General features: G+C 61.0%; 82 protein-coding genes and 2 pseudogenes (1 of these 84 only partly in view). 46 read left to right on the plus strand and 38 right to left on the minus strand.

What is annotated here, in order from left to right; all coding sequences use genetic code 11:
• From Q1B40_RS21695 to Q1B40_RS21705, 3 genes are all read right to left on the minus strand, one after another.
• Positions 1-1,651, minus strand: the 5' portion of a protein-coding gene (locus Q1B40_RS21695) for a transglycosylase domain-containing protein (protein ID WP_299819482.1). The gene continues 617 nt to the left of window position 1, outside the view; only the first 1,651 of its 2,268 coding nucleotides appear in the window; its start codon is at positions 1,649-1,651; its stop codon lies off the left edge, out of view.
• Between the two features lie 168 nt (positions 1,652-1,819).
• Positions 1,820-2,758, minus strand: a complete 939-nt coding sequence (locus Q1B40_RS21700; protein ID WP_299819748.1) for a GNAT family N-acetyltransferase — start codon at positions 2,756-2,758, stop codon at positions 1,820-1,822.
• Between the two features lie 400 nt (positions 2,759-3,158).
• Positions 3,159-5,537 carry a PAS domain-containing hybrid sensor histidine kinase/response regulator gene (locus tag Q1B40_RS21705; RefSeq protein ID WP_299819485.1) on the minus strand — a complete coding sequence of 793 codons (2,379 nt, stop codon included), beginning with the start codon at positions 5,535-5,537 and terminating at the stop codon, positions 3,159-3,161.
• Positions 5,538-5,851: 314 nt separating this feature from the next.
• On the opposite strand from Q1B40_RS21705, the gene Q1B40_RS21710 reads away from it, so the two are divergent.
• Positions 5,852-6,856, plus strand: coding sequence for a cupin-like domain-containing protein (locus Q1B40_RS21710; RefSeq protein WP_299819488.1), 1,005 nt, complete (start codon positions 5,852-5,854; stop codon positions 6,854-6,856).
• Between the two features lie 153 nt (positions 6,857-7,009).
• Here Q1B40_RS21710 and trpS read toward each other — a convergent pair whose 3' ends face one another.
• The 7 genes from trpS to Q1B40_RS21745 form a co-directional block, all read right to left on the minus strand.
• On the minus strand, positions 7,010-8,089 hold the full coding sequence (trpS, locus tag Q1B40_RS21715) for a tryptophan--tRNA ligase (protein WP_299819491.1): 1,080 nt from the start codon (positions 8,087-8,089) through the stop codon (positions 7,010-7,012).
• Between the two features lie 120 nt (positions 8,090-8,209).
• The gene (murJ, locus tag Q1B40_RS21720; RefSeq protein WP_299819494.1) at positions 8,210-9,772 is read right to left on the minus strand and encodes a murein biosynthesis integral membrane protein MurJ; all 1,563 of its coding nucleotides are present in this window, start codon (positions 9,770-9,772) and stop codon (positions 8,210-8,212) included.
• Positions 9,773-9,805: 33 nt separating this feature from the next.
• A complete protein-coding gene (locus Q1B40_RS21725) occupies positions 9,806-12,640 on the minus strand; it encodes a [protein-PII] uridylyltransferase (protein ID WP_299819497.1) in 2,835 nt (944 codons plus the stop codon).
• Between the two features lie 206 nt (positions 12,641-12,846).
• Positions 12,847-13,218 carry a helix-turn-helix transcriptional regulator gene (locus Q1B40_RS21730; RefSeq protein ID WP_299819500.1) on the minus strand — a complete coding sequence of 124 codons (372 nt, stop codon included), beginning with the start codon at positions 13,216-13,218 and terminating at the stop codon, positions 12,847-12,849.
• 4 nt (positions 13,219-13,222) lie between these two features.
• Entirely contained in the window at positions 13,223-13,795 is a 573-nt protein-coding gene (locus Q1B40_RS21735) for a Smr/MutS family protein (protein ID WP_299819503.1), read from the minus strand.
• A 3-nt stretch (positions 13,796-13,798) separates the two neighbouring features.
• Entirely contained in the window at positions 13,799-15,040 is a 1,242-nt protein-coding gene (locus Q1B40_RS21740; protein ID WP_299819506.1) for an MltA domain-containing protein, read from the minus strand.
• A 2-nt stretch (positions 15,041-15,042) separates the two neighbouring features.
• Positions 15,043-15,765: a Tim44/TimA family putative adaptor protein gene (locus Q1B40_RS21745; protein ID WP_299819508.1), complete on the minus strand. Its 723-nt coding sequence runs from the start codon at positions 15,763-15,765 to the stop codon at positions 15,043-15,045.
• Between the two features lie 235 nt (positions 15,766-16,000).
• On the opposite strand from Q1B40_RS21745, the gene Q1B40_RS21750 reads away from it, so the two are divergent.
• From Q1B40_RS21750 to polA, 3 genes are all read left to right on the plus strand, one after another.
• Entirely contained in the window at positions 16,001-16,525 is a 525-nt protein-coding gene (locus tag Q1B40_RS21750) for an FxsA family protein (protein ID WP_299819511.1), read from the plus strand.
• 140 nt (positions 16,526-16,665) lie between these two features.
• The gene (locus Q1B40_RS21755) at positions 16,666-17,697 is read left to right on the plus strand and encodes an acyltransferase family protein (RefSeq protein WP_299819514.1); all 1,032 of its coding nucleotides are present in this window, start codon (positions 16,666-16,668) and stop codon (positions 17,695-17,697) included.
• Positions 17,698-17,753: 56 nt separating this feature from the next.
• Entirely contained in the window at positions 17,754-20,750 is a 2,997-nt protein-coding gene (gene polA / locus Q1B40_RS21760; protein ID WP_299819517.1) for a DNA polymerase I, read from the plus strand.
• An 18-nt stretch (positions 20,751-20,768) separates the two neighbouring features.
• Here the strand turns inward: polA and Q1B40_RS21765 are convergent, their stop codons facing one another.
• The 3 genes from Q1B40_RS21765 to Q1B40_RS21775 all read right to left on the minus strand — a co-directional run bounded on the left by Q1B40_RS21765 (position 20,769) and on the right by Q1B40_RS21775 (position 25,368).
• Positions 20,769-21,908, minus strand: a complete 1,140-nt coding sequence (locus Q1B40_RS21765; RefSeq protein ID WP_299819520.1) for a PepSY domain-containing protein — start codon at positions 21,906-21,908, stop codon at positions 20,769-20,771.
• A 339-nt stretch (positions 21,909-22,247) separates the two neighbouring features.
• Positions 22,248-24,185, minus strand: coding sequence for a methyl-accepting chemotaxis protein (locus Q1B40_RS21770; RefSeq protein ID WP_299819524.1), 1,938 nt, complete (start codon positions 24,183-24,185; stop codon positions 22,248-22,250).
• Positions 24,186-24,459: 274 nt separating this feature from the next.
• Entirely contained in the window at positions 24,460-25,368 is a 909-nt protein-coding gene (locus tag Q1B40_RS21775; protein ID WP_299819527.1) for a LysR family transcriptional regulator, read from the minus strand.
• Positions 25,369-25,533: 165 nt separating this feature from the next.
• Here Q1B40_RS21775 and Q1B40_RS21780 point away from each other — a divergent pair, with 165 nt between their 5' ends.
• The 3 genes from Q1B40_RS21780 to Q1B40_RS21790 all read left to right on the plus strand — a co-directional run bounded on the left by Q1B40_RS21780 (position 25,534) and on the right by Q1B40_RS21790 (position 28,058).
• Positions 25,534-26,568 (plus strand): hypothetical protein, encoded by a 1,035-nt coding sequence (locus Q1B40_RS21780; RefSeq protein ID WP_299819530.1) that lies wholly within the window; start codon positions 25,534-25,536, stop codon positions 26,566-26,568.
• Between the two features lie 13 nt (positions 26,569-26,581).
• Entirely contained in the window at positions 26,582-27,703 is a 1,122-nt protein-coding gene (locus Q1B40_RS21785; protein WP_299819533.1) for an MFS transporter, read from the plus strand.
• A 130-nt stretch (positions 27,704-27,833) separates the two neighbouring features.
• Complete coding sequence (locus Q1B40_RS21790) at positions 27,834-28,058, plus strand: hypothetical protein (protein ID WP_299819536.1); 225 nt, start codon at positions 27,834-27,836, stop codon at positions 28,056-28,058.
• 43 nt (positions 28,059-28,101) lie between these two features.
• Here Q1B40_RS21790 and Q1B40_RS21795 read toward each other — a convergent pair whose 3' ends face one another.
• Positions 28,102-28,587 carry a DUF305 domain-containing protein gene (locus Q1B40_RS21795; RefSeq protein WP_299819537.1) on the minus strand — a complete coding sequence of 162 codons (486 nt, stop codon included), beginning with the start codon at positions 28,585-28,587 and terminating at the stop codon, positions 28,102-28,104.
• Between the two features lie 254 nt (positions 28,588-28,841).
• On the opposite strand from Q1B40_RS21795, the gene Q1B40_RS21800 reads away from it, so the two are divergent.
• From Q1B40_RS21800 to Q1B40_RS21830, 7 genes and pseudogenes are all read left to right on the plus strand, one after another.
• Complete coding sequence (locus Q1B40_RS21800) at positions 28,842-30,368, plus strand: YifB family Mg chelatase-like AAA ATPase (protein ID WP_299819538.1); 1,527 nt, start codon at positions 28,842-28,844, stop codon at positions 30,366-30,368.
• Between the two features lie 34 nt (positions 30,369-30,402).
• Positions 30,403-30,654, plus strand: a pseudogene (locus Q1B40_RS21805) (ATP-binding protein); the annotation flags it as partial.
• A 199-nt stretch (positions 30,655-30,853) separates the two neighbouring features.
• Positions 30,854-31,015, plus strand: a complete 162-nt coding sequence (locus tag Q1B40_RS21810) for a hypothetical protein (RefSeq protein ID WP_299819539.1) — start codon at positions 30,854-30,856, stop codon at positions 31,013-31,015.
• Between the two features lie 7 nt (positions 31,016-31,022).
• Positions 31,023-33,944, plus strand: coding sequence for a winged helix-turn-helix domain-containing protein (locus Q1B40_RS21815; protein WP_299819540.1), 2,922 nt, complete (start codon positions 31,023-31,025; stop codon positions 33,942-33,944).
• A gap of 109 nt (positions 33,945-34,053) precedes the next feature.
• Positions 34,054-34,950, plus strand: a pseudogene (locus Q1B40_RS21820) (YifB family Mg chelatase-like AAA ATPase); the annotation flags it as partial.
• A 115-nt stretch (positions 34,951-35,065) separates the two neighbouring features.
• Entirely contained in the window at positions 35,066-35,305 is a 240-nt protein-coding gene (locus Q1B40_RS21825; protein ID WP_299819541.1) for a BrnA antitoxin family protein, read from the plus strand.
• Between the two features lie 176 nt (positions 35,306-35,481).
• Entirely contained in the window at positions 35,482-36,447 is a 966-nt protein-coding gene (locus Q1B40_RS21830) for an agmatinase (protein ID WP_299819542.1), read from the plus strand.
• Between the two features lie 89 nt (positions 36,448-36,536).
• Here the strand turns inward: Q1B40_RS21830 and Q1B40_RS21835 are convergent, their stop codons facing one another.
• Positions 36,537-37,151, minus strand: coding sequence for a TetR/AcrR family transcriptional regulator (locus Q1B40_RS21835; RefSeq protein ID WP_299819543.1), 615 nt, complete (start codon positions 37,149-37,151; stop codon positions 36,537-36,539).
• A 519-nt stretch (positions 37,152-37,670) separates the two neighbouring features.
• On the opposite strand from Q1B40_RS21835, the gene Q1B40_RS21840 reads away from it, so the two are divergent.
• Positions 37,671-38,618, plus strand: coding sequence for a homocysteine S-methyltransferase family protein (locus Q1B40_RS21840; RefSeq protein WP_299819544.1), 948 nt, complete (start codon positions 37,671-37,673; stop codon positions 38,616-38,618).
• Between the two features lie 75 nt (positions 38,619-38,693).
• Here the strand turns inward: Q1B40_RS21840 and cysK are convergent, their stop codons facing one another.
• From cysK to dut, 3 genes are all read right to left on the minus strand, one after another.
• Complete coding sequence (gene cysK / locus Q1B40_RS21845; RefSeq protein ID WP_299819545.1) at positions 38,694-39,653, minus strand: cysteine synthase A; 960 nt, start codon at positions 39,651-39,653, stop codon at positions 38,694-38,696.
• 157 nt (positions 39,654-39,810) lie between these two features.
• On the minus strand, positions 39,811-40,470 hold the full coding sequence (locus tag Q1B40_RS21850; protein WP_299819546.1) for an HAD family phosphatase: 660 nt from the start codon (positions 40,468-40,470) through the stop codon (positions 39,811-39,813).
• A 17-nt stretch (positions 40,471-40,487) separates the two neighbouring features.
• Positions 40,488-40,937 carry a dUTP diphosphatase gene (dut, locus tag Q1B40_RS21855; protein ID WP_299819547.1) on the minus strand — a complete coding sequence of 150 codons (450 nt, stop codon included), beginning with the start codon at positions 40,935-40,937 and terminating at the stop codon, positions 40,488-40,490.
• Between the two features lie 193 nt (positions 40,938-41,130).
• Between dut and Q1B40_RS21860 the strand changes: the two genes are divergently transcribed.
• The 3 genes from Q1B40_RS21860 to Q1B40_RS21870 all read left to right on the plus strand — a co-directional run bounded on the left by Q1B40_RS21860 (position 41,131) and on the right by Q1B40_RS21870 (position 43,113).
• Complete coding sequence (locus Q1B40_RS21860; protein ID WP_299819549.1) at positions 41,131-41,547, plus strand: hypothetical protein; 417 nt, start codon at positions 41,131-41,133, stop codon at positions 41,545-41,547.
• Positions 41,548-41,569: 22 nt separating this feature from the next.
• Positions 41,570-42,151, plus strand: a complete 582-nt coding sequence (locus Q1B40_RS21865) for an OmpA family protein (protein WP_103221954.1) — start codon at positions 41,570-41,572, stop codon at positions 42,149-42,151.
• A 167-nt stretch (positions 42,152-42,318) separates the two neighbouring features.
• A complete protein-coding gene (locus Q1B40_RS21870) occupies positions 42,319-43,113 on the plus strand; it encodes a class III extradiol ring-cleavage dioxygenase (protein ID WP_299819553.1) in 795 nt (264 codons plus the stop codon).
• A 51-nt stretch (positions 43,114-43,164) separates the two neighbouring features.
• On the opposite strand, the gene coaBC is transcribed toward Q1B40_RS21870, so the two are convergent.
• A complete protein-coding gene (gene coaBC / locus Q1B40_RS21875) occupies positions 43,165-44,394 on the minus strand; it encodes a bifunctional phosphopantothenoylcysteine decarboxylase/phosphopantothenate--cysteine ligase CoaBC (RefSeq protein WP_299819555.1) in 1,230 nt (409 codons plus the stop codon).
• A 34-nt stretch (positions 44,395-44,428) separates the two neighbouring features.
• Positions 44,429-45,640, minus strand: coding sequence for a penicillin-binding protein activator (locus tag Q1B40_RS21880; RefSeq protein WP_299819557.1), 1,212 nt, complete (start codon positions 45,638-45,640; stop codon positions 44,429-44,431).
• A 269-nt stretch (positions 45,641-45,909) separates the two neighbouring features.
• On the opposite strand from Q1B40_RS21880, the gene rsmI reads away from it, so the two are divergent.
• From rsmI to gshB, 3 genes are all read left to right on the plus strand, one after another.
• Positions 45,910-46,824 carry a 16S rRNA (cytidine(1402)-2'-O)-methyltransferase gene (rsmI, locus tag Q1B40_RS21885; protein WP_299819751.1) on the plus strand — a complete coding sequence of 305 codons (915 nt, stop codon included), beginning with the start codon at positions 45,910-45,912 and terminating at the stop codon, positions 46,822-46,824.
• Positions 46,825-47,214: a YraN family protein gene (locus Q1B40_RS21890; RefSeq protein WP_299819559.1), complete on the plus strand. Its 390-nt coding sequence runs from the start codon at positions 46,825-46,827 to the stop codon at positions 47,212-47,214. It abuts the gene before it with no gap.
• Positions 47,215-47,322: 108 nt separating this feature from the next.
• The gene (gene gshB / locus Q1B40_RS21895) at positions 47,323-48,267 is read left to right on the plus strand and encodes a glutathione synthase (RefSeq protein ID WP_299819561.1); all 945 of its coding nucleotides are present in this window, start codon (positions 47,323-47,325) and stop codon (positions 48,265-48,267) included.
• A gap of 409 nt (positions 48,268-48,676) precedes the next feature.
• Here gshB and hppD read toward each other — a convergent pair whose 3' ends face one another.
• The gene (gene hppD / locus Q1B40_RS21900) at positions 48,677-49,789 is read right to left on the minus strand and encodes a 4-hydroxyphenylpyruvate dioxygenase (protein ID WP_299819563.1); all 1,113 of its coding nucleotides are present in this window, start codon (positions 49,787-49,789) and stop codon (positions 48,677-48,679) included.
• 128 nt (positions 49,790-49,917) lie between these two features.
• On the opposite strand from hppD, the gene Q1B40_RS21905 reads away from it, so the two are divergent.
• The gene (locus Q1B40_RS21905) at positions 49,918-50,391 is read left to right on the plus strand and encodes an Lrp/AsnC family transcriptional regulator (protein ID WP_068408625.1); all 474 of its coding nucleotides are present in this window, start codon (positions 49,918-49,920) and stop codon (positions 50,389-50,391) included.
• A 115-nt stretch (positions 50,392-50,506) separates the two neighbouring features.
• On the plus strand, positions 50,507-51,250 hold the full coding sequence (locus Q1B40_RS21910; RefSeq protein WP_299819566.1) for a tellurite resistance TerB family protein: 744 nt from the start codon (positions 50,507-50,509) through the stop codon (positions 51,248-51,250).
• A 118-nt stretch (positions 51,251-51,368) separates the two neighbouring features.
• Here Q1B40_RS21910 and Q1B40_RS21915 read toward each other — a convergent pair whose 3' ends face one another.
• Positions 51,369-52,421, minus strand: a complete 1,053-nt coding sequence (locus Q1B40_RS21915; protein ID WP_299819569.1) for a TRAP transporter substrate-binding protein — start codon at positions 52,419-52,421, stop codon at positions 51,369-51,371.
• A 68-nt stretch (positions 52,422-52,489) separates the two neighbouring features.
• The gene (locus Q1B40_RS21920; protein WP_299819571.1) at positions 52,490-53,665 is read right to left on the minus strand and encodes a cytochrome P450; all 1,176 of its coding nucleotides are present in this window, start codon (positions 53,663-53,665) and stop codon (positions 52,490-52,492) included.
• A 144-nt stretch (positions 53,666-53,809) separates the two neighbouring features.
• Here Q1B40_RS21920 and Q1B40_RS21925 point away from each other — a divergent pair, with 144 nt between their 5' ends.
• Positions 53,810-54,724: a LysR family transcriptional regulator gene (locus tag Q1B40_RS21925; RefSeq protein ID WP_299819574.1), complete on the plus strand. Its 915-nt coding sequence runs from the start codon at positions 53,810-53,812 to the stop codon at positions 54,722-54,724.
• Positions 54,725-54,743: 19 nt separating this feature from the next.
• Here Q1B40_RS21925 and Q1B40_RS21930 read toward each other — a convergent pair whose 3' ends face one another.
• Positions 54,744-55,847: a citrate synthase/methylcitrate synthase gene (locus Q1B40_RS21930; RefSeq protein WP_299819577.1), complete on the minus strand. Its 1,104-nt coding sequence runs from the start codon at positions 55,845-55,847 to the stop codon at positions 54,744-54,746.
• Positions 55,848-55,923: 76 nt separating this feature from the next.
• Between Q1B40_RS21930 and Q1B40_RS21935 the strand changes: the two genes are divergently transcribed.
• Both Q1B40_RS21935 and Q1B40_RS21940 read left to right on the plus strand, forming a co-directional pair.
• Positions 55,924-57,084, plus strand: coding sequence for a citrate/2-methylcitrate synthase (locus tag Q1B40_RS21935; protein ID WP_299819580.1), 1,161 nt, complete (start codon positions 55,924-55,926; stop codon positions 57,082-57,084).
• Between the two features lie 96 nt (positions 57,085-57,180).
• Positions 57,181-58,074: an AEC family transporter gene (locus Q1B40_RS21940; RefSeq protein WP_299819583.1), complete on the plus strand. Its 894-nt coding sequence runs from the start codon at positions 57,181-57,183 to the stop codon at positions 58,072-58,074.
• A 5-nt stretch (positions 58,075-58,079) separates the two neighbouring features.
• On the opposite strand, the gene Q1B40_RS21945 is transcribed toward Q1B40_RS21940, so the two are convergent.
• The 3 genes from Q1B40_RS21945 to Q1B40_RS21955 form a co-directional block, all read right to left on the minus strand.
• Positions 58,080-58,913 carry an oxaloacetate decarboxylase gene (locus tag Q1B40_RS21945; RefSeq protein WP_299819586.1) on the minus strand — a complete coding sequence of 278 codons (834 nt, stop codon included), beginning with the start codon at positions 58,911-58,913 and terminating at the stop codon, positions 58,080-58,082.
• Between the two features lie 231 nt (positions 58,914-59,144).
• Positions 59,145-59,609, minus strand: a complete 465-nt coding sequence (locus Q1B40_RS21950) for a DUF1203 domain-containing protein (RefSeq protein WP_299819589.1) — start codon at positions 59,607-59,609, stop codon at positions 59,145-59,147.
• A gap of 100 nt (positions 59,610-59,709) precedes the next feature.
• A complete protein-coding gene (locus Q1B40_RS21955) occupies positions 59,710-60,876 on the minus strand; it encodes a hypothetical protein (protein WP_299819592.1) in 1,167 nt (388 codons plus the stop codon).
• Positions 60,877-61,037: 161 nt separating this feature from the next.
• On the opposite strand from Q1B40_RS21955, the gene modA reads away from it, so the two are divergent.
• The 10 genes from modA to Q1B40_RS22005 all read left to right on the plus strand — a co-directional run bounded on the left by modA (position 61,038) and on the right by Q1B40_RS22005 (position 71,742).
• Entirely contained in the window at positions 61,038-61,814 is a 777-nt protein-coding gene (gene modA / locus Q1B40_RS21960) for a molybdate ABC transporter substrate-binding protein (RefSeq protein WP_299819595.1), read from the plus strand.
• A gap of 91 nt (positions 61,815-61,905) precedes the next feature.
• Positions 61,906-62,613: a molybdate ABC transporter permease subunit gene (gene modB / locus Q1B40_RS21965; protein ID WP_299819598.1), complete on the plus strand. Its 708-nt coding sequence runs from the start codon at positions 61,906-61,908 to the stop codon at positions 62,611-62,613.
• Positions 62,606-63,712 carry a molybdenum ABC transporter ATP-binding protein gene (gene modC / locus Q1B40_RS21970; protein ID WP_299819601.1) on the plus strand — a complete coding sequence of 369 codons (1,107 nt, stop codon included), beginning with the start codon at positions 62,606-62,608 and terminating at the stop codon, positions 63,710-63,712. Before modB ends, modC begins: the two co-directional genes overlap by 8 nt.
• Positions 63,713-63,749: 37 nt before the next feature.
• On the plus strand, positions 63,750-65,534 hold the full coding sequence (locus Q1B40_RS21975) for an ATP-binding protein (protein WP_299819604.1): 1,785 nt from the start codon (positions 63,750-63,752) through the stop codon (positions 65,532-65,534).
• Between the two features lie 11 nt (positions 65,535-65,545).
• On the plus strand, positions 65,546-66,880 hold the full coding sequence (locus tag Q1B40_RS21980) for a sigma-54 dependent transcriptional regulator (protein ID WP_299819607.1): 1,335 nt from the start codon (positions 65,546-65,548) through the stop codon (positions 66,878-66,880).
• A gap of 92 nt (positions 66,881-66,972) precedes the next feature.
• Positions 66,973-67,404, plus strand: a complete 432-nt coding sequence (locus tag Q1B40_RS21985; RefSeq protein ID WP_299819610.1) for a carboxymuconolactone decarboxylase family protein — start codon at positions 66,973-66,975, stop codon at positions 67,402-67,404.
• Position 67,405: 1 nt separating this feature from the next.
• Complete coding sequence (sigJ, locus tag Q1B40_RS21990; RefSeq protein WP_299819613.1) at positions 67,406-68,320, plus strand: RNA polymerase sigma factor SigJ; 915 nt, start codon at positions 67,406-67,408, stop codon at positions 68,318-68,320.
• 248 nt (positions 68,321-68,568) lie between these two features.
• Positions 68,569-69,576 (plus strand): DctP family TRAP transporter solute-binding subunit, encoded by a 1,008-nt coding sequence (locus Q1B40_RS21995; RefSeq protein ID WP_299819616.1) that lies wholly within the window; start codon positions 68,569-68,571, stop codon positions 69,574-69,576.
• 131 nt (positions 69,577-69,707) lie between these two features.
• Entirely contained in the window at positions 69,708-70,328 is a 621-nt protein-coding gene (locus Q1B40_RS22000; protein ID WP_299819619.1) for a TRAP transporter small permease, read from the plus strand.
• Positions 70,329-70,338: 10 nt separating this feature from the next.
• A complete protein-coding gene (locus Q1B40_RS22005) occupies positions 70,339-71,742 on the plus strand; it encodes a TRAP transporter large permease (protein WP_299819622.1) in 1,404 nt (467 codons plus the stop codon).
• 310 nt (positions 71,743-72,052) lie between these two features.
• Here Q1B40_RS22005 and Q1B40_RS22010 read toward each other — a convergent pair whose 3' ends face one another.
• The 3 genes from Q1B40_RS22010 to Q1B40_RS22020 all read right to left on the minus strand — a co-directional run bounded on the left by Q1B40_RS22010 (position 72,053) and on the right by Q1B40_RS22020 (position 75,970).
• Positions 72,053-72,334: an SCP2 sterol-binding domain-containing protein gene (locus Q1B40_RS22010; protein ID WP_068408656.1), complete on the minus strand. Its 282-nt coding sequence runs from the start codon at positions 72,332-72,334 to the stop codon at positions 72,053-72,055.
• A gap of 183 nt (positions 72,335-72,517) precedes the next feature.
• Positions 72,518-74,317 carry an IlvD/Edd family dehydratase gene (locus Q1B40_RS22015; RefSeq protein WP_299819628.1) on the minus strand — a complete coding sequence of 600 codons (1,800 nt, stop codon included), beginning with the start codon at positions 74,315-74,317 and terminating at the stop codon, positions 72,518-72,520.
• Between the two features lie 294 nt (positions 74,318-74,611).
• Positions 74,612-75,970: an HAD family hydrolase gene (locus Q1B40_RS22020; RefSeq protein WP_299819631.1), complete on the minus strand. Its 1,359-nt coding sequence runs from the start codon at positions 75,968-75,970 to the stop codon at positions 74,612-74,614.
• Here Q1B40_RS22020 and Q1B40_RS22025 point away from each other — a divergent pair.
• Positions 75,957-76,328, plus strand: a complete 372-nt coding sequence (locus tag Q1B40_RS22025; protein ID WP_299819634.1) for a hypothetical protein — start codon at positions 75,957-75,959, stop codon at positions 76,326-76,328. The genes Q1B40_RS22020 and Q1B40_RS22025 overlap by 14 nt on opposite strands.
• Positions 76,329-76,851: 523 nt before the next feature.
• Here the strand turns inward: Q1B40_RS22025 and Q1B40_RS22030 are convergent.
• The 6 genes from Q1B40_RS22030 to Q1B40_RS22055 form a co-directional block, all read right to left on the minus strand.
• A complete protein-coding gene (locus Q1B40_RS22030; RefSeq protein WP_299819637.1) occupies positions 76,852-78,573 on the minus strand; it encodes an ABC transporter ATP-binding protein in 1,722 nt (573 codons plus the stop codon).
• Positions 78,574-78,580: 7 nt separating this feature from the next.
• Complete coding sequence (locus tag Q1B40_RS22035) at positions 78,581-79,558, minus strand: ABC transporter permease (RefSeq protein WP_299819640.1); 978 nt, start codon at positions 79,556-79,558, stop codon at positions 78,581-78,583.
• A gap of 15 nt (positions 79,559-79,573) precedes the next feature.
• Positions 79,574-80,548, minus strand: a complete 975-nt coding sequence (locus Q1B40_RS22040; RefSeq protein ID WP_299819643.1) for an ABC transporter permease — start codon at positions 80,546-80,548, stop codon at positions 79,574-79,576.
• Positions 80,549-80,624: 76 nt separating this feature from the next.
• Positions 80,625-82,208 carry an ABC transporter substrate-binding protein gene (locus tag Q1B40_RS22045; protein ID WP_299819646.1) on the minus strand — a complete coding sequence of 528 codons (1,584 nt, stop codon included), beginning with the start codon at positions 82,206-82,208 and terminating at the stop codon, positions 80,625-80,627.
• A gap of 117 nt (positions 82,209-82,325) precedes the next feature.
• Complete coding sequence (gene argE, locus Q1B40_RS22050) at positions 82,326-83,495, minus strand: acetylornithine deacetylase (RefSeq protein WP_299819649.1); 1,170 nt, start codon at positions 83,493-83,495, stop codon at positions 82,326-82,328.
• 16 nt (positions 83,496-83,511) lie between these two features.
• Positions 83,512-85,269 (minus strand): adenylate/guanylate cyclase domain-containing protein, encoded by a 1,758-nt coding sequence (locus Q1B40_RS22055; protein ID WP_299819652.1) that lies wholly within the window; start codon positions 85,267-85,269, stop codon positions 83,512-83,514.
• Between the two features lie 251 nt (positions 85,270-85,520).
• Between Q1B40_RS22055 and Q1B40_RS22060 the strand changes: the two genes are divergently transcribed.
• Complete coding sequence (locus Q1B40_RS22060) at positions 85,521-85,880, plus strand: ArsC family reductase (RefSeq protein WP_299819655.1); 360 nt, start codon at positions 85,521-85,523, stop codon at positions 85,878-85,880.
• Between the two features lie 37 nt (positions 85,881-85,917).
• Here Q1B40_RS22060 and Q1B40_RS22065 read toward each other — a convergent pair whose 3' ends face one another.
• Entirely contained in the window at positions 85,918-86,334 is a 417-nt protein-coding gene (locus Q1B40_RS22065) for a D-Ala-D-Ala carboxypeptidase family metallohydrolase (protein WP_299819658.1), read from the minus strand.
• Positions 86,335-86,714: 380 nt separating this feature from the next.
• Here Q1B40_RS22065 and purU point away from each other — a divergent pair, with 380 nt between their 5' ends.
• On the plus strand, positions 86,715-87,572 hold the full coding sequence (gene purU / locus Q1B40_RS22070) for a formyltetrahydrofolate deformylase (protein ID WP_299819754.1): 858 nt from the start codon (positions 86,715-86,717) through the stop codon (positions 87,570-87,572).
• A 67-nt stretch (positions 87,573-87,639) separates the two neighbouring features.
• On the opposite strand, the gene Q1B40_RS22075 is transcribed toward purU, so the two are convergent.
• Positions 87,640-88,236 carry a LysE family translocator gene (locus Q1B40_RS22075; protein WP_299819661.1) on the minus strand — a complete coding sequence of 199 codons (597 nt, stop codon included), beginning with the start codon at positions 88,234-88,236 and terminating at the stop codon, positions 87,640-87,642.
• A gap of 98 nt (positions 88,237-88,334) precedes the next feature.
• Between Q1B40_RS22075 and Q1B40_RS22080 the strand changes: the two genes are divergently transcribed.
• From Q1B40_RS22080 to Q1B40_RS22110, 7 genes are all read left to right on the plus strand, one after another.
• Complete coding sequence (locus tag Q1B40_RS22080) at positions 88,335-89,744, plus strand: PLP-dependent aminotransferase family protein (RefSeq protein WP_299819664.1); 1,410 nt, start codon at positions 88,335-88,337, stop codon at positions 89,742-89,744.
• A gap of 129 nt (positions 89,745-89,873) precedes the next feature.
• Positions 89,874-90,650, plus strand: a complete 777-nt coding sequence (locus tag Q1B40_RS22085) for an energy-coupling factor ABC transporter ATP-binding protein (protein ID WP_299819668.1) — start codon at positions 89,874-89,876, stop codon at positions 90,648-90,650.
• Positions 90,647-91,255: an energy-coupling factor transporter transmembrane protein EcfT gene (locus Q1B40_RS22090; RefSeq protein ID WP_299819671.1), complete on the plus strand. Its 609-nt coding sequence runs from the start codon at positions 90,647-90,649 to the stop codon at positions 91,253-91,255. The genes Q1B40_RS22085 and Q1B40_RS22090 overlap by 4 nt, the downstream gene beginning before the upstream one ends.
• 153 nt (positions 91,256-91,408) lie before the next feature.
• A complete protein-coding gene (locus Q1B40_RS22095) occupies positions 91,409-91,963 on the plus strand; it encodes a biotin transporter BioY (RefSeq protein ID WP_299819674.1) in 555 nt (184 codons plus the stop codon).
• A gap of 27 nt (positions 91,964-91,990) precedes the next feature.
• Positions 91,991-93,433 (plus strand): class I adenylate-forming enzyme family protein, encoded by a 1,443-nt coding sequence (locus Q1B40_RS22100; protein WP_299819677.1) that lies wholly within the window; start codon positions 91,991-91,993, stop codon positions 93,431-93,433.
• Positions 93,433-94,605 (plus strand): thiolase family protein, encoded by a 1,173-nt coding sequence (locus Q1B40_RS22105; protein ID WP_299819680.1) that lies wholly within the window; start codon positions 93,433-93,435, stop codon positions 94,603-94,605. The genes Q1B40_RS22100 and Q1B40_RS22105 overlap by 1 nt, the downstream gene beginning before the upstream one ends.
• A gap of 310 nt (positions 94,606-94,915) precedes the next feature.
• A complete protein-coding gene (locus Q1B40_RS22110) occupies positions 94,916-95,119 on the plus strand; it encodes a hypothetical protein (protein WP_299819725.1) in 204 nt (67 codons plus the stop codon).
• Positions 95,120-95,166 lie beyond the last annotated feature (47 nt).

Here is a 95,166-nt window from a genome sequence, read left to right on the forward strand (position 1 = left end):
CAAGCGCCAGGGACAGGTTCCTGTTCATGTCCGACTCGATACCGAGCCGCCGGGCGGTTTTCGCAACGGTCCCCGCCCCAACTTCGTGGGCAAGCTGCACCGCGACCGTGTTCAGCGAGAGGCTTAGCGCTCGGGTAAGCGTCACCGGGCCGTAGTGTTCCTTGGTGTAGTTCTTCGGCGACCAGCCGCCGATGGTGATCGGCTGGTCCTGGCGGACAGTCTGCGGGGCCATGCCGTTCTCCAGCGCTGACAGATAGACGAACGGCTTGAAGGCCGAGCCGGGCTGGCGCTTGGCATAGACGGCGCGGTTGAACTGGCTCTTGGAATAGTCGCCGCCGCCCACCAGCGCCTTGACGGCCCCTGCCGTGTCCAGCGTGACCACCGCACCCTGGGTGACGGCGTAGGCTTCCCTGTTTTCCTTGAGCGCGGCGCGCAGCGCCTTCTCCGCGGCCTGTTGCATGACCGGGTCGATGGTGGTGTCGACGACGATGTCGGTTTCTATCGAGCCGATGAAATGCGGCAGGACGTCCATGACCCAGTCGGCGGCATAATTCTCGCTGGCGGTTGTGTAGCGGCGCACCACCTTGGCGGGCGCCGCGATAGCGTTCTTCGCTTCGTCAGAGTTGATGTAGCCTTCCTCGTGCATCGCCGCCAGGACGAGCTGGGCGCGGTCTTCGGCGAGATCCGGATTGCGTGCCGGAGAATAGCGGGACGGGGCCTTCAGCAGGCCGGCGATGGTGGCCGCTTCCGCGATTGTCAGCAACCGCGCCGATTTTCCGAAATAGCGCCGGGCCGCCGCGTCAACACCATAGGCGCCAGACCCGAGATAGACCCGGTTCAGATACATTTCCAGGATTTCGTCCTTGGAATATTCCGCTTCCAGCCAGAAGGCGAGCACCAGTTCCTGGATTTTCCGCCTGATGGTGCGATTCGGTTCAAGGAACAGGTTCTTCGCCAGCTGCTGGGTGAGCGTCGATCCGCCCTGTGACAGCCGCCTTGCCGTCAGGTTGGTGTAAACCGCGCGCATCAACCCGATCGGATCGACACCGAAATGCGACCGGAACCGCCGGTCCTCGATCGAGATGACGGCATTCGGCAGGTAAGGCGGCAACTGTTCCAGACGGACCGCTTCACCGCCCGTGTCGCCCCGGTTTGCAATGAGCTGGCCGTTGGCCGCGACGATTTTCACATTCGGTGGGCGGGCGGGCACCTGCCATTCGGACGTCGGCGGAAGATAGGCTGCGTAATAGCCGACGATGCAGACGACGACGACGACGCCCCAGATGCCCAGAACCGCGCTCCAGTAGAGGCTGCGTTTGAAAAATCGGCCAAGCGCGGCCGGGACGAAAACGCGGCTTTTCCGTTTCTGGCTGCGCCGTTTTGCGCCGGAGCGGCTTCCCTGACGGGCGCGCGGCGCGTTTTTCGCCTTCGCGGACTTCGCCTTGGCCGGTCTTTTGGCGGTCGGTTTCTTGGTAGCGGGTTTCTTCGCACCGCCGGATGCTGCGGCTTTGCGGGGTTTCTTCTTGGACGGTGCCTTTGCTGCGGGCGCAGCCGGTCTGTCCTGCGGGCTGAGGCGCAGGTCAAGCAGGCTACTGCCAGAGTCTCCGAATGTCGGCTCAATCCGCGCCTGGCGTTTCGCCCGTTGCGCCATAGATCATCCGTCCCGTACTTTTCCGGCAAATTGCCGAGTTCCCGGGAACGATCCTAGAATAGACCACTTTAAGGGGGTGTTAAGGCTAATGCGCTTTGGCGCCCCCGCTGTGCCATTTTGAAAATTTCCTGCAGCCAGGGATCTTTTTGCTCCATTAAGCGGGGACCGCTAGCTGGAATAGCGGCCTGCATCCGCGCCGTAATAGTTGACATAGCGCGTATTGAGTTCGGAGACGGGCATGATGATGAGCACATCGGTCGTACCGAACTGGTGGTCCACCACCGCGCCATCGCCGATAAAGGCACCGAGGCGCAGGTAACCCTTCACCAGCGGCGGCAGGGCGCGGAGCGCTTCCTTTGCGTTGATGGCATCCGCAGGCAGGCGGTTCATCTCCACATACCTGTCTCCCACGGCACGCACGCGCCATTCTTCCGGAGCGCGGGCATTATGGTGCAGGAAGGAGAGCTGGCCGGCAACCGCGTCCGGATTGGTGCCCTCGATGGAAGCGCAGCCGAGCATTACATCGATCTTGTGGCGCAGCACATAGGCCCAGATACCGTGCCACAGAAGCTCGACGGTTTTCTTGTTGCGGTAGGGCTTTAGGACGCACGAACGCCCCAGCTCCATGAAGCGCTTGCCGGGATTGGCGTCGATCAGGGCCTGAATATTGTATTCGCCGGCGGTATAAAACCCGCCATGCCGGTCCGCGATCTCCTGACGCAGGATCCGGTAGGTGCCGACGATTGCCGGTTGGAGCCGGCCGAGCTTGTTGCGCTTCATCGAGGCATGGTCGAGGACAAGAAGATGATCGCAATAGGCATCGAAGGGATCGGCGTCCCTGCGTGTCGCCAGGGTATGCGCGTCCGCGATGGCTGACATTTCCTCGTAGAAAACATCGTAGCGGAGGCGCTGGGCCTTTTTGACTTCCTTGAAGTTGCGCGCCATGCGGACTTCCAGGCTGCCGATTCGGCCAAGGGTTTCACCGGTCTTGACCGGTGTGCGGATGGGATGAACCGGACGCGCCACGTTCGCCATGGCCGCACCGGACCTCATGACCGGCGTGAACCTGCGGACCAGGTTCCTTGGAGAAAACAGCCCTTGCCGCATAATGGACATTCCACCCTCTTGATTCTGTCGGGCACACTTTCAGATCCCGCAGACGAGCGCCTGATCGACCTGACGTATTGCCTCCTCCGGAATACTTGTCCCGATTCCGCTAAGTGTACGTCGATTCCGCCGTAGAACACAGTAATCCGACAACTGGATGACAATCGTCGCGATAGTCCGGAACTCTCCACCGGCGGAACGGCGGGAGCTTAGCTTAGTCTTCTGTGTTTGTGAAACGTGTCATCGGGATTTATGCCGCCACATCACCGGATCGGGCGACCCGGTTCTGCCGGTCGCGGACAAGATGGAACAAGGCGGACAGGCGGCAAGCCGACGCGAAACGCACCGTCACGGCCCATTCGCCCATTTGCCTTGGTACGCCTTGAGCGCACCTCATCATTCACCTTGTGGCGGTGGAGGCCTGGCTCCGGCCGATCTCCGCAAGCGCGTCCGAGATCGCTTCAACGGAAAGCGGCTTGGTCAGATAGCCGGCCGCGCCAACTTCGGCGGCCTCGTCGCGGGCGTCTTTCATGACATCCGCAGTGACGATAACGATCGGGACGGGTGCTCGCCCGCAGGCCTGTTCCTCGTCACGGATCTTCCGGATCGCCTGGAAGCCGTCCAGACCCGGCATGTGAAGATCCATCAGGACCGCGTCGAAGGCACCACTCATGGCTTCTTCCACGGCCTTTTCTCCATCGGCAACCATGACCGGGACATGACCGAGCTTGCGCAGCATGGCTTCGCTCAGAAGCCGGTTGATATCGTTGTCCTCGGCGACGAGGAGCCGCAAGGGGCGGGTGGACGCTCGGTTGCGGCTCGCAAGGAAGCCGTTGGCGACCGGTTCCGCGCTGACATCCCAGGCATGGTCGACGCCATCGCCGCTCAGAAGTCCGGAAAAGATCTGGATGAGGGTTTCGATCCTGACGGGCCGGATGAGATAGGCCGCATAGCCGGCCTGGCGCAGGTTATCCAGCCGTTCGCGCTCCGGCGGCGAGATCATGATGACCGCCGGCGCTCTGCATCCCGTCAGGCGGGCGGTGGCAAGCCAGCCTCCGCTGTCGGAAAGGGCGGCATTGTCGACCACCAGCAGATCGGCGGCGGTCAGGGTTTCATCGAGGTCGGCCTTGCCCGGCGTCAGTATGCTGACATCGGCCGCATGGCGTTCCAGCCGCATTGCCAACAGCGGGCATTCGATCCGGCTGTTGGTCACGAAAACGATCCGGCCGCCTTCAAGCCCGGCAAGTCGCGGGTCCGTGCTGGCGGCGAGGGTTTCGGGAATTGGAAGCGAGACGCGGAACAGGGCGCCGCCCGTCTCTGCCGGTTCGGCGGAGATTGCCCCGCCCATCAGTCCCGCCAGACGCTGGGCGATGGCAAGTCCGAGGCCTGTCCCGCCGAATTTCCTTGCCGGTCCATGATCGACCTGCTCGAATTCCCGGAACAGGCGTTCCGCCTCGCCCTTGTCGAAGCCGATGCCGGTGTCGCGCACGGCGATATCCAGGAAACTGCCGCCTTCCGGATTGGACCGCCCGGTCAACTCCACGGCCACACCGCCCTCGTCGGTGAACTTCACGCCGTTGCCGATCAGGTTGAACAGGATCTGTCGCACCCTTGTGGCATCCAGCGTCACCTCTTCCGGCAGATCGGGATCGATCATGGCGCCGATTTCAAGGTTCTTGGCATGCGCCCTGGGCGCCAGCAGCTCGACGACGTTTTCCGCAAGCGCACCGACACGGACGGGCACGGCCTGGATATCCAGCTTGCCGGCTTCGACCTTGGAGAAATCCAGAACCTCGTCGATCAGCAGGAGCAGTGTCTCGCCCGAGGTTTCCAGAGCTTCGATATAGGCGCTCTGCTCCTTGGTGAGGCGTGTGTCGCGCAGCAGCGCCGCCATTCCCAGGACGCCGTTGAGCGGCGTGCGGATTTCATGACTGACCGTCGCCAGGAAGCGCGATTTCGCTTCGTTGGAACTCTCCGCCGAATGACGGGCGGCGAGCAGCTCCTCCTCGATAAGACGGCGCTCGGTGACATCCCTGAGGACCGTCTGCACGAGCTGCCGGTCGCTCGCCGGATCGCGCACGGGAATATCGATGCGCGAGAACCAGCGCCGTCCCTGCGCCGTTGCCATGAGAAGGTCCCTGAAGCCCATGCCTTCAGTTTCGTTGTCGGACAAACCGTCCCGGGAACCGCCCTGACCGTTGCGCGTGATCAGCGGCAGGGTCATCGGGCTGCCCGGTACCAGGGGATGGTCCGGACCGAACACGTCTTCAGCCGCCGAGTTCACGTAGGTAATGATGCTGTCCTGGTCGCGCCGGACGACGACGTCGCCGAGTGTCGCCAGGATGCTGGCATGGCGTTCGTCGGATTCGCCGAGTTCCCAGGCGCGGTCTTCCAGCTCCTCGCATCGGGCCATCAGGCGCCGGATCTTGTCGTCCTTGATCTGGAGACCGGCGACGGAGCGGTGCATGTCATCCGCAAAAAGCCGCCATACGGCCAGTCCGCCCGCGAAAAAGGCAAGCCCCACACCCAGAAAGCGATTGACGCCACCGGTGCTCACCAGAAGCAACGCTGCCCCAAGCCCAAGGACAAGCCCGGCGACGGCGAGATGCTGAAGCGTTCTGGCAGGAGCGGAAACCGGAGTGTCGGTAGCACGCCGTCCCGGCTTGCCGTGTCCGGAAGCAGCCTCCTGGCCGGCTTCACCGGACTCAGCGCTTCCGGCGGCTTCGAAAGAGGAAGACGAGCGGCCGTCCGGCCCTGACCGGGCTGAGTGCGCGGACACGCGTTTGCGCCGAATTTCTTCGGCTTCCGGCGCGCTGTCTCCAGCACTTTCACGGTTCTGACTGACCAAGATCACTACTCTCTACAAAGATCCAGTTGGAGAGAGTGTGCCGCTTAAACTTTTAGAAACCGTTTCCTTTGCCTGGCTGCTGAAGGTATGCGGCCGGTGCGATCAAGGGGTTCGATACGTTCGGAAAGTGCTTTAGACGCTGATCTCGTCTGCACTCTACCGCTGATTGCTCTTCCAACACCGGTATGACATGAATCGGTGCTTGGCTATTTCAAGCAGTTTAACGCTTCAAGGGGTGGGTCGACATGAAAGTGACGGGTGGTCTGGAACGTCTGAATTGTCCGAGTAGAGAAGAGTTCGACGCAAATTTCGCCAATCTGGACAAGCCGGTGATTCTCACAGGCCTTACTGAAGCGTGGCCAGCGACGCACCAGTGGGACCTGGGCTATCTTGATCGGCGGGTAGGCCATGTGGATGTGAGCTACAAGATCTCGCCGACAGGTTCACACCCACCGCTTGACGAGACCGGCGTGCTGGGCGCTCCGCGGGAAAGCGCCACCTTGAGCGAATATCTGGATCGCGTCTGGAGCCTGACGGCCGAGGACGACCGATGCACCTTCTGCCTCTCAGGTGACGACGTTTTCATACTTGATAACTGGGACCGCTATCATCCGGAGCTGAAGGTTCTGCTGGAAGATTTCGAGATGCCGCCGTATTTCGATCCCGAGCGCCTGGAGACGATTGGTTTCTGGGTGAGCCCGCAGGGTGTTCGCTCCCACTTGCACTATGACTCCAACGGGCAGCACAACCTCAATGCTCAAGTCAGCGGAGAGAAACAGGTCTGGCTTTTCTCGCCGGATCAGCTGGCCAGGCTGTATCCTTATCTGGCCACAGAGCTCCAGCCGTTCAATTTCAGCAAGATTGACATTGATTCCCCGGATACCGGACGGTTTCCGGATTTCGCTGATGCGGCTTGCTATTTTGACACGCTGCGGACAGGAGAGGTTCTCTTCATACCTGCCTACTGGTTCCATAGCTTCAAGCATGTCGGCGCGTTCAACAGCAACATAAACTTCTGGTGGAAGCCTGACCGCGTTCCCTTGTCACCGACATCGGTTCGCAGTGTGTTTGCCTATGAACTGCTGGAACTACTCGTCGCCAGCGACGTCGAAAAGCTCCCCCAGGCAATAGCCGGGCTATCGCCCGAAGTTCTCAAGAGCTGGCAGGATATCGAACGGCAGATCATTGTCGGCAAGGGTGTTCGAAACCCCGCGGACAGGGATCGTGAGGAGCCGGCTGCGGTCGCATGAAACGGGCTGCATCATCGGAATAAGCGGAATGGGTGTCGCCCTCCGCCAGCTTCCCGACCGGCTACTTCGGATGGCCGTGATGTCCCGTTCGGGATAAAGGCCCGGGTCCGATCCGATGCGTTCTTGTTGCGCCGGACCGGACCCTGTCCGATATCAGCGGACGTCGAGGAAACCGATGATCTTGCGGACGTCTTTCAGGACGGGAGCGGCGATGGCGGAGGCCTTTTCCGCGCCCTCTTTCAGGACGGCATCGATCTGTGTCCTGTCGTCCATAAGCCGGCGCATTTCGTCGGTCATCGGTGACAGTTTGGCGACCGCCAGGTCGGACAGCGCCGGTTTGAAGGCGGAGAACTGCTGGCCGCCGAATTCCTGCAGGACGTCTTCCTTGGTGGTTCCGCTCAGGGCGGCATAGATCCCGACCAGGTTATCCGCTTCGGGCCGGCCTTCCAGGCCGTCCGTTTCGCTCGGCAGCGCGTCCGGGTCGGTCTTGGCCTTCTTCACCTTCCTGGCGATCGTGTCCGCGTCGTCCGTCAGGTTGATGCGTGACAGGTCCGACGGATCGGACTTCGACATCTTCTTGGTGCCGTCGCGCAGCGACATGATCCGCGTCGCCGGTCCGGCGATCATCGGTTCGGTCATCGGAAAATAGAGTTCTTCCGGCAGTTCCGGCGACGGATTGGGGTTCGGCACGCCGATCCCCAGGTCCTTGATCCGGTCCCCGAAGTCATTGTTGAATTTCGCGGCGATGTCGCGGGTCAGTTCCAGATGCTGTTTCTGGTCGTCGCCAACCGGCACATGGGTCGCCCGGTAGGCCAGAATGTCGGCCGCCATCAGGTTCGGATAGGCGAACAGGCCGACGGAGGCGTTTTCCCTGTTCTTGCCGGCCTTTTCCTTGAACTGGGTCATGCGGCTGAGCCAGCCCATCCGCGCCACGCAGTTGAAGATCCAGGCCAGTTCCGTGTGCTCGCGCACCTGTGACTGGTTGAAGATGATGGACTTCTTCGGGTCGATGCCGGCGGCCATATAGGCGGCGGTCACTTCGCGCGTCGCGTTGGTCAGTTCGGCCGGATCCGGAAAGCCGGCGGTAATGGCATGGGAGTCGACGACACAGAAGATGGTCGGCATCTGGTCCTGCAGCGGCACCCAGCGCGAGACGGCGCCGAGGTAATTTCCGAGATGCAGGTTGCCTGTCGGCTGGACGCCGGAAAAGACACGGGGCTGGAACTCCGTCATCACTAATCCCTTTATTGGTGCGGCCGGTTGGAAGGGCGCTGTGAACATTTGGGCGCGCCGGGTGTAAGCTGCACACGGTCGCTATGCAAGCGGCAATGGGCGCTGCCGGGCGTTTCGCTGTCAGGTGTTGCGCCGTGTCAACGCTTTCAGCATTCCGGCAAGGTCCGCGCCGCCGCTGAGCTGGGTGAAGAGCGCGAAGGTGACCATGCCGAGAAGGATCAGCAAGGCAAGGCTCGCCGCCCGGATGATCAACCAGCTGTCGGTGAGGTAAGGCGCAAGATAAAGCGCTGCAAAGTGCAGGATCGCGCCCATGAACAGGCTCGCCAGCAGGACCAGGACAAGCCTGCGGAGCAGTTTGAAGTCCGGTGCGAAATGGCCGCGCCGGGCCAGAACATAGATCAGCAGTCCCGTGTTCACCCATCCGGCCACGGACGTCGCAAGGGCAATGCCGACATGTTGCAGGAACGGAAACAATGCGATGGACAGTCCGACATTCACCACCATGCCTATGGCGGCGAAGATCATCGGGGTCTTGGTGTCCTCGCGGGAGAAATAGCCGGGCGAGAACACCTTGTTGAGCACGAAGGCCGGCAGTCCGAAGGAAAAGGCGGTGAGCGCGGCGGCGGTTCCCTCGACGGCGGCTGCATCGAACCGCACCCGCTGAAACAGCACTGCGACGATCTCCTGGGGAAGCACGGCAAGCGCTACAGCGGCAGGCAGGGTCAGGACGAGGGAAAATTCCAGCGCCCGGTTGAGGCTGTGCTGATAGGCGACCATGTGGCCGGAGCGCAACTGCCTGGTCAGGCTCGGCAGAAGCACCACGCCGATGGCGATGCCGATCACGCCCAGCGGCAGTTGGTACAGGCGGTCGGCGTAGTAGAGCAGGGCATTCGCGCCCTCCTGCAGTGAGGCGATGATCTGTCCGACGGCGATGTTGATCTGCGTGACGCCGCCCGCAACAACTCCCGGAATGCCGAGTGTCAGCAGGCGTTTCGCCGATTTGGTGTAGCGGGGGCGAAAGACCGGAATGCGGAAGCCGAGCCGTTTGAGGTCGGCGATTACCACGACAAGCTGCACGATGCCGCCCACCGTCACGCCGACCGCTAGGATGATGCCGAGTGTCATGCTGTCCTCGATCCCGGTCATCAGAACCGTTCCGAGCACGGCGCTCATCACCACGTTGAGCATGACCGGCGCGAAGGCAGCCGCCGCGAAGCGTTGATAGGTGTTCAGGATGCCGCCGATAAAGGCCAGCAGGGAGATGAAGATCAGATAGGGAAACGCGATCCGTGACATCAGCACGGTCAGATCGAATTTCTCCGGGTCTCCGGCAAATCCCGGCGCCAGGGCCCAGACCACGAATGGCATGAAGATCTGCGCGAGCGCGGTCAGGGCCAACAGGCAGAAGAGCAGCGCCGCGCCGATTTCGCCGGCAAACCTCCTGGCGCTTTCATCGCCTTCTTCCTCCACCGTCCTTCCGAAAAGCGGTATGAAGGCCGAGTTGAATGCCCCTTCGGCCAGCAGGCGGCGGAACAGGTTCGGCAGACGGAACGCCACCACAAAGGCATCGGCCACCGGCCCGGCGCCCACGGCGGCCGCCAGCAGCACATCACGCACGAACCCGAGCAGGCGGCTCAGAAGCGTTGCGCCACCCACCGTTGCGAAGTTGCGGACAAGGCTCATGCCAGTAGGGCTCCGGTTGGAGGTTGGATCGGTTCAGGAAGCCTGGCGCTGACCCTTGCGGGCGACCGGCGCGGCCGGATCCAGTTCCACCTGGCCTTCGACCGCGTTGGCCAGGCGTTCACGGATGATTTCCTGACGGCCGATATTGGCGATCTTTTGTCCGGTGAGGTCGGTGACGTAAATAACGTCGACGACTTTCTCGCCGAATGTCGAGATATGAGCGGAGCCGATGTTGAGGTTGAGCGTGGCAATGCACCGGGTCAGGTCGTAAAGCAGGCCGGGCCGGTCCAGGCCGGTAATTTCCAGAACGGTATAGCCGTCGGAAAGAGAATTGTTGATCAGCACTTCCGAGGCGACCTTGAAGGCCTTCATCCGCCCCTTGACGGTGCCTTTTTTGGTGACCGGTTCAGGCAGGCGTTCTTCGCCGCGCAAGGCGGTCTCGATGAGCCGGGTGATCCGCTCACCGCGCCGGTGCTCGTCTTCGTCGTCGGGAAGCTCCCGCCCGATGAAGACCGTGTCGAGCGCGAAGCCGTCGGTGGTCGTGTCGATCTGCGCATCGACGATGTTGGCGCCGGTGGAATAGCATGAGCCCGCGATGATGGAGAGCAGGCGAGGGTGGTCCGGCGCGACGATCGTCAGCTCGGTAACGCCTTCGAACGCGCGCGGGGTGACCTGAAAGGCCAGGTGTCGATTTTCCAGGTCCGCCTTGTGGAACAGTTCGGCGTGCGCCGCGAGGCGGTCGGCTTCCGTCCTCAGCCAATAGGCCGGGTAATGACGATTGAGATAGGCCTTTCTCTCCTTGTCCTTCCAGTGGTCGATCTTGCCGGAAAGCTCTTCCTTGGCGTCGCGGATCGTCTGGCTGTGGGACAATTTCGTGTGGCCGCCGGACAGATGCGGTTCGGTGGCGTAGTAGAGCGTTCTCAGCAGCTGACCTTTCCAGCCGTTGAAGACCCCCGGCCCGACGGCGCGAATGTCAGCGACGGTCAGGATCAGGAGCAGTTTCAGCCGCTCCAGGGATTGGACGGTATGCGCGAAATCGGTGATCGTCTTGCGGTCCGAGAGATCGCGCGACTGGGCGATCATGCTCATGTCCAGATGATGTTCGATAAGCCAGGCAACGGTTCCCGTCTCAGCTTCGTTCAGCCCGAAGCGGGGACAGAGTTTGCGGGCGACCCTGGCGCCGGCGATGGAATGGTCTTCCGGACGGCCCTTGGCGATATCGTGCAGGAACATGGCCACATACAGCAGCTTGCGGTTCTGCAGCGTGCGGATCAGGTCCGTTGCCAGCGGGTGATCGTCACCGGAGTTGCCCCGTTCGATGTCCGCGAGAACGCCTATCGACCGGATCAGATGCTCATCGACCGTATAGTGGTGATACATGCTGAACTGCATCATCGCGACGACCTTGCCGAATTCCGGCACGAAACGGCCGAGAACACCGGTTTCGTTCATCTTCCGGATGGTTCTTTCCGGATAGTTGCGCGATGTCAGCACCGACAGGAAGAGGCGGTTGGCTTCCGGATCGTTCCTGAGTTTGGAATCCACGAGTTTCAGGGACTGCTGTATCAGCCGGGTCAGCCGCGGATGCATGTTGTAGTTATGCTTGTCCGAGATCTGGAACACCCGCAGGAGATTGGTCGGGTCGGTTTCGAAAACCGATTTGCTGGTGGCATTGAGACGGTTGTGTTCAACCACGAAACCTGGAGCGCCCTCCACAGGCTTGGAGGCTTGCGATCCCCGGCCACCGCGCAGCCGCCGCATCATGCCGGAAATGCCCTTGCCCTCCGGCTCCTTGACATGCTCTTCCTCGAGCGCGGCGCAGATGATGCGGGTCAGGTCGCCCACTTCCTTGGCCACCAGGAAGTAGTGCTTCATGAAGCGTTCCACATCCTTCATGCCGGGATGCTGGGTGTAGCCGAGGCGGATCGCGATTTCACGCTGGACGTCGAAGGACAGACGTTCCTCCGGCCGCCCGGCGAGAAAATGAAGGTGGCAGCGCACGGCCCAGAGGAAATCTTCGGTCTTCTTGAAGCGCAGATATTCGGAGCGGGTCAGGACGCCCTTCTTGACGAGTTCCGACTGCCTGTTGACCCGGTAATGATACTTGGCGATCCAGAACAGCGTGTTGAGGTCGCGCAATCCACCCTTGCCCTCCTTGATGTTCGGTTCGACAAGGTAACGGGACATGCCCTGGCGCTTGTGGCGTTCGTCCCTCTCCTCAAGTTTCGCGGCGATGAATTCCGAGCTCGTGCCTTCCACCACTTCGGCGTCGAAACGTTTCACCAGCTCTTCGTAAAGCGGTTCGTCGCCCCAGATATAGCGGGCTTCCAGAACGGCGGTCCGGATGGTCATGTCGGAGCGCGCCAGCCGGATGCATTCGTCGATATTGCGTGTGGCGTGTCCCACCTTGAAGCCGAGATCCCAGAGCATGTAGAGGATGTATTCCACCACCTGCTCGCCCCAGGGCGTCTGTTTGTACGGCAGGATGAACAGAAGATCGATGTCCGATCCCGGCGCCAGCGTCCCGCGCCCGTAACCGCCGACTGCCGCAACCGCCATGCGCTCGGCGGCAGACGGGTTCTTGACGCGGTAGACATGGTGAAGGGCGAAATCGTAGATCACACGGATCAGCTCGTCCTGAAGAAACGAAAGCCGCCGTGCGCAGGACAATCCGCCGCCGTCCTCGTTCAACAGGGCTTCGATCCTGTCACGTCCGGTCTTCACGGCTGTCTTCAGTTCGGCCAGAACCGCCGCCCGGACCTTGCTGTCCGAACCGTCCCCGTCGCTGTCCGACGTCAGTGCCGTCAGCCGGGCCCGCAGGGCCGCCGAGTCGAAATTTCCGGCGATTTCTTCCTGGGAAAGTGTCATGCTGATCAAGAATTCCATACCATAGACGCAAGTCAGTTGCCGTTTATATAGATGCGGCAGGATAAGGACACGTAAATCTGTTTCAGGTGGTACGGTCCCCTGCGCCATCGGTCCGTATGTGGATACGCCGGGCACGCGGTGCAGGGTCAAGCCCCGCAATGACCGGGAAAAAAAGGTGCAGGCGCAGAAACTGCGGGCTGATACTGTCAGATATCGTCTTTCGCCGCCGCGACCCGCAGCTGATGCAGGAGCGCCGCGAGCGAGTCATCCGACAGTCCGCCGATTTTCTGCGCAAGCTGGTTGGCCAGCTCGGTGGCTCTGGGGTTCATTCCCGCCGTGTCGATGGTGACGCGAGGGTCGGACAATTCGGCAAGCCGCTGAATTTCTTCCGCCTCGTCCCAGATGACGTTGAAATAGGTGATGATCCGCTGCACCAGGAACCAGGTGGGCTTGCCGCGCTTGCCGTGTTCGAGCGCGGACAGATAGGCGCTGGAGACGGAGAGCGCCGCGGCCATTTCCTTCAGCGAAACCCCTCGTTTCGTCCTGAGTTCCCGGATTTTCGCGCCAAGCGGTGTCACGGCCCTACCTTTTTCTTCGAACGCGGACGTAAAGTGCGCCGGCTCCGCCATGGCTGGCATGCGCTTCCTCGTATCCGATTACGACGGAACGCAGGTCCGGCAAGGAAAGCCACTGCGGGACCATTCTGCGCAAAATTCCCCGTTCGTCCATATAGGCACGGTCCGGACCTCCCCCTTTTCCGGTGATCACCAGAACAACCTTATGCTGGCGGGCCTGGGCCTGGTACAAAAATCCGCGCAGCCGCTCATGAGCCTGGTGCTGGGTGAGACCGTGCAGGTCGATCCGGGAATCGATGGCCTGAACGCCCCGGACGATTTTCCTGCGGAAGCGATGTTCCAGCTGGTGCAGCGGCTGCGGAGGCGCCGGTTGCTTTTCCGCAGGCGGCGGCTTGATCGCGGTGGCGGTTTTCGAGGCCTTGCGGCTTCCGGTAGGTGCCGCCTCCTCCAGGGATTTTGCCAGTTCTTTTTCAAGTTCGGAGGCGCGCTCGGGGTGCATCGGTGTCAATGTGCGGGTTACCTTGCCCCACAGGTCCCGGTCCTCCGGTGAAAGCGTTCCCCTTTTCCCGCGCTTCGACATCCTTCAGTCCGTCGCCGCCGTGCTGCCGGTCAATCTTGAAGTCAGTCTTGAATTGGGCACCAGCAACGTGAATTTCGCCTTGTGACGGATGGCACCGGCACTTTGTCCCGCGGTATCGCCCGAACCGGTAAAGATGTCGCCGCGCGCCCTTCCCCTGATCGCTGAGCCTGTGTCGTCGGCCACCAGGAGACGCGCGAATTCCTTGTCTGTCTCGTCCGGATCTTCAAACCCTGAAGCAACGAACACCAGTGCGCCGTAGGGAAAGTGTTCGGGATCGATCGCCAGGCTGCGACCGGCCACCAGCGGCAGACCTGCGGCGCCGACCGGTCCTTGATCCGGCCCGGTTTCCGTCACCTCCCGGAAGAAGATGTAGGAGCGGTTTTCCCGCAACAGGTCATCGCGCCGGTCCGGATGTTTCGCCAGCCAGCCGCGCAAACCGGCCATGGTGAAATCTTCCGGCGTACCTTCGCCGCGCGTCACCAGCAGGCGTCCGATGCCGGTATAGGGATGACCGGTCTTTCCGGCGTAGCCGACGCGCATCACCGAACCGTCAGTCATGCGCAGGCGGGCGGATCCCTGCACGTGAATGAAATACGCATCGACCGGATCCGCCAGCCAGACAAGCTCCAGCCTCTCGTCATCGAGCGCCCCGTCCATGATCGCCCCCCGGTCCGGCAGCTCGCTCACTGTTTTTCCCCTGCGGCGGCCGTGGCTCAGATGCGCCGGCCAGTTTTCCGGCCGGATTTCTTCGGTGACCGGCTCTAGCCCGGCGGGTTTCTTGTGCAGCGGAACGGAAAACGTTTCGGTCCTGTGACGGGATGCGGCGACTTCCGGCTCGTAATATCCGGTAACGAAGCCTTGCTCGGCATTACGGAACGGGGTGAAACGGCTTTCGAAAAACTGCCGCGCCGCAGCGTCGGACCCGTCGTTGGCGGTCCGTGCGTCCGAACACAGCCGGGTCAGTTCGTCCGGCTGCAGCCGAAGGAAGTGCGGACCTTCAGGGAGGGTGACGGACGGATCGCAGAACCGCAGGAAGCTGGCCAGGGCCGCCGAATGATCGTCCTGTTGCCAACCGGGGAGGCGGGCGAAGGAGGTTTCCTGGAAGTGTTCCGGCAACTGCGGGCCTGGCTGCATGGCTGTGGCCGCTCCTGAAAACGAAAGCGGCGCGGTCAGGACCGCGCCAGTCAAAAAAACGGCGAGCAGGGGAGCCAGCGGTGGCCGCATGGTCCGTCCCCTGCGCGTCATGTTTACTCTGCGGATTCGGTCGCGACGAGTTTCCAGTTCGGATCGCGGGTCGCTGTGTCCCGCGCGAATGTCCAGATATCGACCACTTCGGTCACCTTGGAAGGATCGCCGTCCACCACTTCGCCCGCCTTGTCGCGTGTCGCGGAGATCAGCTGGCTGTGAATTTTCACGGTGACCTGGGCCGTCGAGCCCTTCAGGGCCGCTTCGACGATTTCGGCCTTGTCGATACCGACAAAGGTGGATTCGATGGTTTCACCGCGTTTCTCGCGGTCGTCTATCGCGGACACGAAGCCTTCGTAGACATCTCGCGAGAGCAGGTTCTTGAGGGCTTTCTTGTCGCCATCGGCAAAGGCCATGACGATCATTTCATACGCGGCGCGCGCACCCTGAAGAAACGGTTCGGGTTCGAAACTGCGGTCGACAGAAAGAATCTGCTTCAGCGCGCTGTTGAGCGCCGTTCCGGCGGGGGCCATCTTGTCGATGACCACGTCTCCGCCCGGGCCCTCCGCTTCCAGAGCTTCCGACTGCTCGGATGTCTGGTTCGGCAGCGGGATCACGTTATCCTGGCCGTTCGGCTTGCCTTTGGGCTGTTCCGGCTTCGAATAGGGATCGAAGGGCGGGCGTTCATTGCCCGTACGCTTGCCCAGGACCGAGCGCAGTTTGAACAGAATGAAAACCGCTAGTCCCATGAGGAGGAGCGTTACTGGGTCAAAAATCTCATTCATTTTTTGTTCCGGCTACCCTTCTAAGGCCTAGAAGCCGCCCCTTGTTTGGTCAGGTGAGCGCCGCCCAACGCTCAATGTCTACTGTGTTCATAATTTAGGGGCCGTTGAACCAGCATCCAGACCCAAGAGCAAGACTGAATCTTGTAAAGACCGTCTTTCCTGGAACGCCTGCTCGCATTTTTGTGACCGAATGTCTACCTTAAGGACTAACAGACTATCAGACGATGGAGGTCCCGTGGGACTTTATATCATTGCCGGCATACTTCTTCTGCCGTTGATCGAAATTGCAGTCTTCATCTGGGTGGGCGGCATGATCGGCGTTTTCCCGACAATCCTGCTGACGGTAATCACCGCTCTGGCCGGCACGCTCATGCTGCGCCAGCAGGGCCTGTCTCTGCTCATGCGCATGCAGAAGGAGCTCGACGCCGGTCGCGCGCCCGGAAGCGAGGTGATGCAGGGTGCAATGATCGTCGTGGCGAGCATATTGCTGCTGATCCCGGGCTTCGTAACCGATGCCATCGGCCTTCTGCTGTTCATCCCGCCGGTTCGAGAGGCCCTTGTCCGCTTCATTCTTTCGCGGTCCAACGTCGTCATTGTCCAGGGCGGAACGGCGGCGCGCAGGCCCGGCGACGGTGTCGTCGACCTGGACGCGGAGGACTGGTCGGAAAAGAACGGCGGCGGGTCCGGAGGCGCCGCAGGAACCGGCCAGCCGAGAATCAGCCCGTGGAACAACGACGACCCCGGCAAGCCCGGAGCCTGAAGATTCCGGCCCTTGCGGTCACCAAATCGTGACCGGCCCTGTATGCGTAATTTTAACCGGTGCGGTTTAAATCCTGCGCAAGCGGCATGCATCCGACCTGAATTGCAAGGCATGCCCGGGCTGAAACAGGGCAGCGGAAGATGGGCACAAGTCGCGTTGACTGGGTCGATACGGCCAAGGGCATCTGCATCATCTTCGTCGTGATGATGCATTCGGTGCTCGGCGTGGAGGCAGCCGCCGGCAAGACCGGCTGGATGCACGCAGTCGTCGCCTTCGCCGCTCCGTTCCGCATGCCGGATTTCTTCCTGATTTCGGGCCTCTTTCTCGCCAATGTCATCACGAGAGACTGGAAGCTCTATCTCGATCGCAAGGTCGTTCATTTCGCTTACTTTTACGTGCTCTGGATGACCATCCAGTTCGCGGTCAAGGCGCCGGTCTTTGTCGGCGACATGGGCGTCGCCGGCACTCTGGAATTCTATCTCACCAGTTTCATCCAGCCTTTCGGCACCTTGTGGTTCATCTACATGCTGCCGGTCTTCTTCGTCGTCTCGAAACTTGCCCATGACTGGCGCGTGCCCTGGCAGGTGATGCTCGCCGCGGGCGCGCTGCTGCAGATGGCTCCCATTCACACCGACTGGCTTCTCATCGACGAATTCGCCTCGCGTTTTGTCTTCTTCTACGCCGGGTATATCTTCGCTCCGCAGATCTTCGCTCTTGCCGCCTGGGCGCGCGAGCGAATCGGGATCAGCCTTGGCTATCTGCTGATCTGGGGCATCGTGAACGGCGGTCTGGTTGCTCTGGGCTGGTCGGCCAAGCCCGGCGTTGCGCTGGCCCTCGGCGCGGCAGGGGCCGGTGCCATCATCCTTACCAGCGCACTGCTGGTGAAGGCGGCCAGGCTCGATATCCTGCGCCATTGCGGCGAAAATTCCATCGTCATCTATCTGGCGTTCTTCTTCCCGATGGGGGTCACCAGGGTGATTCTCCTCAAACTCGGCCTTCTGGATATCGGCACCGTCTCACTGATCGTCACGGCGGTTGCCACCGTCAGCCCGATGGTTCTCTTCTGGCTGATCCGCCGGACGAACAAGGGCTGGTTCCTGTTCCGGCGGCCCCAATGGGCCTATCTGAACGGGACTTTCGGCAGGAAAGCCCAAGCCCAGGCGGCGGAGTGAAGGAGCCGGTGCGGAAATTTTCTCTTTAGGACTTTTCTCATGCCCCGGGTGCGGGCATGATCCGCGCCATGTCGAGCCAAGATTCCTCCCCCGCCCTCACCGCTGACGACCATCTCATTCTGGTCGACGGTTCCACCTTCATTTTCCGCGCCTACCACGCGCTGCCGCCGCTGACCCGCAAGCCGGACGGCCTGCCGGTCGGTGCCGTCTCCGGTTTCTGCAACATGCTGTGGAAGCTGCTGCAGGAGGGGCCTTCACCGGAAAAGGGCGACGAGCCGACGCATTTCGCGGTGATATTCGATCACTCGGCAAAAACCTTCCGCAATGAAATCTACCCGGAATACAAGGCGCACCGTCCGGACCCGCCGGAGGATCTGGTGCCGCAATTCGGGCTGATCCGAGAGGCGACGCGGGCCTTTTCCGTGCATTGCGTCGAGCAGGAGGGCTTCGAGGCCGACGACCTGATTGCGACCTACGCCCGCCAGGCTGCCGAAATGGGTGCGCGCGTGACCATCGTTTCCGGCGACAAGGACCTGATGCAGCTCATCGGCCCGCATGTCGGCATGATCGACACGATGAAGAACAAGACCTTCGGCGAGGCGGAGGTTTTCGAAAAATTCGGTGTCGGTCCGGACAAAGTGGTCGAGGTCCAGTCCCTGGCCGGCGACAGCGTCGACAACGTTCCCGGCGTTCCTGGCATCGGTCTCAAGACTGCGGCGCTGTTGATCAACGAGTTCGGCGATCTGGAAACCCTTCTGGCGGAAGCGGGAACCATCAAGCAGAACAAGCGCCGGGAAAACCTCATCGAATTCGCCGACCAGGCCCGCGTCTCGCGGCAGCTCGTCACGCTGAAGCAGGACGTGCCGGTGGAAGTGCCGGTGACCGATCTTTCCGTGACCGCGCTGGATGGACCGAAGGCCGTCGGATTTCTGAAAGCAATGGGCTTCACCACGCTCACAAGGCGTGTCGCGGAGACCGCCGGAGCGGAGGCGGAGACCGTTGAAGCGGCGGAATTCGAGGTGCCCGGCTGGGATGTTCCGGACCACAAGGGCCGCATTCTGGAGCGCAGCGCCTCAAGTGCTGCCACATCGGCGGAAGGCCCCGGCGGAACCGGTGCGGACAAGGCCGGAGCCGGACCCGACGGCATGATGGTGCCGCAGACACTCGTTGAAGCCCGCGCCCATGGCATCAGGGCGATCCCGGTCGACTCCGGCACCTATGAGACTGTCACCAGTCTCGACCGGCTGAGGGAATGGTGCGCGGCTGCCTATGAGAAGGGTTATGTGGCCTTCGACACGGAAACCACATCCCTCGACGCCATGCAGGCGGAGCTCGTCGGCCTGTCGCTGGCGACCGAACCGGGCAAGGCCTGTTACGTGCCGCTCGCTCATGTGGACGGCGAGGGCGATCTTCTCGGCGGCGGCGGCCTGCTTCCCGGTCAGATCCCGTTGAAAGAAGCGCTGGAGGTTCTCAAGCCGATGCTGGAGGACCGCGCGGTTCTCAAGATCGCACAGAACCTGAAATACGACTGGCTGGTGATGACACGCTACGGCATCGACATCGCCCCTTACGACGACACGATGCTGTTGTCCTATACGGTCGATGCGGGCAAGGGCGGCAACGGCATGGACGAGCTGTCCGAGCGGTGGCTCGGCCACAAGCCGATCCCCTTCAAGGAGGTCTGCGGCTCCGGCAAGTCGATGATCACCTTCGACAAGGTTCCCATCGACAAGGCCTCCGCCTATGCGGCGGAAGACGCCGACGTGACCCTGCGCCTGTGGCTGATTCTCAAGCCGCGTCTTGCCGCCGATCACATGGCAACCGTTTATGAAACGCTTGAACGGCCCATGGTGCCGGTGCTGGCGCGCATGGAAAAGCGCGGCATTTCCGTCGACCGTCAGATGCTGTCACGGCTTTCCGGCAATTTTGCGCAAGGGATGGCGGCGCTGGAGGCCGAGATCCATGAGCTTGCCGGCCAGAGCTTCAATATCGGTTCGCCCAAGCAGCTCGGCGATATTCTTTTCGGCAAGATGAACCTGCCGGGTGGCAAGAAGACCAAGACAGGCGCCTGGTCGACATCCGTTCAGGTGCTGGACGATCTGGCCGCCGAAGGTCACGAGCTGCCGTCGAAGATCGTCGCTTGGCGCCAGCTCTCCAAGCTGAAATCAACCTATTCGGACGCCCTGCCTGGTTATATCAACCCGGAATCGAGCCGGGTGCACACGTCCTACGCGCTGGCCGCGACCACGACAGGCCGCCTGTCGTCCTCCGAGCCGAACCTGCAGAACATTCCCGTCAGGACGGAAGAGGGCCGCAAGATCCGCAAGGCGTTCATCGCCGAAAAGGGTCACAAGCTGGTTTCGGCCGATTACAGCCAGATCGAGCTCAGGGTGCTGGCGCATATGGCCGACATCCCGCAGCTGAAGAAGGCGTTCGACGACGGCCTCGACATTCACGCCATGACGGCCAGCGAAATGTTCGGCACGCCGATCGAGGGCATGGACCCGATGGTCCGCCGCCGGGCCAAGGCTATCAATTTCGGCATCATCTACGGCATTTCCGCCTTCGGCCTTGCGAACCAGCTCGGCATCAGCCGCGGCGAGGCAGGCGACTACATCAAGACCTATTTCGAACGCTTCCCGGGCATCAAGGAATACATGGAGACGATCAAGAAACAGGTTCATGCGGACGGTTTCGTCACCACGATCTTCGGCCGCAAAGCCCATTACCCGGAGGTCAACACCAACAACCCCAATCATCGCGCCTTTTACGAGCGCGCCGCCATCAACGCGCCGATCCAGGGCTCTGCCGCCGACATCCTCCGCCGCGCCATGGTGCGCATGGAAGAGAGGCTGGACGGCTCGAAGCTGGACGCGCAGATGCTGCTGCAGGTGCATGACGAACTGATCTTCGAAGTGCCCGACGATCAGGTGGATGCCGCCATCCCGGTGATCCGGGAGGTCATGGAAAACGCCTGCGAACCGGTGCTCAAACTCTCCATCCCGCTTCAGGTCGACGCCCGCGCCGCCCACAACTGGGACGAGGCGCATTAGGCCTCTGGAGGGCCTGGATCAGGTGTTCAGGGAACGCCGCCGGAAAATCGGCTGGATCAGACGGCGGTAAGCCAGCGCGAATCCCGTGTAGAACAGGAAGACGGAGGCCAGCGAAGCCAGACCCGCGAGGGTCTGGCCGAGAAGTCCGTAAACCTCGCCCGTGTGCAGAAAGCGCAGAAACACCCGGGCGCGCAGTCCGGGTGACTGGTCGTCCACACCGCTGACCCCAAGCACGTCGCCTGTCACGCGGGAGACCGTATAGGTCTTCTGGCGCGACAATTGTGCGCCATTGCCCGTATCGACCGTGACGACGACACGCGCCGCCTGGTCCTGGGGAAGCTTGAGGGAAACGGTTCGCCAGGCGGGTTCAGCCTGTTTGAGCGTTTCCACGATGTCCTGAAAACTCACCGGATCGCCGTCAGCCCGTTGTTGGCCCTGAGGACTGTCCTGGGCACTCCGGCCTGCTTCGAGAGGCGTTACGGGCCCGAACGCGGCGGCCACCAGACCGCTTGCCCAGGGATAGGAAATCACAACGCCGGAAACCACGATTGCGAACAGCGGCACAAGGGACCAGATCCCGAACACGTGGTGCCAGTTGTAATCGCGGGCCTTGGCGGTCGGCAGGTTGCCACGAAAAAGCAAGTTGAGCCTGACCACTCTCCAGGTCCATTTCTTCGGCCACCACAGATAAAGCCCCGAGATCAGGATGAAGAGAAAGCCGAGATTGGCGGCGCCGGTGATGGCCCGGCCGGTTTGCCGGCTTTCGCCGGAGAGAGCCAGCCACCGGTGCAGGTCGGTGACCGTGCCGAAAAAGGCATTTGTCGTCTCCGCCGCATCTTCCATGCGGACCCCGGAATACGGATCGAGCAGGCTGGTCTCCCGCCGGCTGATGGAGAGTTCGACCGGTGCGCCGGCGGAATTCGAAAAGACCAGTGAATTGCCGGGTTGCCCGCCGTTTTCGAGAACCACCCGTGCCATCTCGTCCACGGTGAGCGGCTGGACGCCTGACGCCTGTTCCACCGCGCGCTGTTCCATATGGGCGATGATCTGCCGTTCGTAGGTCAAGAGTACGCCGGTTGCCGACATCAACAGGATCACGAGGCCGAAAGTGATCCCGACGACGAGATGCGCCCAGAAAACAATGCGTTTGAATGACATGGCGGTACGGTTGTCCTGTTCCGAATGAAGGCGAGAGGGCCGATTTTCGCTCTAGCTTCAGCCATTCCCGCTGTCAAAGCCTTGAGGCCGCATTGCCGGTGTGAATTTGTAACCGACTGTCGCAGGTCGCGAAGACCGGAAATGCCCGATAGCGCCGAAGTGTCTGATTGCAGGCATAATCTTGTTGTTGGCCGTCAGGTTTGCAGGCGGCTGTATCGGGCCGAATACATTTTCCAGGCCCCGGCCGCCTCGAACAGGCGCGCGCGGTTCTGAAAGAAGACGGCCCCGACTTCACGCTGGAGGCCGGGGCCGGATGTGTCGTTCCGCTCACATTGAGCGCTAGGCTGCTGCGACCGCGGCCAGGAAGCGTTCGATTTCGGTCCGCATTTCCTCGGTGATGTGAACGGCTTCGCCGGTCTTTGCCTTAACGGTTCCCGAAGAGGAGCTCGTTTCGGAGACCGCGTGGTCCAGCTCGCTGATATTGCCGACCATGGTCTTGGTCTGCTGTGCGGCGCCTTGGATGTTACGGCTGATTTCGGACGTTACGGCCGTCTGTTCCGTCACCGCGCTGGCGATTGCAGAGGTGTATTCGTTGACCTCGTTCATCGTTTCCGAAATCCCCTTCATCGCACCGACGGCAGCTTCCGTCGAAGCCTGGATACCGCCGATCTGGCTTGAGATCTCTTCGGTCGCCTGTGAGGTCTGCGTCGCCAGTTCCTTGACCTCGGCGGCAACAACCGCGAAGCCCTTGCCGGCTTCACCGGCACGGGCCGCTTCGATGGTCGCGTTGAGCGCCAGAAGATTGGTCTGTTCGGCAATCGCCTGAATGAGGGTGACCACTTCACCGATCTTGGCCGCAGCGGTCGCCAGGCCGGAAATCGTGTCGTTGGTCTCCTGGACACCGGTGGTTGCCTGATCGATGACACCCGTGGTGCGCTCGACCTGCTGTGCGATTTCCTTGGTGGACGATTCGAGTTCCTCGGTGGCAGCGGCGACCGATTCCACGTTGGAGGCCGCTTCTTCCGACGCGTGCGTGGCGCCTTCCGCCTGGCTCGCACTTGAGGTCGCGGCGCTTTCCAGAAGCGCGGCGGTGTCCTGCAGCTCGCCGTTTACCTGGGTGACGGCCGCCAGCATTTCCGCCGATTTGGTACGGAAACCGGCAATGAGGGTGTCGACCGTGTTCTGGCGCTGTTTCTGGTTTTCGTCCTCGCGGGATTTCGTGCTTTCGAGCTCCACCTGCGACCGCCGGTTGGCGCAGCACACGTCCACGGCCCGGGCGATATTGCCGACTTCATCGGTCCGCTCCATGCCCTGGATGTCCTGGTTGGCATTGCCGTCCGCCAGCTCCGAAATCTGGTTGGTGACCACCTGCAGCGGGGCAAACACATTGCGGTTTGCATAAAAGATGCCGGCTGCCGCGATGGCCAGCAGGGCAATTGCCGCGCCGGCGCCGAGGATCCGTCCGAAGTTGCGGATGGCCGTGTAGGGGGTCTGGTCGATGGCGAGAATACCGGATGCGGCGTCCTGGCCGGAGAAATCCGCGAGGGTAATGGCGTCGAGATGATAGCGGCCACTGGCATCCGTCGTTGAACCTGCAGCAATATCCGCCAGGGCGGTTTCCGGGTCCAGTCCGTCGGGGAGCTGCGACCCGATGACCTTTGCGCCATCGGGAGTGTCGATCACGACAGCCAGCGGCACGCCGGTTTCCGCCGAGAATTGTTCAACGAATTTCTCATGGAAACTCAGGCCGAATTCCACCGAACCGACATGAGAGCCGTCGTGAACGATCGGAGCGATCCCTCGGTTTCCAAGTCCCGCGACCCCTTTTTCCAGTCCGAATATGGGCGCGCCCTTGGTGTTGGTCGCTACAACCGTGTGCCGGAAACCGGAAAGATCGTCGCCGAATTTTTCAGGCTTGTGAACCCGCAGAAAGCTTTCCGCCGGTGGCAGGTGAAACTGGAACTGGCGAATGTCGTAGGTTTTTTTCAGGGCGCCAAAGGCCGGGACGAATTCGGCGGCGAGACCATCCCGGTCCCCGGCGGCGAGTTTTTCCTGGACACCCTTCTGACCCGCGACAACCGCTGCCATCAGCAGGGCCTGCCTGCTGTCCGCCTGGATGCGCGATTGGAGAGCCCGTTCGGCAGAGGTCACTTCACGGGCCAGCGCCATGTCGGTGAGCTTGGCCGTCAGAAATTCGCTGAGTGAAAATGCCGACCCGGCGCCAAGCAGGGCCAGAACAACAAACAGCACCGTTAATTTTGCCCTGATGGTCTTCATGATCTCTCCAATCTTTTGTTGTGAAGATGGAAAGAGGAATTGAATGAATCCTTAATAATACTGATGCTTGTGCGAGCAATGCCAGCAACTGCATGTTTTTTTGAGGGAATTTAATTCAAACATACGAATGAATAGATGTGTGTCAGGCGAACGAGGGGGAGCCGGCGCTCTGCATGCCTGTTTTGACTTCGCGTAATTCAGTCGGTGATTCGCGTTTCAACGCATCCGTGGGCCGGATGGACAGTGCTGCCGATGATCGGCCGCCGCGAGCAGATTACACCACCCGCAGGTCCGGTTGCATTTTGCCGGCGAGTGCCGAGCGGGGGGCAATCGCGTTTTCCAGCAGGTCGTTGAGATGAATCTCGAGATAATCGACGATGGGCGATTGTGTTTTCGACTGGGTATAGATCGCCAGTTCCGTCGACGGCAGGCTCGGGAAGCCGTTGTGCTCCTTGAGGATCTTGAACCCGTCGAGAACGGCACCCGAAGGCAGGCAGCTGACGCCGGCTCCCGACAGCACGGCCACCTGGGCCGCAGCGACGCTTGTCGTCGTGATGCGCTCGTACCATTGCTTGCCGGCCCGGGCGAGGGCGGTGAACACCAGCTCCCGGAACGGGCAGGGCTCGGGGAACAGGATCAGCGGCAGCGGGTCTGTCAGCGAGCAGGATTCGCCCACCACCCAGTGCAGGGGCTCCTCGACCACGCCACCGGGCTTGGCCCTGGAGGGCGAGACCAGCGCGATTGCCAGATTTATCTCGTTGTTGGACAGCATTTCGTGCAGTGTCGCGCTGTCGGCCACCGTCATTTCCAGCTTCACGTTCGGATGGATCTTCACGAAATTGCAGAATATCGATTGCAGCTGACCGGTCGCGTACCACTCCGGCAGTCCGACATGAACGGTTCCTGTCAGTTCGGGCGCCGACAGGCGCAGACGCGCCTCGTCGTGGGATTTGAGAATGTCGGTTGCGTGCTGATAGAGTATCCGTCCGGCCGCCGTCAGGTTCATGGTACGCGCGTTGCGTTCGATCAGCGGTTTGCCGACCCGTTCCTCCAGACGCCTGAGCTGGGTGCTGACACAGGGTTGCGTCCGGTTCAGCTTCGAGCCGGCATGCGTAACGTTGCCGGCTTCGGCGACAGCGACAAAAGCTTCCAGCAACTCGATGTTAAATCGGCCGATCGTCATGGTTCAGTGTCTCCGTTTCAACGAAAAACCGCGGTTTGGCTGAACTCTGCAACCCGAGTAGGCTCAAGCATAACGTTCTATTATGGGGCGCTGCAATTATAAATTTATATCTCGAAAAAAAATCCCGTAATCCGGGAGTCTCTTTCGTCAAAGTGGGTATTCGATATGACTCTAGCGCTTTCAGCCGGCCAAACGGACTATCGGGAAGCAACCGAACCCCTCCTGTCGCTGCAGCAAAGAGTGCATCGGACGATTGCCTGTCACACGGAGTTCAGTCTCGATCGCATCGTCACGCAGGACAACAGGGTGAAATACACCAACGCGGGCCGGCGGGAGAACGCCACCGATCATCTTGACGAAGTTTTCAGGCTCATGCGGGAGCTGAACCTGACCGGCGTCGGCTCCCCGTCGCTGGGCCGGCTGAGCGATGAGGGCACGTCCTTCCGCGAGGCTCTTCAGCAGATCTGCGCGCGCATCGCCGGGATGGTCGGCTCGGGACCGCTGGTCTATGTCGAACTCGGACCGGAGCCGATCAAGACCGGGTTCATTCTCAGGACACTCATGGAACTGGGTGTCGTCATAGACCGCTACATCGCGGTCGATATCAACCCGATGTCGGTGTCGCATATGCGGCCGGCCCTGCAGGAAATTCTGCCTGAAACGCCTCTGGAATTCATCACGACAAGTTTTGACGCCTTCCGGCTGAGCGACGCCGTTGAGGCCGGCGGCCCGGCCGCGCTCGTCACCATGCTGGGCTTCCAGGAAGGCAACGACGATCCCTATACGGTGAACGGCTGGCTGCGCGACATCGTGCGTCCGGGGGATTTTCTGCTGTCGGAAAGCCAGCTTTATGCTGGCCCGCAGATCGAGAAGATACCGGAATTTTACGCCCACCCGGCCATGCAGCGCTTCTCGCGCATCGCCTTTGAACAGGCGGTCGATGCCGCATCGCCGACATTGAACAGGTTCTTTCTGTTGCCGGTTGCCTTTCAGGACGGCCGGACGGCGAAGGTCGCCATTCTCGGAGAGGAATTTTCCAGTACAATCAATGGAAGAAACTTGCACGTTTCCAACTTCTGCCTGAAACTCACGCTCGAGCAGTATCGCTATTACAGGCGGCACGGCGGATATTTCGAGATTGCCGGCGAGACCCTGACCGATGACGAAACACTTCATTTCCAGCTCTCGCGCCGGAAATAACGGGGACGCCGCAATGACCCGCAGTGTGACCGCCGCGGGTCTCGCGATGGTGGCCGTGACCTACGGCCTGGCGCGCTATTGCTTCGGGCTGTTCCTGCCGGAAATTCGACTGGAATTCGGCCTGTCTCCGGAGATGATCGGGCTGATCGCTGGCGCGTCCTATATGGGATACCTGGCCGCGACCTTTGCCGGATCCTGGCTGTCCACTGCTGTCGGACCCCGTTTACCCATCCTTCTGGGCGGCTTTGCCGCGGCTTCGGGCATGGCGATCATCGGCGCGGCTCCGGACCCGTGGATCCTCGCGCTCGGTGTTTTCATCGCCGGAACCAGTCCGGGTCTTTCCTACCCGCCCTTCTCCGATGTCATAGTCCGCTACACCGAGCAGCGCCGGCAGAACTCCGTCTATGCCTGGATCAATTCAGGCACCGGCTTCGGTGTGGCCTTTGCCGGGCCGCTGGCCCTCTATGCAGGCGAAGACTGGCGCCTGGCCTGGCTGGTTTTCGCCGCCGTTGCGCTGGTGGTCACCTTCTGGAACATGGCCACGCTGCCCAGGCGCACCGTCGTGCCGGGCAAGACGGCAATGAAGGTTTCGCTCGGTTTCCTGTTTCACCGGGCCGCCCGGCCGCTGTTTGTCGCCGCGCTTCTGTTCGGGGTGATCACGGCGGTTTTCTGGACCTATGCCGTCGAATTGTTATGGACGCTTACGGGCAATCCCCGCGACGCGGTCCTGTTCTGGATCGTGCTCGGTATTGCCGGTGTGACCGGCTGTTTTGCCGGTGGGTTCGTCAACAGATGGGGGCTGCGCCGCACCTTTCTGGTGCTGGCGCTGGCGGTCGGGGCGGCAATCGGAGCCTTGCCGCTGCTGATCGGCACCAGGCTCGGCATCTATCTGTCGGCGGCCAGCTTCGGCACCGGCTTCATCGTGATGACCGCCCTGTTCGGCATGTGGAGCATGCGGATTTTCCGGGAAACACCGTCCATCGGCTTCGGATTTACCTTCTTCCTGCTTTCTCTCGGCCAGGGCGTCGGTCCGGTCGTCGGCGGGTTCATGATCCCGGTCATCGGCCACTCGGCACTGTTCGTCGCCGCCGGCGCGCTGTGTTGCGGACTGACATTGTTCAAAGTACCGGAATAAGCAGAAAGTAGGGCATAACACCGCATTATGGTGGCGACCATCCGTATAACCGCTATTTGCTGGCATTCTCAATGATTGTAGGGTTCATTCAAGCACGTAATGATTGATAAGAAAGTCACGGCTAGAACCCATGATCGTATGCTCTGAGAGAAAAAAAGACGTTCAACTCGACGTGGCGCTTTGCCGCGCGATGTTCGAAAAGGATCCAGACAGGATGATCGAGCTGGTTTCCGAGTGGCTGGAAGTCAACAGGCTCGCCACAAGTGACAGGTTCCGCGTTCCCCCGTATCTGGAAGACATGCTTGCCCGCGCCAACGGTTACACCGGAACCTGGCGCCGCAACCTCGCGTCTTGAACACAACTTGGATATTTGCGTATTTCTGTCTTTCCAGGCCCGGTCACGGGTTCGCGCTCAGGGCACTGACCCTGGTTGAATCGTTTTCCAGATCTTCTATCAACTGTTTCATTTCCGCGATCTCCCGGACCTGGGCCTCAATGATGCCGTCGGCAAGGTCACGTACCCGGGGGTCGGTTATCTCTGCACGCCGACTGGTCAGGATGGCGATGGAGTGATGCGGGATCATCGCTTTCATCCAGGCAACATCGCCGATCGTTTCCTGACTGCGCACCAGATAGAGCGAACCTGAAAAGAGGATCGCCGCGGCGGCCAGGATCGCGATATTCGCAAAGCGGTTGCGGTACATGTTCAACATGAAGGCAAGCATGACGACCGCCATGGCCGCACCCATGTAGAGCGCCATGAAAAGTCGCGTTTCGCTGAAATAGATGTGATCGGCCGCGTAGGTATTCAGATACATCAGCCCGAACATGACCGCTGTCGAAGCGGCGATCATCGCCAGGAAACGCAGATAGGAAGTGTGCATGGGACCTTTCCTCAAGTGATGAGCATATGAGAGCTATCGGGACCGACGGGCAATCCTGACGGCAGCAGGACCTTCCGGTCCCCAGGTTCTGGCAACTCAACGGTCAGGAGGCCGGTCAGGTTCCCGTCGGCGTTAATTTCGGCATCGAATGGTGGCACCGGTCTTTCATTCGTTCCACATTTGTTCTTGCACGTTTTATTCTTGTGTGCTTGTTTTGGATACACTTTCAGGTAGAGCGTGTTGAAGAACCCACCATGGTCAGCAAGGTAACAACGGTCGCGTTTCAGGGAATTGAGGCAGTGCCTGTGGATGTGCAGGTGCATGTCGGGCCGGGCATGGTGGCCTTCACCATTGTCGGTCTGCCGGACAAGGCGGTGGCCGAAAGCCGTGAACGTGTCCGCGCCGCCCTGTCAGCATCGGGCCTGGCGCTGCCTGCCAAACGGGTGACCGTCAATCTGGCCCCCGCCGACCTGCCCAAGGAAGGCTCGCACTACGACCTGCCGATCGCGCTGGGCGTGATGGCGGCCATCGGCGCGATCCCGGCGGAGTTCCTGGCAGGCTTTGTGGTGCTGGGAGAACTGGGCCTCGACGGCACGCTGGCGCCCGTCGCCGGGGTTCTGCCCGCAGCCATGGGCGCCAACGGGCTCGGCAAGGGCCTGATCTGTCCCGAGGCGAGCGGTGGTGAGGCCGCCTGGGCCGATCCCGACATGGATATTCTGGCGCCCCGTTCCCTCATTCAGCTCGCCAATCATTTCAAGGGTACGCAGGTCCTCTCCCGCCCCGCGGCAAAACTTCAGGGACGCGCGGGCGACATGCCGGATCTCGCCGAGGTCAGGGGACAGGAAAGCGCCCGCCGCGCTTTGGAAATCGCCGCTTCCGGCGGCCACAATCTTCTGATGACCGGCCCTCCGGGCTCCGGAAAATCGATGCTCGCCAGCCGGTTGCCGTCGATCCTGCCGCCGCTGACCCCGCGCGAACTTCTGGAAGTCTCGATGATCGCCTCGCTGGCCGGGGAACTGGCCGAAGGCAAGCTGACCGACCGCAGGCCGTTTCGCGCGCCGCATCATTCCGCCTCCATGGCGGCCCTTGTCGGCGGCGGCCTGAAGGCCCGGCCGGGGGAAGTCTCGCTTGCCCATAACGGGGTGCTGTTTCTGGACGAATTGCCGGAGTTCAATCCGCAGGTGCTCGACAGCCTGCGCCAGCCACTGGAATCCGGCGAGGCGGTGATCGTCCGCGCCAATCACCGGGTCACCTACCCGGCGCGCATCCAGCTGATCGCTGCCATGAACCCCTGCCGCTGCGGCCATGCCGGCGAACCCGGCCACCAGTGCCGCCGGGGCGAGCGTTGCGTCACCGACTATCAGGCCCGCGTGTCGGGTCCGTTCCTCGACAGGATCGACCTGAGGATCGAAGTGCCCGCCGTCACCGCGGCCGACCTGATCGGTCCGGCGGAGGCCGAACCCTCCGCAACGGTGGCGGAGCGCGTCGCCGAGGCCCGCAGAATACAGGGACAGCGTTTTCTGGAGTTCGGCGTTTCCTGCCGGACCAATGCCCAGGCACCGGCCGCCATCGTCGAGACCATGGCCAGGACCGACGACCAGGGCGTCGCCTTTCTGCGTCAGGCCGCCGAAACACTTCAGCTCAGCGCCCGTGGCTACCACCGCGTCCTGAAACTCGCCCGCACCCTGGCCGATCTCGACGGCCAGGACAGCGTCAGCCGCATCCATCTGGCCGAGGCAATGAGTTACCGCGGCCAGGACATGTCGCGCCGGGCGGCATAGCGGGTCCAGCCCGCCCGGCCATGGGTGCCAATGGCTTGGCAAGGGATTGATCTGTCCGGAGGCAAGCGGCAGCGAGGCCGCTTGGGCCGATCCCGACATGGATATTCTGGCGCCCCGCTCTCTCATTCAGCTCGCCAACCATTTCAAGGGCACGCAGGTCCTCTCCCGCCCCGCGGCGAAACTTCAGGGGCGTGCGGGCGACATGCCGGATCTCGCCGAGGTCAGGGGACAGGAAAGTGCGAGACGCGCCTTGGAAATCGCCGCTTCCGGTGGCCACAATCTTTTGACGTTGTGACACATTAATTTCCGCGAATCCGTCGCTACCGTCGAGTACAACTTGGCTTGGGTCGATGCTGTAGATTAACGCGCCATTCCGGAATTCCGTTTTCTTTCCGTTTTTTGTCCGAAATGTTTCCGTCCTCATACCGGGATTCAAACGAGAATATTTGATGTCCTCGCATCCTCGGAACGATGAGGAGACTGAAATGTTTAAGTTGCTACAGATACTGAAGGCAATCGCACACGGCGCAATTTCCGCTATCACGTTGCATTTCCTCGCATTCCTTGCTCTCATTACGGTTGAATTTGCCGCGCACCAGATCGGTCATTTGATCGGTATCGTGCTCTACCAAATGGCCATGCATTGAGGGGAAGATGTCGCGGGAGCTTTATGAAATTCAAGCCGGTGGCATCAGCTACCGGCTTGACGTCGCGGCGCGACGAGTAACCGGACCTGGAGACGCGATAATTCCGGTTGGCGGTATCCATTGGGACTTGCTCTGCTACCTTATAAGAAGTCCTGGCGATGTGATCAAAAATGATGATCTCCATAGGCAGGTTTGGGTTGGCAAAACGGTCAATGAAGAAACTGTCGAGAAAACCATTCGGAATTTAAGGAGATTACTTGGGGACAAGAAACCTTGGAGAATCATCGAGACAGTTCGCGGCGTGGGATTCCGATTGAATGCCGCAGTTCTGCAAATCACAGAGAATTTGTCCAACGAAGTTGACAGAAACGAAGCATCCGTAAGCTTGGTACCCGTGCAGTTGGCGATTGGTGAGGCTACTCAGCCAAAACCCATTAAGGTCCAGATGAAACTGGAACCAATGGCCTTTCGATTGGCTCACGAAATTTTTCAAGAACAGCCAAGGCCTTTGCGCCAATTCGAACTGTTTTGCCAAAATAACCTTGGCTACTTCTCGCGTTCATTATTTGCAAAAGCGCGAAATTTAGATCCGAATCTCTTTCCAGATGAAGAAAAAATTGTTCAAGATTTCTTACAAGATAACAAGAAGCATCTTGTTATATACGGAAGCGGCGGCTCCGGGAAAACAACACTGCTGAGACGCATCGCAGAGGGCTTTGAAAACATTGAGGGTCTGCAAACTTTTTATTGTATCGATCCAACTGGCCTAGAGCCAGCGGACCTTCGCTCCTTGACGATACAGAACAAAGCTTTGATCGTTATCGACTACTTTGAAAAGTGCCCCAACTTTGTAGAAGTGAGCAGGGCGTTAAACAAAATGCAGCATGTCAAAACGTTACTGGCCTGCCGACAGTCCGCCATAGAGAACATTATCGACGCAGTTGGCGAACAAAATTGCCACGAAATAGCATTGTCATCTTCCAACGATAGTGAGATGTATCTTCGATGGGTGACTGAAAATATTGTAAAGGTGGGTGTAAAAGGAAAACTTGGATACGAAGTAAAAAAGCACTATAGCACTAATCCGTTGATGGCTTCATTTATTGCTTACCAAATTTTTCTAAACAGAATAGACAAGAACGCGATATCAATCGTTAGAAGTTCCGGAGATTTTCACGAGTGGGTGACGTCAAGTATTTCCTCTCTTGCTAATACGAATTTATATGCATCTGAGGCCTTAAATATAAAAGACGTCCGAAGTGCTTCTTTCGAAATATTTGCAAATATTTACCTAAGTAAAATTAGTAGCAAAGCGGAAAAAATTGCGTCTATTTTGTTAGATGATGGTTTTTTAGTTATTGATCGAATAACCGCCACCTATAGTTCGGCCCACGATGTGATTGCTGATGCTGCGATCGTTGTTTGGCTTAAAAGTTTCAGGACACCAACTTCATCCTTTCAGCTATTGGCGGACATTCAGAAATTAGTATCAAAGTACGATACAGAACGTGAATGGTTAAATTTGATTGGCGTGTTTGATCGGATTAGTGTTGATAAAATTGTCCGCGCCGACGTTTCGATCCAAATTTCTGAAATTATTGCACGAGAAGTTTTGAACCAGAACCAAATCGGTCTACAAACGATCTTGGCAGTTATTACATCTTCATTCCTTCCAAATAATATTAAAATGATGACAGTTCGCGACATGCTTGAGCGAGGCGAAGATCAATACGCAATATTTAAATACATCGCCGCACCTTTCTTAGATATGCTTGCTGAGGCTGCGGACGGCAATGTTCGAACTCTTCTACTCAAACGTTTTGATGAAGCACTTCTTGCCGAGGCTGATCAGATCATTGCGCCTAGAGATTATTATTCGTCTAACCGCCTCTTGGTTGAAGCGTATCGGAAGTTTAGCGAGCGTTATGAGCCTGCCGTCCTTGCATTCTACAACCATCAAATTAAGCGCGAGAATTGGAAGGTAATTTTTTTGGTCATCGCTCTTCTTCGAGAATCTAGCTCGAGCGAAGGGCTGGACCTCGATGCCATGACGGAAACTTGTCTAAACAAGTTTGGTGGCTTGAAGGATGCCCGATTCCTCATCGAACACTATCTCCAAACAAAAAGAGATCCAGTAAGAATGCTCAAGTTCGCGAGAGTTTGGCTTCAGTCTGGGAATCACGCAGACGGTGAGTTTATTGCCACAGAAGGGGTGTATTTCCTAATTTGTGAATGGGTTGAGGCAGGGGGCGAGCTTGACGCACTCCGAATAGAATTTGATCATTGGGCACAACTCAAATTAAATGGCCCTAAATTTGGCGTCTCGCAATTTCTATTTCGCTACTTCAGATACCCCAATCTCTACGAGAATTTGAGTTCCGCGAACCAAGAAATATTGACCGATTTGGCTGAAGAGTTTCTTCAAAAAGCCGATGACAAAAAGTTCTTAGGAAAGAAATTCTTTATCCTAAAAACTCTCTTCCAGAAAGGGTTACTTAAAAATTCGATTGCTGGCAAAGTTATATTGAACACGCCCTATGAAAAGAGTCTGAAGTATTTCGAAAAGCCGGGAGATTTGATTAACGCTGACGTCGCGCTCAATTTAGCTAATGCACTTATGCATGATACTATTAATAGTCCCACAGATCGACGGAAGACCGCTAGGAATTTGGCGGCGCTTGATGATCTGATGCAGTCCTTAGGGGTTTCATCTCAATACAGGGCAGCATTATCTACTTGGTTAAAAGCGGACGACAGTGGACGCAAAAGCTTTTTCAGTAGATGGTACAGATTATATGGCACTTTCACTCCGTTTGAGAAAGAAGCCGTAGATTGCTGGAGATTCCCTGGAAATAAAGAAGAGCTTCTTTCATATCAGGAATCTGACGAGTGGATTCAGGCTGTACGAGACATTGATGCATTATACTAGGGATCCGTCATCTTTATACCAACTGCCCAGAAGAGCGCGTCCAGGACTGAGTAACATGACAAGGTAGGTATTCGCATGGTTCTGCCATTCTGGTTAGAGCATCGGCGACTACAACTAGCTGATGACAGGCCCTCCGGGCTCCGGAAAATCGATGCTCGCCAGCCGATTGCCGTCGATCTTGCCGCCGCTGACCCCGCGCGAACTTCTGGAAGTCTCGATGATCGCCTCGCTGGCCGGGGAACTGGCCGAAGGCAAGCTGACCGACCGCAGGCCGTTTCGCGCACCGCATCATTCGGCCTCCATGGCGGCCCTAGTCGGCGGCGGTCTGAAGGCCCGGCCGGGGGAAGTTTCGCTGGCCCATAACGGAGTTTTATTCCTGGACGAATTGCCGGAATTCAATCCGCAGGTGCTCGACAGCTTGCGCCAGCCGCTGGAATCCGGCGAGGCGGTGATCGCCCGCGCCAATCACCGGGTCACCTATCCGGCGCGCATCCAGTTGATCGCTGCCATGAACCCTTGCCGTTGCGGCCATGCCGGCGAACCCGGCCATCAGTGCCGCCGGGGCGAGCGTTGCGTGACCGACTATCAGACCCGCGTATCCGGACCGTTCCTCGACCGGATAGACCTGAGGATAGACGTTCCCGCCGTGACCGCCGCCGATCTGATCGGTCCGGCGGAGGCCGAACCGTCCGCCGTGGTGGCGCAGCGTGTTGCCGAAGCGCGCAGGATACAGGAACGGCGCTTTCTGGAGTTCGGTGTTTCCTGCCGGACAAATGCCCAGGCCCCGGCTGCCATCGTGGAAACCATGGCCAGGACCGACGACCAGGGCCTCGTCTTTCTGCGCCAGGCTGCCGAAACGCTTCAGCTCAGCGCCCGTGGCTACCACCGTGTGCTGAAACTTGCTCGCACCCTGGCCGATCTCGACGGCCAGGACAGCGTCAGCCGCATACATCTGGCCGAGGCAATGAGTTACCGCGGCCAGGACATGTCGCGCCGAGCGGCATAACGCGACATAGTCTGACGGCAGAATCATCACGATCTGAAGACAGCATATTAGAATCCGTGCCCGGGGTTTTTCCGGCTATGCTGTGCGCCACAGCCTCAAACATTGGAATCACATCATGGCTCACCCGCCCCGCCGTCATACCAGCGCCATCGAAAGGGCCGAGTCCCTTTTCAAGTCGGCGACGACAAAGCCGGCCGCAGAAGCGCCGAAGCCCGCCGGAACAGCGTTGCCCGTGGGCAAGGAAACCGTGTCCGTGCGTCTCGACCGGGATGTTCTGGCCCATTTTCAGGAAGACGGCCCCGGCTGGCAGGACCGCATCAACGCAGCCCTCAGAAAAGCCGCGGGTCTGAGCTAGAGCGTTTCGTGTACAAGCGGGCTCCTGCATTCAATTTAACGCGACATGCTCTGGAACGGTGGGCTGCAGACAGGCAGGCATGCGGCATCCGTGCCGGTTTGAACGGTGCCCTACTTTCCCGTGCGACGGATCGGTGCTGTAGTGGCGTTTCGATTCACGTCAGGAAAGTGCGCGGTATGTCATCGGATGGAGCGTCTCACGGCTATGAAGGCGGGCGGCTGAACCTGCCGTTTGTCGGCATATGCACTTTTGGAAAATACCCTTGTCAGCCGGACTGGGACGCCATCGACGCGGATGTCGCCGTGATGGGGGCGCCTTTCGATATGGGCACCCAGTGGCGCTCGGGCGCCCGGATGGGACCGAGGGCTATCAGGGAGGCCTCGACGCTGTTCTCCTTCGGCCATGGCGGCGCTTACGATTTCGAGGATGACATCACCTATCTGCCGTCGGAAACGACGCGCATTGTCGATATCGGCGACGCGGATATTGTCCACACCGACACGGTGGAAAGTCACAGGCGGATCGAATTTGGTGTCCGCAAAATTCTGGAGGCCGGCGCCCTGCCGGTGGTCCTGGGTGGCGACCATTCGGTGAACATTCCCTGCATCAACGCCTTCGACGGGCAGGAGCCCGTTCATGTGGTGCAGATCGACGCGCATCTGGACTTTGTCGACGAGCGCCACGGCGTGCGCTACGGCCACGGCAATCCCATGCGCCGCGCGGCGGAAAAACCCTATGTGACCGGCCTCTCCCAGATCGGCATCCGCAACGTCTCGTCAACGGCGCGCGAAGGCTATGAGGACGCCCGCCGCATGGGGTCCGACATCCAGTCCGTGCGCCACGTGCGCAAACTCGGGATCGAAGGGATGCTGGCCCGTATTCCGGAAGGGGCCCGCTATTACCTGACCATCGACATCGACGCCTTCGATCCCTCCATCGCCCCGGGCACGGGAACCCCCAGTCATGGCGGGTTCCTGTACTACGAAGTGCTGGAACTGATCGACGGCCTGGCCAGACGCGGGACCATTGCGGGGCTGGATCTGGTGGAGGTCGCGCCGGACTACGACCCGACCGGCTCCACCAGCACCCTTGCCGCGCAGCTTCTCATGAACACCATCGGCAGGATCCTGCACCACCGGTAAGGATAACCGGGTGGCGGCCCCTACGATGATCCGGCTGCAAAGGACCGGTATTCATGATCCGGGCCCCGGGAGGAACCAAAGGGCAGGTGTCACAGTGCAGGTGAGAAGAGGAGCCTGATGTAGGACCGCAGAAGAACAATCTGTTGCGGGAGAACGGCGGTCTCCCCGACCGCACGGGACAGGACGATGCCACCCTCGACGGTCCCGGTGATCATGTCGGCAACCGTCATGAGGTCCACGTCGTCCCGGGGCGGATAAATGGCGGCGATTTCCTTCAACACTCCGAGAAAGCGTTCCCGCCAGGCCAGAATAGCCTGTCGATTCAGGTCGCGTACCTCCTGGTCGAACATGCGTTCCGAATAGGCAACCGTTGCCACAAGACAGCCTGGGTGACCGTTCGGTAGGTCTTCCATCAGTTCCGCGAAAAGTTTCAGTCCGATCAGGAAGGAATGCAGCGGATCCCCGTGCAGGTCGCGGGCGCGGTCGAAAATATCATCCAGGATCGCGTTTTCGGTATCGAGATATCTTTGCAGCAGTGCCCTGGCAAGATGGTTCTTGTCCCTGAAATGGTAGAAGAATCCACTCTTGGTGATGTCCGCCGCGGAAATGATTTCGTCGATGGAGGTTCCACCGAAGCCTTTCGATAGAACGCTCGCCTCGGCAATATCGAGGATAAGCTCACGTTTCGACTGCGCCTTGGCCATTTACCGTCTCGAACCACTTAATTTTTCAATTTTCGTTCCAAAACCGCACAATTGTGCGCCGTGACCGCAGCACGTCAAGGCGGCTTAGCGTCCGGCGCGGGGCATGACCACTGTACCGGCGGTCAAGTCGCGGGACGGCCCGGCTGGGCCTTATTCCCGGTTGGATCCGTAAATATCTGACAATAATAGACAATTTGCGCAATCCGGAGACTTGACCACGGGTCTTCTATCGCCGGACGCCGCCTTCCCCCATCTATGACGGCGTAAACGGGAACTTTCCGTTCCTTCGCAAGAACTTTTTTGCTGGTGATTTCAAGATGACAATATTTCCCCGCACTGCGCGGCTCCGTCCCGGCTTCGGTTTCGTCGCCGGGATTGGCCGTTTTTTCAGGAAGAAACCTCGATCAGGCCCTGTGAAGGGCGGTCTGCACGGGCTCGACCCGCACCTTCTGCGCGACCTCGGCCTGCGGCCGGACGCACGTTCCCTGTCTATTTTCAACTTCCATGAGGACTAATCCCATGAGCGGCAAGACTTTTCCGTCGCCGACCCCCGGCAGATACTACCTGACCGAGGGCGGTACAGAGACTGAAATCATGTACAAATGGGGCTTCGATCTCCCGGAATTCGCAATGTTTCCGCTGCTTGAAAAGCGGAAGTCCGCGGATGTCATCCGCGGTATGTACCGGCGCTATCTTGATGTCGTGGCCAGATACGGCCATTCGGCTCTTATCGGCGGTTTTGACTACCGGGCGAGCCCGGACTGGGGCGCAAAGCTCGGCTATTCCGCGAGTGCGCTGGCCGAGGCGAACCTGCGATCGATCCAGTTTCTGAAGGATGTGGCCGCCGAATATGAAGCGGATATCCCGTCAATGCTGTTTAGCGGATATGTCGGACCGCGCGGCGACGCCTACGGGCTGAACATGTCGGTCACGGAGGAGTCTGCCGAGGAGTATCATTCGGTGCAGATCGAAACCCTCGCGCGGGCCGGAGTGGATCTTGTCTGGGCGCTGACCTTCAACAATCCGGCGGAGGCGATCGGTGTCGTCCGGGCGGCCCGCCGATTGGACCTGCCGGTTGCGGTGTCATTTTCTCTCGACAGCACGCACCGCCTGAAATCCGGGTTTCCCCTGTCGAGGGCGATCGCAATCGTCGACGAAGCCACAAACGGTTATCCCGCGTTCTACTCCCTCAATTGTTCCCATCCCCAGGAATTCGAACCGGCGCTCGAGGATTGGAACTGGACGTCCCGCCTTCGCTCAATCCGACCAAATGCCGCGAAGATGGACAAGATCGCGCTTTGCAAGCTCGGCCATCTTGAGGAAGGCGACCCGGAAGAGCTCGGCCGGCTGATGGCCGATGTCTTCAGGCGCCATCCGCATATGGACATCTGGGGAGGCTGCTGCGGAACCGGTCACGTCCATCTGGAGGAAATTGCGCGGCACCTGCCACAGCCGGTGCCGGCATGACCATGACCGTCGGCACCCTGCGTGTCATTTCAGCCTGATTCATCGGGCCGGGTCCCGACCCTAACGCGACAGGCCCTACAGCCCTTCGAACAGCGCAGTCGACAGGTAACGTTCGGCAAAGGACGGGATGATCACGACGATGTTCTTGCCCGCCATCTCGTCCCGCTGTCCGACCCGGATCGCGGCGGTCAGCGCCGCGCCGGAGGAGATGCCGACCGGCACGCCTTCGGTTTTGGCAACTTCGCGGGCCATGGCGAAGGCATCCTCGTTGGCGATGGTCTGGACTTCATCATAGACGGATGTGTCCAGAATGGACGGGATGAAACCAGCACCAATGCCCTGGATCTTGTGCGGCCCAGGCTGACCGCCGGACAGGATCGGGCTGTCCGCCGGTTCCACCGCAACCACATGCACATCGGGATTGCGCGTCTTGAGCACCTGGGACACGCCGGTGATGGTGCCGCCGGTGCCGATGCCGGAAACGAAGACGTCCACCTTGCCGTCCGTGTCGTTCCAGATTTCTTCGGCCGTGGTGTTGCGGTGGACTTCCGGGTTGGCCGGATTTTCGAATTGCTGCGGCATCACCGAGCCCTCGATCTCGCCCAGCAGCTCTTCGGCGCGGGCGATCGCGCCTTTCATGCCTTTCGGGCCTTCGGTCAACTCCAGTTCAGCGCCCATGATCTTGAACATCTTGCGGCGCTCGACGGACATGGTCTCCGGCATTACCAGGATCAGCCGGTAGCCCTTGGCGGCGGCAACGAAGGCAAGTGCAATGCCGGTATTACCGGATGTCGGCTCCACCAGAGTGGTCTTGCCGGGCACGATCCTGCCGTCGGCTTCCATCGCCTCGACCATGGCGACACCAATACGGTCCTTGACGCTGGAGATCGGATTGAAGAACTCCAGCTTGGCCAGCAGGTTGCCCTTGACGCCATGGGTCTTCGCGAGACGGTCCAGTCTGACGATCGGCGTGTCGCCGATGGTATCCGTGATGGAGGAATAGATTTTTCCCCGGCCGCTGGTCTTGATGGTCATTGATGTCTCCCTGAAGCAACCTGTTCGCATTGGCAGCACAGGAAAGCCGTGCAATCCTGATTGGTTGGTGGGCTAAGATAATACGGCCATTGGAAAGTTTTAAGGGGTTTGAGATGCCTTTACCGCCACGCCGGTAAAACCTTTTTCCCCGAAAAGCTCATGTTTTGGAAAACAGCAGGTCCGGAAGCTCCGCCATGGCCTCGAACAGTACCGCGCCCGCCGCACGCATCGCGTCCCGGTCGCAGGCCGGGTCCTCGACAAAGGCGAAGGCGCGCATGCCCGCCGCCCTGGCGGCCAGGACGCCCGGCACACTGTCCTCGACGACGGCGCAGCTTTCCGGCCGGTGGCCCATCGTGCGGGCGGCAAGAAGAAAGACATCCGGGGCCGGTTTGCCCTTTTCGCAATCTTCCGCCGAAAACAATCTGTCGCTCAGCCGCGGCAAGAGACCGGAGCTGCCGAGCGTCGTGTGCATTTTCCGGTATTTGCCGGAAGAGGCGACGCAATAGGGCACCGCGCGTCGGTCCAGATCGTCCAGAACCGCCTCGATGCCGTCAATGGCGGCCACACCGGCCTTGAAGACTTCCAGATCCCGGTCGCGCACCTGGTCCGGCCAGTCTGACGGCAAGGTCCGGCCGGTCAGCTCTTCGACAAGCTCCTGCACGCTTTCCAGTGTCCGGCCCATGAACTGTTGCTGGCATTGCGGCCCGGTCATCGGATAGCCGAGTTCCGTGACGATGGCGGCCATGGTCCGGTTCGCCATGCGTTCGGTATCGACGAGAACGCCGTCGCAATCGAAAATGACAAGGCCTGGTTTCATGAGAGGTCCCCGGCGGTTCAGCTTCGGCCGGTCGAGCCGAAGCCGCCTGCTCCGCGCGTCGTGTCCGTTAGGTCCGTGACTTCCAGGATTTGCGCCTGGAGCACGGGCGCGATCACCATCTGGGCAATCCTGTCGCCGCGGCTGATTTCGAATGGCGCGTCACCGTGATTGATCAGGATGACCTTCACCTCGCCGCGATAATCCGCGTCGATCGTGCCAGGCGTGTTCAGAACGGTGACACCATGTTTGGCGGCAAGGCCGGAGCGCGGCCGGACCTGTGCCTCGAAACCGGCCGGCAGGGCCATGGCAAGCCCGGTGGGGATCAGCGCTCTCTTTCCCGGAGCAAGAACCATCGATTCGCCGACGGCGGCGAGGAGATCGAGTCCCGCGGCCAGATCGGACTGATAGGCGGGGAGCGGGAGGTCCTTGCCGTGGTCAAGGCGCTTCAGTTCCAGGGAAATTTGCATCGTCGGTTTCCGGCTGTGAGGTCCCGGCTGAGTGACGATATTCGGCGCGTGCTGTCAAGAACCGGGCGGCAATTGCGGCAAGGATCTGATCGAGGAAATGGCAGCACCTACTTGCGGTCGAGGCATTCTCCTGAAACACTCCGGCGCATAACGATGGTGCCACGGCCTCGGGCCGATTTGGGAGACAAGCAATATGAGACAATTGATATTTGCGATTATGGCCTTTGCGATGCTTGCATCGGCGCCGGCCGTCGCACAGACCGTCGGCTTCGCCGAAGCCATCAAGATGCTGGGCGCGAGCTGCGGCAAGGACATCGAGACTTACTGCAAGTCGGCTTCTCTTGCCAACAACGGGATCACCAACTGTCTTGAAAAGAACAAGGCGAAAGTCTCGGCGAAATGCAATGCCGACCGGGTGACCGTTCTTTCGCTGATTCGGGAACGGCTGGCTGCCCAGGCATCGGTCGCGCAGATCTGCAGCCGTGACTCCGCGCAATACTGCAAGGGCGTCAAGGAAGGCGCGGGACATATTCTTCGCTGCCTGTTGAAAGCCAAACCTTCCGTCAGCGCGAAATGCAACACCGCCATCGATCTGGCCGGTTACCGCTAACACCGGTTTTTGGAGAATTCTTATGAAAACATATCTTCTGGCCGGTCTTTCAGCGGCAATTCTGGCCGTTTCCAGCGTTGGCGCTGCCGCACAAACCAAACTGAACCGCAATGAAATCATTAACTCCCTGCAGGGGGCGCAGCAGGAAGTGGACCTGACCGCCGACCAGATGCAGAAGGCGGCGATCGAGAACATCCGGAAATATCCCGGAGCCAATTCACCGCACGACATGCCTCTGTCGGCCAAGTTGGCGACCTTGCGCCAGTTCAACGTCGAGATCACCTTCGAATTCGATTCCGACCGTATCCGCCCGGATTCCTATGAGACGGTCGGATTGATCGCCGATGCGCTTCACACGCCGTATCTGCAGGGTCAGACCTTCGTTATCGTCGGCCACACCGACGCCAAGGGCCCGCGCCAATATAACCTGGACCTCTCCATCAAACGCGCGCAAGCCGTGCGCGAGGCACTGGTCACGACCTTCCAGGTGCCGGGCCAGTATCTGTTTGCCGTTGGTCTTGGCGAGGAACAGCTTCGCGACCCGTCCAAGCCGGACGCGGCAGTCAACCGGCGCGTCCAGTTGATCAACTTGGGCTACAAATAAACGGCCCAAGTCAGGGTCGGGCCGTAAAAAAGCCTGAACGAAGCCATGGTTTCCCGGTCGATTGTTCAAGAATCCGGAACAAATAATCTCCGGAATGACATCTACCGGGAACCTCCGAAGTCTCTATCTTCAAACGACGAAGAGATGGAGATCCAGGGAGTGGCACAGTGACAGACACACAATCCGGTGGCGGCGCGGTGTTTTTTGCGCACGGCGCGCCGACACTGGCGCTGGAAGATACGGCGGCGAGCCGGTTCCTGAAGTCCTTTGCCGCCGGCCGTCCACGGCCGAAGGCGATCCTCATTCTCTCACCGCACTGGGAAACGGACGGGCTGAAGCTGTCCGCGCCGGGCCCCTTGCGCACCTATCACGACTTCCGCGGTTTCCCTCGGCCCCTCTACGAGATTTCCTATCCCGCCGTGGCAGGTGAAGCTCAGGTCGGCGAGGTCGCGCGCCTGCTGAAAGCCGGGGGCCATGACTTCGAGCTGGATAACAGCTGGGGTCTGGATCACGGCGCCTGGGTGCCTCTTTCGCTTGCCTACCCGGCGGCCGATATCCCGGTGAGCGCCCTGTCCCTTCCCCGCGACAGCACTCCATCAACGCTATTCGCCCTCGGGCAGACCCTTGCTCCCCTGAAGGATCAGGGTGTCCTGATTGTCGGTTCAGGCAGCACGACCCACAATCTCGGAGAGATCCAGCCGCAAGGCTCGGTGGTGCCGGACTGGGCGACAAAATTCGATGGCTGGCTGGACGAGGGGCTGCAGACAGGTTCGATCGACAGCTTCAGCGATCTCAACTCCGGACCGGAATTCCGCCGCAACCACCCGACGGAGGAGCACCTCCTGCCGCTGTTCTTTGCCTTCGGAGCGGGAGCGCCGGACAGAAAACCGAACCTTCTGCACCGCAGCTACGAATACGGCACGATCAGCATGAGCTATTTCGAGTTCGCCGGGCAGACCTGACAGCCATCTTCTCCCGCTGCTTCATCAACTGATGCGTGGAGCGCTTCAGGATTACGACAGATCCTTCAGAGCGTCCACCGCCTTGGCGATGATCCGTTGCGCCACCTCGGCCTTGGACATTTGCGGCCAGTCGTCGACACCGCTGCGGCTGACGAGGTGAATGGTGTTGGCGTCCCCGCCCATGATGCCGGTTGCCGGGCTGACGTCATTGGCGACGATCCAGTCGGCGTTCTTGCGCTCCAGCTTGCCACGGGCGTTGTCGACCAGATCGGTTGTTTCGGCGGCAAAGCCGATGAGCAGCTTCGGCCGTAGGCTTGCGTGATGGCCGATGGTGGCCAGGATGTCCGGATTTTCCGTGAGCTCCAGCGCCGGGGGCTTGCCGCTGCCATCCTTCTTGATCTTCTGCGTGCCTTCGCTCGCCATGCGCCAGTCGGCGACGGCGGCGGCCATGATGGCGATATCCGCCGGCAGCGCGGCCTCCACCGCTTGCAGCATCTCGTTGGCCGATTCCACCTGGATCACAGCCACATTGGCCGGGGCCGGCAGAGTGACCGGTCCCGACACCAGTGTCACGCGCGCGCCGGCCGCGTAAGCCGCCGCTGCCAGGGCGTGTCCCTGCTTGCCGGACGACCGGTTGGCGATATACCGCACCGGATCAATCGGCTCGTGGGTCGGGCCGGACGTGATCAGCACATGTTTTCCGGCAAGCGGCAGACGCCCGGCTTCCAGATCCCTGTCGCGCAGCACGTCTTCTACGGCGGCCACGATGTCCAGCGGCTCGCTCATCCGGCCTGTTCCGGCCTCGCCCTTTTCCGCCATCTCGCCTGCCGCAGGCCCGCAGAAGCGGATGCCGCGGTCTTCAAGAACCGCCAGATTGTGCCGTGTTGCCGGGTTCTTCCACATTTTCGGGTTCATGGCAGGGGCGGCCAGCACCGGCTTGTCCGTTGCAAGCAGAACCGCTGTCGCCAGATCGTCGACGATGCCATGGGCCACCTTGGCCATCAGGTTTGCCGTCGCCGGGGCAACCAGGATCAGGTCGTGATCCCGCGCCAGGCGGATATGGCCGACGTCATGCTCGGCTTCCCGGTCGAACAGACCGGTGAACACCTTTTCCGCCGACAGCGCGCCGACCGCTAGGGGGGTGATGAATTCCTGCGCGCCACCGGTCATGACCGGAATGACACGGGCGCCGCGTTCCTTCAGCCGCCGGATCAAATCGAGGGACTTGTAGGCCGCGATACCGCCGCTGATGATCAGCACGATCTGTTTGCCGCTCAGCATCTTGACCCCATACTCCCGGTGATGGCGGTTAAAGTCAGAACCCGGACCGGAAATCCCTCGGTGCCGGGGAGATCACCTGCGCGCCGCTGCCGGTGATCTGGTAAACCGCAAGGCCGCGCTGGTTGAGGCCATTGGATTGGAAGCGGAACAATCCGTCAATGCCGATGAAGCCATCGCGGTTGGTCAGGATGCTCTGCTGAAAGCGCTGCTGCCCGGCGGAGCGGATCAGGCCCGCGGCGAGTGTCACACCGTCGTAGACGAGGCTGGCGTTGCGCGGCGGCACCGATCCATAGGCGCTCTGGTAGCGCTGGGCGAAGGCCTGAAAGCTCTTGTCCTCCGGACCGGCGAACCAGGCACCGGCGAGGATAGGGTTGCTTTTCTCCTGGGCGGTATCCCATTGGCCCGAACCCAGCAGCTTGACCCGGCCGAGATTGGCGTTCTGGCTGACCAGCGTCTGCACGACAAGCCCTGGAACGCCGCCGGCTGCCGGCACGAACAGGGCGTCGATGTTGTTCAAGACGGGCTGCAGCGCCTGTGTCTTGGCGATCAGGTCGGACGTATCGGTGCCGTTCAGCTTGTAACGCTGGATGGTGGCGATGCGGCCACCTCCCTGCCCGACTTCCTGGCGGAACGCGGCCTCCACGACAGCGCCGTAGGACCCTTCGGGAATGAGGGCGGCATAGGAACTCTTCTGCTGGCTGTTGGCATAGCTGATCGTGCGCTTGACGTCGCTTTCCGGCAGGAAGCTCAGCAGATAGACACCCCTCGCGGCGACCGATGTGTCCGTCGAAAAGGCGATCACCGGCACGCCCGTTGCGCGCGCTGCGGTGGCGGCGCCGGAAACGGCGGGGGCGAACACGGGGCCGAGGATCAGTTCCGCGCCCTCCGAAATTGCCGCCTGCGCTGCGGCCCGGCCGCCCTCGGCGGTGCCGTTGGTGTCTTTCACCAGCAGCTGGACATCGGCGCTCGGGAAATTCTGCAGCGCCAGCGTGGCGGCATTCTTGAAAACCGTTCCGATGGAAGCGTTGCCGCCATTGCTCGACAGCGGCAGCAGCAACCCGACGCGGACACTGCCTGTGCCGATCACCTCGCCGGTGACCTGCGGCTGGGCGCCCGGCTGCACCTGGTCGCCCGGTAGCGAGCCGAGCGTTGAGCCCATGCATCCGGCAAGCAGCAATGCACTGGCGCCCGCCAGCACAGATTTCAAAACCAACCGTCTGCACCGATGCACGTTTTTGACCCGCATTCCACTTGCCCTGTTCCGTCGTCACCCTTACCAGAAGACTTACGTATTCACTGCAGGCATGTCCAGTTTTAGCGGTGTTTCAATGCCGTATCCGCCTGATCAACGGTGGATTTGCCTTGCATCGGTTGCGCTCAGCAGGTAGCGCAAGGAAGAAATCCGTAACCCGGAGACCGGATTCGCCGGTTGCCGCAGTCGCTGTTCAGGTCGCCCTGCCGTTAAGGGTCTGCGCAGGATGGCAGGAGATCCGGACCAGCGTGAAAGGACGCCCGATGGGAACCGACAGTCCCCCGCCCGCGGCGGACAAGAACCGCTACAGCCTGTCCGAACACACCTTTTCCGCGCCCAATCTGGAGCCGGCGCTTTATATCGTTTCCACCCCGATCGGCAATCTCGGCGACATCACGGTGCGGGCGCTGGAGACACTGGCTGCCAGCAGCGTCATCGCCTGTGAGGATACAAGGGTGACCGCCACGCTGACGCGGAAATTCGGTCTCAAGACGCCGCTTCTTGCCTATCACGAGCACAATGCCGACAGGCAGCGGCCAAGGATCCTGGCGGAGCTTCAGGCCGGACGGGCAGTCGCCCTCGTTTCCGATGCGGGCACGCCGCTGGTCTCCGATCCGGGCTACCGGCTTGTCCGCGACGTGGTGGCGGAAGGTTACAACGTCATTCCCGTTCCGGGCGCCTCTGCCCCGCTCGCAGGTCTGGTCGCCTCCGGCCTGCCGAGTGACACCGTTCTCTTTGCCGGCTTCCTGCCGCAAAAAGGCGGGCCGAAAAGCAAGCGCCTGGCGGAGCTTGCCCGGGTTCCGGCAACGCTGATCTTCTTTGAGTCCCCCCACCGCACCGGTGCGACCCTTGCGCTGATGGCCGAAACCCTGGGCGGGGAACGCGACGCGGTGGTGGCGCGGGAGGTGACCAAGCGCTTTGAAACCTTCGAGCGCGGCACCCTTGCCGAACTGGCGGAGCGTTTCGCGGATCGGCAGGTCAAGGGCGAGATCGTCATTCTGATCGGCCCGGCGGAAGAAAAGCCGGAAGACGAAGGCGGCGATCTGGATGCGTTGCTGCTGGAAGCGCTTGAGGACATGCCGGTCAGCACGGCCGCCAAGAAAGTCGCCAAGGCAACCGGACTTGACCGCAACGAGGTCTATAAACGGGCACTGGACCTGAAATCGGGGGACGCCTGAATGGCGCGCGGACGTGGCGGCCCGGACACCGAACAACGCCGCCGCGCCCATGCGCTCGGTCTGTCCGCCGAAACCTTCGCAGCCTGGTATCTGCGCCTGACCGGCTGGCGGATCCTCAAGCGCCGCTACAAGACGAAGGCGGGTGAAATCGACCTGATCGCCAAACGCCGAAAAACCGTCGCCTTCGTTGAGGTCAAAGCCAGGAAAACCCGCCGGGCGGCGGTCGAGGCGGTAACGCCGGCAAGCCAGAAACGTATTTCGCGCGCAGCCAGGATATTCGTTGCCAAACACCCGAAAGCCGGTTTTTTCACGCTCCGCTTCGACGTGATCGTCATCCGCCCCTGGGCCCTGCCGGAGCGGATCGAGAACGCCTTCGAGGCCTGGGAATAGACGCCACTCAGTGTCCTACTGGACAAAGCCGACCCCGCACCGCATATCTGGACCAACCGTTCTCATATTCCTTGGCGCATTCGCTGCGTCCCCGCCGGGAGTTGCCTCATGGCTTTGAAAGTTGCGGTCCAGATGGACCATATCTCGACCATCAACATTGCCGGCGACAGCGCCTTTGCGCTGATGCTGGAAGCGCAGGCGCGGGGCCACGAGCTGTATCACTATACGCCCGACCGGCTCGCCATGCGTGGCAACGAGGTGTTCTGCACGATGGAACCGGTGAAGGTTCGGGACGAAAAGGGCAGCCACTTCACCTTCGGCGAAAGCCTGCGTTTCAACATGCGCGAGATGGACGTGGTGCTGATGCGCCAGGACCCGCCCTTCGACCTTGCCTATATCGCCGCGACACACCTGCTTCAGAAGATCCATCCGGACACGCTGGTGGTCAACGACCCGATGGAAGTCCGCAACGCGCCGGAAAAGCTGTTCGTCACCGAATTCGCCGACCTGATGCCGCCCACCCTGGTCACGCGAGACAAGGCGGAGATCGATCTCTTTCGCGAGGAATACGGCGACATCGTCATGAAGCCGCTCTTCGGCCACGGCGGCGCGGCGGTGTTCCGTCTCACACGGGACGATCTCAACTACGGGTCGCTGTATGATTTCTTCGCGGCCACCTTCCGCGAACCCTGGGTGATCCAGCAGTTCCTGCCCAACGTGAAACACGGCGACAAGCGCATCCTGCTGGTCGACGGCGAATTCGCCGGCGCCGTCAACCGCGTGCCGGCAGCCGGCGACCTGCGCTCCAACATGGTGCGCGGCGGCGCCCCCACCGACAGCGACCTGACCGACCGCGAGCGCGACATCTGCGCCCGCCTCGGCCCCTCCTTGCGCGAAAAGGGCCTCATCCTGGTCGGCATCGACGTGATCGACGGCTGGCTCACCGAAATCAACGTCACCGCCCCCACCGGCATCCGCGCCATCCGCAAACTCGGCGGCCCGGACGTGGCGGCGATGGTGTGGGACGTGCTGGAAGCCAAGGTGAAGGGCTGAACTGCAGGGGGGGGTGCTGCTGCAATCGGGTCAACGGTATCCGGAGGAGGCTTCCCGGTCTTCCCGGGAAGACCGGGCGGTTACGGTCTTGATTTGTCGAGGCTTCCTTGCACCGGATGTCACCTCGGGCGCAGCGAAGCGGAGACCCGGGGCCCACTCGCCGTGCCGCTTGCTGAAGCAAGGCTGATTGTTCATCGACGGTCGCTACCCGCTTCGGGCCTGCGCGCCGTATTGTCCGTCCCGGAGGCTGTGTGTGAAGCGGCCTTGCAGACACCCAACAGAGCCTCTGCGAACGAGTGGGCCCCGGCTCGGCACTGCGCTTGGCCGGGGTGACAGCCGAGGGTGGTACTCAGCTTTTCGGTTCATTCAACGGAGTTGATGTCACCTGTAAGGAGAACAACCGCCCCCCCTACTCCGCCGCTTCCGTCTTGATCACGCCGCGGCGGATCTGGTCTTCCTCAATGGACTCGAACAGGGCGCGGAAATTGCCTTCGCCGAAGCCCTCGTCGCCTTTTCTCTGAATGAATTCGAAGAAGATCGGGCCGATGACGGTTTTGGAGAAGATCTGCAGGAGGATCTTGGTCATGCCGCCGTCGACAACGCCCTCGCCGTCGATCAGGATACCGTGGCGTTTCATGCGCTCGATCGGTTCGTCATGGCCAATGACCCGCTCGTGGGACATCTCGTAGTAAGTGTCCGGCGGACCCGGCATGAACCTCAACTCGTTCTCGGCCAGCCTGTCCGTGCTGCCGTAAATGTCGTCCGTACCGACAGCGATATGCTGGATGCCTTCGCCGTTGTATTTCTTCAGATATTCCTCGATCTGGCTGGTGTCGTCCTTGGATTCGTTCAGCGGAATGCGGATCTTGCCGCACGGGCTGGTGATTGCCCGGCTGACGAGGCCGGTGATGCGCCCGTCGATGTCGAAATAGTGGATCTGCTTGAAATTGAAGAGATCGCGGTAGAAATCCCACCACTTGTCCATGTTGCCGCGAAAGACGTTGTGGGTCAGGTGGTCGAGATAATAGAAGCCGACGCCCTTCGGTTTCGGATCGACCTCGCCCAGCCAGTCGAAGTGCTTCGAATAGGCCGAGCCTTTTTCGCCATAGGTGTCGATGAAATAGAGCAACGAGCCGCCGATGCCGACAATTGCCGGGACGTCGAGCGTCTTGTCGTCGCCTTCATAGGGTGTCGCGCCCTTTGAAACGGCGTGCTCGAAAGTCTTTTGGGCGTCGACCACCCGCCAGGCCATGGCCGGTGCGCAGGGACCGTGCGTATCGACGAAATTCATGCCGTGGCTGCCTGCTTCGGCGTTCAGCACATAGGTGATGTCGCCCTGACGATAAAGCGTGATGTTCTTCGTCTTGTGCCTTGCGACTGGCTCATAGCCCATCTTGCGAAACAGCGCGTCCAGCTTTTCAGGCTCCGGATGGGCGAATTCGACGAATTCGAACCCGTCCGTTCCGGCAGGATTGTCTTCGGTGATTTTCGCAACCGGTGCGTCGTGCGGAAACGGTCCCAAGGCGAGCTCTCCTCTGTGTGTTCGAGTGTTGGAACAAATATGCCGCCAAAGACGCGCAGCAGGTGTGCAAAGCACGTGAAATTGCGTAAGATGTTGCGCGAAATGTGTAAAAAACCAATGAGACATGCATGACAATTGCATTGGACGTTTATGACGTGAAACTTCTGACTGCCCTGCAGGAAAACGCCGCGCTCACCAATGCCGAGCTCGGCGATGTGATCCGGCTCTCCGCCAGCCAGGTGTCCCGCCGCCGTCAGAAGCTTGAGGAGGCGGGGATCATCCGCCGCTACCGGGCGGCGCTCGATCCGGAGGCCCTCGGGCTGAACGTCACGGCCTATGTCGGCGTGACGCTCGGTGCGCACAGCAAGGAAAACGCCGGCAAGTTCAGGGACATGGTCAAGGCCATGCCGGAAGTCCAGGAAGCGCACACCCTGACGGGCGACGTCGACTACATGCTGAAGATCGTGGTGCCGGACCTGAAGGCCCTCAGCCGCATCATCAACGACGACCTGCTGCCCCAGGAAGCCGTCCATCACGTGCGGTCGTCAATTGCCATGGAAACGCTGAAGGACGACAACCTGCTGCCGCTTGCCCGCAGATGATCCGCGCGGCCGGTTTATGGGGATTTGTATTGTGAACTTGCGGGATTTGCAGAAAATCCCATTTGATAGGACGACAGACATTCACCCCCTTCGGGGTTATTTCAGGGAGACACTCATGTTCGACGCAAAATCCTTGCTGGATCAGTTTCTGGGCGGCCAGACTTCAGACCAGTCCGGCGGCCGGGGCGGTTCTCAGCGGGGAGGGTCCGGAGACCTTCTTTCCCAGGGCAAGGATTTCCTGTCGTCGCAAGGCGGGGGACTGGCGCTCGGCAGTCTTGCCGGGTTGATGCTCGGCACAAAGTCAGGCCGGAAAATCGGCAAGAAGGCGGTCACCTATGGCGGTCTCGCCCTGGTGGCGGGTCTCGCATACAAGGCCTATCAGGGCCACAAGGCCAACCAGCAGAACGCACCGCGGCCGCAATATCCTGCCGACGCCCCGATCCCGGTGGAGGACGCGCGCGGCACCGCTTTCGATCCGCGCGAGCAGCCGGGCGGCGAAAACCAGGTGGCTGTGGCACTCCTGACGGCGATGATCTCCGCCGCCAAGGCGGACGGTCATATCGACCGGGAGGAACAGGACCGGATTTTCTCCAAGATCGACGAGGCCGGTCTCGACAGCGAGGCCAAGGCTTTTCTGATGGACGAACTGCGCTCGCCGCTCGACCTCGACAAGGTCGTCGCCAGCGCCACCTGTCAGGAAACGGCGGCGGAACTCTACGCCGCCTCCCGCCTCGCCATCGATCCGGATCATCCGGCCGAAAAGGCCTATCTGCAGATGCTGGCCGCCCGGCTGCAGCTGGATGCCGGTCTGGTCGACGAGATCGAATTCGCCGTTCGCGAAGCGGAAATGGCGCAGTGACCCGCCGCGTCCGGTAGACACAGGATTTCGGGAAACGGCCGGTCTCAAGGGCGACCAGTCGGTTGCACACAGATGGGAGGCATCGGTTCCGTGCAGGAGCCGATGCCTCCAAAGTTCGTTATTGTTGGGTGTTTGCCTTGATCAGCTCCATTGCGCGCTGATAGAGACTGCTGCCGTCGAGACCCCTTTCATCCATTTCGGCAATCCATTTTTCCCGTGTGGGGATCGCCGCCTCCTTCCAGAGGGCGACTTCCTCCGGCCCGAGATCGATCATCACACCGCCTTTCGCGAGGGCGTCATCCCGGGGGGCGGCATCATCCAGCTGCATCTGTTTTCCGGCGAATGCCGAAAGCTCCAGACCGGAATTGTTGTCGATCACGGCCTTCAGATCGTCCGGGAGCGCGTCATAAGTGGCCCGGTTCATCGCCAGCACGAAGGTCGCGGTGTAAAGGGCGTCGTCCCCGAAGCTTGTGTGGTTGTCGACGAGTTCGTTGATCTTGAGGGCGCCTGTCACCTCCCACGGCACCACCGTGGCGTCGATCACTCCCTTGGAAAGCGCTTCGGGAACTGCGGGAACCGGCATGCCGACCGGGGTCGCTCCCAGGCTTGCGAACATGTCGTTGGTTACACGGGTCGGCGCCCGCAGCTTGACGCCTTTCAGATCGTCCAGCGAACTGATCGGTTGTTTGGAATGGATCAGACCGGGACCGTGAACCCACAGTCCCAGAACCTTCATGTCCTTGAAGTCCTGGTCCAGCATGGTCTCTTCCGCCAGTTGCCAGAAGGCGCGTGACACGGCTTCCGCATTGGTCATGACGAAGGGCAGTTCGAAGACTTCCGTGCGCGGGAAGCGGCCGGGGGTGTAGCCGGGGAGGGTCCAGACAATATCGGCGACGCCGTCGATGGCCTGGTCGATCAGCTCCGGTGGCTTGCCGCCGAGTTGCATGGCCGGGAAATGCTGAACCTCGATCCGCCCCCCGGACTCTTCCTGGATTCGAGCCATCCACGGTTCGAGAATGTTCTTCGGGACGCTCGCCTGGGGCGGTAGCATCTGGTGAAGCCGCAGCGTGACATCCGCGGCCATGGAAGCACCCGGTGCTCCCGCCAGCAAAAGGCTGGCTGCCAGGATCGTTCCGGCGGCGGCCGGCAACAGGTTCCGGTAGTTCGGCATGATTTCCTCCCTCTAGATTATATGGCCGGCGCTGTCGTGCCGGCCCGGTTTTGTCCTTGTGCGTTTGTTCAGGCCAGCCTGACAGGCAGATTCAGCGGGCCGCGGAAGCCGAACCCGCTCCAGACGACGTCTTCCGGCTTCTCCAGGCTCATGCCGGGAAAACGGTCGAACAGCATTGGCAGCATGATGTCTCCGACGGTGCGGCGTGAAACATGGACGCCCGCGCAATGGTGCGGCCCGTTGCCGAAGGCCTGGTGCGGCACCTTCCGGCGAAAGACATTGAAGGATTCGCCGTCCTCGTGATCGTCCTCGTCGCGATTGGCCGATGCCTGGATGGTCATCAGCGTCACGCCTTCGGGAATCTCGATGCCGTCGATTTCAAGGTCCCGCGTGGCCCGACGGGAAGAGGCCTGGATCGGCGCGACCCAGCGCACACCTTCCTCGAAGGCGTCGCCCCAGGCTTCCTGTCTCTTGACTTCCTCCAGCTGGTCCGGGTTGGTCAGAAGCCCGTAGATGATGGTGGCCAGGGCGTCGCGCGGCTCGTTGATGCCGCCGCCGATGGCGATCTTGATGTTTGCGAAAATCTGGCTCATCGGGATCGGATCACGCGCGTTCAGCATGATCGACAGGGCGGAATTGTTGGGCTCAGCCCGATGACGCGGAACGAGGGTCTCGAACACGGCATCCATTTCGGCATTGGCCGCGTCCGAGCGCCGGAACGGTTCCTCGGCGAAGCCGAAATTGCCGGCCCCGTCGATCAGCACTTGCGACCAGCGCTGCATGTCGGCATCGCCGACCTCGTCGAGACCGAGGATATGCGCCAGGATCCGTGCCGCCAGCGGCCCGCAAAGCTCCGTGAACAGATCGACCGTTTCCCCGCGCGGCAGCCGGTCCAGATAGTCGGCGCATAGTTTCCGGTAAAGGTCGGCCCAGTCGGTATCGATGACCTTTGGGGAATAGGCCCGCTGCATCGCCATGCGTTCGCGCCGGTGTTCCTCGCCGTCCTTGCGCATCAGGGTATGGGCGCGAAACGCCCTGCGCATGGGCGTTACCGGATCGTCCGAGCTGAACAGCACTGGGTCATCCTTCACCATCCTGGTGTGTTTCGCCTTGGTCAGAAAGATCCGGTTCGCCGCCGGCACCTGCACGATGGGCGTCTCCGCCCGCATCCTTCGATAGATCGGATAGGGATCGCGTGTCAGCTGCGCGAGGGTCAGCGTCTCGTCGACGGGTGCTGTCGCCATTCGCCATCTTCCTCCCCAATCCGGCCGGTCGGCTCAGTATTTCCGCCTTGATGAAATCAAGCAATACGATTGACTTTATAGATTGCATCGAATTTTTTGATCCGATGGCACAAATGGCGCCGAACCATTGGCAGTGGAGGGCTGATGACGATGCAGGTAGATCCCATGGGGGTCGATTTTCGGGCCCTGCAGGTTCTGGTGTGCGTACACCAGCTTCGCTCGTTCACCCGGGCGGCCGAAGAGCTGGGCGTCAACCAGTCCGCCGTCAGCTACACGATCAACAAGCTCAGGCAGGTGTTCCAGGATCCGCTGTTCATCCGCCAGGCGCGCCGCCTGCAGGCCACGGCGCGCTGCGAGGACATCGTCCAGCAGGCAAAGCGCCTCACCACCGAATTTCGGCAGCTGGCCGCGCCACCCGACTTCGATCCGGCAATGGCCAGTCAGAAGTTCACCATCGCCTGCAACTTCTATGAACGGGTCCTGATCATCCCGGAAATCGTACACACGTTGAAACGCGATGCGCCCAATCTCGAACTGGAAATCATCGATGCGTCCGGCATCGGGCACGAGCGCCTGCTGCGCAACGAGGCAGACCTTCTGATCGGTCCGTTCGAGAAATCCGGCCCGCATTTCTACCGGCGCGATCTCTACCAGGACCGCTATGTCTGCCTTCTGGATCCCGCCCATCCCAAAGCCGGAGAGCCGCTGAGCCTGGACGATTATCTCGGCCTCGATCATGTGCTCGTCACCTATGGAGGTCAGTGGCGCTCGCGGTATCTGATCGAACTGGAGCGTATGGGCAAGGACCTGAAGGTAGCGCTGCGCGTGCCCAGCCCGGCGGGGCTGGAACGCCTGGTGTCGGGGTCTGATCTGGTTGCGACCGTGCCCGAACGCCTGTCAAAAGCTGTCGGCGCAGGGCTTCAGGTGGTCGATTGTCCGGTCCATACGTCGGTGACGATCGGCCTGGTCTGGACGACCCTCAACCACCGTTTCCCGGTCCATATGTGGGTACGCGACATGATCTATCGCCTGAACAGCAGGACCTCGAAGGAAGGCTAGAGCACATCCATCAAAGGACTCAGACCGGCTGCGGCCCCACATAATGCGAGGACGGCCGAATCAGCTTGCCTGTCTGCTGCTGTTCCAGAACATGCGCGCACCAGCCGGGCGTGCGTCCGACCGCGAACAGCGGGGTGAACAGGGTCCGGTCGATGCCGATCGCATCCAGAAGGACGGCTGTATAGAACTCGACATTTGTTTCCAGCGGCCGGTTCGGCTTGGCCCGTTTCAGGGCGGCCAGCGCCGCAGCTTCTATGTCTTCCGCCAGTTTCACTTTGGGATTTTCCGCTCCAATCAGCCTCAGTCCCGCCTTCAGGACATCGGCGCGCGGATCGCGCGTCCGGTAGATCCGGTGGCCGAAGCCCATCAGCCGCTCCTTGCGGGCAAGGGCCCCGCCGATCCAGGCTTCCGCGTTTTCCGGCTGGCCGATCGCGTCGATCATGTCGAGCACCGGGCCCGGCGCGCCGCCGTGCAGCGGGCCACTCAGGGCGCCCATTGCGCCCAGAACCGCCTGCTTCAGCTCCGCCTGCGTGGAGCCGATCACCCGCGCAGTAAAGGTGGAGGCGTTCAGACCGTGGTCGAGAATGGTCACCAGATAGCGGTTCAAGGCATCCGCATGACCTTCCGGCGGCAGCGTGCCCGTCAGCATCCGCAGCAGGTCCGTGGCCGTGTTCAGCGTACTGTCCGGCGCGACAGGCGCCAGTCCCAAGGCCATCCTGTGGGAAGCCGCCAGAAACACCGGCAGGGCTCCGGTGATGGCGACCGCGTCGGGCAGACCGCGTTTCAGCGGCAGGGCGGCAAGTCCGAGCTGCATGCGCTCGAAGACCGAAAGCTCTGGCGCGGCATCTTCGAGCAACGGAACAACAGCGAATGCGGCGGTGCGGGCCTGTCCGAACGCCGTGCGCAGGGGATGGTCGCCGACCTGGCTGAAATCCTCCCAAAGATGCTCGACCGCCGCCTCGAAAGGCATTTTTCCGGCAAGATCCTCTATTGTCTTGCCGCGCAGGATCAGGACGCCGTTCTGACCGTCGACATGGCTCAGTGTCGTGGTGGCGGCAACGACGCCTTCCAGTCCGGCGGTCGGATCCGGGGTCATTTGGGCGGGATTTGGCGCTTCGGTCATGATCATCTCCTTATTTGTTTGCGCCAGATAATGAGAAACATTTGCATTGATCAACGTTGATAAATACAATCAATGCATGAGCAAACCGATCTATCTCTCCGCCCGCGAAGCCGCTGCCGAACTCGGCGTTCAGCCGGCGACCCTTTATGCCTATGTCAGCCGGGGATTGATTTCCTCCGTGGCCGGTCCCGGCAAACAGCGCCGCTACGACGCGGCCGATGTCCGACGTCTGAAGGGCCGCAAGGCGGAAGATCAGGCCGGCTTGCGGCCCCTGACGGGCGATCCGGTTCTGGAGACGGAACTGACGCTTATTTGCGAGGAAGGCCCGGTCTACCGGGGACGGCGCGCGACCGATCTTGCGGAAAACTCCTCGCTGGAAACGGTGGCGACCCTGCTCTGGGGATCGGAGGACGATCCCTTCGCGGAAAGCGCGCCGGAAAAAGCGCCTGAGCTGCCGCCGGCACTTGGCCCTCTGGACCGGCTGATGATGGCGCTTGCCGCCTGGCCCCTGCAGGACAGGGCCGCCTTTACCCATGCGCCGAAACTTTTGCAGACCAAGGGCGCGGCTCTGCTGCGCTACGGGACCGCCGCGCTGCTGAACAGAAAGCCGGTGGCGGTGCCGATCCACACCCAGTTTGCCGAAGCCTATGGGGTTTCCACCGCCGGCAGAAACGCGATCCGTGCCTCTCTGGTGCTGTGCGCCGATCACGAACTCAACACAAGTGCCTTCGCAGTGCGCTGCGCGGCCTCCACCCGCGCGCCGCTGCATGCTGCCCTGCTCTCCGGGCTTGGCGCATTTGCCGGTCCGCGTCACGGTGCAGCGTCAGATCGGGTGACTGCCTGGCTCGCGGATCTGAGACCGGAAACGGATATCGAGGCGGTTCTGTCCGACCGGCTTGGGCGCGGCGAAAGCCTGCCCGGCTTCGGCCATTCCGTCTACCGCGAGCGCGATCCCCGGGCCGACTGTCTGCTTGAGATGCTGATCCGCAACGAACGAAACCATCCGTTCGTCGAGCGCCTGCCTCTGCTGATCGGTGTCGCCGACGATCTTTACGGCCGTGCCCCCAACATCGATTTCGCCCTGGCGGCAGTGCAGAAAACCTACGACCTGCCCAGGGACGCCGGAAAGATAATCTTCTGCGCCGCGCGGATCACCGGGTGGATCGCTCATGCACTCGAACAATATTCCTCCCCCGAGCAGATCCGTCCCAGAGCCGCCTATGTGGGCGAGCGATAAATCCTGAGGGAAATCACCCTGCCGGAGTGAAGATTGCTTTTGGGCCCTCGGCAGATTTAACGTGTCTACAGGGGATTCGGATCGGGGGACTGGCGGTTGGCCGAGATTTTCACGCATGTTGTCAATGTCATGCTGCCTGTACTGCTGTGCGTGCTGGTCGGCTACGGGCTGGCGGTCGCCAGGGCGCCTTTCGACCAGAAAATGCTTGGCACCCTAGTGTCCTATGTCGGTTATCCGGCGCTGATCCTGTTTCATCTCGCCAAGCAGCACATCCAGCTCGACACCTTCCTGATCGTGCTGGCCGCCGCCGCGGGATCGATCATCATTGGCGCGGTCGTGGGGTTCTTCGTTCTCAAACTGCTGCGCATTTCCGTGAAGGCCTACCTGTCGCCGATGATGCTATCCAACGTCGGCAACATCGGGCTGCCGGTCGCAACCCTTGCGTTCGGGCCGGAAGGGGCCGCCGTTGCCATCGGGTTTGTCATCGTTGTGCTGATGGCGATCTTCACCATCGGCATTGCCCTGCCCATGGGCCGTCCCGACTTTGCCACGCTCGCCCGGCAACCGGTCATCTACGCGGCCTTCGGATCCATTGCCCTGATGGCCAGCGGATGGAAAATTCCCGGACCGATCGATCAGAGCCTTGAAATTCTGGCCGGTCTCGCCATTCCCATCATGCTGCTGACCCTCGGCTACAGTCTCGCGACGTTGAAACTTGGCGGCCTGACACGAGCGGTCCTGCTGTCCGTCATTCACATCGCGATCTCGGCGCTGACGGCATTCGTGCTGACCTGGGTTTTGAACCTCGACGGCAAGATTGAGAGCGTCGTCATCGTGCTCTGCTTCATGCCGCCGTCGGTCGCCACCTATCTGGCGATTTCCCAGTATCAGCAGGAAGAAGCGCCGGGCGTGGCCGGGTTCATATTCGTTTCCACGATCCTGACGCTGGTGACGCTGCCCGTGGTGCTTACCTATTGGGCAACCGGATAAGGCCCTCAGGGTCTGGATTTCAGGAAGGACTCGAAATCGACCGCCTCGCTCATGCGGTCGAAGCACCCGAAGGCCCCGCCGTCCTTGATGTCCACGGCCGCCTCGGTGAAGGCCCTGTAGGCCACCCGGGCGAGGCCGGAGCCGATAGAAACGCGGGCAACGCCCATATCGCCGAGTTCCTTGCGGGTGAGATGAAAATTCCGGCGGCCACCCAGGATGTTGAGGGGCGCCTGCACGGCGTTCAGAATTGCGGCGATCTGGTTCTTTTCCTTGACCTCGGGTGCATAGACACAGTCCGCGCCAGCCTCCACGAACGCGTTGAGCCGCTTGATGGTTTCCGCCATCTCGTATTCGGTCTGCACCGGCCCCTCGCTGCGGGCCGTCAGCACGAAGTCCGGAGCCAGCCTGTTTTTCGTCTCGACTGCCGCCCTAATCCGCTCCACCGCCAGGTCCAGGGAATAATGGGGATGAACGGGATCGGTGGTGTAGTCTTCGATCGAGCATCCCGCCAGACCGACCTCGATGGCACCCCTGACCGTTTCCGCCACCTCTTCCGGGCTGTCGCCGAAACCGTTCTCCAGGTCGCCGTTCACCGGCAGGGTGGTTGCGGCGATGATGTCCGCGGCATGGGCGAGCGCGGCGTCCCGGCTTATCAGACCTTCCGCATCCCTGACCCCTTGCGTCCACGCATAGCCCGCGCTGGACGTCGCGATCGCCTCGAACCGCATTCCATCGAGAATGCGTGCAGACCCGATGTCGAATGGGTTGGGCATCAGGAAAGCCCGGCCCTTTTCATGCAAGGCCCTGAAAATTGCACGGCGGTTGGCGGCGGTCTGCATGACGCGATTCTCCCATAAGTAGCTTTCATGGCCAATATATATCTAAAGTTTAGATCGGCCCATGAAATTCATGACTGGCGACAATCCCCGAGGATGGCCGCTTCGGGAAGAACCAGTTTATCGGGAAACATGGCGCCAGTTGGGGGACGGCGCGCGAAAGCCGGAATTTGTCGCAAGCCTTGCGGAAATCTGCCGCGCAAATTCCCGCAGGGCAGGCCTGCTGACCGGCCTTTACCGGTCCGCCCGGGTGACCCTCGCGGCAAAGCAGCCCCGGCGGGCGTAATGAAGATGGATGTAGTCGGCTTCCGGGTTGGCGAAAAACCTGGCGATCAGATCCGCGGCGTTCTCTCCCTCGACTACCTCGGCATCGATGATTTCGTGCCGGGCGTTAAAGGCCCGCACGGACAGGAGACGGCTGGCAATTGAGTGCGGGACCGATCCCGGCTCCGGACGGCTTTCCTGCGCGCCCTGCCTGACAAAGATGGCATGGCTGGCTCGGTAGGGCGTTCCGTTGGGCTGGTGCTCGAAATTCAGCAGGAACACCCGTTCGCCCGCTTCGGCATCGGCCAGGGACACACGGCAGGGAAATGCGCCATCCGAGATATGAACCTGGATATTCCGCTCCGCGAGTTCGCTCTCCGGCAGGTCGTCCAGATAGGAAAAATCGGCTGCGGGAAGCGGATGGATCTGAAACATGGGCCAGGGTCTCCTCAAGTGATTTGAAGCGATCCTGGACCCATGCGCATTGGGAAACGACCCGATTTGCGAGCGTGGCGGAAATCTCGCGTTAAAACTCCTAGACCCGCTCCTGCTGGCGGTGCCAGCTGACCAGCAGAATCATGCCCATGATCACCAGGTAGGGCAGATAGAAACGGGTTTCGTAGTGCGGGAACACCAGGTATTTGGCGCAGATCGAGGCAAACACCGCATAAAGCAGGACCCTGGCCCGATCATCCAGTTTCGCCGGCGAAATGCATTTGGCGAAAAACAGCACCTCCGCGAACAGGAGCGCGAGCCAGGTCTGGCTCATCAGCGACCTGACCGTGGAGCGCACCAGCATGACCAGGTATCCGGAAACGGAAAACGGCGGGTCGAACCCTTCAAGGGTCGGCACATATTCCACATGGGTGAACCACATGTGGATCCACCAGCCGGGATGATCCGCGCCGCCGGTCAGCCAGAGATAGGTGGCGAAACTGCCGGCGAAACAGGCCGTTATGCTCCATCGCCCGGGGCCGTAGATCGCGGCAAAGACGAAAAACACGCCGATGAACGCCAGATGATCCGGGCGGACCAGGAAGGCGGCGAACAGACTGACCGCTGCCGGCAAATCGAGCCGTTCGAGATAGAGATAGGCGGCAAGCACCAGGAAGACCGTCGCGTAGAGGTCCGGCGACAGCAATTGCGACGCATCCCCGAAGGCCGAAGTGACCAACAGAGCTACGACGACGGGCCCGTACATCAGCGTTCCGGTTCGTGCCATCCAGACAAGCAGAATGGCCCCGACAGCAACAGCCGAGGCCAGCGAAATCATCCGCAAGGCCTTCACCGGATCCATGAAATTCGAAAGCAGACGCGCGGTTTCTACATAGAGGATCTTGATCCGGTAAAAGCCGAGCATGGTGGCGAAGGCGTCCGGGTCTTCCGCCTGGCGGATGCGGTAGGTGCGGTCCTGCGTCAGGGTCAGGTATTCGCCTTCGGACACATTGTCCTGCACGAAGGCATAGCTCTGCCGGTGCAGCTCACCCGGGTCGTTCACCTCTGGTTCCAGAACCGTCGCCGTATAGGCGAACATGTCCCAGTTGGAGAGCGGGAAGACGTGAACGACCGCCGCCGTCATGGCGATGAACACGCAGAAAATACCCGCCCCGATCCAGGACCGCAGCGGTCTGTAGAGCCGGCAGAGAAATCCGTAGACGACAAGGAACGTTCCCTCCAGGCTGCGCTGGGCAAGATTGGGCACTGGCTGAAACTCCCTGATTGGTTGTCCCGGGTTGTCGCATTTCATTGTAAGAATTTCGTAAACGGGGAGGACCCACCAGCCGTGGTTGGCACGCGTCCGCTCTTGAATAGATGCAGCGGCCGGATTAGCTACAAGGGTCTGGATGCAACGCCGGGGGATTGATGTTTCACCGCCTGTTCTTTGTCTTGTGCGCGCTCGCGGTGGCCGCCCTGCCGGCTGCCCCCCTGTCGGCCGCAGAAGAAAGGCCGCTGACCGTGTTTGCCGCCGCCAGCACCCGGGAAGCCATGGAAGGCATCGCGGACGCGTTTGAAGAAGAAACCGGTACGAAAGTCGTTTTTTCCTTCGCCGGTACGGGCACCCTGGCCCGGCAGGTGGAGGCCGGAGCGCCCGCGGACCTGTTTGTCTCCGCCGACGCGGCCTGGATGGACTACGTCCGGGATCACGATGCGGTCAGCGCGGACAGTATTATCGAATTCGCCTCCAATGCGCTGGTTCTGGTCGGACCTGAAGAAAGCCCTGCCCTGGAACTGACACCGGAGAACCTGCATGCGGCGCTGAGGGACGGACGGTTGGCCATGGCCGACCCGGAGACGGTTCCGGCCGGGCGCTACGGCAAGGCGGCGCTGGAAACTCTCGGCCTCTGGTCCTCCGTCTCCGCGCAGCTCGCACCGATGGAAAACGTCAGGATCGCGCTTGCCTCCGTCGCTCGTGGAGACGCACCGCTCGCACTGGTCTACCGGACGGACGCCCTGGTCGAACCGGTGGTTGCCGTGGTGGCGGACTTGCCACCGGAGAGCCACCCCCCGATCCGCTATCTTGCGGCGCTGACCAGCGCCCGGACACATCCTTCCGCTCCCGACTTTCTGGCTTTCCTGGAAGGGCCGCGCGCACGGGAAATCTTGCACTCGCTGGGGTTTCTGACCGATAAGGTGAATTAAGGTACATTGCCTGCACATGGACTCATGTGCAGGCGGAGTGCTTTGAACGGTCGGGTTCCGGCCGGTCTGAAACCCGGCAGATTGAGCGCACGTGGACTTTTTTCATCTTCAACCCGCCGAATGGCAGGCTTTGGTCCTGACCCTGAAAGTGGCCGCCGCGGCGCTGCTCGTGGCGCTGCCGCTTGCCGTTCTGGTCGCCTACCTGCTGGCGCGCTACCGGTTTCCCGGACACGGCATCGTCAATGCACTCGTGCATATGCCGCTTGTGCTGCCGCCGGTCGTGACCGGCTACCTGCTGCTTCTGGCCTTCGGCCGCAAGGGGCCTGTCGGCACATTCCTTTCGGAAACCTTCGGCATCAGCTTCGCGTTCAACTGGACCGGCGCGGCACTCGCGGCCGGGGTCATGGCGTTTCCCCTGATGGTCCGCCCGATCCGCATTTCCTTCGAGGCGGTCGATCCCAAGCTCGAGGCGGCAGCCAAATCTCTCGGTGCCCATAGGGTCATCGCCTTCCTGACGGTGACGCTCCCCCTCGCCGTGCCGGGCATCCTCGGCGGTGCGATCCTGGGGTTTGCCAAGGCGATGGGCGAATTCGGCGCAACGATCACCTTCGTTTCCAACATTCCCGGCGAAACCCGCACCCTGGCGCTTGCGCTCTACACCGCAACGCAGACGCCGAGTGGCGATCTCGCCGCCTTCCGCCTGACGCTGATCGCGGCCGTCGTGGCCTTCGCCGCGCTGATCGCCTCTGAAGTCTTCGCCCGCCGTCTGCGCGGGAGAATCGGCGGCGATCATGATTGACATCAACATCAGGGGTCGCGTCGGCCGGCTGGACATCGTGGCGCAATTCGAGGGACGCGGCGGCGTCACTTCGCTGTTCGGACAATCCGGTGCCGGAAAGACCACCGTGACCAACATGATTGCCGGTCTGGCGACGCCCTCCTCGGGACATATCTCGGTCAACGGCACGGTCCTGTTCGACGCGGACAAGGGCATTGACCTGCCAATTCAAAAAAGACGCATCGGCCATGTCTTTCAGGATGCGCGCCTGTTTCCGCATTTGAGCGTCCGCGCCAACCTCACGTATGCGCGCTGGGCGGGCCGCAGGTCCGGGACGCGGGATTTTGACGAAGTTATCGATCTGCTCGGGTTGAAGGACCTGCTCGGCCGCAAACCCGAAACGCTTTCCGGCGGTGAGCGGCAGCGGGTTGCCATCGGCCGGGCGCTTCTGTCCGGCCCGCGGCTGCTGATCATGGACGAGCCTCTGGCGAACCTCGATCACGCCCGCCGCAATGATATCCTGCCCTATCTCGACCGGCTCTGCATCGAAGCGGGTATTCCGATCATCTATGTCAGCCACTCCATCGAGGAGGTGACGCGCCTCTCCAATACGCTTGTGCTGCTGTCGGAGGGCAGGACGCAAGCCTACGGTCCGGTCGCCGAGATGCTGGCGCGCGAAGATCTGGTTCGCGTGACCGGCCACCGTGAGGCGAGCGCGCTGTTGAGCGGTACCGTCAGCAGGATCGACGCGGCCTGGGGTCTTGCGCATGTCGATATCGGCGGCCCGGAGCTGCAGATCCCGGGACTGGCGGCCGCACCGGGCGACGCGGTTCGTTTGCGCATTCTCGCCCGCGACGTTGCGCTCGCCGTCGTCCCCCCGGAAGGTCTTTCCATTCGCAACGCGCTCCCCGCGACAATCGAAAGCATTTCAGGAGAGGCGGGTCCCTACGCGGAAATCCTGTGTTCCCTGGCCGGCCAGACGATCCGCGCCCGCATCACCCGGGCTTCGGTGTCGGATCTCGGACTGAAACCGGGCATGGCCGTGACTGCGCTGATCAAGAGCGTTTCAATCGACCGGGGGCAGAGCACGCTGGCGCCGCCGGTATCCGGGGAGACCTGAATTGCAGGCAAAGAGGCGCCTGCCATATACTGGCGCAATGACACGTGGATCGCGGCGCCGGGCATGGCGCAATCTGAAACTGGGGATCGGGGCGGCCATGGTGGCGGTGAGCCTGGCAATCCTGTGGCTGACCGGCTTGGCCAGCCTGCGCCTGACCCTGGCCGAGATCGAGACCCGGGCGGAGGCCAATCTTGCCGTGCAGGCCGCCGTTCTGGAACGGCTTCTGGACAAGTTCCGGCTGCTGTCGCCGCTATTGGCGCGCGGACCTGAAACGGGCCGTCTGGTGTCCGGTCTCGACATTGCCCTGGACCGGACCATCACCTCCGTCGCGGCTGGCATGTCCGGCGCGGAGGAAGTCTGGCTGATGGACCCGCTCGGCCGTGTCATCGTCACGAGCCAGCATGGTGTTCCTTTCGGAGCGATCGGCGGCGGCGCCTCCATTGCCGAAGCCTTCGGGCAGGCAAGACAGGGCCAGCTCGGGCGCCAGCTCATTGCCGGAAACCCGCAGACTGCGGCCAGCTATGTGTTCGCTTCGCCACTGCGCAATGGCGACCAGCTGATCGGTATTCTGGCCGTTCGCGTCAGCCTGGAGGATGTCGAACAGGCCTGGGCCCTCAGCAAGGATCCGATCCTGGCGCTGGACGACGAAGGCCGCGTCGTGGTGACCAACGTGCCGGGATGGCGCGGCAAGTTCGTCTCCGAACTGGATTTCGGGCGGGATATTGCCCGTCTTTCCGGCCTCAGCCGCCTCAGCCTGTTGCTGCCCTCCTCCGGCGGGACGAATAATTACATGCCCTTGACCACGTCCCTGCCCGTTCTGGGCTGGACTGTCGAAACCCTGGTCAGTGTCGACGATGCGCGCCAGCAGTCGGCCTGGGCCATGGTCGCCGCGCTGCTGGGCTGTGTGATCGCGGCGGGTGGCCTGTGGATCGTTCTTCTGCGTCGGGAGGAATTCAGCCGCCAGATCCGCCGTGACAAGGCTGTCTCCCTGCGGCTGGAACGGCGAGTACGAAGCCGTACGATGGAATTGCGCAAGGCGAACGAACTTCTGGAAGAGGAAGTGCGCGAGCGCGAGCAGGCGGAAACCAATCTGCGCCTGGCCCAGGCCGAACTGGTGCAGGCGGCGAAGCTCGCCACCCTGGGACGGATGTCGGCGGCCCTCAGCCACGAATACAACCAGCCGCTGGCAGCCATCCGCTCGGACGCGGAGGTCGCCGAAATGCTGATCGATCGCGGCCGGGCCGAGGAAGCCCGGGCCAACCTCACCCGGATCGGCGGCATGGTCTCCCGCATGGCCGAAATCGCCAAGACCCTGAAAGGCTTCACCCGCAAGTCCGGAACGGAAATCCGGGCCGTTTCGCTTCGCAAGGTGATCGACGAGACGTTGCTGCTGCTGCAGCCGCAGATCAAGCAGAGCGCGGTTGAGGTGATCGCGGAGCTGCCTGAAACCGACATTATCGTCAAGGGCGGGCAGATCCGGCTGGAACAGGTGATGATCAATCTGCTTTCCAACGCGCTGGACGCGGTCGGCGGAAGGCAACGACCTCAGGTCACTCTCATGCTCCGCCGCGAGGGCACGGATGCCGTCCTGAGCGTCCGGGATAACGGGACCGGAATAGATGAGGACGTCATGCCGCAGATCTTCGATCCGTTTTTCACCACCAAGGATGTCGGCGCGGGACTTGGGCTCGGCCTGTCGATTGCCTATAAGATCGTTCATGATTTTTCCGGCTCGCTGAAAGTGGCGAACCGGGAGGGCGGCGGCGCGGAATTCACCATGCGGCTGCCGATCGCGGATAAACAGCTGCTGGCGGCGGAATAAGGCACATCCATATGGACCAGGCGACCGTGCTTTTGGTTGACGACGAGGCGGATCTGCGCGGATCGCTTTCCCAGGGGCTGGAACTGTCCGGTCAGAAGGTCTTTGCATCGGGGACGCCTGAAGAAGCGCTGGAATGCATCAATCGCGGTTTTTACGGTGTTCTGGTGACGGACATCCGCATGCCGGGCACGGACGGCTTTCAGGTCATGAAACGCGCCTTTGAAATCGATCCGGCCCTTCCGGTCGTTCTGATCACCGGACATGGCGACGTGCCGCTGGCGGTCGAGGCGATGCGGGCAGGCGCATATGACTTCATGGAAAAGCCCTTCTCCGTGTCCCGGCTCGCCTCCGTGGTCGAGCGTGCGCTGGACAAGCGCAGGCTGGTTCTGGAAAACCGCAAGCTGCGCGAGGAACTGGCCGACAGGACCGGGCTGGAAAGCCGTCTGGTGGGGCGGACGCCGGCCATGGATCTGCTGCGCCGCAATGTCATGGCGCTGGCCGCCACCGATGCCGACATACTGATCCTCGGCGAAACCGGGTCCGGCAAGGAAGTCGTTGCGCGGGCTCTGCATGACGAAGGTCCGCGCCGCAAAAGACCGTTCGTTGCGCTGAACTGCGGCGCGCTTCCGGCGGAAATCATCGAATCCGAGCTCTTCGGTCACGAGAAGGGCGCCTTTACCGGCGCCAGCGGCCAGCGGATCGGCAAGCTCGAGCACGCCCATGGCGGCACGGTGTTTCTCGACGAGATCGAATCCATGCCGCTGGAACTCCAGGTCAAGCTGCTGCGGGTGATCGAAACCCGGACGATCGAACGGCTCGGGTCCAATCGTCCGATAGAACTGGATGTCCGCTTCATTGCGGCCACCAAGGAGGATCTGGAGACAGCCGGCAAGCAAGGCCGATTCCGGCTGGACCTCTTCTACCGTCTCAATGTGGTGAATGTCGAAATTCCGCCGCTTCGTGAGCGCCTTGAGGATATCCCGCTGCTGTTCCGCCATCTGGCCATCGAGGCCCGTGCCCGCTACCGGCGCGAGATTCCCGATATCGACGAGGAGTTCCTGGCGGGACTGATGACGCGCGAGTGGCCCGGCAACGTCCGGGAACTGCGTAATATCGCCGACCGGTTCGTGCTGGGGCTGGAGCCGGCCGGTGCGCCGCGGACGGCCGGCGGTTCATCCCTTTTCGATCAGGTGGCTTCCTATGAACGGGCACTCATTGCCGCCGAACTGAAGCGCAACGACGGCGCCATCAAACCGACCTACGAACATCTCGGGATTTCCCGCAAGGCCCTCTACGAAAAGATGCGCAAATACGGGCTAGGCAGGGAGGAAGTGGCTCTCGATTAGATTTCTGAGCCCTCGATCTGAAACGTCATGTCACAAACCGGGCTCTTCACGCGTCTCTTGAATGTCACCCCCTGAACACATGGAAGACATTCATGACCAATGCGACGTCCATCAACTATCTGCAGTTCATCCCCTCGGTCTTGCAGAGCTTCAGTGCCGCAAGCGGAGAAATCGGCAAGACGGACCTTGAGCCGAAACTGCGGCACCTGATCGATCTGCGCGCTTCCCAGATCAATCAATGCGCCTATTGCGTGAAGTTGCACACGAAGGAAGCGCTTGAAGCCGGCGACAGTCACGAGCGGATCGAACGCCTGACCGTCTGGCGGCATGTGGCGGATTTCACTCCGGCGGAAAAGGCGGCATTCGCCTGGACGGAGGCCTTGACCAGTCTGGAGGTTGAAACCGACTATGAAAGCCTGCGGGCTGCATTGCGCGGGCATTTCGACGATGCTCAGATCAGCGCCATGACGTCGGCCATCGCCATGATCAATCTCTGGAACCGGATGCAGGTGTCGAACCATTAAGATGAGCGGGACTTCAGACAGCGGTCTCTTCGAAGCCGCCCGTCCGCGCCTTCTGGGCCTGGCCTACCGCATGCTGGGCTCCATGGCGGATGCGGAAGATGCGGTTCAGGACACTTTCGTCAAATGGCAGAGTGTCGAGAAGGCGTCGATCGTCAACGCCGATGCCTTCCTGACGGCGGTCTGCACCAATCGCTGTCTGGACCTGTTGAAATCCGCCCACAGGAAACGGGTCGACTATGTCGGCCCGTGGATCCCCGAACCGCTTCACATCGAGGCGGAGGCAACGCCCGAAGGGGACCTGGACCGTGCGCAGTCGCTGACGACCGCTTTCTTGCTGCTGCTGGAGCGTCTCAGCCCGAAAGAGCGCGCGGCCTACCTGCTTCGGGAGGTCTTCGCCAAACCCTATGAAGAGGTTGCGGCGGCGCTGGGCATCAGCGAAACGGCCTGTCGCCAGCTTGTCTCGCGGGCCGGCAAACACATTCAGGACCCGGCGTCTCGCTTCGTGCCGTCGCCCGACCATCAGCAGCGCATGCTGGGTGCCTTCATGACGGCACTGGAAAGCGGCTCCACCGAGCAACTCAGCGGGCTCCTGGCGGAAAGCGTTCAGTTCCGGTCCGACGGCGGCGGCAAGGCAACGGCCCTGGGGCGTGTCCTGGAAGGTCGGGACGGCGTTGCAAAATATGTTGCGCGAATCATGTCCCGGCTCTGGGGCGGCGGTCCGGTTGAACCTTGCAACATCAACGGATTGAAGGGGTTTCTCCTGCTGGAGGACTCGCGCGTCGTGACCGCACTGACGCTCGGCTACGACGGCGATGGCCGCATCGACCGGATCTTCATTATCCGCAACCCGGACAAGCTCAAGCGGATCACAAGCCCGCTGCGGCACGACCCCGCCAGTGGCGCTCTCTGGCAATAAGCCGCATCCTGTGCTCCCAGATGTGTCGATTTCGACACATGGACGCTCTGACATGCGTCGCAAACGACCCATCTTCTGCATAACGAACCACATTAGGTGTTCAGGCAACACTTTGTTAATCTGCGGAAACAGGGGCTTTTCCGGACGGCGGAAGCACTTGGCACGGCTATTGCGATGAATGCGCCGACCAGCCACCGTGCTGTCCGGTCCGAACGGCCGTCATTCCGAAATGTCTGGGAGGACATCCGATGAAAAAATTCGTTCTCGCCGCTGCAACTGCGGCGACTTTCGCGCTTTCCGCCAATGCCTACGCGGCAGATTCCTGCGATGACGGCGAAATCGTCATCAAGTTCAGCCACGTGGTTGCCGCAACCGGTCACCCGAAGGGCGACGCCGCCACGATGCTGGCCGACCGCGTCAACAGCGAAATGGACGGCAAGGCCTGCATGCAGGTGTTCGCCAACTCGCAGCTCTTCGACGACGACAAGGTGATGGAAGCCCTGCTTCTCGGCGACGTTCAGCTTGCCGCACCGTCCTTGTCCAAGTTCGAAGCCTACACGCTGAAGTTCCGCCTGTTCGACCTGCCGTTCCTGTTCCAGGATCTGAACGCCGTCGAGCGCTTCACCACAGGTCCGGACGGCAAGGAGCTTCTGGGCTCCATGACCGACTACGGCTTTCTCGGGCTCGGTTACTGGAGCTCGGGCCTGAAGCAGTTCTCGGCCAACAAACCGCTTCTTCTGCCCTCCGATGCTGAAGGCCTGAAGTTCCGCGTGCAGACCTCCGACGTCGCGGTCGCCATGATCGAAGCCATGGGCGCCAATGCTCAGAAACTGGCCTTCAAGGAAGTCTATGGCGCGCTGCAGACCGGTGTGGTGGACGGTCAGGAAAACTCCTGGTCCAACATCTATACGCAGAAGTTCTTCGAGGTTCAGGACGGCATCTCGGAAACCAACCACCAGCTGCTGGCCTACCTGCTCGTCACTTCCGACGAGTGGCTGAACAGCCTGGAGCCTGACGTTCGCGAGCAGTTCCTGACCATCGTCGAGGAAGTCACTTCCAAGGCAAACGGCGCTGTTGCCGAAAAGGAAATGGCCAACCGGGCGCGCATCCTCGAAGCCGGTTCCACCATCCGTGAACTCAGCCCCGAACAGCGCAAGGCCTGGGTCGATGCGATGAAGCCGGTCTGGGAAAAGTTCGAAGGTGATATCGGCAAGGAGTTGATCGACTCCGCCGTTGCATCCAACAACGCCAGCTGATCTCGGATCGCAATCAAACTCGGGAGGGCCGGCGGGAATATCCTGTCCGGCCCTTCTTTCAAAGTCCTGCCGCCGCAGAAAACGCGGCCACGGAAGTGCACAAGGGCCGGTAGGCCTGTTGGGGGGAACGCATGCAACGCGTCGACAATTGGGTCACGCGCTTCGAGGAAGGTGTCCTGGCCTTTCTCCTGGCGGCGATGACCATCGTATCCTTCACCCAGGTGGTGGCGCGGTACGGGTTCAATTCCGGTTGGACCGGAGCCCTGGAATTCACACGCATCCTGTTTGCCTGGTTGATCCTGTTCGGCATGAGCTACGGCGTCAAGATCGGATCGCATCTGGGCGTCGATGCGATCATCCGCCTGTTCCCCAAACCGATGTTCCGCGTGGTTGCCGTCTTCGGTGCGCTGTGCGGGGCCATCTATGCCCTCACCCTGTTGCATTCCGAATGGCTGCATGTTTTCGGGCTGAACACCCGCGGCGGTGCCATCGACTACTGGCAGAAGATGTACAAGATCGGCATCGGCCTGGACGATCTGCGCTATCCGCAGGCCATCATCGAGAATTTCGGCACCCAGGAACGCGTCCAGCGCTGGATTGCCTATCTGATCCTTCCCATCGGGCTGGCTCTGTTCCTGTTTCGCTGCCTTCAGGCGGCCTGGCAGATTATCACCGGCGAACGCGAGATGATGATCGCCGCACACGAGGCGGAAGAACTCGTTGCGGAAAACAAAGACATTCTGAAGGACTGAGGCGGGACCGATGGAAGCTGCAATTCTCTTTATCCTCGTCCTCGGGCTTTTGTTCCTGGGCGTACCTATCGCCATTTCGCTGGGCCTTTCGAGCGTCCTGGCGATTGCCTTTTTCTCCAACGACTCGATCTCGTCGGTGGCCCTGCAGCTGTTCACGGCGTCGCAGAACTACACCCTTCTGGCGATCCCGTTCTTCATCCTGGCCTCCGCCTTCATGTCGACCGGCGGTGTCGCCCGGCGCATCATCCGCTTCGCGATTGCCTGCGTCGGCCATATTCGCGGCGGTCTGGCCATCGCCGCGGTCTTCTCCTGCATGCTGTTTGCGGCGCTGTCCGGTTCGTCTCCGGCCACCGTGGTCGCCATCGGCACGATCGCAATCGCCGGCATGCGCCAGGTCGGCTACACCAAGGAATTCGCCGCCGGTGTCATTGCCAATGCTGGAACGCTCGGCATCCTGATCCCGCCGTCCATCGTCATGGTGGTCTATTCCGCCGCGACCGACGTGTCCGTCGGCCGGATGTTCCTGGCCGGGGTGATCCCGGGCATCGTGGCCGGCCTGATGCTGATGATCGCCATCTACGTCAACGCGCGCATCAAGAACATGCCGAAGCAGCCCTTTGCCGGTATGAGCGAGATTCTCGGCGCTGCCGGCGAAGCCGCCTTCGGGCTGCTGCTCATCGTGATCATTCTGGGCGGCATCTACGGGGGCATCTTCACACCGACCGAAGCCGCTGCCGTCGCTGCTGTCTACGCGTTCCTGATCGCGATTTTCATCTATCGCGACATGGGTCCGCTCAAGGATGTGCCGATGCGCAAGGACGGCGAGTCCATAGTGTCCGCGATCGTCCGCAATGTCCTGCTGACAGTGATCTACTTCTTTCCGGGCTGCTTCCATGCAGACACGAAGAAAGTGCTGATCGACGCCGCGAAAACGACGATCATGCTGATGTTCATCATCGTCAATGCGCTGCTCTTCGCCCACGTTCTGACGTCCGAGCGGATCCCGCAGGCGATCACCGACTGGATGATCGGTGCCGGGTTCAACTGGTTCACCTTCCTGATCGCGGTCAACATTCTGCTGTTGATTGGCGGCCAGTTCATGGAACCGTCGGGCCTGCTGCTGATCGTGGCGCCGGTGGTGTTTCCGATCGGCATGGAACTCGGCGTCGATCCGGTTCATCTCGGCATCATCATGGTGGTGAACATGGAAATCGGCATGATCACGCCACCCATCGGGCTGAACCTGTTCGTGACCTCGGGAATAACGGGAATGAGTCTGGTGCAGGTCGTCCGGGCGGCGGCGCCCTTCGTGATGATCCTGTTCGTGTTCCTGATCCTGATCACCTATGTCCCTGCCATCTCCACCTGGCTTCCCTACAGCCTGATGGGACCGGAGATCGTCACAAACCGCTAGGAATGCGGAGCACTGACAACTTCAAGCGGCGGGCCCTCGGGTCCGCCGTTTTCTATTGCTGACACAGACACTCAATTCGTCATCAACTCTGTTGAGAGAACCGAGAGCCTGAGTCCCGCTCTCGGTTGTCACCCCGGCCAAGCGCAGCGCTGAGCCGAGATGACGATGGGAAGGCTGACTTTGTCATCGGTCTGCAACGGATGTGCTTGCGTACGCCGTTTTCACATGTCGAGGGCGCTCCTTGTCGCCAACAAAAAACCGGCCCCACATGGGGCCGGCTGAAACCGTGTCTGCGTTTTGGCGCGAGGTCTTAAACGATGCTGCCGAGTTTCATCGCGACACTCATGTCGCCTTCCACCTGCATCTTGCCGCCCATGAAGGCGGCGGTCGGGTTGAGGTCGCCGGACAGGAGGTCGTCCAGGTCTTCGGCGCTCATCTTGATGGTGCAGTCGGCTTCCTGGTCCTCGTTGGACACCTTGGAGCCCTGCAGATATATGATGCCGGTCTCGCCAAGATCGAACTTGACGCTTTCTTCAATGCCGCCATCCGCAACTTTCGCACGGACACCTTCGGTAAGCTTTTCCAGGGACATCTGTCTTCTCCCGTTTGAATGAGGCGTAGGCCCCTTGTTGCTTCCTTGAAGCATGCCGTTTACGTAATCGTCAAGTGTGAAATTCGTATCGCTGCCCGTTCGCCCAAGGCAAGTCAAAGCCGAGGTGGGCGAGCGGGCGAAGGGCGCGTCCCGGCTCGGTGTCCGGGCCAGATCGGTGCCAGATCAGTGATTGTCACGCGGCAGTCCCCTGGTATGCGCCACATCCTGATATTTCACCGCCGGTTCCAGAACCATGCCCTTGTCGAACTGGCCGATCATGGCACGTTGGATTTCCTGCCAGGGGGTCTGGCTTTCGGCAACCTTGAACCCGCCGGCGGCCTCCAGGTCGGTGCGTCGCTGCTCCAGCTCCTCGTCGGAGATCAGGATATTGGCGGTTCCCTTGCGCAGGTCGATCCGCACCGGATCGCCGGTTTTCAGAAGCGCCAGCCCGCCCATTGCGGCAGCCTCCGGAGAGGCGTTCAGGATCGATGGCGAACCGGAGGTTCCGGACTGGCGGCCGTCGCCGATACAGGGCAGCGAAGTGATGCCGCGCTTGATCAGCGCCGTCGGCGGCTGCATGTTGACGACTTCCGCACCACCCGGATAGCCGATCGGTCCCGTTCCGCGGATGAACAGCATGCAGTGTTCGTCGATGCCGAGATCAGGATTGTCGATATTGTGGTGATAATCCTCCGGTCCCTCGAAAACGATGGCCCGGCCCTCGAAGGCTTCCGGATCGTCCGGGTTGGAGAGATAGCGGTTGCGGAATTCTTCCGAAATCACGCTGGTCTTCATGATCGCGCTGTCGAAGAGATTGCCCTTCAGGTTGATGAAGCCGGCGTGTTCCTTCAGCGGCTTGTCATAGGGTTTGATCACATCCGGCAGGTCGGTGGTGATGCCCTGGCAGTTCTCGCCCATCGATTTGCCGTTGGCGGTGACCGCGTCCGGATGCGGCAGCTTGCCGTGGCGCATCAGTTCGGCGACGACGGCCGGCACGCCGCCGGCATGAAAATAATCCTCGCCGAGATACTCCCCGGCCGGCTGCAGGTTGACCAGCAGCGGAATGTCATGGCCCAGGCGTTGCCAGTCGTCATTGTCGAGCGCGACGCCAAGATGACGGGCAATGCCGTTCAGATGGATCGGCGCGTTGGTCGACCCGCCGATGGCCGAGTTGACGACAATGGCGTTTTCGAACGCCTCGCGGGTCATGATGTCCGACGGTTTGCGGTCCTCGTGAACCATGTCGACGATACGTTTGCCGGTCTGGTAGGAGATCGCGCCGCGCTCCCGGTAAGGAGCCGGGATCGCCGCCGCGCCGGGAAGCTGCATTCCGAGCGCCTCGGCCAGCGAATTCATCGTGGTGGCCGTGCCCATGGTGTTGCAATATCCGACGGAGGGCGCCGAGGAGGAGACGAGATCCATAAAGCCTTCATAGTCGATCTCGCCGGCGGCAAGCATCTCGCGGGCTTTCCAGACGATGGTCCCCGACCCGGTACGCTCGCCCTTGTGCCAGCCGTTCAGCATCGGGCCGACGGACAGCGCGATTGCAGGAATATTGACGGTTGCCGCGGCCATCAGGCAGGCCGGCGTTGTCTTGTCACAGCCGATGGTCAGCACGACGCCGTCGATCGGGTAGCCGTAAAGCAGTTCCACAAGGCCGAGATAGGCAAGGTTCCGGTCGAGGGTCGCTGTCGGACGCTTGCCGGTTTCCTGGATCGGATGCACCGGGAATTCGAACGCGATGCCACCCGCCTCGCGGATGCCTTCACGCACGCGCTTGGCAAGTTCCAGATGATGGCGGTTGCACGGGGAGAGGTCGGACCCGGTCTGGGCAATTCCGATGATCGGCTTGCCGGATTGCAGCTCTTCACGGGTGATGCCGAAATTGAGATAGCGCTCGACATAAAGCGCGGTCATGCCCGGGTTGTCCGGATTGTTGAACCAGGCCGCGGACCGCAGCTTCGGTTGTTTGGTGTCGCTCATGAAGCCTCTTCCCTCAACTGAATCGGTTTGGGGTGGGGACTCATAAATGAAGATGAAATGGCTTCACCCAGGGATCATAGGCGTGCCTGACCGGTCAGAAAGTCCGCTCATCGCCCGCGTCGGGACGGTATCCCGCCATTTCCGAGGCCACTTCGCCTGCATTTATGAGTTCACACCCCGGGTCACGGTTTCATCGCTATATGCAAATCCATGACCTGAACAGTGCAGGGTGGATAAACACCAGTGTTCTTGCGCTGTAAAGGCGCTGACCGCGCAATTCGGTTCGGCGGGAAATTATTCGGCTTCGAACACCAGGCCTTCTGCATCGTGACGGGCGGTGGCAAGCCTTCGACCGGTGTCGGCGACAGAGAATCGGGCGAAAGCCCAGAGGATCGCAAGGCAGAGAGCAAACAGCATCGGCGCGACGGAAAACGGCAGGAGGAAGCAGGCGCCGCAAAGTCCGGCCAGCGCCCAGATCCCGATCAGAAGCCGTCTGGCGTGCAGGGCAAGCAGGTTGCGGCGCATGGCAAGAGCCTTGAGGGCCGGAAACGCTCCGATGTCGTCGGTGTTGCTGACGGCAATCGGCGCGGTCTCGTCCTGCTCTTCAGTCGGAGCAGTGCAATCCCTGAGTTCAAGGGCGGTGCGGTCCTGCGAGAGTGTGAGCACGAGCGGGTTCTGCAGCCGGGCTCTGGAGACGGCGTCCCGGGCGGTTTCGCCGGGCCTGGGATCATCGAGGAGTTCCAGGCCGAGCATGTCGCCAAGCGCTTTACGGGTCTTCTGGCTGTCGCCGCTGAAAAGCCAGGGAACCAGTCCTTCCGACCGCAGGGCGAGACCTGCAACACCCGCGTCTTGGCGCAGCGTCCCCTCAAGGCCGAGCACGCCGACAACCCTGCCGCCGACAGCAACGCGCAGGACCGTCTTGCCGTCCGCTTCCAGCGAGCGGGCAATGGCATCGGCGGTGAAACTGTCGATCTTGAGCCGGTTGAGCAGAGCGGTGGTGCCGATCACCACCGTCTGGCCGCCCAGAAGGGCAACCACACCGAGACCCGGCTCCGGCTCGAAACGGTCCGGCGCTCTGACCGCTACATGCCACTGCTCGGCCAGTTGGCGCAGAGCGACGGCGACCGGGTGGCTCGACTGGGCTTCGGCCGAGGCGGCGACGGCAAGCAGCGTCTTTGGTTCGTTGTCGAAAGCCATCACGTTGGTGACCATCAGGTCGGGACCGGACATAACCGCCGACTTGTCGATGACGATATCCCGGGCTCTTGCGATCCGTGTGAATGCGCCCTGGCCGAGATCGCGCGCTCCGGCAGCCATCGCAGCCTCGTGGAACACCTTGTCCGCGAAGGCATTGATCCCGTCGATCAGGTGCGGCCAGGAGAGCAGCAGTGCAGCCGCCATCGCAGGGGGCACCATGGCCGGATCGACGACCCACCAGACCACAGCCGTTCCGGTCGTGAGCAGGAGCGACCACACGGCTTCCCGCACACCGTTCCTGTCACCCCGGGGGGGAAGCAGGGCAACGCCGAAGGAACGCAATGTCATCATGAATGCCGCGCAGATCGCCGGGGCGCTGGCAAGGTCGGTCGCGATGCCGGCATGCAGTAGCAGAACCGTAAATCCCAGAAGTAGGGAACTCGTGGCGACAGTCATCAGGGTGAGCGGGCGGCCGATCAAGCAATTCATGGAGAAAGACAGCGCAAGCAGCGAGAAAATCGAAGAAAACATGCCGAAAAACAGGGCGCTGAATTTTTCAAAAATCAGGATCGGCTGGTCGGGCGCGTCGTTTCCCAAGGACATCGCGCTCATTGCAAAAACCAGAAAGACCACCGAAGTCCCCGAGAAAAGAAACCAGAGTGTTGAAGTAAAAGATTTTTTCGGCATGGCCGGAAACTTTCGCCTTGTGGTTCTTGCTGTTCTCCCCGTTTGGCGTCGATGGCGCCTGTTGCGGAGAGGGTCGGAGGTTCGTGTTCAAAAATGCTGGATGGGGTTTCGCCGGGCAATGGCGTGAGAACGAGGCAGCGGATGAATTGGGGGTGCGCGCCGCAGGTCATGCGCAAAAATGCCGAGCATTCACGCAGGGCGTCACGTGACTGCCTTTTCGCCTGGAGCAAGTTTCATATGTAAAGAGATTCAGAGCCGGATGTATTTGAAGGCTCATCTGAAGTAGCCCGCCGGGCGGATGAAATTTCGGGATGTTTTATATTAACAGGAAGGCCGGCCAGTCTTCCGTTTTATGATGTCAATTGGAGTTTGTTTCCCGCTTGTGGAACTGCTCGTGCCATGAAACCAGCTGTCTGATTGCCGTTTCGCGCAAGTCCGTGGAAGTTGTTCTGAGCCAGGGGCGAAGCGGCATCGGAAGGGGGAAAAATCTGCCGGGTGCGGACTCGATTGTGGTTATCCGCGTGGGCCAAACCGGGAATCAGGGCCGTTGCCCGAGTCAACCGCGCGACTCGGAAGAATCCGAAAAAAGACTCATACTCAGGGACTTGAAGCCTCAGGGACTTACAGCGCCCTACCCGTGAGCCTGGGTGTCAGGCGGGTTCCAGACTGGCGCGCGACAGCAGCTCCATTGACGGCATCAGGTTCAGCAGTTCGCGCGTATAGGCGTGCTGCGGCGCTTCGAACAGCTCGTCGCACCCGGAGACTTCGCACAATTCGCCATGGCGCATGACGCCGATGCGGTTGCACATTTGCCGGACCACTGCCAGATCGTGACTGATAAACAGCATGGTCAGCCGCAGCTCCTCCTGAAGGTCCTTTAGGAGGTTGAGGATCTGCGCCTGGATCGAGACATCGAGCGCCGACGTCGGCTCGTCGCAGATCAGGAAGCGTGGCCGGGTTGCAAGCGCGCGGGCGATGGAAATGCGTTGACGCTGCCCGCCGGAAAATTCATGCGGATATTTCTGCCCCGCGGCCGTGCCGAGGCCGACATGATCCAAAAGGTCGTCGACGATCCGCCGGACTTCGGCGTTTCCGGAGGCCAGTTTATGGAACCGGATTGGCTCGGCGATGATCTCCCTGACGCGCATGCGGGCGTTGAGGGAGGAATAGGGATCCTGGAAGATCATCTGCATCTGTCTGCGCATCGCCAGCACGTCGCGGCGGTTTTTCAGCGATGTGAGATCCGTTGCTCCGAAAAGGATGGAGCCGCTGGTCGGCTGGTAAAGGCCGGTGATAAGCCGTGCGATGGTCGACTTGCCCGAGCCGCTTTCGCCGACAAGACCGAAGGTCTCGCCTTGTTCGATATCGAAACTGACCTTCTTGACGGCCTGAAAGTATTTCCGCCTGGACGGGAATATCGATCCCCGTGTCTCGAACCGCATGTCCAGATCCCGGATGCGCACCAGTGGACCGGAAATGGTGCTGAAATCGCGTGCCTTGCCCAGCCAGTGGGTGGAAATGTCGATCTGCCTTTGCGGCGTGCCTGCCGCCTCGATGTAGTTCACGACCGGAAACCGGTCGACCTTGATATCCGGCCGCGGCACCGCGGAAATCAGGCTCTGCGTGTAGGGATGTTCCGGCGCGCCGAGAACCTTCGTTGTCTCGCCGTATTCCACGAGTTTGCCGTGATACATCACTGCAACATGATCGGTGATGTCTGCGATGACGCCCATGTCGTGGGTGATCACCATCATGGCGACATTCCGCTCCGAGCAGAGCTTCTTCATGAGCTCGAGGATCTGCGCCTGAATGGAGACATCCAGAGCCGTGGTCGGCTCATCGGCGATCACCAGTTCCGGTTCCGCGCACAGGGCAAGCGCGATGACCACCCGCTGGCGCATTCCGCCGGAAAACTGGTGCGGATATTGTCCGATCCGCTCTTCCGGATCGGGAATGCCGACCGCGTCGATCAGCTCTATGGCCCGTTCCCGCGCCTGCGTGCCGGTCAGCGGCAGATGGGTGCGGATGGTCTCCACCAATTGGGATTCGACGGTCTGCAGCGGGTCGAGCGAGGTCAGCGGGTCCTGGAAGATCATCCCGATCCTGCGCCCCCGCAGCAGGCGCTGCTGCTTGTAGGGCAGCTGGTCGATGCGCTGGTCGTGCAGGAAGATTTCGCCACCGGCGATGTGTCCCGGCTCCTGCAACAGACCGATCACCGCATTGCCGACGGTTGACTTGCCGGCGCCCGATTCCCCCACCACGCCAAGTATCTTGCCGGCCTCGACGCTGAGACTGACGTCGTCGACGGCGACGAAGACAGACTTCCGGCCCGGAAATTCGACGGTGAGATCCCTGATATCAAGCACGCTCATTTTGCCCTCACCGCAGTTTCGGGTTGAGGGCGTCGCGCAGCCAGTCGCCCAGAAGGTTGACGTTCAGGACCAGAAGGGCCAGCGCAACACCGGGAAAGATCGCGATCCACCACTCACCAGAATAGAGAAAATCGTTGCCGATTGCGATCAGCGTGCCGAGGGACGGCTGGGTGGGCGGCATGCCGACACCGAGAAAGGACAGCGTTGCCTCGGTCACGATGGCCAGCGCCAGATTGATGGTGGCGATCACCATCACCGGTCCCATCACGTTCGGCAGGATGTGGCGCGCCATGATAATGACGGAAGGCAGGCCGATCACCCGGGCCGCCTGAACGTATTCCTTGCTTTTTTCCACCATGGTCGAGCCGCGCACGGTCCGGGCATATTGAACCCAGAAGGACAGGGCCAGCGCCACGATCAGAATGTAGAAAGCGAAGACGTCGCGGTCGAGGGACCCGAAAATTCCGTTCGCAATACCGTCGATCAGCAACGCGATCAGAATGGCCGGGAAGGTGAGCTGGACATCGGCGATGCGCATGATGATCGCATCGATCCGTCCACCCATGTAACCGGCGACCAGTCCCAGGGTGATGCCGATGACGGCGGCGGCAGCAACGGAGCAGAAGCCGACGATCAGCGAAATGCGCATACCGTAGAAGATGCCGGAGAGAAGATCCCGTCCCTGGTCATCGGTTCCAAGCACGAAACGCGGGTCGGAATAGTCCATCCAGACCGGCGGGACGCGGGCGTCCATGATCGATATGGAGGCCAGATCGAAAGGATTGTGCGGAGCGATCCACGGCGCCAGAAAGGCGAGCAGAAACAGGATCAACGTGCCGCAGGCGGCGACGACCGTCACCTTTGACCGCAGGAAGGCATGGAAGAAGTCGCTGTCCACGATTCTCGTCATGCGTCCGGGAGTGGGTTGCACCCCGCTCCGGTCCTGCACCGCGGCCTTCGCTTCTTCGTTGGAGACTGTAGGCATGGCTGGCTGTCTCCCTTAAGGCCGTCCGACCCGCAGGCGCGGATCGATGAGAAAATAGAGGATGTCGACGATGAAGTTGATCGCCACGAACATGAAGGCGGTCAGCAGCAGATAGGCCGACATGATCGGAATATCGACATTCTGCACCGCCTGCAGGAACAGGAGACCCATGCCCGGCCATTGAAACACGGTCTCGGTGATGGTCGCGAAAGCGATGATCGACCCGAGCTGAAGGCCGGTGATGGTGACCACTGGAACCAGCGTATTCTTGAGCGCATGGCGGAAATTGACCAGCCGGTCCGGCAGGCCGCGGGCGCGAGCGAACTTGATATAATCGGTGCGGATGACCTCAAGCATCTCGGCGCGGATCAGCCGCATGATCAGGGTCATCTGGTAGAGACCGAGTGTGATCGATGGCAGGATCAGCGCTTTCAGGCCGGAGACCGTCAGGAAACCGGTGGTCCACCATGAACCTATCTGCACCGTCTCCCCGCGGCCGAAGCTCGGCAGCCACTGGAGGGTCACGGAAAACAGGAAAATCAGCAGGATCCCGATAAAGAATGTCGGCAGGGATATTCCGATGAGGGATACCGAAAGAAACAGTTTCGAGATGGGCGACTCCCTGTTGAGGCCCGCGAAGATGCCCATCGGAACGCCGACGACAAGAGCGAACAGCGCCGATGTGAAGCTGAGTTCAAGCGTCGCCGGAATGCGTTTGGCGAAGAGGTCGGAAACCGGTTGGCGGAACTGGTAGGAGGTGCCGAAGTCGAACCGCACCGCCTTGGACAGGAAATTATAGAACTGGATCGGGATCGGATCGTTCAGCCCGAGCCGCTCCCGCAGGGCTTCGCGCTCTTCAAGGGAAGTCTCGATGCCGACCATCTGGTTGACCGGGTCGCCGACAAAACGGAACATGGTGAAGGACAGAAGCGCCACCACCAGCATGACAATCATCGCCTGTACAAAGCGGCGCGTCGCAAATCCAATCATATCGGCTCTTCAGGTCGGAACAGGAATACCTCCCCGCCCGGCGATCGGGCGGGGACGCTGTGTTGGAAGTGCCGGATCAGTTCTTGGTCACGAACCGGAACTTGAACTGGTTGTCGGCACGTTGAACGAGCTGCACCTTGTCCGAAACGCCCCAGGCGAGCCCCTGCTGGTGAAGCGGCAGGTAGTAGACGTTGTCATGGGCGATCTTGAAGGCCTCGGCGATAAGGTCGTCACGCTTGGCCGGATCGATCTCGACCAGGATCTGGTCGGTCAGTTCGTCGATCTTGGGATCGCAGAAACCGCCATTGTTGAACGGTGAGCCGGCACCTGCCTCGTCACGGCAGTTCATCAGGTCATTGAGCACGTTCCAGCTGTCGAGCGAGCCGGGGGTCCAGCCAAGCAGATAGAAGGAGGTGTCATAGCCGCCCGAAGCCAGGATCTTGGCGAAATACTTGGCTTTCGGCTGGGCGTTGAGATCGACCTTCACACCCACCCGCGCCAGCATCGACGCAACCGCCTGACAGATGGCTTCATCGTTGACATAGCGGTCGTTGGGGCAATCCATGCCGACGGAAAAGCCGTCCGCATATCCGGCTTCCGCCAGGAGCGCCTTGGCCGCTTCCGGATCGTACGGATAACGCTCGAACTCACCCGCCTTGGAGAACAGGAACGGCGAGATCATGATGGCGGAGGGCGTCGACAGGTCGCGCATGACCTTCTTCTTGATCCCCTCGATGTCGATCGCCTGATAAAAGGCCTTGCGGACTCTCACGTCCTGGAAGGGGTTCTTGCCCTTCACATCCGAATAGAGCAGTTCGTCCCGCATCTGGTCCATGCCCAGGAAAATGGTCCGCAGCTCCGGTCCGGTCAGGGCGACGGTGCCCGCGTTTTCGTTGACGCGTTTGATGTCCTGAACCGGGATCGGATACACCATGTCCAGTTCGCCGGACAAAAGCGCGGCAACCCGTGTGGCGTCGGAGGAAATCGGAGTGAACTCGACCGTGTCGAGATTATGCTCTGCCGTATCCCACCAGCCATCGTTTTTCTCAAACACGGTCTTCACGCCGGCTTCGTGGCTGGCGACCTTGAATGGACCGGTGCCGTTCGCATGCAGTGCGGCATGGTTGGCGGCGGTATCGGACGCGGAAGTGACCTTGACCGCATCGTTTTCGGTCGTCCACTCCTTGTCCATGATGTAGAACGTATCCCACTCGTAATGCAGGATCGGGTTCGGGCCGCTCAGGACAAAATCGACCGTGTAATCGTCCACGATCTCGACCTTGACGTCGGCCGGAACGCGGGTGCTCAGATCCGACCCTTCGGAATGGACCCGATCGACGGAGAATGCGACATCCTCGGCATTGAAGTCGTTGCCGTTATGGAATTTTACGCCCTTGCGCAGATAGAAACGCCAGCGATTCGGCTCGACGATTTCCCAGCGCTCCGCCAGCCCCGGTTCGATCGACAGATCGGAAGCACGCCGTGTCAGACCCTCATAGACATTCCCGAGGGACGACAAGGTGAAAGTTTCATTGAGGCTGTATGGATCCAGTGCGTTCAAAGATCCCTGAAACGCGAATTTCAGTGTTTCAGCCTGAACAGCCGACCACGAACCCGCAACAGATAATGTTGCGGCGATCACAAATAATTTCTTGTTCATTTTCCCCTCTTTCCGGTTTCCCGAACGGCAACCCGAGCATGATAGCTCTTCCGACGATTGCACGTCTGCCCTGCAGCTGAAAACTATGACATTGCAAATGACTGAATTCAAATCGGTTTAACTGTCAATTTGCGACAGGTCCGCAGTCAGTCTGTCCAAAAATGCGGCACACCGGTCCAATTCCGTGAGTTCAATGAATTCATCCAGTTGATGAGCCTGGTCGATGGATCCCGGACCGCAGACGATCGTGGAAAGCCCGTGAGCCTGAAAGATCCCGCCCTCGGTCGCATAAACCACCACATTGCGGGCGTTGTCGCCGGTCAGGCGCCGCGCAACTGTTTCCGCCTTGCCGTCTTCTTCTTCCCGGAGGCCGGGTACATTCGCCATCTCCGTCACGTCGATTCGGCACTGCGAAGACACTGCCTGCATGTCGGGCAGGACCTCGCTTTCGATGAAAGACCTGTAGGCTGCGACCCAGTCGTCCGCGCTTTCTCCGGGCAACATGCGGATGTCGGTAACAAACTCACAGTTCCCGGCGGTGATGTTATGCGCCTGCCCCCCATGGATTACGCCGCAATGAAGCGTCGTGTAGGGGGGATCGAATGGACAATCGGGCTCGGCCCCGGCCTTGTTCTCCGCAGTCCTTGCATCCAGCCAGGTGATCAGATTCGCGGCTGCGGAAATGGCTGAAACGCCCCTGTGCAACTGGCTGGAATGCACCGGATGGCCGTGGATATGCGTCTTCAGAACGACGATTCCCTTGTGCCCGCTCACCACCTTCATGCGTGTGGGTTCCCCCACGATCACGAAGTCGGGCTTAGGTCCTCTTGCGAGCATGTCCGCAATGAGTGGCGAGACACCCGTGCAGCCGGTTTCCTCGTCATAGGACAGGGCGATATGCACCGGCCTCCCGAGATCGGCGGACAGGAAATCGGGCACCTTCGCGAGCACTGTAGCGGCAAACCCCTTCATGTCCGCCGCGCCGCGCCCGTAAAGACGTCCGTCGGCTTCCCAGGCGGTGAAAGGATCCTGTGACCAGTTCTGGCCCTCCACGGGCACCACATCCGTGTGCGCCGACAGAACGGCGCCGCCGTCGAGTGCCGGGCCGATCCTTGCGTGAAGCGACGCCTTGGTGCCGTCCTCGCTCGGAACACGGACCGACGTCACACCCAGCCCGGCAAGGTATTCCTCGACAAAGTCGATCAGGGCAAGGTTGCTGCGGTCTGAAACCGTATTGAACGAGATCAGTTTCTTCAGCATGTCTCGCGGTGTGGGGAACTGGCTCACGGTGTCTCCAGGCTGGTCATCGATTGGTTGCGGCGTGTTTGCTGCCTGTGCCGGCATCAGGCACGAGAAGGCCGTCCAGGTTGACCATCGTGAATATCTGCAGGGCAACTTCCTTGCCCCGCAACTTGATTTCCGATGTCTCCGCACCTGAAATGTCGGCGCCTGCAGCGTCGATCACGGCTTTCGAAACGGCAAGAAAGCTGCCGTGAACCTTGTTTTCCGTTTCCAGTCGGCTGGCCGTGTTGACCACATCGCCGAGCGCCGTCAGGCCGCCCCGCGTGCCGTCGGTTCCTGCCGAGCCGATGCGGCCGAGGATAGCCGGGCCTAGATGAAGCCCGATCCCGAGGCGGATCGGATCCCGGAACTGCGGCGCTTTCTCGGCTTCCAGCGCCGTCATGACGGCTTCGATGCGTTTGCTGGCCTTGAGTGCCTGACGGGCGCCGGTCGCGGCATCACAGTCCATTCCGAAGATGGCCATGATGCCGTCGCCGATGAACTTGTCGACATAGCCACCTTCGGCGCGGATGGCCGCCGAGGCCTGATCGAGATAGCTGTTGAGCAAATGCACGACGTCGTAGGCGAGCTGGGATTCGGTGATGCGGGTGAAATTGCGCAGATCGACGAACATCACCGTCACGACCTGCTCCACGCCCCAGAAATAGGCATCCTGAAGGTGCCGGGCGGAGCCGGCAGCCTCCCTCACCGGCACCAGAGGCTGGACCTCGATGTTTCCCCTGGGTCTGATCTGGCAGGCCAGGCGCACGTTTTCCCCTGCCGCAATTCTGGAAAGCACGGCCGATTCCGCCGGCCCGGGCTCGTCGAGCGTATCGCCGCCGGAGAGAATCCGCACCCGGCAGGTCGAGCAGCGCGCCCGGCCTCCGCAGACAGCCGCATGCGGAATGTCCTTCATCCGGCTCATCTCCAGAAGGGTAGGGCCCGGAGACACGCGGATCTTGAGGTCGCCGGGATAGGAAACCGTAATACCGGAAGCGAAACGCTGAACAAGGTAGCGGGTCAGCACGATGAGAAGGCTGATCAGAATGAGGCTGAAGACGAAGGCCCTGAGTTGAAGGATCAGGCTGTCGGCCCAGAGGCGTTGGTCCGCCGTGACCTGCACGGTGATATCCTGGCTCAGGGCCAGGCGCCGGGCTCCCTCGATCCAGCCCCACAGGGCCAGCACTGGCACGGCTGCCGCAAGGACCACTGCCAGCGGCAGAAGCCGGTGATAGAGAGGATAAAGCCTCAGCCAGAAATGGAGGCCGATCATGGCATGGAACCAGACCACAAGCAGCAGGATGGACTGGCTCAGCGCGCCATCGGGCCATAGCAGGGTCAGCATCTGTGAATAGGCCGGTACGAAACCGAACTCCTTGGCCAAACCCATCGTGAAGGTGACATGCGGGATCAGGGACCAGGGGATGTAAAGGCCGAGCGCCAACTGGCAGAATTCCCAGCGCGACATCTTCAGCGTCCGGCGGCGGCTTGTTCGCCACAGCGCGAGCGTTACGTGGGTCAGCGCCGCCAGGATCAGAAGCGCTTCGCCCAGGGGATTGCGCCAGACCCCGTAGTGCCACAGTGAGGCCTTGTCCATCGTCTCGACGGAAATGATGCCAAGGGCATGGTTGAGAAAATGGCTGAGACAAAAGACGAACAGGATCAGCCCGCTCCACAGCCGCAGGCGCTGTCGCCAGTTGCCCAGTCCTGGCCGGGATCTGGCCTCGGCCTGCCGGGATACGGGTTTGACGGGAACGGAAGCAGATCCGGGCACGCTCATGAGATCTCCAGGCATCCTTGCCGGCTTGGTGGCGCCTCTCGCAGGCAACCGAACCGTATGAATGCAGCAAAGCGGCCCCATTGCAAAGACAGAGCCGCACGTCAGGCCATTGAACGGGGATCAGTGACGCGCGAGGCCTGTGGGGTCAACCCGCCGCGTGGCCACAATGGTGGAAAGTCGTCCCGGGTGCTTGAAACTCGATCCGTCAGACGCAACTGTCCGGCAGGATATTGGCACGGAGAGAATTGATCATGAAGGTCTACGGCATCAGGAATTGCGACACCGTCAAGAAAGCCCGGAAGTTCCTGGAGGAGGCCGGCATGGACTACACGTTCCACGACTACCGCAAGGACGGTGTGGACGAGGACAAGCTGGCGGCTTTTGTCGGAGAGTTCGGTTGGGACACCGTCTTGAACAGGCGCGGCACGACATGGCGGAAACTGGATGACGAGATCAAGGATTCCGTCGTCGATGCCGCCAGCGCTCTCAGCGTGATGATCGAGCACCCTTCCGCGATCAGGCGTCCGATCGTCGAGTGCGAGACGAAGAACTTCATCGGCTTCGACCCCGTTGCCTGGGAAATGGCGCTGGAACTGGGCGAACTGAAATAAGGCTGCAGGGCCGCGCGCGCGTTTGCCGGTTCCGTCTTTACCAGGTCCGGCGCGGACCGGTGTCGATGTGGTAGTGGCCGGAGGAATAGTGCTTGTATCCGCCGACTTCCTTCTGGCTCTTCAGATAGGCGATGACGGAAGAGGGGTTTCCACCAACCGAGAAGTCCACTGCGCGGCAGTTCAGATGATAGGAGCTCTTGGCGCCGCCCTTCCACCAGTTTTCCAGCCACCAGCGTTTGGTGGAATGCACGGTAACCTTGCCGTAGCGCTTGGCGACGCGGTTGAGCACCTTCTTCAGCTTGCGCGGCACACACCAGGAACTGTCGTCATAATCGATGGAATTGTGAGACGCGGTCATCCAGCCCATGCCGGTCACCCCGGCAACGGTTCCGCAGCCGGCGAGAGTAACGGTGAATCCAATGAATACGATCCAGGCGATGAGGCGCTGACGCATGACGGGCAAGCCTTGTCGAAACTGATTGCAATGTCGTCCCCCGCGCCAAGGCTCAGACAATTTGATTAAAATTGTGATGAAAAACTTGGTTAACGAAAAAGGAATTCGAAGCTTCCACCGCCCGCCCGGATGCTCTCAGCCACCCGGCACGCGCCCGGCGCGCAACCGGCAATCTGCAGCAATACGTGGCAAACCGGTGTCCGATCGGCTATGCCCGTCCCGGTTCGGACCGCAATTATCGGCCTCTGTCGGATTTTCATGCCGCTGTGCCGGTATTGCAGGGTCATGGTTTCGCGGAAGCTGTTGAAAAATACGGCCTCGACGACCGGCTCAGGCTGGCCGGAAAACGGGACCAGAGACAATTTGGAGACGAGAAGAACATGTCCGATAGCCTATTCGTTCTGACGCTCTCATGCGCGGACAAGCCCGGCATCGTGGCCGCCGTGACCACCGAGCTTGCGGATTTCGGCGCCAATATCGCTGAAAGCGACCAGTTCTGGGACCGGGTCACCAATCAGTTCTTCCTCCGGATCGCGATCCTGGCTCCCGAGGGCGTCACCCTGGAGAGCGTCCAGAAGTCGCTGGATCCGGTCATCAGCCGGTTCGACATGAAGGCGAAGCTGGTCGACACCGCCAAGAGGCCGAAGGTGATCGTCATGGTGTCGAAATTCGACCACGCCATGCTGCATCTTCTCTACCAGATCCGGGTCGGCTGGATGGATGCGGAGGTCGTGGCCATCGTCTCCAACCACGCGGACGGTCGGCGGACAGCCGAACACGAGGGCATCGCGTTCCATCACTGGCCGGTGACGAAGGAAAACAAGGCCGAGCAGGAAGACAAGCTCCTGAAACTGGTCAAGGAAACCGGTGCCGATCTGGTGGTGCTCGCCCGCTACATGCAGGTGCTGTCAGACAATCTTTCCAAGCGCCTGTTCGGCAAGGTGATCAACATTCACCACTCCTTCCTGCCGAGCTTCAAGGGGGCAAAGCCCTATCATCAGGCCCATGCGCGCGGCGTGAAGATGATCGGCGCGACCGCCCATTACGTCACCCCGGATCTCGACGAGGGTCCGATCATCGAACAGGACGCGGAACGGGTCAGCCATTCCCTGTCCGCAGAGGATTTCGTCGCCCGTGGCCGCGACATCGAAGCGCGCGTGCTCGCCCGTGCCGTGAAATACCACCTGGAAAACCGGGTGATGATCGTCGGCAACAAGACGATCGTCTTCACCCCGTAACCTTGAGCCTGTCCGCCGCACCCGAACGGGACAGGCCCCGTCTTTTTTTGCCGGAGAACCCGGACCTTTACAGCACAAGCGACCAGAGCGTGGCTGCGATCATCGCCACCGCCATCGTGACGGTGATCGCCCGCATCAGAGGGCCGTCACCGATCAGCGCGAGGATTGACACGCCGGCAAGCGCCCAGAGCGAATGAAACACCGTGCCGCCGAGCATGAAGCCGGCGACCAGGATCATCGCGTTTTCATGCACGTCGAGACCGTTCCCGGCGAGAAAGCTCGAGAACGCCGCGAGATTCATTGCCCAGGTCTTCGGGCTGAGTGGATGGATCAGCAGTCCTTCCCTGAAGCTCGGCAGCGCGACCTCGCCCTTCGGCTTGACGGAGAGGGAGATTATCCGCCAGGCAAGATAGGTCATATAGGCCATGCTCAGCACCTTGAAGATCGCGACCACCGGACCGCCCCCGGCCATGACATGGCCGAGACCATAGGCAACGCTGAGCTGCAGCGGCAAGGCTCCGATCTGGGAGGCGACGATGACGGGAAACGCCGTCCGGTAACCTGCGGAGGCGCCGATCGCAAGAAAGGTCAGGTTTCCGGGGCCGGGAGTTCCGGTCATGACGATGACGAAGATCGCGAAGGCGAGAAATGTAGCGGGATCCATGACGCATCTCCGGATGGCTTTCGATACAATCGATACAAAGCAGGCGGAGATACCAATTGTCTTGAGAAATTGTATTCGTCAATGATAACATTGTCCTCATGACAATGTGGATACCGGACATAACAGCGGCGCAGGGGCCCATTTATCTGGCAATCGCCGACGCGCTGGAGACCGCCATCGGCACCGGCGCGCTGGCCCGGGGAGACCGGCTGCCGCCGCAACGGGAACTGGCCTACAAGCTGGGCGTCACACTCGGCACCATCACCAGGGCCTACGGCGAGGCGGAAAGACGCCGGTTGGTGAAGGGCGAAACCGGCCGCGGCACCTATGTGGCGCCCGAACAACAGAAGGTCTCGCCCCTCATCCCCAGGGAGGAGGAGCCGGAAGCCGTCGATCTGGCCCGTAATTTCGCCTATCCGCATCTCAATCCGAGCCTGTCCGACGGGCTGGTGCGCATGGCCCGGACAGTCGGCATCGACCGGCTGAACGGTTTCGTGCCGTCCGAAGGCCTCAGGGCGCACCGCGAAACAGGGGTTCTTGTCTTCAAGGACTACGGCCTTGACGCCGACCCTGCCCGCGTTGCTGTGACCTGCGGCGCGCAGCACGGCATTCAGGTGACCTGCCAGGCCCTTTTCAGGGCAGGCGACGCGATTGCCGTCGACTGTTTCACCTATCCGTCGATTTTCAGCTCTCTTGCGGGCATCGGATTGAAACCGGTGCCGATTCCAGCCCTGCGGCGCGAAGACGGCGGTTTCGGTGCCATGGATCCCGAAGCGCTTGCACGTGCGGCGGCGGCCCATGGCGTCAAGGGCGTTTTCCTGATGCCGAACATGCAAAATCCGACGACCCACACCATGACCGTTGAGGAAAGGGAGGATCTTGTCCGGGTGGCGCAGACCCACGACATCAAGATCGTCGAGGACGACCCCTACACGCCTTTTCTGCCGGAAACACTTCCGGCTTTCGGCGCGCTTGCCCCGGAACGCACCGCCTCGATCGCCAGCATTTCGAAGGTCTGTTCTCCCGGCAGCCGGATCGGTTTTGTCCACGTGCCGGCTTCCTTCGGAGACAGTATCCGCAACAAGATCGGCGAAAGCACGTGGATGGCTTCGCCGATCACCGCCGAACTGATCGCCGGCTGGGTGCGCGAGGGGCATCTGTTCAAGACCCTGCGCCTGAAGCGGAAAGCCAATCGCGTCAGGTTCCTGAACGCCCGGGATCTGCTGTCACCCTATTTTCTCCAGGGGGACCCTGACAAGGTGTTCGGCTGGCTGCGGCTGCCCGACACCGTTGACCCGGATGCCCTCCAGGCCGCCCTCGGCCACCAGGGCGTGGCGGTTCTCTCGTCCCGGTATTTCCAGGTAAGGGACCACGCCCCGGCTCCCTACCTGCGCATCACCTTCGGCTCGGAGGAATCCGACGAACGGTTTCGTTGGGCCATTCAGCGGATCAGGGCGACCATTGGCCAGTTGGCCGACTATTCCGTCCTCACTCGTCCGGTAGGTTAGGAAACCGGCCCGAAACGGCGACGGATGAGCCGGAAAAGGCTCACTTTGACAAGAACCGGATTCCAGCCGATAAGCGGCGCGCAATGAAAGACCGGAGAACAGCATTCAGGCTGTCCGCGGCGAGGTAAGATGGCGCTCTGGCCCCAAAAGAAAAATCGGAACAGGCCGCGTGTCTGCGATCCGGATGCCCGGCCTTACGCGGTGTTCGACGGGGCGGGTTTGACAATCGGCGGAAAGCAGATCCTGCAGGGCCTCACCCTGACGCTTCAGGAAGACAGGATCGGCGTCATCGGCCTGAACGGCTCGGGCAAGAGCTCTTTCGTCCGGTTACTGAACGGCTTGCGCAGTCCCTCGGATGGCACGCTTGCTCTGTTCGGCGCCCCATCGGCCCAGGCCGAGCCGGAACTGCCGCGCCATGTCGGCTTCGTGTTCCAGAACCCAGACCATCAGGCTATCTTTCCGACTGTCGAGGAAGAAATCGCCTTCGGACTGACGCAACTTGGCGCCGGCAAGGACGAAAGCCGGCGCGGTGCGCGCACATTTCTTGCGCAGCACGGCTGCGAGCAACTGGCTGACCGGCCGATTTCAGAACTTTCCGAGGGCCAGAAACAGCTTATCTGCATCCTTGCGGTGCTTGTGATGGAGCCGAGCCTTCTGGTGCTCGATGAGCCGATGACGAGCCTCGACGCGCTGGCGTCGCGCCGGATCCGCGACAAGCTTCTGTCCCTGCCGCAAAAGATCGTCATGGTCAGTCACGACCTCGATCATTTCGACGGGTTCGACCGGCTGCTCTGGCTGGAGGAAGGGCGTTTGCGCATGGACGGCGACCCGGACACCGTCCGAGAGGCCTATCGCCGGGATGTCGCGCTCAGGCTGGGCAGCGAACAGGAGCCTGCCGCCCTATGATCTCGGTTTACCTCCAGGGCGACAGTTGGGCACACCAGGTTCCGGCGGGCCTGAAACTGCTGGCCGTCGCACTGGCCAGCTTGGCGCTGTTCCAGGTCACGTCGCTCTGGGTCTACCTGATCTGTCTCTGCGTCGTACTGCTTTGTTATGCCTCGCTCGGGCGTGCGGGGCTTGCCCAACTCAAGCTTCTGCGCGCGTTGAGTTTCTTCCTTGTCCTGCTGGCGCTTATGCACTGGTACTCGGACACGCTTCACGACGGAGCACTCGCCATCGTGCGGCTGCTGACCATGGTGCTGGCCGCGAACTTCGTCTCGGTCACCACGCGCATGGATGACATGATGGCAGCGGTCCAGCCGCTTTTCAGGCCGCTGGCGCTTGTCGGCCTGTCTCCGCGCAAGGCCGCACTGGGCGTCACGCTGGTGCTGCGGTTCGCGCCGCACATGCTGGTGGTCTACGGCATGCTGCGGGAAGCCTGGCGGGCCAGGACCGGCTCAAGGAATTCCTGGCGTCTGCTGGCGCCTTTCGCGATCCAGTCGCTGCGGATGTCAGACAATGTCGCCGAAGCGCTCAAGGCGCGCGGCGGCGCGGACGGCCTGTCCGCCTAGAGCTTCGGGCCGCATGCACGACGCCGGCGGGGTCTGGCAATTGCACGGAAAGTGGTCTATCCCGCAGACAGTGGACACGGCGTCGATCCGTGGGATTTGTGATACACTCCCGACCTGGCGCTTTCCTCATTTTAAAAGAAGGTGAAATCCAAAATGGCTGACCGGTCGCTTGTCCAGATTGCGTTTTATGCGGCTCTTGTCGCGGTCCTGGGACTTGTTCCGGCGATCTATCTGCCATGGACCGGGCCGGTGCCGATCACCGCACAGACACTCGGCATCATGCTTGCCGGTATCATGCTGGGTCCCGTGCGCGGGGCATTGGCCGTTTTGCTCTTTCTTTTTGTCGTTGCCCTGGGAGCGCCGTTTCTCTCCGGCGGGCGCGGCGGATTTGCCTGGTTCTATTCGACATCCGGAGGGTTTCTGATCGGATTTCCGTTCGGGGCCTTTGCGGCCGGACTGGTGATGCGGGCCACCCGGGAGCTGAGTGTTCTGGTCTCGGCGGCAATGGCCGCAGCGATCGGTGGAATTCTCGTCATCTATGCCTTCGGCGTGCCGGGGATGGCGTTCTGGGGCAACATGTCTCTGGCAAAAGCCGCGACGATTGCCGGCGGGTTTATTCCCGGTGACGTGATAAAGGTCTGTCTGGCGGCCCTGATCGCACAGACGATTGCGCGCGGTCTGCCGAGCGCCCTCGTCTCCAGAAACTGACGGGGCCGTCTGGAAGGTCGGCATCTCATGGCTTTTGTCGGCGACGGGCTGGATCGATTTGCCCGCGATAACCCCGATGGGACAGCACTGTCTTGCGGTGCCGTCCGGATCACCTGGAGCGAACTGCTCTTCAGTGTCGATGCGGTGGCGCAGCGGCTGTCGCGCCTGACGCAACCCGGCGGGCGTGTGGTGCTGAACCTGCAGGACCCGGCAAGCTTGGTTCGCGGCTTTTTCGCCTGCGCGCGGGCGGGGCGTGTCGCCGTTGTGACGGATCCCGGTTGGCCGGCGGCCACGACAGGGGACGTGCTCGCTGCAATCACACCTGACCTCGTCGTCGACGATACTGCCTATGCGGAGCTGGAGGCTATTACCGGCAGCATCGATGCCGGGCAATCCGGCCCACAAGACCCTCCCGTTTATTCCGATCTGTTCTATGCCGGGTTCACGTCCGGTTCCAGCGGCACCCCGAAAGGCTATGTGCGCTCGCACGGGTCCTGGCTTGAAAGCTTCAAGCTGTCCACGCGTGCCTTCGGCATGGCCGGCAGCGCCCGGATCGTCCTGCCGGGCCGGTTGACCCATTCGCTGCATCTTTACGGGGCCGTCTGCGGCCTGGCATCCGGACAGGAAGTGGTCCTGATGCCGCGCTTCGATCCGCGCACCGTGCTCGCGGAGCTTGGCGGCGCAAAATCGGAAGCGGCGCTCTATGCCACGCCCACCCAGCTCCATTTTCTCGCCGAAGCCGCAAGGCGCACCGGGCCGATCAATGCCGTCAGGCAGGTTCTTGCCAGCGGTGCCAAATGGAGCGACGCCGACCGGAGGGCGTTGGCAGCTGTCTTTCCGCAGGCGCGGCTGTACGAGTTTTACGGCGCCTCCGAAACCAGCTTCATCACCATCGCTGCGCCGGACGACAGGGTGCCTGCCGGTTCGGTTGGCCGTGCGGCCGAGGGCGTGGAAATCGCCATCGCCGATCCGCACCGGCCCGCCCCTCCGGGCCACTCCGGTCTGATCTGGGTCCGCAGCAAACTGCTCTTTTCCCGATATATCTGCGGGGCCTCGCCGACGACGCGTTGGCGCGACGGCTGGCTGAGCGTCGGCGATCACGGCCGTCTGGACGCGGACGGGTTTCTCTATCTGACCGGGCGCGAAAACCGGATGATCGTGACTTCCGGACTGAATGTTTACCCCGAGGAGATCGAGGCCGTGCTTGCCGATCACCCTGCGGTTGCCGTCGCCGTTGCCGCCGGCCTTCCCGACCCGGTGCGCGGAGAGCGCCTGGAGGTGGTGGTTCAACTGACAGAGCCGTGGGACGCCGCCGGCACCGAACTCATGCGCTATTGCCGGGACAGGCTCGCGGCCGGCAAATGGCCGCGAAAGATCCACTTTCGGGACAGCTTGCCGCTGACGGCGGGCGGAAAGCCGGATATTCAGAAGATCCTTGCAGACTTGCCGGCTGACGGAGAAGAAGCCTGATGGAAAGGCGGAGCGCCATCATTGTCGCGGCGCGGCGCACGGCTGTGGTGCCGCGCGGCGGCGCCCTGTCCCGCCTCCAGGCGGATGAACTGGCCGCGCCGGTAATGGACTGTCTGCTGGCGGATACCGGCAGAGCCGCCGGGAGCGTCGATCACGTTATTCTCGGCAATGCTCTTTACGGGGGCGGAAACCCGGCGCGTATGGCGGCGTTGCGAGCAGGGTTGCCGCAGGGCGTGCCGGCGCTCACGGTCGACACACAGTGCTGTTCGGGCCTCGATGCCATCATGCTGGCGGTACGGCTGGTCGAGGCCGGAGCGGCCGAATGTATTCTGGCAGGGGGCGCGGAGAGTTTCAGCCGCGCACCGATCCGCATGAAACGAGCCCTGTCACCGGCGGAACCGGCAGTTCCCTATGACCGTCCGCCTTTTGCCCCGCCGCCCTATGCTGACCCGGAACTCGCCGATGCGGCCGCGAAGCTGGCTGCGGCGCGCGGCCTGACACGGCAGACACAGGCGGAGTTTGCAGTCGCCTCCCACCGCAAGGCAATCGCGGCGCGTCCCTTTCTGCAGACACGTCTGGTCACAGATCGCTGGGCTTTGCCCGACAGGGACGGGTTCACGCGCGACTTGTCATTGAAAACGGCGCTACGCGCACCGGTTCTGGCCGGCCCGGTGGAAACCGGCCTCGGTGCGGCAACCATCGCCTGCGAGGCCGACGGCGCCGCCCTGGTGATGGTCCTGTCGGAGCGCGCTTTCGCCCGTCACGGTGGATCGGGTCTGAAGGTCCTCGCGGCACGCGGCTCCGGAGGCGATCCGGATGCCCCGGCTCTGGCGCCCGTCGCGCTCGCACGGAACCTGATGGCGGACCTGAAAATCGGGTCACCCGATCTTGCGGCCGTCGAAGTGATGGAAGCCTATGCGGTTCAGGCGATGGCAACCGCAAGCGACCTGGGCATCGACCCGGACAGCCTCAACAGGCACGGTGGCGGTCTGGCAAGGGGACATCCGATCGGTGCGTCGGGCGCAATCCTGGCCGTGAACCTGTTCGATCTTCTGTCAAGTCCGCAGGACCCTGCGGAACCTGCTCAAGCCTTTGGCATGGCGCTGATTGCGGCAGCCGGTGGACTGGGGTCCGCGCTGGTGGTTCAGGCGGTGACGAAGAAAGCTGGATAAGAAATAATTGCCTGAATTCATTCGTGAAAACCGGGCCTCTGCAATTATTTTCGCTTTTTTTGATTTTTTTCAGACGGGGCAGTTGACGGTTTGAATTGTGCTGCGTATAACGCGGCTCATCGACGGCGGCAACGTCGCTGGCGACAGGGTTTTGTGCTCTAAATTCCTGAAAATCGGACATTTGGATCCGGGCTGCGAGGTTCGGACATGGCTGGTTTTCGCTGGGTTTGGGGCGATCCGAGAGAGCGTTTGTCTCTCTGTTCATTGACAATTTGATTTTGAAGGAAGGGAAGCGTAGGCGGCGTTGGCCTTGCGGGAAGCCATTGTCTGGGCACTTGTGTTTGGATTTTGGTTTTTAAGTAAGGGTTACGCAGGTACGTTTGATCTTTCAAACAAGGAAGCCGATTTGGCTGGATGGATTTATTCGTCTGGTTTTATCGAGCTCTTGTTAATTCTGTGGGGGCTGGCAGAGATGCTGGTTCTTACATTGAGTGCTTTAATGCATAGCGATTGATTAAGTTGCCTGTGATTGAACTTTTATTAAACCTGAGAGTTTGATCC

The organism is uncultured Roseibium sp., from assembly GCF_947496995.1.
Lineage (GTDB): Bacteria > Pseudomonadota > Alphaproteobacteria > Rhizobiales > Stappiaceae > Roseibium.

What these genes read in the sequence shown, in the direction of transcription:
- Q1B40_RS21890 (WP_299819559.1), top strand. Translation starts at nt 46,825, where the DNA reads ATGGCGCGCGGACGTGGCGGCCCGGACACCGAACAACGCCGCCGCGCC.
- Q1B40_RS21790 (WP_299819536.1), top strand. Translation starts at nt 27,834, where the DNA reads ATGATCGTATGCTCTGAGAGAAAAAAAGACGTTCAACTCGACGTGGCG.
- Q1B40_RS21795 (WP_299819537.1), bottom strand. Translation starts at nt 28,587, where the DNA reads ATGCACACTTCCTATCTGCGTTTCCTGGCGATGATCGCCGCTTCGACA.
- Q1B40_RS21910 (WP_299819566.1), top strand. Translation starts at nt 50,507, where the DNA reads ATGTTCGACGCAAAATCCTTGCTGGATCAGTTTCTGGGCGGCCAGACT.
- Q1B40_RS21935 (WP_299819580.1), top strand. Translation starts at nt 55,924, where the DNA reads ATGAGCAAACCGATCTATCTCTCCGCCCGCGAAGCCGCTGCCGAACTC.
- dut (WP_299819547.1), bottom strand. Translation starts at nt 40,937, where the DNA reads ATGCAAATTTCCCTGGAACTGAAGCGCCTTGACCACGGCAAGGACCTC.
- Q1B40_RS21775 (WP_299819527.1), bottom strand. Translation starts at nt 25,368, where the DNA reads ATGACGATCGGCCGATTTAACATCGAGTTGCTGGAAGCTTTTGTCGCT.
- Q1B40_RS21840 (WP_299819544.1), top strand. Translation starts at nt 37,671, where the DNA reads ATGAGCGGCAAGACTTTTCCGTCGCCGACCCCCGGCAGATACTACCTG.
- rsmI (WP_299819751.1), top strand. Translation starts at nt 45,910, where the DNA reads ATGGGAACCGACAGTCCCCCGCCCGCGGCGGACAAGAACCGCTACAGC.
- Q1B40_RS22075 (WP_299819661.1), bottom strand. Translation starts at nt 88,236, where the DNA reads ATGGATCCCGCTACATTTCTCGCCTTCGCGATCTTCGTCATCGTCATG.
- Q1B40_RS21860 (WP_299819549.1), top strand. Translation starts at nt 41,131, where the DNA reads ATGAGACAATTGATATTTGCGATTATGGCCTTTGCGATGCTTGCATCG.
- sigJ (WP_299819613.1), top strand. Translation starts at nt 67,406, where the DNA reads ATGAGCGGGACTTCAGACAGCGGTCTCTTCGAAGCCGCCCGTCCGCGC.
- Q1B40_RS21880 (WP_299819557.1), bottom strand. Translation starts at nt 45,640, where the DNA reads ATGCGGGTCAAAAACGTGCATCGGTGCAGACGGTTGGTTTTGAAATCT.
- Q1B40_RS21945 (WP_299819586.1), bottom strand. Translation starts at nt 58,913, where the DNA reads ATGCAGACCGCCGCCAACCGCCGTGCAATTTTCAGGGCCTTGCATGAA.
- Q1B40_RS21915 (WP_299819569.1), bottom strand. Translation starts at nt 52,421, where the DNA reads ATGCCGAACTACCGGAACCTGTTGCCGGCCGCCGCCGGAACGATCCTG.
- trpS (WP_299819491.1), bottom strand. Translation starts at nt 8,089, where the DNA reads ATGACGGAGTTCCAGCCCCGTGTCTTTTCCGGCGTCCAGCCGACAGGC.
- cysK (WP_299819545.1), bottom strand. Translation starts at nt 39,653, where the DNA reads ATGACCATCAAGACCAGCGGCCGGGGAAAAATCTATTCCTCCATCACG.
- modA (WP_299819595.1), top strand. Translation starts at nt 61,038, where the DNA reads ATGTTTCACCGCCTGTTCTTTGTCTTGTGCGCGCTCGCGGTGGCCGCC.
- Q1B40_RS22105 (WP_299819680.1), top strand. Translation starts at nt 93,433, where the DNA reads ATGGAAAGGCGGAGCGCCATCATTGTCGCGGCGCGGCGCACGGCTGTG.
- Q1B40_RS22090 (WP_299819671.1), top strand. Translation starts at nt 90,647, where the DNA reads ATGATCTCGGTTTACCTCCAGGGCGACAGTTGGGCACACCAGGTTCCG.
- Q1B40_RS22030 (WP_299819637.1), bottom strand. Translation starts at nt 78,573, where the DNA reads ATGAGCGTGCTTGATATCAGGGATCTCACCGTCGAATTTCCGGGCCGG.
- Q1B40_RS22020 (WP_299819631.1), bottom strand. Translation starts at nt 75,970, where the DNA reads ATGACTGTCGCCACGAGTTCCCTACTTCTGGGATTTACGGTTCTGCTA.
- Q1B40_RS21740 (WP_299819506.1), bottom strand. Translation starts at nt 15,040, where the DNA reads ATGACGCGCAGGGGACGGACCATGCGGCCACCGCTGGCTCCCCTGCTC.
- Q1B40_RS21785 (WP_299819533.1), top strand. Translation starts at nt 26,582, where the DNA reads ATGACCCGCAGTGTGACCGCCGCGGGTCTCGCGATGGTGGCCGTGACC.
- Q1B40_RS22040 (WP_299819643.1), bottom strand. Translation starts at nt 80,548, where the DNA reads ATGATTGGATTTGCGACGCGCCGCTTTGTACAGGCGATGATTGTCATG.
- Q1B40_RS21745 (WP_299819508.1), bottom strand. Translation starts at nt 15,765, where the DNA reads ATGAATGAGATTTTTGACCCAGTAACGCTCCTCCTCATGGGACTAGCG.
- Q1B40_RS22015 (WP_299819628.1), bottom strand. Translation starts at nt 74,317, where the DNA reads ATGAGCGACACCAAACAACCGAAGCTGCGGTCCGCGGCCTGGTTCAAC.
- Q1B40_RS21930 (WP_299819577.1), bottom strand. Translation starts at nt 55,847, where the DNA reads ATGACCGAAGCGCCAAATCCCGCCCAAATGACCCCGGATCCGACCGCC.
- Q1B40_RS21780 (WP_299819530.1), top strand. Translation starts at nt 25,534, where the DNA reads ATGACTCTAGCGCTTTCAGCCGGCCAAACGGACTATCGGGAAGCAACC.
- Q1B40_RS21865 (WP_103221954.1), top strand. Translation starts at nt 41,570, where the DNA reads ATGAAAACATATCTTCTGGCCGGTCTTTCAGCGGCAATTCTGGCCGTT.
- Q1B40_RS22080 (WP_299819664.1), top strand. Translation starts at nt 88,335, where the DNA reads ATGACAATGTGGATACCGGACATAACAGCGGCGCAGGGGCCCATTTAT.
- Q1B40_RS22060 (WP_299819655.1), top strand. Translation starts at nt 85,521, where the DNA reads ATGAAGGTCTACGGCATCAGGAATTGCGACACCGTCAAGAAAGCCCGG.
- Q1B40_RS21725 (WP_299819497.1), bottom strand. Translation starts at nt 12,640, where the DNA reads ATGACACTTTCCCAGGAAGAAATCGCCGGAAATTTCGACTCGGCGGCC.
- Q1B40_RS21905 (WP_068408625.1), top strand. Translation starts at nt 49,918, where the DNA reads ATGACAATTGCATTGGACGTTTATGACGTGAAACTTCTGACTGCCCTG.
- polA (WP_299819517.1), top strand. Translation starts at nt 17,754, where the DNA reads ATGATCCGCGCCATGTCGAGCCAAGATTCCTCCCCCGCCCTCACCGCT.
- Q1B40_RS21925 (WP_299819574.1), top strand. Translation starts at nt 53,810, where the DNA reads ATGACGATGCAGGTAGATCCCATGGGGGTCGATTTTCGGGCCCTGCAG.
- Q1B40_RS22000 (WP_299819619.1), top strand. Translation starts at nt 69,708, where the DNA reads ATGCAACGCGTCGACAATTGGGTCACGCGCTTCGAGGAAGGTGTCCTG.
- Q1B40_RS21815 (WP_299819540.1), top strand. Translation starts at nt 31,023, where the DNA reads ATGTCGCGGGAGCTTTATGAAATTCAAGCCGGTGGCATCAGCTACCGG.
- Q1B40_RS22085 (WP_299819668.1), top strand. Translation starts at nt 89,874, where the DNA reads ATGGCGCTCTGGCCCCAAAAGAAAAATCGGAACAGGCCGCGTGTCTGC.
- Q1B40_RS21995 (WP_299819616.1), top strand. Translation starts at nt 68,569, where the DNA reads ATGAAAAAATTCGTTCTCGCCGCTGCAACTGCGGCGACTTTCGCGCTT.
- Q1B40_RS22065 (WP_299819658.1), bottom strand. Translation starts at nt 86,334, where the DNA reads ATGCGTCAGCGCCTCATCGCCTGGATCGTATTCATTGGATTCACCGTT.
- Q1B40_RS21755 (WP_299819514.1), top strand. Translation starts at nt 16,666, where the DNA reads ATGGGCACAAGTCGCGTTGACTGGGTCGATACGGCCAAGGGCATCTGC.
- Q1B40_RS21710 (WP_299819488.1), top strand. Translation starts at nt 5,852, where the DNA reads ATGAAAGTGACGGGTGGTCTGGAACGTCTGAATTGTCCGAGTAGAGAA.
- Q1B40_RS21835 (WP_299819543.1), bottom strand. Translation starts at nt 37,151, where the DNA reads ATGGCCAAGGCGCAGTCGAAACGTGAGCTTATCCTCGATATTGCCGAG.
- Q1B40_RS21985 (WP_299819610.1), top strand. Translation starts at nt 66,973, where the DNA reads ATGACCAATGCGACGTCCATCAACTATCTGCAGTTCATCCCCTCGGTC.
- Q1B40_RS22055 (WP_299819652.1), bottom strand. Translation starts at nt 85,269, where the DNA reads ATGAGCGTGCCCGGATCTGCTTCCGTTCCCGTCAAACCCGTATCCCGG.
- Q1B40_RS21825 (WP_299819541.1), top strand. Translation starts at nt 35,066, where the DNA reads ATGGCTCACCCGCCCCGCCGTCATACCAGCGCCATCGAAAGGGCCGAG.
- Q1B40_RS21735 (WP_299819503.1), bottom strand. Translation starts at nt 13,795, where the DNA reads ATGTCGAAGCGCGGGAAAAGGGGAACGCTTTCACCGGAGGACCGGGAC.
- Q1B40_RS22005 (WP_299819622.1), top strand. Translation starts at nt 70,339, where the DNA reads ATGGAAGCTGCAATTCTCTTTATCCTCGTCCTCGGGCTTTTGTTCCTG.
- Q1B40_RS21920 (WP_299819571.1), bottom strand. Translation starts at nt 53,665, where the DNA reads ATGGCGACAGCACCCGTCGACGAGACGCTGACCCTCGCGCAGCTGACA.
- murJ (WP_299819494.1), bottom strand. Translation starts at nt 9,772, where the DNA reads ATGAGCCTTGTCCGCAACTTCGCAACGGTGGGTGGCGCAACGCTTCTG.
- Q1B40_RS21770 (WP_299819524.1), bottom strand. Translation starts at nt 24,185, where the DNA reads ATGAAGACCATCAGGGCAAAATTAACGGTGCTGTTTGTTGTTCTGGCC.
- modC (WP_299819601.1), top strand. Translation starts at nt 62,606, where the DNA reads ATGATTGACATCAACATCAGGGGTCGCGTCGGCCGGCTGGACATCGTG.
- purU (WP_299819754.1), top strand. Translation starts at nt 86,715, where the DNA reads ATGTCCGATAGCCTATTCGTTCTGACGCTCTCATGCGCGGACAAGCCC.
- Q1B40_RS22035 (WP_299819640.1), bottom strand. Translation starts at nt 79,558, where the DNA reads ATGCCTACAGTCTCCAACGAAGAAGCGAAGGCCGCGGTGCAGGACCGG.
- Q1B40_RS22095 (WP_299819674.1), top strand. Translation starts at nt 91,409, where the DNA reads ATGGCTGACCGGTCGCTTGTCCAGATTGCGTTTTATGCGGCTCTTGTC.
- Q1B40_RS21765 (WP_299819520.1), bottom strand. Translation starts at nt 21,908, where the DNA reads ATGTCATTCAAACGCATTGTTTTCTGGGCGCATCTCGTCGTCGGGATC.
- Q1B40_RS21980 (WP_299819607.1), top strand. Translation starts at nt 65,546, where the DNA reads ATGGACCAGGCGACCGTGCTTTTGGTTGACGACGAGGCGGATCTGCGC.
- Q1B40_RS22010 (WP_068408656.1), bottom strand. Translation starts at nt 72,334, where the DNA reads ATGTCCCTGGAAAAGCTTACCGAAGGTGTCCGTGCGAAAGTTGCGGAT.
- coaBC (WP_299819555.1), bottom strand. Translation starts at nt 44,394, where the DNA reads ATGCTGAGCGGCAAACAGATCGTGCTGATCATCAGCGGCGGTATCGCG.
- Q1B40_RS21810 (WP_299819539.1), top strand. Translation starts at nt 30,854, where the DNA reads ATGTTTAAGTTGCTACAGATACTGAAGGCAATCGCACACGGCGCAATT.
- Q1B40_RS21830 (WP_299819542.1), top strand. Translation starts at nt 35,482, where the DNA reads ATGTCATCGGATGGAGCGTCTCACGGCTATGAAGGCGGGCGGCTGAAC.
- Q1B40_RS22045 (WP_299819646.1), bottom strand. Translation starts at nt 82,208, where the DNA reads ATGAACAAGAAATTATTTGTGATCGCCGCAACATTATCTGTTGCGGGT.
- Q1B40_RS22100 (WP_299819677.1), top strand. Translation starts at nt 91,991, where the DNA reads ATGGCTTTTGTCGGCGACGGGCTGGATCGATTTGCCCGCGATAACCCC.
- Q1B40_RS21950 (WP_299819589.1), bottom strand. Translation starts at nt 59,609, where the DNA reads ATGTTTCAGATCCATCCGCTTCCCGCAGCCGATTTTTCCTATCTGGAC.
- Q1B40_RS21700 (WP_299819748.1), bottom strand. Translation starts at nt 2,758, where the DNA reads ATGCGGCAAGGGCTGTTTTCTCCAAGGAACCTGGTCCGCAGGTTCACG.
- Q1B40_RS21975 (WP_299819604.1), top strand. Translation starts at nt 63,750, where the DNA reads ATGACACGTGGATCGCGGCGCCGGGCATGGCGCAATCTGAAACTGGGG.
- Q1B40_RS21850 (WP_299819546.1), bottom strand. Translation starts at nt 40,470, where the DNA reads ATGAAACCAGGCCTTGTCATTTTCGATTGCGACGGCGTTCTCGTCGAT.
- Q1B40_RS21800 (WP_299819538.1), top strand. Translation starts at nt 28,842, where the DNA reads ATGGTCAGCAAGGTAACAACGGTCGCGTTTCAGGGAATTGAGGCAGTG.
- gshB (WP_299819561.1), top strand. Translation starts at nt 47,323, where the DNA reads ATGGCTTTGAAAGTTGCGGTCCAGATGGACCATATCTCGACCATCAAC.